Origin of the sequence: Vibrio sp. V38_P2S17PM301 (genome assembly GCF_009904845.1) — a bacterium.
GTDB classification, from domain to species: Bacteria; Pseudomonadota; Gammaproteobacteria; order Enterobacterales; family Vibrionaceae; genus Vibrio; species Vibrio proteolyticus.
This window is the reverse complement of the sequence record NZ_WXWO01000016.1, coordinates 1-86,814: the sequence shown is the minus strand read 5'-3', so window position 1 is coordinate 86,814 and position 86,814 is coordinate 1. Positions and strand designations below refer to the sequence as shown.

The window sequence follows — 86,814 nt, the reverse complement described above, 5'->3', positions numbered from 1 at the left end:
ATAGAAACCCTACGCCCAGAAAGCCCTTACGTGGAAAACATCAAAGCGATTGAGTTTGCCGATGTCCCGCAATTTAAGGCACTGAATCAAGGTGACAAGATTACAATTAATCTTCCTGATAATACAGATATTGCAATTAATATCGACTCCAATGAATTTCAGAATGAAGGTATACGTACCTGGTCAGGGAAATTTGAACTAGAAGGAGAAAAATACCCGGTAACGTTTACCTTTGGTAAGTCTTCAATTTTAGGCTTTATTGGTCATCCTAAAGGCGCAATTAAAGTTGAAGGCAAAGGGAGCACAGCTTGGATATATGAAGTGCCACCAAATCACGGCTTTGATTAATATTAAGTCTGTGCTTATAACAATAAAACATAAAATATTAAAATAGGATATTAAAATGAAAAAAACGTTATTAGCGTTGATGATAACGTCAGGATTCGCTATGCCTGCTGCAAACGCAACCACGAATATCGATGTTTTGGGGGTGTATACCAAAGCAACATCTGAGTGGTTCAATCAGGATCATATGGCCCAGATTCAGCACCGTTTTAACGTCGGTAACCAGATCCTGAAAGAGAGTGGTCTGGATATCAAAGTTAACCTCATTGCTGCGCGTGAGTATGACTTTGACTCAGCGCCTGGTTATAAGAAATCTCAGGGACAAGCGTTAGACGCAATTACTCCCGGGCAAAAACAGGATCGTATTTTCAGTGATATCGAGACCGTGCGCAAAGATGTAGGCGCAGACATGGTTGCGATGTTCCGTAATCTGGATCTGAACAACACGCCAGACTACGACGCACAACAAGGGTTAATCAGCTGTGGTCTGGCCTGGGTGGTCGCGGCAAGCGACTGGCAATACTCGCCGTCGAACGCGAAACGCCTGATGTACAGCCACTCGTATATCAACGAATGTGGTGCCGACACCTTCATTCATGAGTTGGGCCATAACTTTGGTCTAAACCACGCGCATGAACAATATCAGGGTGCACCAGATTACGGGTATCCCCACACCAATAACGGAACCGAAAAAGACGCTTACGGGTATGGAGTGCAAAACTCTTTTGCGACCACGATGGCGTATGGCTTCCTATTTGGTGTCAACGGTCGCTCTTACACTTTTTCTAACCCGGACAAAACCTGTCAAGGTCAGGCGTGTGGTAAGAAAGACTATGCCAATGCGGTGCGTGCGATTAATCTGACGGCACCGAAAATTGCCAACATCTACAACGGCAATGCCAATGGTGACACCGGAACCACCGCACCTGATGGTGCAACGGGTCAGAACGTATACACCATGAGTTCACCGCTGGCGATCCCTGATGCGAACCAGATTGTGGTACCGTTTGATGTGTCCTACAATGGTGACATCAATCAGACCACGATTGAGCTGGATATCGACCATCAATACATTGGTGACATCTCGGTTGAGTTGTACTCACCAGGCAACAGCCGTTGGGTATTGAAGCAGGCCAACTCGAATGACCGTGGCACGCAATACAAAGTGCGTTTCACTCTGCAAGGGGTTGATCCGGCAGAAGTGACAGGTCAGTGGCGCTTGGTCGTGGCCGACAACTATTCTCGCGATACTGGTATTCTTAACAGCGCGACACTCAGCTTCAACTGATTGAGTTGAAGCCGTGAATCCGGATGCAATGCATCCGGATTTTTCATCTTCTACGTATCCTAGCGAATTGAGGCCAGTGTTTTGTCCTCCTTTGGCCCACTCATCACCATCGAGCACTCATAACAACGTGTGATCTTATTTCCGCTCAACTCGAAACAGGCGAGCACCATAACCGTACTTTGGCTTCCGTCGAGTTTGGTGACCGCAACCTGATGGCGGGTAAACACTAGATTGTTGTGGCTGGCTGCTGCCAGTAATGTCACTGTCATCTTATGAGTCTGACTTTTCAAGGCTGCAATGTGTGCACAAAATTGGCTGAAATCGAGATGTTCCCCATCGACTGTTTGTTGATACTGGGGCGAAAAGTAGTGAGTAATAAGGTGCGCCTCGTAATCAGGGGCTTCAATAATCTCGGTCAGTGCGTTGAGCACCCACTGCACGTTGGGACATAATTGTGACATCGCGTCATCTCCAAAGGTAACTTAAACAACGAGATAACAAGTGTATTTATTATTCGAATGGCGTAATTTGTATATTCAGACCACTTTTATAGATAAACAGCCAAATGATGAAATTTCAGCGTCATCATCTGATTCATAAGGACAACAGCAGCACGGATTGGCATCAACACCCGAAAGGGCAGTTGTTTTGGATATCACGTGGTGTGCTTAGCATTGAAGCGGGCTCGGAGCAGTGGATGATTACGTCTGGAGCTGTGGGGTGGATACCGCCAGATGTCAGGCATCGCACCGAAGTCGTTAGTGAATGTGATGGTATGATTTTGATGCTGCCGGCAGCGCAATTGCCTCATGCTTCGGCTTTCCCTAGGCTGGTGGCACTTAACCCTTTGAGTGACGCAATCATTCGACGTCTGGAGAGCGTGGGGTCAACGAAGGTGACGGAGCCTCAGCAACGTTTACTTGGGGTACTGATGGATGAGATCAATGCAGCCGATGATTCTGTGATGCGATTGCCGATGCCCACTGATAAACGATTACGACTTATCGCTGATGCGTTATTAAATCGCCCAGACGACAGGCGCGAACAGCCGCAATTGGCGTGTCATTATGGTTTGAGCCCGAGGCATATGAGCCGTTTGTTTGTGCAGCAAACCGGGATGACCTTTGCCCGATGGCGTCAATTGGCTCGCGTGTTGAGTTCATTGCGCTGGCTGGCGCGACACGAGAGCGTTACACAAACGGCACTGGCGTGTGGGTTTGAGAATACCAGCAGTTACATCACGGCCTTCAAACACTATTTTGGGGTTACACCAGGAAAATATGTACACCGGGATACCGCTTGAGGGCAGGGCAACCCGGTGTGCGTACCGGGCTGGTTTCGCTAAGGTTAGATTCGGTTATCACCACAACTGAAGGCGATGATCTGGCTGATCTCTGTGAACGTCCGGCCGGATTCATCCCGCCACTGGCAGAAGGCTTCATTTGCTGCTTTTTGCGCACGTTTGGTCGTACGTCCGCTGTCGATAACGCCGCAATGCCGCAGATGAGACTCGACATCGGAAGAGAGAATAAACGTATCGGCTCCAATGGTGCGCAGAGAATATGGCCCGGTGTTGCCACCCAGACGATTACCGTGCTTTTTCAGGTACTCCCAAAGCTCAATGATCTGTTCCTGAGGCCAGTTTGCCACCATATTGCTGAAGGAGCCGTGTTCAATTCGCGCTTCGTAAATCATGCGAGCATTGGCCGGGATTGACATCACTTTCGTCAAATGGCGGATAATGCGTGGATCTTTGGCTTTTTCTTCCCAGAGTTCATCTGACCACATCAGCAAAGGTTCAACCTTGAAGCCCAAAAACAACTCTTCAAAGTTTGGCCACTTTTTACGTACGACATCCCATGAGATTCCGCTCTGGAATACTTTCATCGAAAATTCTGATAACCAGCGATCTTCAGGAATCTTCGCTACTTCTTCTGGTGTTAGTGGTTTGCGAACCAGTTTTTCGAGGCTGTCTTCGCCGCCTTTACGTTCAGCGGCTCGTTGGTATATTGAGGCAAACTTTTCGAGGATCATGTGGGATAGATTACCTTTGGCAAATGAAGCTTTGATACTACCAAAGCCCCGACAGATGAACCATCGATACCGCCACAAAAATACGCGTCACTGGTTTAAGGTGCCGGGCTGTATAGGCGAGGCACATTGCTTTGCGGCAGGTGGATCAGATTAAGGTGGTTACGGCGGGCCCACTGAACGGTTAATGCCGTAGGCGCTGAGAGGCTGACCAGGGTCGCCACTTTGGCCCGGACAGCTTTGTGTATCAATTCCAGGCTGCAACGACTGGTCACCACCACAAAACCCTGTTGTGGGTCATAGTGTTGGTCGGCCATGGCGCCGATCAGCTTATCCAGAGCATTGTGACGGCCAATGTCCTCACGACATAACGCGATTTCACCGATGGGGTCGACATACAAAGCGGCGTGCAGCGCGCCGCTCTGTTTTGCAGCCAGTTGAGCTTCCTGAATACGCATTCTCAATCCAGCAAAGAGGTTTTCGCTCGGTGGCAGTGATGGTTGAAGTGGTTCGAGATCCGGCAACGCTTGTTCGAGTGCTTCAACACCACAGATACCACATCCTGTGGTTCCGGCCAGATGACGACGCTGGGTTTTCAGATTCCAGAAGGCGCGGTTGGTGATATCGACATCCGCAAAATAGGCCTCGCCCTGCGCGCGGATGCGAATATCATGCACTTCACGAAAATGTTCAATGATGCCCGTGCTGAGTGTGAATCCGCGGATAAAGTCTTCCAGATTGCCGGGGGTGACCATCATGACCGCCTGATTGATGCCATTGTAGCTGATTGACAAAGCAGATTCGCTCGGCAGGCGATTTTCAATCACCGGGCGATCTCCGGTCAACTCGCGATAGCTAAAGCTTTCCGGTTGCGCTGGCGCAGCATTCATATCATTGCCAGTGAGCGGGCTAGGAGCAGTACATCTCATGATATCACCTTGTTACAGCAGGACCGGTTTATTGATACAACCGGGGATGATTAAAGAGCCGGTGCGAAAATGGTTTTCGCTTCGTCAAAACATTGATCCGTCAGAGCCGAATGCGGCTCTTTTTTGCGCTTCAACAACCCTATCGGCGCATGGACAACCGCCTGTTCAATCGGAATGATACGCAGATTGTCGTTAAGGGCTTCCAGGCCGCAGTTCAGAGGCATAATCGCACAACAGATACCTGCATTAACGGCCTGTATCAGATGAAAAGTAGAGTTACTCTCAATCACCGTTTGTGGTGTGATCCCCTGGCTGCCCAAATTGAGATCAATAGACTGACGGTAATGCATTCCTTTGGTAAGCAGCCCCAGAGGGATGCTATCAAGGTGTCCCCAACTCATGGCAGCATCATCGAATGCGAAGTGACGGGTATCATACAACACCCCCATGCTGGTGGAGCTTAACTCAATAACGTCAAAATAAGCCGTATCAATCTGATCAAGATAACAGATGCCCAAGTCGAGTTGATTGCGGTTGAGTTGGTCGATAATTTGCTCAGACGTCATGGAGGTCACCTGAAAGCGAAGCTCTGGATAACTTTGCGCAAGCGGTTTGAGCAACTGCATAGGATTCTGGCTGGCAAGAGGTACCATACCCAGGCGCAGACTCCCGACCAATTGACCTCGGCAATTCGCGGCCTCGGCTTGCAAGCCGTCGTGTGCGGCTAACACCGTTTTTGCCCAGGCCAGAATGCGCTCACCAGCTTCGGTGAAGCCCTCAAACCTTTGCCCTCGAGAGACCAGTTCAAGATCCAACTCGTCTTCCAGATTGCGAATCCGCATTGAAAGCGTTGGTTGAGTGATGTGACACAGCGCTGCAGCCTGGCCAAAATGCCGGGTTTTATCCAGTGCGATAAGATACTTAAGCTGTTTAATGTCCATACTTGGCCTGTTTTGTAGTGTTCAGTTCAGGGAGCCGGGGTACTCAGTTGAGTACGTAATCCACCGGTTCCAGTGTTGGCGGCAATGTGGTTTCGCCTAACGCATCCAAAATGTCGCGCTCAATAATTCGGACCATGGCGTCGGTCGGCAGGTCGTTTTCATCCCGGCCGAACGGGTCTTCCAGTTCATCACCAATTGCATCCAGTCCAAAAAAGGTATATGCAACAATCGTGGTGAAAAGCGGTGCCAACCATCCAAGCGAGCCGGCCATTGCGAAAGGCAATAAAGCGCAGAAAATATAGATGGTACGGTGCAACAGTAAGGTGTACGGAAATGGCAATGGTGTGCTTTTGATGCGCTCACAAGTAGCCTGAGCTTCCGACAATTTCTGTAGCTGCTGTGCCAGCAACGTATGGCGCCATTCATTCAATGAGCCGGATAAGGCCAGCTCGGAGCAGTCTTTGCTGATACTGCGCAAAATGCCTTCACTTACGTGCACCCCATAAACCGCAGCCGGTTTGACTAACCAGGGCTGCGCAGCTTGCCATTCATTTTTGTCACGCAATCTGGCGTTTACGGCATGGGTGTAACCACATAACTCATACAGCAATTTCGCTCGCAGACATTTGTCCGGAATGGCGACACTGTTGCGCGCGAACGTGCGACATTCCGTGATGACTTGTCCCCATGCTTTGCGGCCTTCCCACCAACGTGAGTAGCAGGCGTTGTTACGAAAGCTCATAAAAATCGATAGCGAAATACCCAACAAGGTAAATGGAGTGGCGTTCACTTTGGTAAACCAGTGAGGGTAAAGACTTTCCACCATCACGATCAGTGAAGCCAGTGCCGTCACCATTACGCTGCGCAGAGCAATTCTTCTCGCGATAGAGCCCTTCAATGACAACAAAATATCGAAAATGTCGGGCTTAGGATGAACAATCATGGTGTTACTTGCCTGGTCTTGCTATTGAGTTCTATTCTTGCTAGTTGCAGGGCCTTGTTGATGTCCGTCACGCTGCGAGTCAGTCAAGAGGAAAAATGCATATAAACTTGATCTGAATCAATACTGCGCCTGTTCTCTGAGGAGGTCAAATACAAACTGTCTATGTGGTAATAGATAAAATCTATCAAGTTAAACCTTTTCTGAAGAGGGCTGATGGAGAGCGAGAGGAAAAATCCGACGATTTTCCTTTGAAGGTAATAAGCGATATCTATGAAGGAATGGTTTGGCGCAAAACCCGCTTCACACGGGGGCTTATTTAACAGTATCGCCAGCAGTAATATGGCTGGATGCGTCCATTATTCCGTGCGTTATCCTCTGTTGATAGACAAGGTCAATCACATGTTCAGTATTATCAATTGGACGTTGTGTGCTTAAATGAATAATCTTTGATTGAGATCAAAGCAATATGCATCCTTTCCCATTCCGTTTGTTGCAAAACATCTCCGACAGTAAGCAGGACTCAGTTCTGACACGATAAAGCACCTCCGTTTTCGCTGACGTTATATTCCTGAATAACGCCTGGGTTATCACGGTTACTCCTGTTTGCTGTTGTTCCTGGCAGAGGAGTAAAGTCGTGAGTCAAAAAGAACAAATCAAACAATACAATGGTCCGGCAGGGGGCTGGGGGGCGCTGAAAGCGGTCACCAAGAGCTGGCTGGGCAGTGAAAATGCGGTAAAAAATATCCGCACTATGCTAAAGACCAACCAGAATGGCGGGTTTGACTGCCCTGGTTGTGCCTGGGGAGAAGATCCCCATGGTGGTAAAGTCACCTTCTGTGAAAATGGCGCTAAAGCCGTCAACTGGGAAGCGACTAACCGTCTCGTTGACCCGGATTTCTTTGCCAGTCACAGTGTATCGTCACTGTCGACTCAAACCGATTACTGGCTGGAATACCAGGGACGATTGACCCATCCAATGCGTTATAACGCGCAAACCGATCACTACGACCCTGTTTCCTGGGATGCTGCTTTTGCACTGATCGCCCAACACCTCAATGCACTGGAGTCGCCGGATCAGGCAGAATTTTATACCTCGGGTCGTGCAAGTAATGAAGCAGCATTTCTATACCAACTGTTTGTGCGCGCGTTTGGCACTAATAACTTTCCTGACTGTTCCAACATGTGTCACGAAGCCAGTGGTATTGGTATGAAAGATACCGTAGGGGTCGGCAAAGGCACCGTTGTGTTTGAAGACTTAAAGCAAGCGGATGCTATATTTGTTATCGGCCAAAACCCCGGAACCAACCACCCACGCATGCTGGAGCCTTTGCGCGAAGCTGTAAAACGTGGTGCTCAGGTGATCTGTTTCAACCCGCTGAAAGAACGTGGTCTGGAGCGGTTTCAAAACCCTCAACATCCAGTTGAGATGTTAAGTAACGGCTCTGAGCCGACCAACACCGCTTATTTCCGCCCGGCGCTGGGCGGGGACATGGCTGTCTTGCGCGGTATGGCGAAGTTCCTGTTGCAGTGGGAGCGCGAAGCGCAGGCGAACGGCACCAAACCCGTTTTCGATCATGAATTTATTCGCGAGCACACCACGGGGCTGGATGACTATCTGGCGCAAGTGGACGCCACCAGTTGGACGCACATTACCGAACAGTCCGGACTCAGTCTGGCCGAGATTGAGCTGGCGGCCAGCATGTATCGTCGTGCAGAACGCGTTGTGATGTGCTGGGCAATGGGGCTGACGCAACATCGCCATTCGGTTCCCACCATCAAAGAGGTGGTCAACCTGCAACTGCTGCGAGGTAATGTTGGTAAACCCGGGGCAGGATTGTCTCCGGTTCGCGGGCACAGCAACGTGCAAGGTGACCGGACAATGGGAATTGATGAAAAGCCGCCTCAGGCATTGCTTGATAACATTGAGCGCCGCTTTAAATTTCAGGTGCCACGTGAACACGGACACAACACTGTTCAGGCCATCAAAGCGATGGAAGAACAGCGTGCGAAAGTGTTTATTGGTCTGGGGGGGAACTTTGCTCAGGCGACGCCGGATACCCCTAGAACGCACGCTGCGATACGCAATTGTGATCTGACCGTGCATATTGCCACCAAACTAAACCGTTCCCACCTGGTGACAGGCCGGGACGCACTGATTTTACCTTGTTTGGGGCGTACTGAAATCGATATGCAAGCGAGCGGGCCTCAGGGTGTCACAGTCGAAGATACTTTTAGTATGGTGCACATCTCCTATGGTCAGTTGAAGCCGCGAGCTCAGACACTTCGCTCGGAACCGGCGATCATTGCCGGGATCGCAAAAGCGACTTTAGGTCATCACCCGATCGACTGGGACTGGGTAATTGCCGACTATGGGCGGATTCGCGCTCTGATTGAAGAAACCATCCCGGGGTTCAGTGATTTCAACCAAAAGCTCACTCAGCCTGGCGGTTTCCATTTGGGGAATGCGGCGGCAGAGCGTCGCTGGAATACAGAAACCGGTCTGGCGCAATTTTCGTCGAGCGAATTACCTGAGCGGTTGGTGAATCAAGCGGTATTGGATCAAGGGCATACGCCGGATTTAATCCTGCAAACCATGCGTTCCCATGATCAGTACAACACCACGCTTTACGGCTTAAATGACCGCTATCGCGGTGTGTTTGGGATGCGTGAAGTGGTATTCATCAATGAAGCGGATATTCGCAAGCTGGGTTTTGAGCCGGGCGACAAAGTGGACATGGTGTCATTGTGGGAAGATGGAAAAGAGCGTCGTGTGGCCGGGTTCACGTTGGTCGCCTACGATATTCCGCAAGGCCAGGCAGCCGCGTATTATCCTGAAACCAACCCTCTGGTTCCACTCGACAGCTATGGCGACAAAACGTACACGCCGACCTCAAAATTTATTGCCATTAAGTTGGAAAAATCCTCCAAACCAGAGCCGTTGACCACGGCATAACCTGAGTAAAAAAGCGGCTGGTGTTTTGCACCAGCCGCTTTTCAATGACAGGCGAGACGTGGTTATGCTGTCCGGTGTTTGTTGAGCTCGGTCACCGTCACAAGCAGTACCAACGACGCCCTTTAAACTTTAAATACTTTCACCGTTTACGGTGACGGCCACATCAATATTACCGCGTGTCGCGTTAGAGTATGGGCAAACCTGGTGAGCTGTGCGAACCAGTGTCAGTGCTTGTTGTTGAGGCAGATCCAAAGTGGCCGCTAAGCTGACCGTCAGAGCAAAACCGCCAGTGTTATTCGGCCCGATACCCACTTCAGCGGTTACCGGTGCTTCTTTTATAGTCACTTTTGCTTCACGTGCGACATGCAGGACCGCGTTGGAAAAACACGCTGCGTAGCCAGCTGCAAAGAGCTGTTCCGGGTTTGTTGCTGTACCATTGCCACCCATTTCTTTTGGATAAGCCAGTGCGACATCCAGTAGACCATCATCAGTCGCGACTTGGCCATTGCGTCCGGCCAGAGCTGTTGCTTTTGTTGTGTAAAGTGTTGTCATCATATTCTCCTTGGTTTTTGATTGCGCGCAATCTAATTGCCTGCAATGTTAAATCGAAAAATGATTGGAATGCAAGTATATTGTGCGCAATTTATTTTGGGAGGGGCGTCAATGGCTCACTGCAAAACGACAACCGCTGTGTCGGAAGATGAAATGCTACTGTTGGAAAATCAGGTTTGCTTTCCACTTTACAGCGCGGCGAATGCTGTTATTCGTGCCTATCGGCCGCTACTGGACAAACTGGATCTGACGTACTCACAATATCTGGTCATGATGGTGCTATGGCAAAGCAATGGTATCAGTGTCAAAGAGTTGGGTTCGAAGCTGTATCTGGATTCCGGGACGTTGACACCATTATTAAAACGCCTTGAAACAAAAGGACTGGTTGAGCGCAAGCGCAGTGAGCAAGACGAGCGGGTGAGAGTGCTGACACTGACTCAGCAAGGGATGTCGCTGCAACAAGCCGCCAAGGCAGTACCGGGAGCGATGTTGTGCCGTTTTGATCTCGATCTCGATGAACTGAACACACTCAAGCAGCTATGCGAGAAAGTGCTCGGTAAGCTCAGTACAGAATGACGTTGTAAGCAGGAGAACAGTGTGAGCAATGACCACTTTAAAGGACGTTTTGAAGTCGAATTTAAGTACCGGGTAGCCTCTAAGCACGCATTTCTGGATGTTTTGCATGCTTTGGAGCATCAAGTTATGTTTGAGAACAATACCGAGTCGGATGTGTACTTTGACACGCCAGATAAACACTTATTTAAGCAAGATAAGAGTTTGTGTATTCGGGAGTTGGCGCCTTCAGGGATCAAACTATGGATTGTCAAAGGACCAGGCCCGGACCGCTGCGAAGCCACAAATATTACCGATGCGGTCAGTGCCAGAAGCATGTTGAAAAACCTTGGCTATCAAGCGGTAATGACCATGAGCAAAATCCGAAGTGTGTACTTTGTCGGTGAATACCACCTTACTCTGGATCATCTGCAAGGTATCGGTGATTTTGCTGAGTTTGCCATCATGACCGACGATGAAGAGGCATTGGAGCGTTACAAAACAGAACTGCAGTCTCTGGCTGCTCGGTTTGGTTTAACCGATGAGGAGCGTGAGTGCAAATCTTACAGAGACTTATATAAGGCGTTAAATCACTAATATGTGACTTCTGTAAATGAATTATTCCACCTGTTCAGTGGTTTCACTTCGTCAATTTCCTATATTGCTGGAAAGTGCTCTGAGTTAATCAGAGCATTAATATGGTGTGCATTTCATTTCTTATCTTGTTTGGGAATTGAATGCAGAGATAGTGATTCGAAGATGTGGAGTATATATGGATTTCATCGAACGTCTGCAAGCTTTGTCGAAAAAGCTCTCACAAGTTTCCTCGAACTTATTGACCGAAGAAGCGACTAAGAATGCGTTGGTAATGCCATTTTTGCATTCGGTATTAGGTTACGATGTTTTTGACCCCAATGAAGTTATTCCTGAATTTACTGCCGATACCGGAACAAAAAAAGGTGAAAAAGTTGATTATGCTTTGATCAAGGACGGTGCTGTTCAGATTCTTATTGAATGTAAAAAGTTTGGTGAATCACTCTCGACCAATCATGCAAATCAATTGTTCCGTTATTTCTCCGTAACCAATGCCAGAATTGCCATTCTTACCAATGGCTCTAAATATCAGTTTTACACAGATCTAGATGCGCCTAATAAAATGGATGAAAAACCATTTCTGACGCTGGATTTAGAAAATCTGGATGAACATGTGGTGCCTGAAATCAAAAAGCTAACCAAATCTTCATTCGATGTCGAATCTGTCGTAGATGCGGCAGGAGAGCTAAAGTATCTCAATCAAATTAAGAAAGAATTGGCTGAGCAGTTTGTGAATCCGGAAGAAGATTTTGTTAAGTTTTTTACCGCGAAAGTTTACGACGGTGTTCAGACTGCGAAAGTGAAAGCTCAGTTTAGTGAGCTAATGAAGAAGGCCCTGAAGCAGTTTTTGAGCGATAGTATTAACGCACGCCTAAAATCAGCAATCGGAAACGATGTTAAAGACCCTGACACGAACATAGTTGAAGAACCAATTGACGATAACGACGATAAACCAAAAGTTGTCACCACAGATGAAGAGATAGAGGGCTTCAACGTCGTGAAGGCCATTTTAAGGCAGAAGGTTGAATTGCAGAGAGTTCACCCTAGAGATACGCAAAGTTATTTTGGGATCCTATTAGATGATAACAATAGAAAACCATTATGCCGACTGTGGTTCAATACAAAGCAGAAATACATCGGTATTTTTGATGAATCAAAGAGTGAAACACGTTATCCGATAGAGTGTATCGATGATATTTTTAACTATTCTGAGCAATTGCAAAAAACCTTGGTATTGTATGATTAATTATTGTCGTGCTTGCTGACATCCGATTACATATCTCACAAAATAAACCTGTATTTATATACAGGTTTATTTTTTGTTTTTATACTATGAAATTTGAAAACAGTTGGGAAAAGTAACGTGTTAAAGCATTTAGAGCCGGGTATCCGTGAGTTGGTGGATGGTTTTATCCAAGCGGGGCGGCCATGTGCTTCCAAGTTGACGGTTGAAGAGCGCAGAGTCGGTTATTTGTCGACAGTGGACTTGGCAGGAGCAGGGCCAGTAATGCTTGAGGAGTTTGAAGAAACGCTGGATGGTATTACGGTTAAAGTCTTTCGGCCGAGTGCTGATGCCTCACTGCCAGTAACTGTTTATTTTCATGGAGGCTGTTTTGTGAGTGGCGGTTTCGATACCCATGCTCAGCAACTTCGTTATTTGGCCAGACAAACCAATACGCTGGTGATATGTATCCGTTATCGTTTGGCACCAGAGCATCCATATCCTGCGGCACATGATGATGTTTACCGTGGCGTGCTGGCCATTCAATCTCAAGGGCGTCGACTGGGTGCTGACACGACTAAAATGGTTTTTGTCGGTGACAGTGCTGGTGGGCACCTGGCTTTGGTGACGTCCCTGAGGTTAAAAAACAGCCACGCCAGTCTCCCTTTGATGCAGGTACTGTTGTATCCCATGCTTGATCCTAAAGGACAGAGTCAAAGTTATACGGATAATGGTCAGGACTATATTATTACTGCTCAAATGCTGTTGTCAGGTTTTCAACAATACATTCCAGGTTGTGAGGCTGTTGATGGTCACTCTGAACTGTATCCGCTTGAGCGTAATGATTATGCAGGTTTGCCGCCAACGCATATTGTGACGGCGGAGTTTGATCCACTGCGTGATGAAGGGGAAACTCTCTACAAGCGTTTGCTGGAAAGTGGCGTGAGCGCGAGTTGCGAACGATATTTAGGCGTTATTCATGGTTTTCATCAATTGGCGGCTGTCAGTCCATCGGCTGTGAGATGCCTTGATCAGGTTGCAGCATGTATCCGTCGCAGCGTTGCCGCTTAAATGCCCGGAAGTCAATAGTTAAGTTAAAGATAAGGCATTCGGTACCACCGAATGCCTTTATTTTAAGGGCGGGCACCCACTGGCACCATGATATGAGCGTAAGGTGTGCCTTTCCACATGACGTAAGGACCACCGTTGTTTGGATCGGTTGGCAGAGCGTCGAGCATCGCTTTATCCGGCGTAATGATCATCAAATGTGGGCCTTCGACCACCCATTGATTGTCATCGGTCATACCCTCTGCATACGGATCAACATTGCTGGCACCACCATCACCGGCAAGCATGTAAGAAATCCCAATCGTTTTGGCTTCAAACGGCTTTTTGTTCATCCAGGCGTCAGCCCAGTCCATCCAGGCTGCATCCATACACATGGGTGCTGTGCCGGACAGTTGAGGCGGCGTTGGGAAACAGGTGTAGTTGCTGGTGCCTTGTTGCAATACGTTGTTGTTCCAGTCGACGACCGTCACTTTATCTCTTAACGCAGGGGGAGCTGCACTGAGTGCATCTTTTAAGAGCATATCGGTATCGTCAGCGGCGTTGGCGTTCGTAGAAGAACCCGCTAGGATTAATAACGCTGTTGCGATATAAGTGTAGCGTTTCATACTGATATCCTTTTTTGGAGTTATCAGGAAATTGGCGCTGTTAATTATAGTTCAGCTCAAAATAGCCAGTCGGTATATGGTATGGACATTTATGCTATGTCCAAACCGGGTTGAACAACTCTTGGAGGCGATATGATCATTACTGTCAGTGCGTTAATAGAGAAAGATGTCGATACGGTCTGGAAAGCCTGGAACACGCCGGAAAGCATCTTGAAGTGGAATGCGGCATCCAGTGACTGGCACACCACGGAAAGTGACGTGGACCTGCGAGTTGGCGGCCGTTTTCGTCACCGAATGGAAGCGAAAGACGGCAGTATGGGGTTCGATTTTACAGGAACGTATCAAGTCGTTGAACTTAATCGTTTAATTGAATTTGAAATGGACGATAAACGAAAGGTGGTGGTGCGTTTTGAATCACTCAATGGACAGACTCAGGTGACCGAAGAATTTGAAGCTGAACAGACGTTTACTCCAGAGCAGCAGCAGACCGGTTGGCAGAATATATTGAATGGTTTTAAGGAATACGTAGAGCAACATCTGTAATGATGCAGATGTCATAACAAAAGGAATCAGCAATACATGATGTTTAATTGCCCGTTAAGCGCGGAAAAAGCCCAAGAGCTGATTGCCCATCTCGGACTGGAATATCAGCATCGAGTCGTGGATATTGGTTGTGGCCAGGGTGAGTTTCTTTTTCAAATCCATCAGAAGACCCAGGCCAACTGCCTTGGGTTAGATATGCAGCCAAACGAAATTGCAGTGGCCAATAATAAAGTGGCCCAACATCCAGATGCGGCGATTCGTTTTCTGGCGACGGACGTTAAGTATGCCGAGCTTGAGAGTGGAGCATACAAGCTGGCGGTTTGTCTGGGATCGACTCATGCGTTTGGTGAGGGTGAAATGGCGTACCCGGATGCTCTGACGAACATGGCCGACCTAGTGGGTGAAAATGGTTTGATACTTGTCGGTGAACCCTACTGGAAACAGGCGCCGGCCAAAGAGTATCTGGATTTTATTGGTGAGCCGGTGGGTGTTTATCGTTCGCATGAACAGAACATTCAGGTTGCGGAAGCACTGGGTTTGATCCCTGTGTACGTTCGTTGCAGTCATCAGGATGAATGGGACAGTTTTGAGTGGGGCTTCCGCTACAAAGCCGAGCAAGAAGCTCTGGCAGAGCCAGGCAACAGTGAAAGAAAGCAAAAGCTTGCCTCCGTGCGCGAATGGAACCGACATTACCGCCTGTATGGCAGGGAGACGATGGGATTCGGTTTCTACTTGTATCTCAAGCCTTGACTCAATGAGCCAGCATAATTTGCTGGCTTTTTTATTCTTGCCGTGGTTTTCACTTTGATGTGTTGTGGTCGCTCGGTTAAGTCACCAAATTTCAGACAGATACGTTTAACTTTCTGAGCGTGTCCTACGCTTAGTAAAACAAACAAAAAACACAAGGGAGACTCGCATGCTAACCAGAGAGAACACTGGGCTTGTTGTGGTGGACGTGCAGGGCAAACTGGCGACGTTGGTGGAAGACAGCGACGCTGTGGTAGCGAATATCACCACGCTCGTCAAAGGTGCAAAAACGCTCAAGCTGCCGATTGTCTGGTTGGAACAGAATCCGGAGAAGTTGGGAGCGACGGTCAAGCCCATCGGTGACGAGCTTGGCGGGCTCAAGCCAGTCAGCAAATTTACCTTCGATGGCTGCGGCGAACAACGTTTTCTTAAACAAGTCAAAAAATCGGGTATCCGTTATTGGCTGGTATGCGGAATTGAAACGCACATCTGTGTTTATCAGACGGCGAAAAGCCTTCGAACACTGGGCTTTGGGGTCGAGTTAATCAGCGATTGTGTTTCGTCCAGAACGGCGGCCAATAAACAGGTCGGTGTGAATAAAATGATGTCGCTTGGCATCGGGATCAGCAGCCTGGAAATGTGCTTATACGAACTGGTTGGTGATTGTCGGGACCCAGAATTCAAGACGATTTTAAAATTGATTAAATAGTCACTTGCCGAATATTCTGACTTCAGGGTAGGCTGATGAAAAGGGAATGACTTGGGAAGTCAGGATGACAAAAAAAGTATTTTGGGATGATCCCTACCAAACAGAGTTGACCTCGACCGTGACAAACGTCGACGGCAATACCATTCAACTGGCTGAAACCATTTTTTATGCTGAATCGGGCGGTCAGGAAAGTGATCAGGGGACGATTGGCGGGCTGGACGTATTACGGGCGGAAAAGGTCGGAACGGCGATCATCTACACGCTGTCAGATACGCCACCGTTTGTGTTGGGTGACAGTGTCACTATCTGTGTAAACTGGACTCGACGTTATGCGCTGATGAAGCTTCACTTTGCCGCGGAGCTGGTGTTGGAGTTGTTCAGTCAGAAGTTTCCCCACATAGAAAAAATAGGTGCACATATTGGTCAGGATAAAAGCCGAATTGATTTTGTCTGGCCTACCAGTATTAATAGCTTATTAGACGAAATGACGGCCGCAGCACAGCGGCTGATTGATGCTGATTTGCCCATACAGAGTGCATTCTCAGATGAAGCACAGCAACGCCGCTACTGGCGTGTTGAAGGCTTTGCTCAAGTCCCTTGTGGAGGCACCCATCTTAAACGGACTTCTGAAGTTGGACGAATCCGGCTGAAGCGTAAAAACATCGGAAAAGGCAAAGAGCGGATTGAAATAACACTGGTGCCGTCACAATAACCGCGTTGCAGTTCGACCAGATGATGTAAAGTGGATACGCTTCCGGCTTCATATCAATGCCTCAATGGAGTTCTGATGGCGCAAACTCGAAACACGGATGTCACGCAGCGTGCGTACGACACCTACTTTTCCTTCAATAATGCTCGAACCCTATCCACAGCCATGGCCAGCGAATTGTGCTTGGTTCGCGAAGCCGGCTATGTCGCCTATATTGACCCGACCCGGCGTTATGATAACCAAGTTTTTGTATCCTCGTCACTGGCTGAGATTGAGTTGCAGCAAGCTCTGGAACGTTACGGGCCCGATACCCCGCCAGAAGTGGTCGTTGAGCCTCAGGCTGTGTCAATGACACTATCTAACGCATTGTTTGAGCGGGGTTATTTACCAAGTTTTTCACATCAGTTCCTGTCTTTGTCTCTGGAGCAACCGACGCCTTCATACAATCCATCCTTGCGAGTTGAACGTTGGGGTTCAGAAAAGGCCGACGCATTTCTCGATTTGCTCACAACCTCTGGCGCACGTTGTGAACCGGAAGTCTGGGCCCAAAAACGGCACCTGTATTGTTCAGACCAGTTCCGTTGCTTCGTCGCGTTCATTGATGAGACGCCTTGTGCGTGGGGCACATCATTCATTGCGGAAGAGTGTGCCATTCTGGCCAACGCTTTTACGCAGGAAGCGTTTCGTGCTTGCGGCTGTCAAACGGCATTGCAGCGTGCCAGAATCCAAGATGCGCAGCAACTGGGCGTTAAACTGGTATTGACTGATGTACTTGCGGGCTCCGTCAGTGCTGACAATTGTTTCAAAGCCGGGTTTTCGACCGATACGATCCGCACGGTATGGGAAAAACGCTGATCTCCCTTAGGCAGTGAAAAAAGGTTTTCGCTGTCTTTTCTCCCGTCTCTCATCTGGTTATGTCTGTCGATTTTCTTAACGCGACTCGCTTCCAGGCAACCTTTCCTGTTTCTATCGCCTCGTTGCCCTAGTTTGGTGAGTGGTGAATCTTTTATATGCATATGGTTACCCAAGAGAGGGCGCTGTGGCATGTTCTTAGCCACACTTCTCTAAAATAGTGAAAACCCATAGAAAATTGCACCAATATGCAGCGTGTCCCAATGCATTGGATTTTCTGTGCGCTCACGAGATACTTCTAACTTCATGTAATTAATAAAGTAATTTTAATTTCTTCCCAATGTTCTGCTCTGGCATTTTTCTTGATGATGATAGTTTGAATAACTATTCACAATAAGGAGATATCCAACATGAACATGATGTTCAAATTAAAACTTGCGGCGATCGGGGCATCACTGATGGTGAGCACTACTCAGGTTCAGGCAGACGAGACGATTAAGGTTGGCGTTCTGCATTCCCTGTCCGGGACAATGGCGATCAGCGAAACCACCTTGAAAGATACAATTTTAATGCTGGTCGACGAACAGAACAAAAAGGGCGGGTTACTGGGGAAAAAGCTGGAAGCTGTAGTGGTCGATCCTGCATCTAACTGGCCATTATTCGCAGAAAAAGCACGAGAACTTCTGGAAAAAGATAAGGTTGATGTGGTGTTTGGTGGGTGGACATCTGTGTCGCGTAAATCCATGTTGCCCGTTTTTGAAGAACTTAACGGGATTTTGTTTTATCCGGTTCAGTATGAAGGCGAAGAGTCGTCGAAGAATGTGTTTTACACCGGCGCTGCGCCTAATCAACAAGCGATTCCAGCGGTTGACTATCTGATGAACGAACTGGGCGTTGAGCGTTGGGTTCTGGCTGGCACCGACTACGTGTATCCGCGCACCACCAATAAGATTCTGGACGCTTACCTGAAAGACCGTGGCGTGAGTGAATCTGACATCATGATCAACTACACCCCATTTGGGCATTCAGATTGGCAATCGATCGTGTCAGAGATTAAAAAGTTTGGTTCGCAAGGGAAGAAAACCGCGGTTGTGTCAACCATCAATGGCGATGCCAATGTGCCTTTCTACAAAGAGCTTGGTGCTCAGGGCGTCAGCTCTGAAGATATCCCGGTTGTTGCGTTCTCCGTGGGTGAAGAGGAACTGTCCGGGATGGACACCTCGGCATTGGTGGGTCATCTCGCGGCCTGGAACTACTTTATGAGTCTGGATACAAGCGACAACGCCGAGTTTGTTAACGCCTGGCATAAGTTTATCAAGAGCCAGAAACGCGTCACCAATGATCCTATGGAAGCGCACTATATCGGTTTCAATATGTGGGCTCAGGCGGTCACGAATGCCGGCACCACTGAACCAGAAGCCGTTCAGGATGCCTTGATTGGTATTTCGGTGCCGAATTTGTCCGGTGGCTACTCCACGATGATGCCCAACCACCATATTACCAAACCGGTTTTGATCGGCGAAATTCAGGACGATGGCCAGTTTGAAGTGGTTTGGGAAACCAAAGGGTTAGTCGCGGGCGATGCCTGGTCTGACTATCTTCCGGAATCTGCGAAGCTGTTTTCCAGCTGGGCAAAACCGTTTTCATGCGGCGCCTTTAATGTCGATACCAAAAAGTGCTCAGGCATTAACTGAGAAACACTTTGGCACCTTGGGATTAAGGGTTCCCAAGGTGCTGTATTTTCATTGCCGGGCGCCAGTTAGCATTAGCTGGTGCCCACCGAAAGGACGCATTTATGACAATGATAACCAGAGCGTTCAGTACGGTGCTACTTCTTTTGTGGGGATTGAACGTTGCATTGGCTGACACGAACGATGAGATTGAATTTAACCGCGTGCAGTTTTCACAAGCGCTGCAAGGCAGAGATACCAGCCTTAAGCTGAGTGCCATGGCTTGGTTAGCACAGCACCAGCCTGAACGGGCAGCCAAATCGATTTTGACCGCTTGGTTGAATGGCAACTTGTATGTTGATAAGACGAAGCCAGACGCCTTGTATATTTTGGATGGCGCGACGACAGCGCAGCAAGCCATGCTTGCCTGGAGTGGCGAGAGCGCTTCGTTACCCAGCCAGGACACGATAACAAAGCTCAGGGTCAATAATAAGCTGCGTGGTGCGATTCGCTCAGAATTGGCCACACTCAGGCTCAACAGCCCTCTGGCGGAAGTACGCACGTCGGCCGTCACGGAACTGCTTGGCACGAGCGAGCCACAAGTACTGACGCAACTGGAAGCGCGTCAGAGCAAAGAACGTGATGCGCAGGTTCAATCGCTGCTGACACTGGCACTGACTATCCCACAGGCTTTGGATGTGCAGGGCACACAACGCATCGAAGCGATTCAACGTTTGTCTGAGTACAAGCACGCCGTCGTGCTGAAAACGCTCAATCAGATTATTGCCTCTGATGCCGATGCTGATGTGTTGACGGCAGCAGAGCGCAGCCTGGCCGATTACAAGCAGAGTCAACGTTTTTACTCGGGCGTTGAGACGGTCTTTTTCGGACTCAGCCTCGGTTCAGTCTTGGTGTTGGCGGGCATTGGTCTGGCTATCACATTTGGAGTGATGGGAGTGATTAACATGGCTCATGGTGAGCTGATCATGATTGGCGCTTACACCACGTACGTGATGCAAGAATTACTGCCGAGCCATATTGGCCTGGCCGTGGTCCTTTCTGTTCCTGTTGCGTTTGTTGTGTCTGGCGCTGTCGGTATCGTGATTGAGCGCAGTGTGATTCGACACCTGTATGGTCGTCCACTGGAAACCTTGTTGGCGACGTTCGGCATCAGCCTGATCCTGCAACAGGCGGTACGATCGATTTTCTCTCCGCTGAATCGCTCTGTGAGCACACCAGACTGGATGACTGGTGCGCTTGAAATCAACCCGATGCTGTCACTGACATACAACCGTTTGTACATCGTGTTGTTCTGTGCATTGGTCTTTGCCGGTTTGGTGATGGTGCTGAAGAAAACACCGCTGGGATTACAGGTCCGCGCTGTCTCACAAAACCGCTCGATGGCTCGCGCCATGGGCATTCGTTCCCAGCGTGTGGACGCGTTAACGTTCGGCCTTGGTTCCGGAGTGGCGGGCATCGCGGGCGTTGCGTTATCACAGTTGACCAATGTCGGACCCAACATGGGTCAGGCATACATCATCGACTCGTTCATGGTGGTGGTCTTCGGCGGCGTCGGTAATTTGTGGGGTACGCTGGTGGCTGGTTTGAGCCTCGGCATGTTCAATAAAGTGCTTGAGCCTTGGGCTGGTGCAGTGCTGGCAAAAATTATGGTGCTGGTTTTCATCATCTTGTTCATTCAAAAACGTCCGCGCGGCCTGTTTCCACAGCGTGGGCGTGCGGCAGAAAGCTAAGGAGAGCGAATGCAGTCGAAATCTTTTGTGCTGTCGGCCATGCGAGGTGACAGAGGAGGGCAGTTGACCATGCTAGCTCTGTTGCTGGCGGTGATTCTGGTTCCATTGGGAAATATTTTGCTACCTGCCGGGCACCCTTTGCATGTGGAGACATTTACGGTGTCTCTACTGGGTAAGTACCTCAGTTATGCCATGCTCGCGCTGGCTGTCGATTTGGTATGGGGATATCTGGGCATTTTGAGTCTCGGACATGGCGCGTTTTTCGCGCTTGGCGGCTATGTGATGGGGATGTACCTGATGCGCCAAATCGGTGACCGAGGCGTCTACGGAAATCCGGTGTTACCCGATTTTATGGTGTTTCTTAACTGGCAGGAGTTACCTTGGTTCTGGCAGGGGTTCGATCAGTTCTGGTTTGCCTGTCTGATGATTGTATTGGTGCCGGGAGTGTTGGCGTTCATCTTTGGCTACCTGGCGTTTCGTTCCAGAGTCTCAGGGGTTTACCTGTCGATCATCACTCAGGCGCTGACTTATGCGCTGATGCTGGCATTTTTCCGCAATGAAATGGGATTTGGCGGCAACAATGGCCTCACGGATTTTAAAGATATTCTGGGGTTCAGTTTGCAGGCAGACGGCACTCGTTTGGCGCTGTTCATTGTCACGGCAATCGCGTTGATGTTCAGTTATGTGCTGTGTCGTAGTGTGGTCAGCAGTCGTTTGGGAAGAGTGGCACTGGCGATTCGTGACACCGAGTCTCGGACTCGCTTTATGGGGTATAACGTCGACGGCATCAAATTGTGGATTTTTGCCTTGTCTGCGGTGATCGCCGGAGTTGCTGGTGCGCTGTACGTGCCTCAGGTCGGCATTATTAATCCGGGTGAATTTGCACCTTTAAACTCAATTGAAGTTGTGGTCTGGGTTGCGCTTGGCGGACGGGCGACCTTGTTTGGTGCCATTGTCGGAGCACTGGTGATCAACTACGCCAAAAGCTGGTTTACGGTGGAGTTCCCTGAAGTATGGCTGTTCGCACTGGGAGGTATGTTTGTGCTGGCGACCATGTACCTCCCGAAAGGGTTAATGGGGTTTGTTGCTGATACAGTGTCCGCGCGGCGACCTCCGAGTCCCCCCACTCAGCAAGCTGACTCAACCAAGGAGGCCGTGGTATGACAACATTCGAACGAGCCATATTGTTCAAGGAGTCTGCGGCCGAGTTTACCCGTCGCGACGAAGTATTTTCATTCCTCAAATCCGATCAGCATCCGTTAGTCGATACCCGGCACAACATCGTTTTGTACGTTGAGGGTGTAAACAAAAGCTTTGATGGATTCAAGGCGATAAATGATCTCAATCTCTATATTCGTGAAGGTGAGTTACGCTGCATTATCGGCCCTAACGGGGCCGGAAAAACGACCATGATGGACATCATTACCGGTAAAACCAAACCTGATTCGGGTCAGGTGTGGCTGGGTTCAAATATCAACTTGCTGAAGATGAACGAGTCGCAGATTGCCAACGCAGGGATCGGCCGTAAGTTTCAAAAACCGACGGTCATTGAATGCCTGACGGTGTGGCAAAACCTCGAGCTTGCGATGTCAGGAGTACGTGGTGTGTGGGGAACATACCGCGCGCGTATGAGCGCAGAACAACAAGACAAACTGGAATCGGTGCTCGAACTGATCCATCTTCAGGACTGTTCAGGCTTGTCATCGGGCAACCTATCACACGGCCAGAAACAGTGGCTAGAAATTGGCATGTTGCTGATGCAAAGCCCCAAACTGCTACTCATTGATGAGCCCGTGGCTGGCATGACACATCAGGAAATGGATCGAACCTCCGAGCTGCTGAATTCGCTGGCAGGCAAGCATTCCGTTGTGGTGGTCGAACACGACATGGACTTCGTGCGCTCTATTGCCAGCCATGTCACTGTGCTCCACCAGGGACATGTGCTGGCAGAGGGCAGCATGGATCAGGTTCAGGCTCATCCGCAAGTCAAACAAGTCTATTTAGGGGAATAAGGATGTTGCAGATAAACGGGCTTAATCAGTTTTATGGTGAGAGTCACACCTTATGGGATCTTGATATGCACATACCACAAGGCCAGTGCACGGTATTGATGGGGCGAAACGGTGTCGGTAAAACCACGCTGTTGCAATGCATTATGGGGTTACTCAACGTGCACAGCGGCGAAATAACCCTCAACGGCCAGTCCTTGATAAATCAACAAGCTGAAACCCGGCCCCGGTTAGGGATTGGTTATGTGCCTCAGGGACGGCAGATTTTTCCCATGTTGACGGTTCAGGAAAACCTGGAGGTGGGCTTACCGATACGAGCTAAAGGAGACCGCCAGATCCCGGCATTCATCTTCGAGCTGTTTCCCGTGTTGCAAGAAATGCTTCATCGCCGGGGCGGAGACTTGTCCGGAGGCCAACAGCAGCAACTGGCGATCGGCCGGGCGTTGGTGGTTAATCCGTCGCTATTGATCCTTGATGAACCCACGGAGGGCATCCAGCCCAATATTGTGCAGGAGATTGGCGACATCATTCGAATGCTCAACCAAAAAATGGGATTAACCGTATTGTTGGTTGAACAAAAGCTGCCGTTTGCACGAAAAGTGGGCGATCGATTTTGTATTTTGGACCGCGGACGACAGGTTGCGCAGGGCGACATGGACAAACTCAGCGAGCAACTGATTGAGGAGTATCTGACCGTATGATGTGTGATCCTGCCGTAGCGTTTGGGTTTGAACAGTCGAACACCCCATTGCAACAACAGATTGAATCGCATGCTGATCAAGGGTGGCAGGCTAAGCTGTCACTCCGTTTTCAGGATCGCGGTGACAAAACCGTGATTCGCGAGCGAGCGCAACAAGGTCCGTTAGCCATTCAACGACCGCTCTATCCTGAAGGAAACGTATGTCATACCTATCTGTTGCACCCGCCCGGAGGCGTCGTGGGTGGGGATGGATTGCACATTACTGCGGATGTTGGAACCGGGGCCAAGGTTCTGGTCACCACGCCCGGCGCCACCAAGTTTTATCGCTCTCAGCAGCGCTTTGCACGTCAGCAACAAGTGTTGCGTGTTGCTGCCGGCGCACGGCTGGAATGGTTGCCACAAGAGAACATTTTTTTCCCGGATGCGCACGTCCGTTTAGATACCCAGATCCACCTCGAAGAAAATGCACAATTTTTGGGCTGGGAGATGCACTGTTTTGGTCGCCCTGCACTAAATGAGGGATTTCTGAGCGGGCATTTAGTCGGGAAAACAGAGGTTTACCTGGACGGTCGCCGTCTGCTGACCGAAGGGTTAAATGTGAGGGGTGGTGATAACCTAATGATAAATAAAGGCCTTTTAGGGTTCTCTATGGCTGCGACCCTGTATATCAGTACCGATGATGAAAAGTTGGCTCAGTTGGTACAGAGCTTGCTCTCTAACATACAGAACGAATTCGGCACAAAGCAGATCGTGATTGCTGCGACTCAGATTGAAAACTTAATTGTCGTTCGCGCATTAGCGCAATGGAGTGAAGTGGTCCTAAACAGTTTTCAACGGGTGTGGCAGTTGGTGAGAACGCACTGGACAGGGGAGTGTCCGGACGCACCGAGAATCTGGGCCACCTGACAACAAATGGAAAACGCAACATGGAATTGTCGCCAAGAGAAAAAGACAAGTTACTGATTTTTTGTGCCGGTTTGCTGGCACAGCAACGCAAACAAAAAGGGCTCAGACTCAACTACCCCGAATCGGTGGCCTACATCAGTAGCGCTATTTTGGAAGGTGCGCGAGAAGGCCGCAGTGTGGCCGAGCTCATGGATTATGGTCGCACGCTATTGACGGTTGAGGATGTCATGGATGGGGTGGCCTCTATGATTCCGGATGTACAGGTTGAAGCCACGTTTCCGGATGGAACGAAGCTGGTTACGGTGCACGAGCCGATTGTATAGGAGCCAAGATGGCGGGATCGAACACAAAACAAGTCGGGCTTATTCCCGGGCAATTAGACAGTGCGGCGGGCGATATTGAATTGAACGCCGGACGCGAGACATTACGCATTAAAGTAGAAAACACGGGCGATCGCCCGGTGCAGATCGGCTCCCACTACCACTTTTATGAGGTCAACGATGCACTGATGTTTGATCGTCAGAAAACACTAGGCTTCAGGCTGAATATCCCGGCAGGGACAGCAACCCGCTTTGAGCCCGGACAGTCTCGAACCGTGGAATTAGTCACTTATGCCGGAGACAGGCAGGTCTTCGGTTTTCAGGGCAAAGTCATGGGGCCATTGAGTTAGCCCGATCAAATAATCACAAGGACAGAAAATGGCTAGGATTTCCAGACAGGCATACGCCGAAATGTTCGGTCCGACCGTGGGAGACCGTTTGCGACTCGCGGATACGGAGTTATGGCTGGAAGTAGAAAGGGACTTCACTGTGTATGGCGATGAAGTCAAATTTGGTGGTGGTAAGGTCATTCGCGATGGCATGGGACAGAGCCAGCGCACGAGCGCAGACACGCCGGATCTGGTGATCACTAACGCTGTGATCCTCGACTATTGGGGAATCGTGAAAGCGGATGTGGCGATAAAGCAGGGTCGAATTCAGGCGATAGGTAAGGCTGGCAATCCGGATATTCAACCGGGCGTGACCATTGTTATCGGTCCCGGCACAGAGATCTTGGCGGGGGAAGGCGCGATACTGACAGCTGGTGGTATTGATTCACATATTCATTTCATTTGTCCTCAGCAAATTGAAGAAGCACTGGCGTCAGGTGTGACGACCATGATTGGCGGCGGTACCGGGCCCAATACGGGAACGAACGCCACCACTTGTACACCAGGGCCTTGGAATATGCACCGTATGTTGGAAGCGCTGGACGGTTTCCCGATGAATTTTGGTCTGCTTGGCAAAGGGAACGCCAGTCGGTCGGAGGCACTGCGTGAGCAAGTCGCCGCAGGTGCGGTCGGCCTCAAGCTTCACGAAGACTGGGGAACCACACCCGCTTCGATTGATACTTGTTTAACGGTGGCCGATGAGATGGACGTCCAGGTCGCAATTCACACCGATACGCTCAATGAATCAGGGTTTGTGGAATCAACCCTTGGCGCCATTGGTGACCGGGTGATCCATACCTATCACACGGAAGGCGCCGGTGGAGGACACGCACCGGACATCATCAAAGCCGCGGGTGTCGCTAATGTTTTGCCGTCTTCCACCAATCCGACCCGGCCTTACACCATCAATACCGTGGACGAACATCTGGACATGTTGATGGTGTGTCATCACCTTTCGCCATCGATTGCGGAAGATGTGGCTTTTGCCGAGTCACGCATTCGCCGGGAAACCATCGCTGCGGAGGATATTTTGCATGATCTCGGCGCGTTCTCGATGATTGCCTCGGATTCTCAGGCCATGGGACGCGTCGGAGAAGTGATCACCCGCACCTGGCAAACCGCGCACAAGATGAAAGTACAACGTGGTAGCCTTAAAGAAGACTCCAGCTACAGTGATAACTTTCGCCTGAAACGTTACGTTGCCAAATACACCATTAATCCTGCGATCACTCACGGCATGGCCCATGAAATCGGGTCGGTGGAAGTCGGAAAACTGGCGGATCTGGTACTTTGGAAACCGGCCTTCTTTGGTGTGAAGCCAAGTGTGATCCTCAAAGGAGGCATGATAGCGATGGCACCAATGGGAGACCCGAATGCTTCGATCCCGACGCCTCAGCCAGTGCACTATCGTTCGATGTTCGGTAGCTATGGTAAGGCTGCGTGTAACACTTCAATGCTATTTGTCTCTCAGGCCGCTCAGCAAGCGGGGATAGCACAGCAGCTCGAACTGAACAGCCAGATTGGCGTAGTTCGTCATTGCCGTGATATCAGCAAGGCCGACATGAAACTCAATGACTGGCAGCCGAACATAGAGGTGGACTCACAGACGTATCAGGTTAGAGCCGATGGTGAGCTGCTGATTTGTGAACCAGCCGATGTTCTGCCGATGGCCCAGCGTTACTTTTTATTCTAACCCTCATCAAAACAACGTGAACACGCTCGCCATCTGTGTCGGTGGCGATGCTCTGTCAGCGTCGGAGCAAGGAACAATCATGATAGAACTCAATGAAATCAGCATGGACATTACGTTAAAGCCACACACTTTTCTCAGCCTGCCTATCGACGGCAGGATCAAAAGCCGTCTGAAAGTAGTCCTGGATGATGGCCGTGATGCCGGGCTGTTTCTCCCCCGGGGGCACATACTGCGCGGCGGGCAACAGTTAAAAAGCCCTTGTGGGGTCGTGGTGGAAATCAAGGCTGCACCCGAGCAGGTCTCGACGGTGTACTGCAATGACTTGCATCTGCTGACGCGGGTTGCTTACCACCTGGGGAACCGCCATGTGCCGTTGCAGATCGAGTTTGGTTGGGTGCGCTATCAGCATGACCATGTGTTGGACGATATGGTCACGGGGCTGGGCGCGAAAGTCACCACAGAAATGGCCCCGTTTGAGCCGGAAAATGGCGCGTACGGTGGTCGCTCAGGCGGGCACCACCATCACTGATGGTACTTCCCTCAATAATTACACGAAACGGAAAAGGATATTCGTATGAAAAAATTCAGCTTGGCTCTCGGAACTTTGTTACTGTCCACAACCCCCGCATGGGCGCATCCTGGGCATGAAACGGCCTCATTTTCCAGTGGGCTCACTCACCCGGTGACCGGCTTTGACCATTTGATCATGTTGATTGCGTTCGGCATTTTGGTGGCGTGTCTGAATGTGAGCGTCAAACGTCAGGTATTGCTCATCGGTGCAGCGTTATTGTCAATGGCCTCGGGTTTGTTGGCAGGCAAATGGTTTGGTTTTATCTCTGGCGTTGAACTTGCCATCGCGGCATCCCTGTTTGTGGTCAGTGGTGCTATCTGGCAAGCGTTTTCAGCATCGCAAAACACCTTACGTCTTGCGGTCAGTTTGTGTGTCGGACTGATCTTTTTCCACGGTTATGCGCACGGTGTGGAAGCGCAAGGAGCGGTTAGTCACTTTGGGCTGGGAATGCTGCTCAGCGCGTGCGCTCTGATGGTACTTGGTATTCAGTTTGGTCGAGCCTTTCGCAGCCCATGGTTGTCTCTGGGTGTTGTTTCAGTCAGTGCGCTGGTCGTGGTGTAACCACTGATGTATCTCGATGAGAGGCACAACCCTGTCGCCGTCTACCGCTTGTTTCAACTGATCAGCCCTTCGTTGCCGATTGGTGGTTTTACCTACTCACAAGGTTTGGAATGGGCGGTTGAAGCGGGCTGGGTTAGTGACAGAGTCTCAATGCAGGATTGGCTGGCGAACATGTTGTTTAACAGTGTTGCCACACTTGAGTTGCCTTTAATTGATCGTTTTTACGCCGCGATTCAAGCGCAGGATGAAGCGAGCCTCGAATATTATAGTGCGCTGATCTACAGCAGCCGGGAGACCAAAGAGCTTCGGGCGGAAGAGCGGCAGCGAGGCCACGCGTTAATCACCCTACTCAGACAGTTAGGCATTGGAGTTGAGCGCTACTCAAAGCGGGCGATGGAGAGCAATCAATTACTCGGATTGTGTGTCGCTGGTATCGAATGGGGAATTCCGGCGTCGGCATTGAAACAGGGCTATCTGTGGAGCTGGGCAGAGAATCTGGCCATGGCGGGCGTTAAGTTAGTGCCACTGGGGCAGACCGATGGACAGAAAGCGTTGATGCATTTAAGTGATTTATTTACATCGGCATTGGAGCAGGCGGCAGCCACAGAAGACTGGATGATCGGCAGTTTTACCCCTTCGGTGTCGATTGCCAGTAGTTTGCACGAAACACAATATACGCGCTTATTTCGTTCATAAGCCACAAGATCACAAGGAAGAGAACAATGGAAAGCTATAAACAGCCACTCCGTATTGGTATTGGTGGGCCGGTTGGCTCTGGGAAAACCGCATTGCTGGAAGTGTTGTGTAAAGCGATTCGTGACAGGCTGCATATCGCGGTGGTGACAAACGACATTTACACTCAGGAAGACGCTAAAATACTGACGCGGGCAGAGGCGCTGGAGCCGGATCGCATTATAGGTGTTGAAACCGGAGGGTGTCCGCATACCGCGATTCGGGAAGACGCATCGATGAATCTGGCAGCCGTCGAGGAATTGGCCAAGCGTCACCGAGATCTGGATGTGGTGTTTGTTGAGAGTGGAGGTGATAACCTTAGTGCAACCTTCAGCCCGGAGCTAGCGGACCTGACCATCTACGTGATTGATGTTGCGGAAGGGGAGAAAATACCGCGCAAAGGCGGACCAGGTATTACCCGTTCGGATCTGCTGGTCATCAACAAGATCGATTTGGCGCCGTACGTGGGCGCATCCCTTGAGGTGATGGAACAGGATACGCTGCGTATGCGTCCAAATAAGCCGTTTGTTTTCACTAACCTGAAAGCCGGTAAGGGGCTCGATACCATCATCGACTTTATTCTTACCGAAGGGATGCTTGAGTTTCACGCCTGATGCAGCTCTGGAGGAGGCGCGCTTGAGCAAGATTTTTCTGGGGAAATAGCGGCGCAAGCACAGATAATCTTATATGCTGGAGAGTGGAGCAGACAGTCTCTGTGATTGATCAGAGCCGTTATGGCGCGGCTTTCGGAGCACAACCTATGACTTCAACCCATCACTTAAGCCTGTATCACAGGAATCACTGTCCGTACTGTCGAAAAGTACGTGAAGTGATTGATGCATTAGGGCTGGATATCCGTTTGGTTGAAATGGAAGAACAACCGGTCGAATGGGAGCGTCTCAAGCTGGAAGGTGGGCAGGCGATGGTGCCTTGCTTACGAATCGATGAAGAACATGGCACCGTTTGGATGTATGAATCAGAGGACATCATCCAGTACCTCCGACAAACTTACGGTCGTCCCCAATGACATCAGAAAAAAGGGCCCTGACTATGCAGGGCCCTTTTTTGCTTTATAGGGTGAGTAGGTAGTTCACCAGTTTGTTGTAATCTTCGAAGCTACGAATACCTTCGGTCTTTACCACGTACTTGTTGTTAACCACAACACCCGGAACACCCGTTAACGCGGTACTCTGGAACTGCTTATCAAAGCGTTTTTGCATTGAGTCGACGGCAAAGCCGTTGTAAGCGGCATCGAACTTCTTACTGTCAACACCATTGTCGGTAAACAACTGGCGCAGCTGCGCTTCATCACGTGGTGGTTGGCGTAGATCATGGATCTGACGGAACATCACTGGAATCATCTGATCTTCAATCCCTAGTGACACCATGGTGGCGTAAGATTTTGCCATTGGAATCGCCATGTTCCCGCCCATAAACGACACATGCACCTTTTTAAAGCTGACATCATCTGGCAGCGCCGGTTTTAAGTTTTTGACGATATTTTCGAATTGGTAGCAGTGTGGGCAGTAAAACGAAAAATACTCAGTGACGGTTGGTGTGGCCGATTTCTCGGTATTCAGCACCGTGTAGTTTTTGCCTTCTTCATATTGTGCGGCAAAAGCGGATACGCTGAGTAGCAGCGCAGAAAAGAGTGTGATCAGTTTTTTCATCGTAAATCCTAGAAGTTGTTTAAATATGAGTTTGTCATCGCATCGTATGCGATCTCGGGTAATAACGTGGATTTATACGATTGGAGGTCGGAACAATGTCTGGGCACGCACAATGGCTTTAACGTTCTGGTCACGGGGGATTAAAGCCAAAGAATAATTTGGAAAGGTGACCTGCAGCGTTGAGACGTGATTGGGTAATTTACTCAGGCTTGAACCACAGCAGTGATGTGAAGAAGCACTGATGTCTGACGCTGAGAGTTTAATCCCATAATCGGTCGTTTCTAGTAACTGGTGAATATCCGCCAGACAAATACGCTCGTCTTCGGCAAAAGTGCCGGACTGGATATGCTCGTTGATGATCACGCCCGAAAACAGCAGCGCGCAGGCAACCAGCAAAAATGTCCAAGTAGTACGTGCGATGGGCAGCATGGCAATAACGAGGTTCAAAACAGGCTTTCATCATACCGAATATTTTCGTCAGTGGTATGAAATTGAACCTATTTTTGGCTGTTTGCTGCAAAATTCAACAGGTTGAACGAGGTTTTACCTTAGTCAGACCTTCACTGACCGTTTTCTGACATGTTTCATTGGGTTGATGAATTACCATGGTATCCAATTACATAATAAATACATTAAGGTGGAACGATGAAATCGTTGATCATCATGTTAACCAGCGTGGTATTGCTTTCTGGCTGTCAGTTGACTCGCGTGGAAGGTGAGTTTAAAGATGTTGAAGTTGAAATGAGTTCAAAAGGCTCAGGCGGTTCTAAAGGCAGCTTCTGCCCACCAGGGCAAGCCAAAAAAGGCAACTGCTAACAACGCAAGTTTAGAGATAAGAAAAGGCCGGTGCAAATGCTCCGGCCTTTTTGCTATTGGTAAGTAACGTAATTTAATCTCCCACTTTCAGGATCTTAGCTACACTAAATAGAAACCCATCTACTGAAGGTAAGCTGATGAAATCACTGATAGTCGTATTGTTGGGCATGTTTGTGCTGTCTGCCTGTCAACTCACCCGTGTGGAGGGTGAATACAAAGATATGGAGATAGAGGTCAACTCCAAGGATTCAAAAGATTCTCATGGAAAATTCTGTCCACCGGGGCAAGCGAAAAAAGGCAACTGCTGAGCAGGGTTCAATCGCGATCTTACGGTCATTTTCGGAGTGGATAGATGGAAGAATACATCTCGCATGTTTCCCGGCACGTGACTAACGCCATCAGCAGTGTCGATACCTACAACCAGATAGGCGTGATTCTGGCCGTCTATCTGCTGGCGTATTTTCTCTCTTCCCGCATTCATAAATATGTCCCTATTTTGCGCGAAGCGGTGACCACCGATGCAAACTTCCCGATACGCTCGATTGCACACCGGTGCGGCAAACTGATTTTCCCGATACTGGCGCTGTTGTTGCTCAGGATGTCGATTGAGTTCAGTTCAGTGTTGATGGCAGACAGCTGGGTTATGCAAGTCGCGTTCGCTTTGGCGTTGTTACTGCTTTACCACTCCTCTGTTCATTTGTTGATCACCAACGCGCTGGTAGCGAAAGTGTTTCGCTGGATAGGGATACCTATCATTCTGTTTTATGTCACCGGAGTTCTGGATGACATTGTACGTGTTCTTGAATCGATGTCGATTGAACTGGGTAACATACGGTTGTCGGCTTACGGTTTAGTGCGAACGTTGATTTTTGGTTCTTTACTGTTCTGGCTTGGCCGGGTTTCCAATTCAACCGGACAAACCATCATTCGCAAACAGAAGTCACTGGATTTCAGAACACGGGAGATCGTTGCAAAACTGTTTGAAATTATGTTGTTTTTTGTCGTTGTGATGCTGATTCTGCAATTGATGGGCATCAACTTAACGACGCTGGCAGTATTCGGTGGGGCCTTGGGGGTCGGGCTGGGTTTTGGGCTTCAGGCCGTGGCATCGAACTTCATCTCTGGGGTGATCATTATATTTGACCGTTCGATTTCAGTGGGCGACTACATTGAAATGGAAGACGGACGCACCGGTACGGTCACCGAACTGAACATGCGTTCAACAACGCTCGAAACCTACGATGGCAAAGACATCGTCGTACCCAACGAGAAGTTTATTAACAGTTCGTTTGTGAACTGGACGCATAAAAACATCAAACAACGGTACCGGGTCGATTTTTCGGTGGCGTACAAGACGGACGTGCGCAATATGGTGACGTTGGTGAAAGAAGCGGTAGCGCAGCATCCTAAAGTATTGGCTGGTCCCGATGTGCCATTAGAGGAGCTCCCCGATTGCGAAATTGACAGTTTCGGTGACTCCGGGATCAACATGTTTGTTGAGTTCTGGATTGAAGGGATTGACGATGGACGCAACCGGGTCGGAGGCGATCTGATGTTAATTATTCTGGAGACACTGCAGCAGAATAATATCGAAATTCCGTTCCCGCAGCGGGAAGTGAAAATACTCAACCCAAACGAAGCATCACGCAGCAACGATTTGTTGTGACCACAAACCCTACTTGTGTTGAAACCGGTGCCGATGCATGCGTTCGTTCAGGTAGGCGAATTACCATACAAGGAGGAGTGAATGGCATTACAACCGTTTCATCTGGCGATTCCGGTTTATGACTTGCCGATGGCTCGAGAATTTTATCGAAACGTATTTGGTTTAATCGAAGGCAGGTCAAGTCAACAGTGGGTTGATTTTGATTTTTTCGGCCACCAGTTGGTTATCCATCAACATCCGAAAACGCACAGTCAGGAGCAGGCACACACCAACCCAGTTGATGGTCATGCCGTACCGGTGCCGCATTTCGGTGTGGTGCTGGCGTGGCAACAATGGCACGACTTGGCAGAGCGACTGCGCACATTCAAGACAGCATTTGTGATTGAACCGTATATCCGTTTTGAAGGACAGGTTGGTGAGCAGGCGACCATGTTTTTGTTTGACCCATGTGGTAACGCTCTGGAGTTTAAAGCGTTTAAGGACATCAATCAGTTATTTGCCACCGATTAATGCATCATCCACATATCCGGTAGCGGATATGCGGAGATATGCCCGCCTGACAGGGCGAGTTGTTATTGATGAACCAGCGTGAGGCCACTTGGAAGAGCATCACCAAACACCCGCTTGGATTCATTTTCTGACAATTCTTTGACCTCTTCGACCAGCGCCACCCAAGACTCTGGGACTTTACTCTGCTTCAGTTTAGTCAGGACCTGAGTTCGGAAATCGTCTGAAATATCAAACAGGCGGTCGCCGGTCTTGCGACAAATCATCACCGCGGCGAATCCGATCATTGGCTCTTTCTGCCAATTTTTCTCGAGCATTTTCGGCAGCCATTGCTCTGCCTGCTCTCGAGGAATCACACTATGTTGGCTGCCATACAGCGGTGTTCGTGAGGCCAGACGGCCTAAGGCCCACCAATGCGCCTGCTCGAACTGGGTATGGTTCATCGCTTTACTCAAGAACCAACTGGACAGGAGCACTTTATCTTCGACGTCAAGGTGCTCAAGAGAGGCGGCGAGACGAACCATCGCTTCATACCCCATGTCCTGGGCAGCTTTAGCTGACTGAGGATTTTTCATCGCGCCAGGGTGCAGATACTTGGCAATATCAGCCAGAATGGTTTCCTGCTGCTCTTGGCTCAGGCCACCAGCGATGCGTCGCCAGAATACCCACCAATCTGTCCAACCTTGATGGTTTTTGAACTGAATGCCTTGTGGGTACAGGCTCCAAACCTGTTCAATACGCCAGGAGTCGGTCGGGTCGCCAAAACCGGGACGAAGTGCAAAGCCCGCCAGACGCAACCAGTTTTTTTCGTGTGGCTCCGAACGTCGGCGGCGCTTTCTGCCCAGGCTGAATGCATCAAATAGCTGGCGAAGTGTAATGAAATCCCACTCATCCCGTTTGCCGAGACGCTTTTCCAGATCCTTGGTCAGGGTCTTAATTTCTTTTGCGTCCGCGCTCTTTTTATTGCCACTGTATATGCGATTGATGAGCGCAAGGCATTCCTCAAGACGCGGGTGGCGTTGCGAACTTTCTGCTTCTTCTGCCTTCTGGTTGCGAACTTCAAATTCCAGCGCCCAGCGCTTGGTGTCATCGTCGGTGCTGACGCATTCCATTTTCAGCGTACCAACCTCCGTCAACTGACAGGCCAGTTGCACTTCGACACGCTCTTTCTGGTTGGCTTTCAGCTCTGCACCGTCGCTTTCCAGCGTCGCAATGTAGGGGGGAAGAGGAGCAAATAAATCCGGGTCAACGTCCACCATCACACCGTTTTGAATCGCTGTGTTGTGAGTCAGTGTATCGTGTGTTGAGGTCAGTAAGTTAAAGCGAACCGGCTCTCCCAGTGTCAATGAGAAACGGCGGCCGCTCAGACGGATTTCATGACCTTCGTCGGTGCCTTTGGCCAGCAGACATAAGGCTTTACCCATCTTATTTTTTTCCTGTAAGTGCAGGAAATAAGAACGAGCGGCGCCGCCACCGATTTTTAGCTGTGCACCACGACGCGCTTTGCCAAATGCAACCGCCCCAAGCGCCACAGACCAGTCAGGATGCGGGTTATTGAGGACGGTAACCTCAGCCCCACGCCAGTGACTGAGCAACTGAGTAATACGCTGGGTGACCAGGTCACTGTTAAATACCCCACCGTTTAATAGTATACCGACCGGGACGGCTGGCTGCTGGGGATCATAGTCGTTCAGACTTTGCAACGCAGCGTGCGAGACTTGCTGGTGCTGGGTTAAGAACTCTGCAACGTGTTTGCTGACTGCCGGGTCGGCCACATACGGCAGACCGAACTCGACTACCGCGCTGCGTCGCTTGTCTGGTGTCTCGTTAAACTCAGACAGTGGGAAAAAGCCGTCCAATGCGATCTGGTGCACTTCTTGTTTAGATAAGCTGACACTTTTGGTTCCGCCCAGCAATTTTGAACCACTGCCCAGCATGGTGATGCGTACATCGTCAGGGGCGTTTGCCGACAGCAGATTCTCTTTGGCTTTGCGGGTTTGCTGAATCAGCTTGGTCAGGCTGGCAGCATTCAGTTTTTTGCTTTGGTTGAAGCGTTGTTCTGCCAGATGTGCCAGTGCAAGGTCGAGGTTATCACCACCGAGCATCAGATGTTCGCCCACACCAATACGATCCAGCGCCAGTTCTCCTTGATGGAATTTGGCTTCAATCAGACTAAGATCAGTCGTACCCCCACCGACATCGCATACCAGAATCAGTGGCAGTTGCTGAAGTTCTTCTGCTGCGGTGTCTCTGTGGCGGGCATACCAGTCGTAACAAACAGCCTGCGGTTCTTCCAGCAGTACGATGTTGGTCAGCCCGGCCAGCTCGGCGGCCTGTAATGTCAGTTTGCGCGCCGTTTCATCGAATGAGGCTGGAACGGTGACTACCACCTCCTGATCTTCCAGAGGATTTCCCGGATGGCGGTAGTTCCAAGACTGACGGATATGATTCAGATAGCTGGCACTGGCGATGACAGGGGAGACTTTGTCTACGTCCGCTGCACCTGCCCAGGGCAGAATCTCGGATGTGCGGTCGACCGCCTGATGCGAAAGCCAGCTTTTTGCGCTGGAGACCTGTCTGCCTTCTACTTTTGCGCCCAGCTCACGCGCCCACTCTCCAACGATAACATGTTGGATGTCCCCTTTAACCGGTTGGTGATTCCATGGGAGCGTCAGATCAGAGGGCGCGATTTGTTCACTGGCCGGATGGTAGCGGAAAGAGGGGAGCAGGGGTTTACGAACCACCTCTCCGGGACCGATCAGTTGGTCGATATCGAACAATGAGACGGCGGATTGCTCCAAGTTGTCGGTGATTTCACAAAAGGCGACCACAGTGTTGGTCGTACCCAAGTCGATTCCGACAAGAAAACGAGGCGATGCCATATAACAAAACCTTTCGTTAATCTGAAAACGGCATCCGTGGGGATGCCGTTTGTCATTCATTATGCGTGTTCGCTGCCTTTGGCGTCTTCGCGAACGTCAAATTCAACGTGCCATTTCTGGCCATTGTCTGCGGCGATGGCTTCCAGTTGCAATGTGCCCAGCTCGGTTACCCGTGAAGCCAGAGTTACAGGGACAACTTCGCCTTGTTTACGGCCTTCGGAGACGGGCAATGTCACCTGAATTTCTGGTAATTCTTCCAATTCTTCTGGTGCCCAGTGATCAAGGTGTGTACCCGCAGGGTCGTCGCGACGTACTGTGGAGCCGAAAAACTGAAAGTGAACCGGTTCGCCAATCACCAGGCCGAACTCTTGGCTTGGTACGGTTGCGCTTGAACCTTCTTCCATACCAAATGGTGCCACACAAAGGGCTTCCATTGGAGGTGCCATGCCAGGAATAGCAGGCATCGCGCTTTCGATACCAACATAGTAAGCCGAGGCAATACCACCGCGGATACGTACGCCTTGTCCACGACGGACTGAGCCGTAGTAGGCAGCACCGCTGGCGACAGCTAGATCCAGATCAACACCCGTCAGGCGTTTTGCGTATTCCGCGTCAGCTTCAATCAGCCATTCGTTAATGGTTTCTTCCAGACGCTCTGCCAGCAGCGAAGATTTTAATACCCCGCCATTAAACAGGATTGCTGTCGGTTTAATGAACTTAACGTTGGTTTGAGATTCACCGCCGGGCATGCCCGGCATATTTGCGAACGGATTGAAATCTTGAGCCGCGGGCTCTGACCCGCTCTGAGCGTGAGCCTGTTTAGACAGGAAAGCGGCGATATGACGGGTAATGCCGGCATCCTGAGCGTAAGGCAAGCCCATTTGAGTCAGGGCGCCACGCGATTTTTGTACCGGATGTTCTGCGATCGTCACTTTTGGAAAGAAGCCATTGACTAAAGTCTGTTGAACCTCTTGCTGTGTCAGCTCTGTTTTGAGGGTCGCGCCAAGCAGTTTAGAGCCGCGGCTCGGCACTACGATCGGCACAGATTGCAGCTCGCTGTCGTTGAGCAAGGCTTCTTTGGCATCGCGGCAGGCATGGGTCATGGCCTGCACCTGCCAAGGTTGCAGATCTTTGCCTTCCTTAGCCAGCTTCATTTTCAATCGGTAGGCCAGTGCCAGGTCCATGTTGTCACCGCCAAGCAGAATGTGTTCGCCGACAGCAATACGATTCAGTGTCAGGTTACCCTGATCTTCAGTCACTTCAACCAATGACAAGTCGGTGGTACCACCACCGATATCGACAACCAGCACAATGTCACCAACGCTGACTTCGTCGCGCCAGCTATCGTTGCTGTTGTCAATCCAGTTGTACAGCGCGGCCTGAGGTTCTTCTAACAACGTCAGGTGGCTGAAACCGACATTACGTGCGGCTTCAGCCGTCAGGTCACGCGCAGCTGGATCGAATGATGCCGGTACGGTAATCGTGACGTCTTGTTCTGCCAGTGGGTGATTTGGGTTCGCGTGATCCCAGGCCTCTTTCAGGTGCTCAAGATACAACTCGGTCGCGCGCAAAGGCGACACTTTTTCAACCTCTTCCGGGCTACCCGCCGGCAGAAACGCGTCACGACGATTCACCCCGCCGTGACACAACCAGGACTTGGCACTGGCAATCAAGCGAATCGGTGTTTTGGCACCCAGATTGCGTGCAATCGCACCCACCAGCGCTTTGGGTTCGGAAGACCAGGGAAGCACGCGTGAAGACGGATTCATCTCGTGTTCGTGCGGCTGATACAGGAATGAACCCAACTGAGCGCGGCTTTCCACCGCACCAGGAGAAGTCAACTGAGGAATTGCCATCACTTCGACATGCGCATCCTCACGGCTGGTATCCATGTAGGACAGCACGCAGTGCGTGGTGCCAAGGTCAATACCGACACTGAACATTGGTGGCGTATTGTGGTGCGTTTGTTCCATTACAGCTCTACCTCGGCAGGGGCAATCACAGAGGCATCGTAATTTTCGGCCAGTTTAGGCAGGGTCATTGCTGTCGCTTTCCAACCTTTGTGAACCAGCGTACCGTGGAACGGAGCGCTGCCAGTGACGTTGCCCGTCAGGCGTACTTCCTGAGGGTTGAAACCTTCTTCAACGGTAATGCGAGTTTCTTCATCTTCGTTGCGGATATTTTCCAGCGACACATATTCGGCCAGAACTTTCTGTCCACCAGAGTGAATCACGCGCGCTGCAGCCCCCACGTCTTCATCGGAGAACGAAGTCAGGTCTTCTTTTAAGAAATCAATTAAACGGGCTTCCTGCTGCATAATAGAAAGAAGCTGCATCGCCGAGTCTGTCGATGCTGTAGCGAGTTTCGATTCAACTTCCACAACTTTTTCGACGACTTTTTCCACTTCGACGACTTTTTCAACTTCAACAATCTTTTCGACAGGTTTTTCTACCTCAACAATTTTCTCGACAGGCATTTCCACGACTTTTTCTATGATTTTAGATTTGCGTGAAACGGCAATGATCAGCAGTAGCAAGCTGGAAGCCGCCAGACCTGCGTGAAGCATATCGAAAGTTTGAGGGACCATTTGTAAATCGAAGTTCATGATGAATTCTCTTTGAATTGTAATATTTCCAGGTGAGACGGCTCACTGCTCACCTTGGCGTTACGCCATGCTTAAGTGTCAAATAGGGGCGAATAGTACCATATTCAACCCGCATGGCTCGTTGAAATACAACCCATATTGCGGAATAACGTTCTGATTGACGGGTTTTTAGACAGGAAGTGAGTGAGATCTTTGTCCAAAAAATAAGTCTAATTGATGATAATTGATTAAAAGTATTCTGATTTTAGCGATTTCATGGCTCAATGAGACCTTATCCATTGAAGAATATTTTCAATATAAGTGGCTGTGTTTGGCGGTCTTTTAGCTAAATTCTGCAGCATTCTTTCTCAAAGATGAGATAAATAGTGGGCCACTTAAGGTGGCTCGACTACGCTGTTAGACAGGTTTATTCGAGCCAGACATCGCTCCAGACGATTTATAATAAGTAATGAAAGTTTATCGAAAAAGTCGCTCAGCCTATTCAATCATCACCTTCTTCTCTGCCAGTGTTGTCACCTTGCTCGCCATGGCGATCGTCTACTACGAGCAGCGTGAAGATAACTTGCATGTGTTTGAAAACCTCACCCAACGTCAGACGGATGCGTTACAGCGCTCTGTGTTGAATGACATCAACTACATCGGGGCCGCCGCCAACTTCTTCCATTCCAATTTTCCGGAAAACTGGGGGCAGTTCAGCGTATTTGCGCATGAGTTGATCAATAACTCGCCAAGTTTGATCACGTTGCAATGGCAGCCCAAAGTGGAAGTGCATGAGATTAACGACCATGTCGCTAAAGCGCGTAAGATCTTTCCTGATTATCGTCTCTACACCATCCCAAAGGACGGTAAGAAGACTTACGGCTACGTGATGAAAAATCAGGCCCCCATCTTTGTCATGAGTGATATCTATCCACGCACTCCGGTGAATATCGGGTTGCTGGGGTTCTATTCGACCAAACTGCGGTTTGAGCTGGTACTGGAGTCAATGCGTGAGACGCGTCAGGCCAATGTCTCGGACAAAGTAAGGTTGCTGGCTGACGGGCTGGACGCTGATCTGGAAAAGCGTGGCTTACTGGTTTATCTGCCAGTCTTTGATCAACAGCACAACAAAACGTTGATTGGAGTTGTTGTCGGTGTGGTTCTGGTCGACATGTACTTCAACAACTTGATGAACAAAACTGCGTCAGAGCAGGACTTGCTGATTCGTGTTACCGACATGGGCTATGACTCGGAAGATGAACCCGTGCTGTTTCAAAGCCCGAACTGGGACAAAGTTAAAGGTGCGGCAATCAGCAAAACCCTGGAGTTGCCAAATCGCCGTTGGATTATTGACTACAAAATGCCGCAACCTTACACCCGACATGATCAACTGGCGTTAGTGGCGGTTGGCATTGGCGGATTACTGATGGCGTTTATGCTTGGCTTTATTGTCCACCTGCTGGCACGAGAGCGTCAGCGTTTGTCGGTCATGCTGGAAGAGCGCACTGCCGAGTTGCGTTTTCTGGTGGAACACGACAGCCTCACCGGCTTGTTTAACCGCCGTGCGTTCAATCAATTTCTGGAAGAGTACATTAAAGCGCGTAAGCCGTTCAGTTTGGTGACGTTTGATATTGATCACTTTAAGTCAATCAATGATCAGTACGGTCATATCGTGGGAGATGAGATGCTGATCCATGTGTCACGTTTGATTGAAAAAGCGTTAAAGCCCAACGATTTATTTATGCGAATGGGGGGAGACGAGTTCTGTATTATCTCACGTGAGATTGATCCCGGTCGTTTACATCATTATATGAATGGGATGAGGGCAATGGTGCATGGCAATGCGCTGATGTCTGATGTTGGCCCGGTGATCTGTAGTCTGAGTATTGGCGCCGCAGTACATCAACACCATGATGCCGAACAAATTCTGCGTGCAGCGGATGAACAGTTGTACGTCAGCAAAGAGAACGGGCGGAACCGGGTGACTGTCGCTGGTTTTCCACCCGGTTAAACTGAGGTAGGTCGATGTTTGGCTTCAGTTCAGGTAGAATCCTGCGCTTTAACTTTACGTGGGCATAGAATAAGGCGAACGATGAATCATAACCGTATTGTCTGTTTTGATCTGGAAATGTGTTGCTGGAATGAAGACGGTGTCGGCACGACGGGCGAAATCATTGAAGTTGGTCTGGCGGAAATCGATCTGGCAAAAGGCGAGATCGTTAAACGCGCTCAGTACTACGTTAAACCAGAACACGACCAGATTTCCGAATTCTGTACCGAGCTGACGGGCATTTCCCCACGTAAAATCGATAAACAGGGGCGTCCTTTAAAGGCGGTGCTACAGTCGATGGTCAAAAACTTTGGCGGGCCGAACAAAATCTATGCGTCCTGGGGACGAGACGATCTGATCCTGATTGAAGAGTGTCAGCGCAAAGGGCTGGACGTGCCGTTCAAAGAGTTCATTAACCTGGCTACCTTGTACCGGGTTCAGCATCGTCTGAAAGATAAGCGGATAGGCCACCGGGCAGCGCAGGAAGCCAAGGGCATTGAGTGGGAAGGTCGCCAACATTCCGGGTATGTAGATGCCTACAACTTAGCCAAACTGGCCCTGACCATGTTGTGATGATGTTTGTTGTCATTTAAATGAAATTAGTTTTATATATTTTTGTCATCTGTTGTGATTAGACTGTTTCTGTCACTCAATAGAGATTGAGTCATGGAATTAATACTAACAACGTTATGGCTGGCAAATTGGGTTCTTGGTCTGGTCTTTTTTGCACGCTGGCATCAACTGCCGGTGCTGTGACTAGATTAACCTTCTGCCGAAAAATAAAAGAGTGCGTTACACACGCACTTTTTTTATTGGTTCTGATTCTTCTCCGTGACCGCCAGTTTGGCCCGAATAAACTCACTGTGATTGACGTAGAGGAGTTCGGCTGTTTTGCGTATCAAAGCATCCTCAAGCGGGTCAATTTCACCATCTGCGTGAGCAACTTCCCACATGGCTTTGACCAGTTCAAAGCGTTGCGCCTGGCTCATGTCTCTGAGCTGGTCAGTAAAATCATACAGAGAAGCAGAATGTTGAACCCGGTGTTCGGCTTCGGTCAGTAATGCGCTGGCGTCTGCTTCGCTTTGTTGCGTCAGACGGCTGAGCAACGCCAGTTTAGCGTTGCGTTCGCTATCGTCGACCTGATGGTCTGCGTCGGCCACTTCACACAGTAAGCAGGCAATGGCCAGGTTGGGGTTGGCCGTTTGAGCATTGCTCAAATCGCCACCTTCCAGAAACTGTTTAAATGCGCTGGCGATGGAATTAAACATGGGATAGAGCCTTTTTGATTGTCTGTATCTAATTACATAGTGGTCAACAAAAACGATCACAAGTTCCCACACAAAGAAATTTACTGCGTTTTTTCCAAGGCCCGCTTTTTTAATCCGTTTCTAACAGCTCAATCACCTCTGAGCTGGTTTTTTCATGTGCGGCGAGCAGCAGCGCCAACATCGCATCTGCCTTGGTGTGACTGTCGCTGTCTGAGTCGAGAATCTCTTTCAGACGCAAGTGGATCATATCGATCTCGTGCTCAACAAATCCACGACCTTCTTCTTCACCCTGGATGTCTTCGGGGGCACTGTCGAAATTGAGAAACAGGAGTTCTCCGTCCCGGCGGGCGTCAACCAGTTGCTCTGGCAGCCACTCTTCTCCGGTGACAATTACGGGATCGTCATGATCTGGTAGAGACGACAGAATGTGCTTGAGTTCTGATGCTTTCACGGCGTTTTCAAACAAGTTTAAGATTATTGTCTATTGTATCGGCTAAGAGACGGAAAACATAAGCTATTGTTACATGGAAACCGTCAGCGTGATGTCATTTTATTCCTGACCCCAGCGTTGGATGTTTCATGGGCCTGCTTGCACATTGTGTGCGAGAAAATTGGTTACACTTTTGAACGATTTTACAGTCTGTGACCAAATGGGGCTGATTTATACTGGCGCGATTGCAAAGCGATTGACTCGCATCAGGAGCCAATAATAATGAAATTTCAACCAACAAGCTGGCGTACGTTCCCTTGGCTAGTGGGTCTGTGTTCTGTACCGGTGTCCGCCTTAGCGAAAGATAGCCCTGAGCAAGACTGGGGGATCGCAGCCATGTATCGGATGGCGACGGTTCCGTACGATACGCGAGACGGGGATCAGAGCGTGTCTACATTCGTACCGATGATGTTCTTTCAAAATGAGCACCTGTTCATTGATGGCATTGAGGCTGGGCTGCTTTTGTTTAATGAACCCGAGCAGGAATGGCGGATTTCGGCACTGACCCGGCTGCGTTTTGTCGACATTCCGGCGTCCTTACAAAACGCCAATCAAGGGGACGCGGTCGATTTTGGTGCGCAGTTACGTTACCGAATGGATGAGCAATGGTCTTTTGATACTGAAATCATGAGTGATGACGAATTTCGTTTTCATGGCAATCTGCGCCTCTCGGCACAATTTGAATCCGGTGACTGGGACATCAACCCGGCGTTGACGGTGCGTGTTAAGGACGCCGATTTTAACAGTACTTATTACGCTTTTTCAGAGTACACCAACGAGCGGATTGGCCCTGGTGTTGACGCCAATATTGGCTTTGATGCCCGCTATCATGTGGCTTCTAACCTGTATCTGCTTGGCGCTGCGAGTGTTACCGTGCTCGACAGTGAGGCCTATCGCAGCCGAGCGGTCGAAGAGAGAACCCAGGGAGAACTGTTTGTTGGATTCGGTTTTTTCCGAGACAAAACCAAAGCGCCGAAATCGGCGTTAAGTAACAAGCGTTATCTGCGCCTGGCTCATGGTTGGGGAACGCCTTCCAACATCGGGGAAATATTTTCGTTTAATCGGGAAAAGGATCCGTACAACAACCAACTGACGTCTGTGTTTTACGGACATCCGCTCACAGACGAATTGTTTGGCCTGCCATTGGATATCTACCTCACGCCAGGCCTGGTTCATCATTGGTCGTCAGCGGTACAAAGCAGCAGCACGGAATACGTCGCGGCGATCAAAGCGTATTACACCTTCGAATGGCCAACCACCTGGCGGTTTGGGTTTGCCGAAGGTTTGTCGTACATCGATAACATCACTTACATTGAGCAATCCGAGATGGAGCGGAAAGGGTACACCGCCAATCATCTATTGAATTATCTGGACTTTTCCTTCGATGTTAATGTTGGCGAACTGTTCAATAACCGTGAGCTGAAAAAACTGTGGTTTGGTTACTCGCTGCATCATCGCTCGGCCATTTTTGAAAAGGCCTCTCAGTTTGGTCGGATCAAAGGCGGCAGCAACTACAATACAGTGTATCTCCAATATGATTTCTGATTCGCACGGAATGTAAATCATATGATTTCTATATAAAACAAAATGATATCAGTAAGATTTCATAAAATAATGTTTTAGGAGTATTGAAATCGGTCGGTGTCGTATTATTATTCACTAATAAATAATACTTAAAAATAAACGACGTCTATGGCTAATAAAGACAACTACTTATCCATCCTTATGGCTCAGGTGGAATGCATCAACGAGCAATTGGATGGCGTCAAACGTGAGCGTTTGTCCGTAACGTGTACGGAAACGGATTACCGTATTGAAAAAATTTTGCCTAAACCCAGAGGGCGCACGCCAACACCCGGTCCGGCGGTGTTGTTTCAGGGGCAAGGTCACGCCTGCCATGTATTTCTCAATGGCTATCAATCGTTCTTTTTCACTGAATAGCAGCGATAAAAAAGGCGCAGTCCTTGATAAGGCGGCGCCAAAACGGGTAATAGAGAGTTACCTGAAAATGTCAAAAAAGGATGCTTAACTTAGGACAGTGGAACAGAAAATCAGGGAGTTGTGTCGCCAACTCCCTTTTTTGTATCTTAAACTGGTAATGCGTCCAGTTGGGATTTCGCAGCCGCAATCCCTTGACTGGCAGGCTCTTCACCCATGTTCAACGCTTCAGCGTACACAAATTCTACATCGGTAATGCCGACAAAACCCAGTACCGTGCGCAGGTACGGCGTCACATTATCGGTTGGTGAATCTTTATGGATTCCGCCACGTGTAGTGACAACAATCGCTTTTTTACCTTCGATCAAACCTTGAACGCCCGCTTCGGTGTATTTGAATGTCACGCCGGCACGTGCAATCAGGTCAATCCAGTTTTTGAGTTGTGTTGGGATAGTAAAGTTATACATAGGCGCAGCGATAACCAGTGTATCTGCGGCTTTGATTTCTTCGATCAGTGTGTCAGACAGAGCCACAATATGCTGTTGTTCGTCAGACAGATCTTCGGTTGCACGCAAAGCGGTCGCAACACCAAAATCCAGAACCGGCAGAGGGTTGGCTGCCAGGTCGCGCACGGTCAGGTTTTCTTGGTCAACATTTTTGATGAACTCATCTACCAGTTTGTTTGACTGTGAGTAGTCGCCCAGGATGCTGGATTTAAGTGCTAGGATGCGAGACATATTCAATTCCTCAGTAGTGCTTTCTCGGTATGGGCACATATTAAAAGCGTTACGTCCACGGTTGAAGTAGAGGATTTTGCTGTACTTGTTCGAAAAAATAGAACAAGTACAGAAAGGGAGTAAATCGTTCGGGTTACGCCTCAACAAGTGGCTTGAGTATATGGGATGTGGCTGTGATACAATCCGCGCAGTTTTATGTAATGAAAAGAATAGGAAACGCTTTGACTTCGTCACAGCCAGAAAACCAAAATGCAGTATCTGCGGCTACAAATAGCCCGGTGGCACTGCGAAAGGCGCTGAATGAGTGCATGCTGCGGGACAGATTCCGTTTGAGCAAACGCATTTCCGGCGCCACTAAAATTAAAAAAGACGCATCGCGTAATGCGGTGCTGGATGAAATTGCGTTGGACATCGCCAAATCAATGGCGGAAGCCCAGCAGCGTGCGGCATTTGAGCCGACCATTGATTATCCGGCGATCTTGCCAGTCAGTCAGAAAAAGGCCGATATAGCGAAAGCCATCGAAGAAAACCAGGTGGTGATCGTCGCGGGTGAAACCGGCTCAGGTAAAACCACGCAGCTACCCAAAATCTGTGCTGAGTTGGGGCGCGGAAAATATGGCCTGATTGGTCATACCCAACCACGTCGACTGGCGGCCCGCTCAGTCGCGAACCGAATCGCGGAAGAGATGGAAACGCAACTGGGTCAGTTTGTCGGCTATAAAGTGCGTTTTAACGACCAAATATCCGACAATACGCAAATTAAGCTGATGACCGATGGTATCTTGTTGGCCGAAATCCAGCATGACCGTTTTCTGAATCAGTATGACACCATCATCATTGATGAGGCGCACGAGCGCAGTCTGAATATCGATTTTATTCTCGGCTACCTCAAAGAGCTGCTGCCACGTCGTCCTGATCTGAAGATCATCATCACATCGGCGACCATCGATCCAGAGCGATTTTCAAAACATTTCAACGATGCACCAATCATTGAAGTGTCCGGCCGAACTTATCCGGTTGAAACCCGTTACCGCCCGTTAAGAGGGGATGACGATGGGGACCGCGACCAGTTAGAAGGCATTTTTGAAGCCGTTGACGAGCTGTGCGATGAAGGCCTGGGCGATATTCTGATCTTCATGAATGGTGAGCGAGAAATTCGTGATACGGCGGATGCGTTGAGTAAACGCAATCTCAAGTCGACCGAAATTGTGCCGTTGTATGCACGACTATCCGCAGGTGAACAGAACAAAATTTTCCAGCCGCATACCGGTCGTCGCATTGTGCTGGCAACGAACGTGGCGGAAACGTCACTGACGGTGCCGGGCATAAAATATGTGATTGACCCGGGTACGGCCCGGATCAGTCGATACAGCTACCGGACCAAGGTACAGCGTTTGCCGATTGAGCCGATATCGCAGGCGAGCGCCAACCAGCGTAAAGGTCGCTGTGGACGTGTGGAAGAAGGTATCTGTATCCGTTTGTATTCGGAGGAGGATTTCGAATCACGCCCAGAGTTTACCGATCCAGAAATTCTGCGTACCAATCTGGCCTCGGTTATTTTGCAGATGACTGCGCTTGGTCTGGGGGATATTCAGGCATTCCCATTTGTTGAAGCGCCGGATAAACGCAACATTCAGGATGGTGTCCGCCTGCTCGAAGAACTGGGGGCTATCAATGAAAATGCCAAAGATCCGAAAAAACGTCTAACGGCAACGGGCCGTCAACTGGCGCGTTTGCCTATCGACCCTCGATTGGCGCGTATGGTACTCGAAGCTCCTAAATATGGTGCTCTCAAAGAGGTGATGATCATTGCATCGGCGTTGTCGATTCAGGATCCCCGTGAACGTCCGAGCGACAAACAGCAGTCGTCAGATGATAAGCATCGCCGTTTCTTCCATGAAGAATCGGACTTTCTGACGTTTGTGAATTTGTGGGAGTACGTGCAGAAGCAGCAGAAAGCGTTGACGGGTAATCAGTTCCGTAAACAGTGTAAGCAAGATTATCTCAACTACCTGCGTATCCGTGAGTGGCAGGATGTCTATTTCCAAATCCATCAATCGATGCGAGAAATGGAGTTCAAACTCAATGATGAGCCAGCAAGCTATCACGGTGTGCACAGTGCGATCTTGGTTGGGTTGTTGTCGCACATCGGTATGAAAGATCAGGAGAAGAATGAGTATCAGGGAGCGCGGAATGCCCGTTTCCATATCTTCCCGGCGTCCGGATTATTTAAGAAGCAGCCGAAATGGGTGATGTCGGCTGAGCTGGTGGAAACCTCTAAACTGTGGGGGCGCGTCATTGCTAAGATTCAGCCGGAGTGGATTGAACCGCTGGCAAAACACCTGATTAAGCGCAGTTACAGTGAGCCGCATTGGTCGAAGAAACGTGCCGCGGTGATGGCGCATGAAAAAGTCACGCTGTACGGCATTCCAATCGTACCAAAGCGTGTAGTGAACTATGGCAACATCGACAGCACGGTCAGTCGTGAAATTTTCATTCGCAGCGCACTGGTTGAAGGGGAGTGGGAAACCAAACACGCCTTTTTCAAACAAAACCGCAAGTTGCTGCAGGAAGTGGAAGAGCTGGAGCATAAATCCCGCCGCCGGGACATCCTGGTCGATGACGATGAGCTGTTTGATTTCTACGACCAACGTGTTGGGACGGAAGTGGTGTCCGGTCGTCATTTTGATACCTGGTGGAAGCACGTCGCCAAAGACACACCAGAGTTGCTGAATTTCGAAAAAGAGATGCTGTTTAAAGGCGATGCCAGCCATGTGACTGATCTCGATTATCCGAACTTCTGGTACCAAAATGGATTGAAACTTAAGCTGAGTTATCAGTTTGAACCGGGTGATGATAGTGACGGTGTCACTGTACATGTGCCATTGCCGATCCTTAATCAGGTTGAACCGGCGGGTTTTGACTGGCAAATCCCGGGGTTGCGCCATGAACTGGTGGTTTCTTTAATCAAAGCCTTGCCGAAAACGCTGCGTAAGAACTTTGTTCCGGCCCCAAACTATGCCGATGCATTTCTTGCCCGTGTGACTCCGATGGAGGCCCCGTTGTTGGACGCGTTGGAAAAAGAACTGCGCCGCATGACGGGAGTTGAAGTGTTGCGTGAAGACTGGAATCTCGATCAGGTGCCAGAGCACTTGAAAGTCACGTTCCGCGCGGTGGATCACCGCAATCGCAAACTGAAGGAACACAAAGATCTGCATGAACTTAAAGAGAGTCTGAAAGATAAAGTTCAGGAAACCTTATCGAAAGTGGCCGATGACGACATTGAGCAGCAAGGCCTGCATACCTGGAGTTTTGGTGAGTTGCCGAAAGTGTATCAGCAAAAACGGGGCGGCTATGATGTCAAAGCGTTCCCGGCGCTGGTCGATGGTAAAGACAGTGTTGAAATCAAGCTATTTGAGACTGAGCAGGAGCAGCATGCCGCGATGCGTCAGGGGCAGCGTCGTTTGATTCTGCTTAACGTTCCTTCGCCAATTAAGTATCTGCACGCCAACTTGCCTAATAAGTCCAAGCTGGGGCTTTACTTCAACCCGTATGGCAAAGTGCTCGACTTGATTGATGACTGCATTGCTTGTGGTGTTGATAAGCTCATCCAGGAGCAGGGTGGTTTGGTGTGGGAGCCAGCTCAGTTTGAGGCGTTGAAAGAGCATGTCCGGGCTGAACTGGGAGATACGGTGGTGGACATCGCTAAACAGGTGGAAACCATTCTGACCACGGCGTTCAACATCAACAAGAAGTTGAAAGGTAAGATAGATTTTTCGATGGCGTTTGCCTTGTCTGACATCAAAGCGCAAATTGAAGGGCTTATCTTTAAAGGATTCGCGACTGAGTGCGGTTGGCAACGTCTGCCGGATATTTTGCGCTACATGCGAGCCATTGAGCGTCGGATGGAAAAACTGCCGATCGATCCGAACAAAGATCGACTGCACATGTTGAAGATTGAATCAGTCAGTAGTGACTATAAAGAGTTGCTCAATAAAATTCCGAAAGGCATGGCGATTCCGGAAGAAGTGAAGGAAATTCGCTGGATGATTGAAGAGTTACGAGTCAGCTACTTCGCTCAGCAACTCGGAACCCCGTATCCTGTTTCTGATAAACGTGTCAAAAACGCGATTGAGGCATGTTAGTGGTCCAGCCACAGGCACAGGACTTGCATGAAGGTAGCTCAGCAATATAATTGTGACGAAATGCGGCAAGGCGGTGCCGTTAGCGGCCTTGCCACGATAACTAAAGAAGGTTAACTATGAAAAAAACTCTACTGGCGCTAGCTCTGCTGGGTGCTTCAGCTTCAGCTTCTGCTGACTCATGGATTTACGGTGGTGCATCAGTGGGTACTGCAGACTTCAATGGTTCTGACGGTACTGCATACAACGTACACGTAGGTACAGGTATCTTACCGTTTATTGGTATTGAAGCCGGTTACAACCGTTTTGATGACTTCAATAAAAACGACACTTCTTTTGACAACGTTTACGTAGCAGCGAAGCCAAGCATTAACTTTGGCCCACTTCAGGTTTACGCCAAAGGTGGTGTACATAAGTGGGACATGAGTTCAAAAGCGGGTGACGACGACGATTACGACTTTATGTGGGGTATCGGTGCGGATTACGCTGTATTTGGTCCGCTGTCTCTGGGTGCAAGCTACACCAGTTACGAAGTGTCAAAAGACGATATTGGTTCATTCAACCTAACGGCGTCTCTGAACTTCTTGTAATTCGCCAATCGGCCAGAATTAATTTACGCAAGCCCGTGTCTGTGACACGGGCTTTTTACCATCTGTTGTGTGCTAAATGGCCTTCCTCTTCTTTTTAACTCATTGTAAATATTGGTAAATAATAAAATGACTGTGAGTTAATGAAAAAGTTTCGTTGCGTTTTTGTAAACCAAACTTTCATTTCTAACACTTACAATCTGATTTTTAGACTCTATTTTAACTTCTGAGCACCGACCGTTTTTCACTCCCTTAAAGTAGGTGCGACTATGAACAAACTGACTCCAATAGCATTAGCGGTTTTAATGGTTTCTGGCGGTGCATACGCTGCAGAGCAACAATCTCAGGGCGATACGGTCAATTATGTCCAGATTCGTCATGGGTTGGCTTATCAGGTGAATCACCAGGAGCCATTCACCGGAACCTTGTTACAGAAATTTGATAACGGTCAGAATGCCATTCAGGCAAACTTCGTCAAAGGCAAAGAAACAGGCATAGAAACGGCTTGGTACAGTAATGGCCAGGTGTCATCTAAAGTCCATTACCAGGGTGGGCAGCTTAATGGTCAGGCACAAACCTGGTATGACAATGGGCAGATGGCGAAACAGGCGAATTACACCTCAGATCAACTGAATGGCCAGTATCAGGAATGGGCGTATAACGGTCAAAAAATTGCCGATATGAGCTATCAAAAGGGCAAGGTTGATGGGAAAGTGACGCTTTGGTACGACAACGGAGAAAAACGTTTTGCCGGTGAATTTAAAGATGGTGAAAAGAATGGCGTGGTTGATCGTTTTTATCCAAACGGCAAAAAATCGTTTGAAGCTAAGTACGTTAAAGGCAAACTGGCTGATGGCAAAGTCACCGGATTCAACTCTCAAGGGCAAAAAGCGGTCGAAGTGACGCTGAAAGATCACAAAGTTGTCTCACAGCAAGAGTGGATGAACAGCGATTCTTAACCACATGCTGGTGTGGAGAAAACGCAAAAGGCGATGCGCACTGGCATCGCCTTTTGTTTTGGTTCAATTCAGGAACCCGACGCTTTGCGATCCTGATCAAATCGGTCGGCGAACTGACTCAACGCTTCGTCAAAGCAGTGCATTTGCAGCGGTTTAGCAAGAATATGGTCGGCGCCAGCTTGCATGAAGTCGCTGAGTGTATCTTCATAAACATCTGCGGTGTACGCAAAGATGGGCATCGATAACTGCAGCTGTTCTCGGATGTAACGAGTGGTCTGTACACCATCCATTTCCGGCATGTTGTTGTCCATCAGAATAACGTCGTAACCGATGTCTCTTGCCATATCAGCCGCTTGTCGACCATTTTCAGCCAGATCCGCTCGGTGGCCCAGTCGCTGACAGAATCCTTGGGCGATCAGCCCGTTCAGACGGTTGTCTTCGGCAATCAGGATCCGTAGCGGACGACCATGATAACGCTTGGTTTCATTGAAGTTTGCCGCCATACCCGCGCGAGCCTCAGTTTCAAAAGGCAGCGGCATCGTGATGACAAAGCTGGATCCCAGTCCTTCGGTACTTTTCACTGTTATTTCTCCATCCATTAACTCGGTCAGGCGCTTGGCGATTGCCAGTCCCAGACCTGTTCCCCCGAATTCGCGGGTCGTTGATGACGACGCTTGCTGATAGCTGTGGAAAATTGCGTCCAGTTTTTCTTCTGCGATACCAATCCCGGTATCGGTAACGGTAATTTGCAGCGAGTGCGCGTCATCGTTCAGCAGTTTTGCCTGCAGCATGACGTGCCCCTGTTTGGTGAATTTGACGGCGTTACCGACCAAATTAAAAATAATTTGACGCAGTCGGGTGCTATCGCCTGTGAAGGTGATCGAATCCGGTACATCGTTACGGATCAGCAGGCAAAGATTTTTATTCATGGCCACAGGCGTCATGGCGGCATTCACCGGTGTGATGACCTGATCCAGGGTAAACGGCGTGGATTCGAGCGTCAGCTTATGGTTTTCCGCTTTGGTGAAGTCGAGGATGTCGTTCACGATAGTGATCAGATGGTCACCGGTGCTCTGGATTACGCGCATGTTTTCTCGTGTACTGAGTTCACTGGTTTCCTGCTCCACCAGTTGAGAGACCCCTAACACACCGTTCATCGGGGTTCGTAACTCATGACTCATATTGGCCAGAAACTGCAGGCTGGTTTTTGATGCCGCCTCGGCTTTGGCCAGCGCCGCTTTAAGTTGGGCATTGATGCGTGACAAGGTATTAACCCGGCGTTGACTGGTCAGATAGAGGAAACCAATCCCAATGCAGAAGAAAGGTAAGGTCCACCAGGTTTGCAATATGCTGTGCTGATGGGGAGGAATATCCGCCTGATGGGGGGTTAATTCTGACGGGGATGTCAGGTGAGCAAGGTATTCGGATAACTGACGAGCACCGAGTGAGATACTATTTGCCAGTTTATGAAACGCGTCGACCAGTCCGGCAAATAGCACACTGAACCACTGGCTGATGGACACCCAAACATCATGAATCGTTTTGTCATTATCCGTGGTGACGGCGGTATACGCTTGTTGAGCATCGAAATGTTCCAGCATAAACAGCGATGTCAGGCGGTGAAGTCCTGAATTTAATGCTCCCGCCAAATAGCCAAACAATGTTTGAATCTCGCTGTCGGAGATCCAGGGGGATTGGGCGAAGAGGAGAATCCACAGCACTGTGAGGCAGAATATAATCAGCGTGCGATTCATAAATTTAGAGCCAAACATGACGGAAACACCTTTTAATGATGTCCTGACCTGAGTGCTCTGACGGTGACGATACGTCATGTCGGTACGGACTAAACAGGCCTGGAACAACGCCTTCCAGTTGGCCGTACTCACCGAGTGAATGCAGTGAATGCGGTTGCACTTTTTAATCTAGTCTTTTATCAATAAAATGCCAGCAAGGAAGGCAACCCCAAGGGATAAATAATCCAAAAGGTCTAGAAAGTGAGACGGTATAGACTAGTTAATCTTGATGTTAGCGGCGTCAAATCGGGCATGGATGGTCCGTTCTGCGGAGCGGTACCATTCTGGGGGCATAGCATCAGCCAAACCAAGCGAGCTTAAGGCTTGTTTTTCCTCTTTACTGATGACTGCATATTGCAGGGCGGTAGCGAGAATTCGTTTGAGGCTCGCAAGACTCAGGTTGCCATCTCGGGTATGACGTTTCAGCTCTCCGATCAAGGCCTCATTGGGAAGCAAGGGCTCCAGGCAAGCGTGTTTCACCTGCATAATTTTTGACGAGCGCGGAGACTGAGCACGTGCGGCCTCCCAGTCTGGTTTACCCTGTTTGGTCAGGTAACCTTCACGAAAACAGAAGTAGGGGAACAGGAAACGGTCGAGCTGGTTCCAGCGTTCCGCTCGGATCTCCAGCAGAATATGTTCAAGTTCAATGTCGAGATCGGTCATGCCCATTCGCCCGCATACAATACCCGGGCGAATGGTAGCAGACTTCGTCATGTTTCAATACTTAAACGGTGATGCTGTCTAGGGTGTAACTTTGTTTACGAATGGCCTTCATTAGCAGGAAGAGCAACAAAATGCCGGTGACGCCCAATCCGACTCCGATTCCGGCCCAGATGCCGCCCAAACCATAGCGCTCCATTAGCCACCAGGCAGCAGGAAGGCCGAATACCCAATAACCGATGGCGGTCATTACTGTGGGGGCGATGACAATCTTCATACCACGCAACAGGTTGATTGCGAGAAGCTGCCAGGCATCGACGATGAACGACAGAGCGACCACCCAGATCACCGCGTACAGCAGTTCAGTCATACCGCCTTCACCCTGATCAAGCTGGAACATATCAGCAATCACGTTTGGCCAGGCAATAAAGGCGCCCGCCATGACCACGCTCATAACGGTTACCAGCCAGAAACTGCGTGAGGCGGTTTGTTTGATACCGGCATAATCTTCTGCGCCAAAGTCGCGACCAACCAGTATGGCTGCGGCCTGAGAAAAACCAAAATTGATATTCCAGGTAAAACTCAGACATTGCAGGAGAATTTGGTGCAACGCTAAAGCCACCACACCGATGGCGCCTGCCATGAGTGTGCCACCGTAGATCAGCCCATGCTCCAGCAGTGCCGCCAGAGCGATCGGAAGCCCCATGGTGAGCAGAGGAGTCATCAATGACAATGAATACTCGTTAACATTTCGCCATGGGGCAAATTGTTGGTATTCGGGACGCTTAAATACCCAAACTGCGTATCCGATCATTACCGTCAGTGCGGCCAGGGTAGTTCCTGCCCCGAGGCCACTGAGCCCCAAACCGAGAGGAAATGCCAGCACGTAGCTGATTGGAACGTTGAGGATCACCGTCAGTACCGACATCACCATAATCGAGCGCACATTTCCCAACGCGCTGGTGAGCCCGCGCAATACCAGAAGTAACAGCGAGGGCAACATAGCCCATTTCAAGGCATTAACGTAAATCATCGCTGAATCAATGATGGCGTCAGGCTGATGCGCTAGCGCCAGTAAGTTTGGTACGTACAAAAAACTGATCGTCAGAAGAACAGTGAGAATGACGGAAAGCAACACGGCGCCTTTCACTGCCAGACGTATTTGTTGGTTACCAAACTCCGGGCGTGCAATTCGCTGACCATACGCGATGGCGATCAGGTTAGCGACACAACCGACAGTACTGCCTGCGACAATAAACACGAATGAGTAAATAGATGCGCCGAGGCCGCCAGCCGCGAGTGCTGACACACTCAGTTTGGACATCATCCACACATCAGTCAGCACCAGAGCCATGGAGATCATTTGCGAGATAATCAGTGGAAATGCCAGCGACAGAATTTTTTTCATAACAGCCTCATTATTGTTTGAGGTAAAGGTAAGGGCTTACGGGCTGGTGTTCAAATGACTTTTATGCCAATCTGGTATTCCTTAAACTCATGTGAAAAAACGAATGACACCGTATCCGAATCTTCCCTATTCACACAATGGACTAAAAGCGTTTGAGGCGGTTGCCAGGCTGATGAGTTTTACTCTTGCTGCTAATGAGCTGAACGTAACTCAGAGTGCGGTCAGTCGCCAGGTTAAGCAACTTGAGGATGATCTGGGCGCATCTTTAGTCGTGCGTAAACATCGCGCTATCACATTGACCGAACAAGGGTTGGCATTAAGCAACACTTTGCGCAAGAACTATCAGGCCGTTGAAACGTTGGTGGCGTCCTGGAAAGCGCCACAGCGAAAGCGCATCGTCATAAAAGCCGCGTTGAGTTATACGACTCGTGTTTTAATGCCCAAAGTGCGAATTTTGAATGACCGTTATCCGGATCATGAAATCGTGATAGTGCCGACGATTGACGAAGAGTCCAGCCTTCATTCCAGCGATTATGATTTGCTGATTTTCAGCACCCGGCTAAAAGATCGTTATGGCAAAGAGCCTGGGATGATTTTTTTGCGCGAAGAGTATATGGCACCGGTGTGTGCGTCCAGTTTACTGGATGATACGTTCAACACCGATTCGATATTAACTTTGCCGCGCCTCCACTCAACCTTAGATCATGAAGACTGGCGATTGTGGCTGGAGAAAAACCAGGCAGGAAAAGCGAGTCGGGTCCGCGAGACTACCTTCTACACGTTGGACCTGGCACTCAGTGCGTGTTTGTCCGGGCAAGGGGTGACGGTGACTGATTTATTGCTGGTTTTGCCGGAATTACATGAAGGGTATTTACAATGTCCGGAAGGAACCCATGTCGAATACAGTGCCTGGCGATACTTTTGTCACTACCGCCAACCTTCACCGGTGATCGACGACTTGTTGCTTTGGCTACAGAGCGAAACGCAACGCGATATTGAAATATTGAATCAGCTGGCTCAGCGCCACCAATGGCAAGGGGTGATAGGGAGTTGAGACCGAGACCAATAACCTCCCGGGCGTCTGGCACGCCAACTGCTAATTAATATTCATCTCATTAATATTTGATACTCGTTCCATCGCCTCCTAGCTTACCTTTGCAATGACCAAAAACTGATGAAGCCCAACCTGAGGGCGGTTAGGGATTCGATCGGTTCATGTGTGCGCAAGGAGAACAAGCAATGGATAATTCAACCTCATTAACTGGCGTGGCACTACTGCTCACGCTGTTTCTCTCCGTCGCTGGCTGCAGTGGTTCCGGATCCGGTTCTGCATCTGGTGGCGGTGGTGGCTCCGATGTAAACAGCGTCGCCTCTGCAACGGATGATGATGCGAAACAAGATGACAATAACGTCAATGATGATGTGGCTGAAGAAGACGGTAATTTGGTGACAGATGTTGGCAACGTGATTAGTCAGGGCGATCTGCCGGATTATGCCGATTCGATAACGACAGGTTCCGGCGACGTGTTGGTGAACCTTGGGGGGGTGGTAACAGAACTAGGCAGTGGCTTGCCACTGGATCCCGCTTCGCTTGACGGAAATTACCTTAACACCACACTTGAAGGAGCCACTGGCGCTCTGGCACAAACCGGAACCATGGTGGTGTCCGCCGGTGATGCCATTGCTCAGTTAGATGCGTTACCGGTCTTTGTGCAACTGAACGACCAAACCGGTATCCTGACTTACGCAGGCGGCACAGTTTCTGAACTGGGTGGCACGTTGGAACAGGTTGGCGATACGCTGCAGTTCCATGTGGCAGATGAAAATGGTGGTTTGTATAACCTTGCGGCGACGTTGTCTGCGGTGACGGCACCATTGGTGACAGAAACGAACGGAATGATAGATCTGAAAGGCAATGCGCTAGTCTTGTTTCAGGACACGGATGATCTGCAAGAAAATGGCCCTCAGTTTGTATTCCTGACCGGAAACAATCTGGTTGAGGGGACTCAGGCCCTGCTGTCCAATCCGGAAGGTTATGTGGACGGGTTGGGGACCGTGTTTATCGGTGACAATGGATTGACTGCCTTGGTGATGGATGAATCTTCAGACAATACAAACAGCATTCTGACCAGCACTTTATCTACCTTAGACACTCAACTATCTAATACCGGCTCACTTGATGGTCAGCAGGTGTTGGACGGCGATTCGACACTGGCGTCCGTTACGGGTGTGCTGACCGAAGTGGATGGTAACCAGACCATATTGACACAGGATCTGGGATCACTCTTGAACACATCCGGGTTGCTCAGTGGTGATGTGCTCAATACCGATGCGCTGGGGGGGGATACCATTTCACAAGTGACGTCCAGTCTGGTGGCTGGAACAACAACACTCGGTACGGAGTCGGGAGAGTCTTCCGGTTTGGTGGATAACACAGCTGATCTATTGAACGGAGTGAATGATTCTCTGTTGGGTGACAGTGAACAAACCAGTGTGCTCAACGAAACACTGAATTCGGTACTGCAAACCGAGTCTGAAACGGAAGAAGCAGGCTTACTCGACAGCGTTGACAACCAGGTACTGGATCCATTGCTTGGTAAGCTGTTGTAAGGATAAGAATGACAAGAAGTGGCTCGCTGGCGCGGTAAACGCGTAGTGAGGGAGTCCGGTAACATGTTGGCAGCACTCTAGGGCTGCCTCATGTTACCTTTTTCGCAGGGAGCGTGAATGAAGAAATCGAATATTGTTGCCGTGCTGGCCGCACCGGCGCTCTTCTTTGGTGTCAGTGGTGTTAGCCAGGCCAAAGACCCCCCTCTGATTACCCAACCTAAATCCATCCCCGATGCAGTCGGAGTTTCCAAAACTCAGCTAGATATCGAACCCGTCGAATCCCCGGTTGCGACCGAACAAGCTCAGGTCATACGCTCCATTCATTTTGCGGGTGGCACGGTGATTGGTCTGGATGAACTCAGTCAGCAAGTGAGCCCGCTGATTAATCAGGCGTATTCGGTTGAGCTGGTGACCACTACGGTGCAGGCGATCACCCAGTTGTTTCAGGACAAAGGTTATCCGCTCTCGTTTGCGACAGTCACCAAAAAGGGTTTTTCTGCGGATGGTCAATTGACCATTACCTTGATCGAAGGACACATTGCACGTGAAGAAGTGCAGATAGAGCAGGACAGCATTCGTCAGCGCGTGAATGCAATCTTGGCTCCGTTGAAAAACGAAAAGCCGTTAACCCGAGATACACTGGAGCGGGCAGTGCTCTTGCTTGGGCAGATCCCGGGCTATACGTTCAACATTGGTTTACCGAGGCCAAAAACTTTGTCGGGTGCGACCTCTATTCGCGTTGAAGTGAAAGAACGAGAATGGGTCGAACCTGGTGTGTCGTTCAGCAAGCAGGAGCATGACGACGACAACTTATACGTGTCTTTGAAGTTGAAATCGTTGAATGGCTTCTTTGAGCAGTTCAGTGTTTCGGGGTTGGTCCCGTTGGATGGGGATGACGAACGTTATTATGCCGTGGGAATGGACAATAACTGGTTGGATTCTGGTTTGGTTGGACGGTTCCAGTGGAGCCGCTATGAAGACACGTCTGACAGCCGTTTGCCGGTAGGAAACCTGTATGTCGATGTGGATCAGGATAAAACGCGTGACCGCTATCAATATACTCTCGAATACCCGATCTGGTTGACCGTCAATCAGCGCTGGAAAGTGGGTGGTGGTATTTATCATACTGACGAGAAAAATGACTACGAGTTGTCTTACCTGAACACCATGTTAGGTAAGACTCGCCAGCATACCCGATATTCGTCACTGGCGCTCAACACGAACTACTATCGCAAATGGCAGTCGCTCTCTTTGTTTGGTGATGTACGGGTCAAACAAGGGGTGGATCTGGGTGGGCGTCGCAACGATATTTCCGACAGTAACGGAACCCGCCAGTTGAGTCAGGACATGGACTTCACGATATTTGAAGCCAGCCTGGCGTCGTCTTATCAAATTCTTCAAGACTTGAGCGCAATCGTAAAAGCCAACGGTGTTTACACCGATGATGAACTGGTCAGTTCGGAGCGTGTGACGTATGGCGGTCAATTCTATGGCCGTGGGTATCCGGAAGGTCAGGCTGAGGGCGATAAAGGCTACGGGGCGGAATTAAAGCTGCTCTATAACTATGGGCTTAACCGTTATTTTATTAAACCATATGTGGTGGTGGATACGGCGCACACTGAATTCAATACACTGCCGCTGGAGCATGATTTAAGTTCTTATGCGCTGGGGGTAGAACTCGGGCGTGGCAGCGATTTTAATATAGCGCTTGAATACGCTGTGCCGTTTGGTGATGACAATATTAATACCGGCGAAAAATCAGACGTTTACAACGTACGTTTTAGCTGGAAACTGTGAACGAGAATTGGTTAGCCGTGGTATTTGCGGTAGGCTAGTGTCTTGACTCTACGGATTCGGAACTCAAATGACACAGCAAATTGGCCCAAATACACTCATCGTGGAAGGCGGCGCGATGCGAGGTGTTTTCTCGTGTGGCGTGCTGGATAGCTTCTTAGCGCAGGATTTTTCTCCGTTTGACAGTTTTTGGGGAGTATCGGCTGGCGCCAGTAATCTTGCGGCCTATCTGGCCAATATGCCGGGGCGAAACCTGAAAATTTATACCGACTACAGTTGTCGCCGTGAATTTGTCCGCCCCGGGCAGTTTCTGCGCGGTGGTGATTTAATGGATCTGGACTGGATGTGGACGGTGACTCTGGCCGAGCTGGGGATAGACATGCATACCCTCAAACAGGAGTCGCGGCCGTTTTTTCTGGGAGTAACGCGGCAGGATACGGGCGCTGCAGAGTACCACACGCCGGAGCTTGCGTTGCTGGCTGAAACGATGAAAGCCAGCAGCGCTGTACCAATCGCTTACCGTCGCGGAGTGTTACTCGGCGGCGTGCCGTACGTTGACGGTGGCGTTGCTGATGCGATTCCGGTTGCTGAAGCCATTCGTCGGGGAGCCAAGCGGATTATGGTGCTGCGTAGCCGTCCGTCGGCATATCGCAAGTCTCCAGCGAAATTTCCCGGTTTGATGCGTCATTTACTGCGTCATACCCCTGCTTTAATTGAACCGATGTTGACACGGGACATTCGCTACAACCAAGCCGTGGAGCTCATCGAAAATCCGCCTCACGGTGTGGAGATCGTGCAGATATGTCCGCCGGATAGTTTCCAGCTCAAAAGGTTGAGCCGTGATACTAAATCCCTACAACAGGCGTATCAAAACGGTGTCGAAGCCGGTAAAGCGGCAATCAAGACGTGGAATAGCGCTCACAGTTTTTAATCTAAAATGCTTGTTATCAATTTATCGGCTGGTGATGTGATCGTTCTTCCAGCCGTTCCTTTCCTGACTGGTTAGACTCTCTCACGTTACTTACCAAAAATAACTACATAATCAATCGCATACACAACACTCATTGAATAAACATTCAAAGTTAATCCAGCTTATGGAGAGCAACAATGAAGAAATGGTCTGTGAGTTTACTTTCTGCTGCGGTAACGGCAGCACTTAGTGCGAACGCGATCGCCTGCACCGGGCTGATTGTGGGTAAAGGGGCATCGGCGGACGGCAGCATTATGATTGCCCGCAATGAAGATTTCGGGGTGAATAACTGGAATAAATATCTGGTTTACCGCCCCGCACAGCAAAATGAGCCGGGAAACTGGACATTGGGCAATGGGCTGACTGTCCCTATGCCGGAAACATTCTATGCCTATTCTGCCATTCCTGACTGGGATGCGAACACCGTCGACAGCGCGGGTAAATACTATGAAGAGCGGGGCATCAACCAGTTTAATGTCGCCATTTCTGCGACCACCAGTGCCGAGGTAAATGAGCGCGCACAAAAAGCTGATCCGTTGGTTGAAAATGGTGTTATCGAAGCCGTGATTCCAAGCTTGATCCTACCTCAGGCTAAAACAGCTCGGGAAGCGGTGGTCTTACTCGGGGGATATATCGAAGAGTTTGGCGCAGGTGAAGGCAACAGCCTGTACATCGCGGATGTGGATCAGGCGTGGCTGTTTGAAATTGGCTCGGGCCACCACTGGATAGCAGTAAAGGTGCCGGATGACAGTTACGCCATGATTGCAAATGGTCTGCGTGTACACGGTGTTGATCTCAACGGCGCCGATGTCCTGCATTCGAAAGGTTTGTTGGCGTTTGTGAAGCAACATCAGTTACTGAAAAATCCGGATGCCAAGTCATTCAATTTTGCCAAGGCATTTGGTGTCGTTGGCGACGTGTACAACACTGATCGCGAGTGGCTGGGTCAGAAGATGCTCACAACCTCCCGCACTCAGTTACCCCGTCAATCGCAGTATCCGCTCTTCATGAAACCGGATAAGAAAATCTCGGTAGCTGCGGTAGCGGATGTCTTGAGTGCCACTTATCAGGGGACGGAACTGGAAGGTAAGGCTGAGCGGCCAATGCGCGTAGAGCGCCAGCTTGAATCGCACGTCATCCAACTGCGTAAAGAGATGCCACAAGAGTTGCAGGGGTTGATTTGGCAGAGTTTTGGTGTCCTGCCGGAGTCGGTGTTGGTGCCTCTGTATTCCACCTTGCACAATTATCCGCATGCTTACCAGGTGGGCAGTGACACATATTCTGATCAATCGGCCTATTGGCAGTTTCGTAGCCTGACGGCGTTGGCCTCTGCTAATCCGGACAAATATCTGCCTATGCTACACCGCACCTGGGGTGAAGAGGAAACCAAGCTGTATCAACAGGTCAGTAATCTGGATATGACTTTAAAATCACTCTACCGTACAGACAAGCAGGCAGCCATGAGCATGGCGGCGGATTACTCGTTTGGACAATTGCAGCGCACCTTGTCGCTTGCGACTGAGTTACGCTACAAAATGCTGACCGACATGACCAAAAGTACCGAGAAGAAATATTCCGAAGAAGAGTTCAAGAAAATTATGAGCTTATAGCTGTCTAGGGTTCAGCCCGCGGGCTTGTCGGGTTGAACCTGATCCATCTCACGCCTCAATAAATGAAAATAACGATTTCATCAAAAGCACTACGATTATTGCGTGCCAGAGAGTAAAGTACTGACCTTTACGAATACAGTTAGGCGCTTCGATGAAAGGCATTCTCTCAATCCAGTCGCATGTGGTTTACGGTCACGCGGGCAACAGTTCCGCCGTCTTTCCGTTACAACGCATGGGTTTCGAAGTGTGGCCAATCCACACGGTTCAATTTTCCAATCACACTCAATACCAGCAAGGCTGGACCGGACAGGCGTTCTCGGCGCAAGACATTAATACCCTGGTGAATGGGATGCAGAACATCGGTCAGTTAGAGCATTGTCTGGCCGTACTCTCTGGTTATCAGGGGAGTGCAGAGCAGTGTCTGGCGATTATGGATACGGTCAAGCAAGTAAAAGCCGCCAACCCCGATGCGCTTTACGTGTGTGATCCGGTTATGGGAGCGCCCGATAAAGGGTGCATAGTGGCACCGGGCATTGCAGAACACCTGATTAATGATGTTATGCCGATGGCCGATGTGATTGTGCCGAATCAGTTTGAACTGAGTCAGTTTGTTGATATGGAGATCCGTCATCTTGATGATGCGGTGACGGCGTGTCGTAAAGCACTTGAAAAGGGGCCAAGCGTGGTACTGGTGAAGCATTTACACTCGGTTTCCGAGCAGCAATTCACTATGATGCTTGCCACGCAAGAAGGGTGCTTTATTGCTCAGCGTCCGCATCTGCCATTTGATAAGCAACCGGTGGGTGTTGGCGATTTGATCTCTGCGTTGTTTACCGGGGCGTTGTTAAAAGGATTGTCTCCTAAGCAGGCATTTGAACATGCGCATAACGCCTGTTACGCCGTGTTGAAAGAGACACACCAACGTGGTGAGTGGGAGCTTCAGACTATTGCGGCGCAGCAGGAATTGGTTGAGCCACGTGAACGTTTTGACGCACAGGCCGTCTGATTTTCCTCTGAACGGGGCGGATTGATCGCTCCGTATTTCCAACGCTGCTTTCCTTAAACGACTTTACATACCTTTACTGACCTTTGACGCCATTTTACGCAGCACGTTATACGATAATGGTGTCTGAATTTGTGGAGTGGTGAACATGCGTAAACTTTATGGTTTAGCCGCGGCGGTGCTGTTGATGGTGACGGCGTTTTGGTGGTCGGCTGACAGTGCCGTTCTGATCTCGGGAAGTTTCTTTCAGGTTCGGGCCGCACTGATCCAACTGAGTGGCATACTGTCAGTCACGCTGATGGTGATGGTCATGTTGCTTGCGTTGCGTCTGCCCTGGGTTGAGAAGTTGACGCATGGCCTGGACAAGTCGTATCGCTTGCACAAATGGTTAGGGATTGGCGCTGTCACCACCGCGATTGTGCACTGGCTTATCATCAAAGTCCCTAAATACCTTGTATCGTGGGGGCTACTCAGCAAACCCGTTAAAAATCATATCCCGCCAGACCCTGATTCCTGGTTCGCGCTGGTGGCTCCCTGGCACAGCGAGGCTAAATCGGTCGGAGAGCTGGCGTTTTACCTGCTGTTGGTACTGGCGCTTATCTCACTCAGCAAAATCGTTAAATACAAAGGATTCAAGTGGTCTCATAAATTGATGGCGGTATGCTTTCTCGCGATCGGTTTTCACTCCGTCGTATTGATTAAGCGAAACTACTGGCAAGAGCCCGTAGCGTTGCTTGTGATTGGAATGTGTCTGGTGGGCGTGCTCGCGGCACTCTGGAGCCTGAGCAATCGCATTGGCAGGGCGCGCCGGTACCCAGGCATAGTGCGTGAAGTGACTTACCATGAGTGTAATAAGGTGACCCACTTGGTGATTGATGTTCCCGAATGGAAAGGGCATCAAAGCGGACAGTTTGCCTATTTGCGCTGCCAGGGACATGAAGCACACCCATTTACTATTGCGTCTTATGATGACGGTTCGCATCAGTTGCAGTTTATGATCAAAGCGCTGGGGGATTTCACCTGCGGTTTGAATGGTCGCCTGAGCGCTGGTGACGAAGTGAGGGTTGAAGGCCCGTATGGTGATTTTGCCTTCACTGATGAAGGGCCGGCTTTGTGGATTGCCGGAGGGGTAGGTATTGCCGCATTTAAATCTATTCTTGAGGAGCGAGTGAATCATCCATCGAGTTATCCGACCATCATGTACTACTGCACTGCGTGTCCGGATCAGAGCTTGATTGAGGAATTGCATCACAGTGCGCGTCTGGCGAATGTGACGTTACGCGTGCTCGACAGCCGGAGCGATGCTCGTCTGACCGCAGAGCGATTGCAGCGGGAAGTGTCGGGATTGCTCAAGCGCAATGTGTGGTTTTGCGGCCCGGCGATGTTTGCAGATTCACTGCGCCGAGGCTTGCAAGAACAAGGGTTTGACGCTCGTCGTTTCCACTATGAGTTGTTTGAAATGCGCTAAACGCGATCAGCCATCGCGATGCTGGTTGGACTGGCGAATTTTGATTTGATGGGCTTCGGACCAGACACGCAGATCATCGAGAATTTTCAGTGCACTGCGCCCGAAGTCGGTCAGCTCGTAGCTGACGGCGATAGGGCGTTCACTGATGACTTTACGCAGCACCATCCCTTCACTTTCCAGCTCTTTAAGCCTTTGATCCACCATCTTTTTACTCGCACCACCGAGCATTCGAGCCATATCGTTAAACCGAACCGGTCCGTCTTTAAGGTGATAGATGATTGATCCTTTCCATTTACCGCCAATCAGACGCATTCCCTTCTCAATGGCACAGGGCTCGCTACAGGCGTTAACGACAGATTTTCGCCCGAGACTGTCGACCTGGATGTCACTTTTCATGCTGTTGGGTTCCTGATTTTCAGGTTACAAAAAGTAAACTGGTTGAAACTAACGTAAAGGTTACCATAATAAACCACATAGCCCCTAAGTAAGGTAAAGTATGGCGAATAAAATTCAGCTCGATATTGTTTCGGACGTAGTGTGCCCTTGGTGCATCATCGGCTACAAGCGCCTGGAGCAGGCAATTCAGGAGCTCGGCATCGAAGAGCAAATCTCCATCGAGTGGCAACCGTTTGAACTCAATCCGCATCTACCACCAGAGGGTGAAAACCTGCGTGAACACCTGGCGAAAAAATACGGTACCACAGCGCAGGAAAGCGTACAGGCCCGAGAGAACCTGACACGTTTGGGCGCCGAGGTAGGATTTCAGTTCGATTATTTTGAAGAGATGCGCACGTACGATACCCGCGAAGCACACATCTTATTGCAGTACGCTAAAGAACAGGGCAAACAAACGGAGCTCAAACTGCGTTTATTCAACGCCTTTTTTGCCGAGCGCAAAAATGTTGCCGATCGTGAAACCCTAGTCAGGGAACTTCAGGCGGTGGGGCTCAATGCCGATGACGCAATGCAGAGGCTGGACGATGTCGCAGTAAGAGCGGCTGTCGAAGGGAACGCACAGAGCTGGCGTGAGCTTGGCATTACGTCTGTTCCGACTGTGGTGTTCAATCGCAGCAGTGCGATCAGCGGTGCTCAGCCGGTTGAGGTCTACAAACAAATTTTGACGGAACTACTCGAAGAGTAAATGGCGATCGCCGGCCAGACGGTCGGCTTTTGGGTGGTGGCGTAGGGTATTAGGTCACTATTGGATTTCCCCTGAATTACGTGATAATAAATCCTGTTATTATTGTTGTCACTGAGCTGTCAATATTCTTTTTTACAGTTTGTTTTCCGGAAATAAATAACAGGAAGAACAGATGAAATATCAATGGATCGCATCGTTATCCGCGCTTTTTATCATTAATGCCGCACACGCTTCGACGGATATCACCTCCCGGGAATACAAATTATTGCTCGATACCGATAAGTTTACTTATCAGAGTGAAGCGAGCGACGTTGCCAATTATACCGTACAACTGGCGAGTGTAATTTCACAAGCAATCAACCGCAATGTATCGGGGAATGCCTCACTGGACAAAGAACGTTTTGTCTCTTATTGGGATGTACCCAATGCCTGTACTTTGCGCACGCTTGGCTATTCGTTTCGGGATCGCGTCAGTCGCTATGACGCCAATGACCGAGACGCCGCTCTGAAATTTCGCTCGTCAGATCGGTTTATCAGTGCGTACGAGGATTTGGCCTCAAACCGAAGTAAGGCCGAAAGCAAACTAGAAGATGACCTGTTGCTCGGCTCTGATGACGATATCTCAATTAAGGTTTCGCATTCCACCAAGATATCGGGTTACGGAAAAAACATTAATAAGATCGATGACATCTATGATGACTTTCCCGGCTTTGCTGCAAAATATGGCGTGATTGATGCAGATACGCCACTGAACCGGGTCGGCAACATTACGATGTATGAGCGCCGCTACAAAGGACAGGAAATCGATCTCGGTCAGTTTGATGCGGATTTGGTGGTGAGCCTGTGGTATGACAATCCTGCTCCGCTGCCAGGCAGCAAACCTGTTATTGCGGAAGCCTCGTTTGATTACGCTGACAATCAGGGTGAGTATACGCCCAAAGTAGTTCAGCGTGCTCAGCAAGCATTTCTTGCGATGGGCAAGATGTCTGACTGGGTGAAGCTGGACGGGATAACGAAGACGCAATTTGTTTATCAATACGATGCTCAGTTTTGCAGCGGTCAGTAAATTAACATCGCAAAAAAGTAAACCAAAGTATGAATTTAAAGCGCTACCTTTCGGTGGCGTTTTTTATTTTTCAGCAAGGCTTTCCCTAAGTTTTTAATATCGAGTAGCATCATTGACGCCTTAATTTAAACGATTCTGGTTCATCGGCTTGTCATGATTTCGACATATATCCGGCGCAAGATATGGACTCTTATTGATGAGAGTATTTTCAGAGGGAAAGATGAAATTCGCATATTTGTTGTCGGCCACACTACTTTTAGGTTCAGGTGTTCACGCAGAAACGCTGACGGTTTATTCGGCGGGCCCAAAAGGGTTATCCAACGAGCTGATTCAGGGCTTTGAACGGCAAAGTGGTGCGAAAGTTGACCTGTATCAGGCCACCGGCGGTAAAATCATGTCCCGTTACCAGGCAGAAAAAGCCAATCCGCATGTCGATGTCATGATTTCGTCGTCACTGGGTCATGCCATTACGCTGGACAACGCAGGTGAATTACTTACGTACCAGTCACCAAATGCCGCTAAGGTGCCGGATTTCCTGAAAACCGCGACGTACACGGCGCAAGGTACGGCGGTGCTGGCCATTGCTTACAACACGCAAAGTCAGTTGCCGGTGCCTAAACGCTGGGCCGATCTGACCAAGCCAGAATACAAGAACAAAGTGACCATGCCAGACCCGAGTAAATCAGGGTCTGCACTAACTTTGGTGGAAGGTCTTGCGGACCAAATGGGTGAGTCAGCCTGGCAATTGTTTGCGGAGCTGAAGGCAAACGACGTGCTGATCCCCGGGCCAAACAAAGCGGCACTCAATCCAGTGTTGCAGGGCGCGAAATCGGCGGTTTTTGGGGCGGTGGATTACATCGGTCTCGGATTAAAAGCCAAAGGTGAAACATTGGAAGTGATTTACCCGGAAGACGGCACGGTCCTGGCTCCGCGTCCGATGATGATCTTGAAATCCACCCAACATGAGGCGTTGGCGAAAAAGTTTGTCGATTATGTCTTGTCAGACGAAGGGCAAACGCTGGTGGCCGATACTTTAATTCTTCCTGCCAGAACAGACATTGCGGCACAGCGCCCGGGCTATGCCGAACTCAATCTGATCCAGTTTGACGCCACTGCAGCAGCGGAAAAAGCCAAACAGACCAAAGACAAGTTCGCGCAGATCATGGGTCATTGATTGTATGTCGTTGTACGCGAATGCCAGAGGAGGGCGCCTTCCTCTGGCCTTTAATGCATTTTCTGTGGTGTCGTTGTTGATTATTATTGGTCTGCCAGTGTTATCGGTGATCTTGTTTGCGATATTCCCGCATTTCAATGAAGGATCGTTTCGCGCACCATTTAGCAATCTTTATCCTCAACTCAGCGACCCCGCTCTCATTGATGCTACGTTCAATTCCATTCGGTTAGCGACCTGCGTGACGCTGCTTTCCATCGCTGTCGCTGTGGTTCTGGCTTATGTGCGTAATAAAATGAGCGTGACTGCCGGGCGCTTCTGGGATGTGATGTTGCTGGTGCCATTTTTGATTCCTCCTTATATCGCTTCCATGGCCTGGATTCAGATGTTTCAGTTCAATGGCGTTTGGTATCGCTGGACTGGTGTGGATTTTTCGGCCTTTCTGTTTTCTTTCAGTGGCGTGGTATTTGTGATGACGATGCACCTGTTTCCGCTGGTGTATTTTTCTGCCAGCAATGCACTGCGGGTGATTGGTCAACGTTACAATGATGTGGCACGAGTTTATGGGGCCGGGCGTTTGGACTTAGCCTGTCGCATTTTATTGCCATTGATGATGCCGACATTACTCGCCAGCGGACTGATTGTGTTTGTGTTATCAGTCGAGGAGTTCGGGACGCCAGATATTTTAGGCAGCCGCTTCGGCTTTGAAGTTATGGTCACAGCCATTGAAGAGAAGCTGACCGACTGGCCGATTGATTTACCCGGAGCTTCGGTGTTGTCGCTGATCCTGATCGCGATAGCGGTGTCAGCTTACCTGCTTCAACTGGTGGTGAATCGTAAATACGCTGCCAGTCTTGATGCCCAGACGATCACCTCGGCAGCAAACAGTTCGCGTGGCGCATGTCTGGTAGCGCATCTGTTGTTTACTTTGGTCGCGGTATTTGCGGTGATTCTGCCGCTGTTTTCAGTTGTGGCGGCGTCGTTGATGAGTACCGTGTCTCACGGACTGAGCTGGGACAACCTGACGTTGTCCGCTTATGCGGATCTGTTCACGTCGGGCAATGGCGCCGTAGAAGCCATATACACCAGCCTCGGGCTGGCGGCGATGACGGCGTTGATTGCCGCGGTGCTGGGGCTGCTGGTTGCGTTTACTCTGATTCGATTGAAGCCCAGGGGGAAAAGCGTCCTCGATGTGTTGTCTCTAATGCCCAATGCGGTACCGGCGATGGCTTTATCGGTTGGGTTAATTCTCACCTGGAATCAGCAGTATCTGCCCATCACGCCGTACAACACAATGATGATCTTGTTGCTTGCCTACGTTTGCCTGATGTTGCCCTATCCAATCCGGATGATCACCAGTGCGCTGCGTCAGCAGCCATTTTCTCTGGATGAGTCTGCGGCAATTTACGGAGCCGACATTTTGCATATCGTTCGCCGCGTTTTATTGCCTTTGATGGTGCCTATTATGGTCGCCTCCGGCTGCATCGTTTTTGCGATCTCAACCCGGGAGCTGGTGGCGTCATTGATGCTGGCGCCGGCCGGAACGGAAACCGTTGCCACTTATGTATTTAACCAGTTCGACCAGGGCTCAGTGAGCGCCGGCATGGCGATGAGCCTGGTTGTGATTCTGGTGTCCGGTGCACTCATCGCACTCGGGCAGGGAATAGTAAAAAGATATACACCATGAACGCCATAAAAATCAGTCAAATCTCGAAATCGTTCGAGTCGAAGTGCCTTCTGAATGACATCAACCTGGACATTCGTCAAGGTGAGTTCCTGACCTTATTGGGGCCGTCGGGGTGTGGGAAAACCACGCTGTTGCGTATCATTGCCGGTCTGGAAAGGCCAGATAGTGGTAGTGTCGTGACACCTGAGTCCGTTTATGTTGACACTCTAAATCAACATCAGCTCCCCGTATCACAGCGTGGGCTAGGGTACGTGTTTCAGGATTACGGCTTATGGCCTCACATGACGGTCTACGACAACATTGCCTTTCCGCTGGTACTGAAAAAACAACCGAAACACCTTATTCAACAGCAGGTTGCAGACGTATTGCAATTGGTTAAGTTATCCGGCCATGAGACCAAGTTACCGGAAAAACTGTCTGGCGGGCAAAAGCAGCGCGTCTCTATTGCCCGCGCTCTCGCGGCGTCACCAGCGATCATTTTGATGGATGAGCCGCTGTCGAATCTGGATGCCAATTTACGTGAAGAATTGGGGCTGGAGATCCGCCAGTTGACCAGCCAACGCGGGATCACCTGTATCAACGTGACGCACGATCGCAAGGAAGCGCAACTTTTGTCTGACCGAATTGCGCTGATGAAAGACGGTGTCATTCACCAGCTGTCGGATCCGGTGACGCTCTTTCAAAAGCCCGTCAGCCGCTGGGCGAGTGAGTTCCTCAATGCAGGAAACCTAATCGACGGTAAGCTACTCAATCGTGCGGAAGGAATGTGGCTGGTGCCAAGAACGGCCTTCACGCTAGTGCAACAACCGAATGAGGCGCAGGTCGCGATAGAGGTGAAGGATTGTCTGTTTCTGGATGATCGGTTTGAAGTGGTGGGTGAGTTGCATGGCAATCGGGTTTGTTTTTACAGTGATCGTCCTCTCCGGGCAAACGATATAGTGTATTCGGCGTTGAATGATGCGGTGCTGATGCCTGTCGAAAGTTGAAATAAGAGAACAACAGATCAGCGCAGAGCCGAAAAAGGAGGTGAAACGTCTCTGGCTGATCTGTCGGTTTACGGCTTACACGATTTTAGGCTGTCCATCGGAAGCGGTGGCGCCGCCGTCGACAGGCAAGTTCACACCGTTGATGAACGAAGCATCGTCACTGGCGAGGAACGTCACCACAGACGCGATCTCTTCTGGCTCAGCGGCGCGGCCTAATGCAATGCGTTCGTTGAATTTCTCGCGAATATCCTGTGGCCAGCCATTGGTCATGTTGGTTTTCACCAGGCTTGGGCAAACCGCATTGATACGCACGCCATCACCGCCGTGATCCAGTGCCATCGCGCGGGTCAGGTTAACGACCGCCCCCTTGCTGGCACAGTAAAATGCGGCGCCCCAATCGCCACCCAACCCCGAGACGGAAGCGGTATTAATCATGCTGCCTTTGGTTTTTAGCAATTCAGGCAAAGCAAATTTGGCGCAGTAGACCACGCCGTCAATGTTCACCGAAGAGATTTTCTTCCAGTCGTCGACGCTGCCTTCAATGACCGAGCCCGGCACATGCACGCCGGCATTGTTGACCAGAATATCCAGCTTGCCGAAACGAGCGACCACATCGTTAATCAGTGAAGCGACTTTGTCCGGGTTGGAAACATCGATGGTGTGGGCAGAGACACGTTGCTTGTCGAAGCCCTCAACCGCGTTGGCGAGCTGTGTTTCATTCCAGTCCGCCAGAGCAACGTTGACGCCTTCATCGTAAAGGCGTGTTGCGATAGCCAGGCCAATACCATTGGCGGCACCTGTCACTAATGCGACTTTGTTTTTTAATCCTCTCATGCGATTTCTCCTTCGAAACTTACGAAAACAGGGTCTTGATTCTTTTCAGTGCGCGGCAACATCAGTTTGTAGTTATCGCTGTAATCGACGGGAATGGCCACCACAGCAGGGCCTTCAACGTCCATGGCCTTTTTCAGGGTGGCAGCCAGTTCATGCTGGTTGGTGACGGCAAAACCTTTGGCGCCAAACGACTCGGCGTATGCTTTGAAATCAATCGGGCCGAATTTCACCCCGGAGAAGCGCTGATATTTCTTCACTTCTTGCATTTCCACCATGTTGTAGGCGTTGTCGACCCATATGATATGGACGATGTTACATTTCAGCCGGACAGCGGTTTCCAGTTCCATACTGGATTGCATAAAGCCGCCATCACCAGATACCGACACCACTTTGCTGCCGGGTTTCAGTAAGCTGGCACCGATCGCCCATGGCAAGGCGACGCCCATGGTTTGCTGACCGTTGGAGATCAGCATCTGACGCGCGCGGAAGCAGCTCAGGTAGCGGGCAATCCAGATATGGAAGCTGCCCATATCGAGACAGAGTGTGGTGTCTGGCGTGATGATCGCTTGCATCGCTTTGATCAACGCCAGTGGGTGAAAACCTTGCTGGCTGTAGACGTTGGGGTAGGTTTTGATCACCTGACGTTGCAGAGCTACCTCTTCCAAAACGGAGAGCGCAGTGGGCGAGAGACGGGCGTACTCAGAGATGCGGCTGCCCATTTGATCGAGGGACTGCGCAATGTTGCCGACGATTTCGACGCAAGGCTGGTAGTTAAGCTGATATTCGGCCGGCTCGATGTCGAGGTGGATCACTGGGCAGCGCTGGCTGTTCCACAGTTCTGGATCGTACTCAATCGGGCTAAAACCAATGGTGAGGATCAGATCGGCATCGCGCAACAGCACATCACCGGGCTGGTTATTAAACAAGCCGACACGGCCAGCAAAGTGGTGATAATAATTGATATCAACCGTACCTGCTGCCTGATAGGTGCCGACCACCGGCAGTTGTGTTTTTTGCAAGAAGCGCGCGATGGCGGCGGCGTTTTCACTGCGACTGGCGTGCAAACCGAGCAGTACCACACAGCGCTGGGCCTTACCGATACGGTTTACTGCTTCTTCGATTGCTGCGATGTCAGCGCAACCGGGCTGGGTGTATCCAGACGGGGTTATTATGTCGGTCTGGGTTTGGTCGGACAACACATCTTGCGGCAAGCTGAGGAAGCATGCGCCCGGGCGGCCGGACTCGGCAATGCGAAACGCGTTTGCCATGATTTCACTGGCGGCGTCGACATGCTGCACTTCGGCGCTGAACTTGGTTATTGACCGAAAAATGCTGACCGTATCCATGCTCTGATGCGTCTGTTTTTGCTGATCCGTGCGTTTGACTGCGCCGCCGATGGCGATCAGCGGATCGCCCTCTGAGTTAGCGGTGGCGACACCAGAGACCAGATTACCACAGCCAGGGCCGGAGGTTACCAGCGTGACACCAGCCTTACCGGTCAGTCGGCCGACAACTCCGGCCATAAAGGCACCGTTGGCTTCGTGTCGCACCGGGATCATCTGGATACTGGTGTCTTCAATGGCGTCAAACAGGCGATCGATTTTGGCACCGGGGATACCAAAAATGTATTTGATGCCGAGTGATTCCAGCTGCCTGGCGATTAACTGTGCGCCATTTTGTTTTGAAGGTTTGGATTGCATTTGTTGTCCTTATTATATTGCCTGACGTTGTTATTTTTCCGCCTTTTCGATGGCGGTACGAATGTCTTCCGGAGCCAGATTGGCGCGAAGAAAATCCGCGGAAGCTGGGGTGTCGATCACCAGTCGCGATACTTTGCCAATCTGGAGGAATCCTGACGAAATGCTGTAATCCTGAATATGGCCACCTCCCTGGCGGTCATCGGTAATAAAATGTTCGTGATAGCCGGGCACATTGATTCCCGTGGTGTATTTGGGACTACGAAATCCAGCCACGACCCCTTGTTTTTGAGCGAAACGGAAGGTGGGCTGCTCTTTGACCACCTCAAGCATGGGTCGGTAAGGCCGGGTCTGTTTAGGCACGGTGCGGGTGCGGACAAAGTCGAAGATGCCATCAATGCGGATCGCGCAGAACAGATTATCGCTCGGAACCATGTCGTCGATCAGTTCGTGCACGGCGTCGCGGGACATATGTGATGTCAGTGGCAGTTCGATATCCGGTTTGAAAAATGTCATGACCGCAAACGGGGTTTTCTGCGCCATATCTGCCGGGTTGGCTGAACCATCGGATTTGAGTTGAAAGACTTCTTTGTCAAAAGCAATCAGCTCACCATCGAGCTGATTAAATGTACCCAAACCAAAATCGCCGTGCTCCAGCAATTGCTCTATGGTTGTTGAGCCTTCGTAAACGCCGGCGATCAGGGCGCTCATCAACGAGGTCTGATAAATCTCACCATCACCAGTAACGTGATGGTATTCGGCAAATTCTTTCGCTACATCGAGCGAACAAGCACACAGAGGGTTGTAGAATCCACGCATGAGTTAAACCAATTATGCAATGAAGTGTATATTTAGATTGACTTCCTCCGGGTGCTAAATCCAATATAAAAAAGATTTATTTTGATATGGAAAAAATATGGAATTCCGTTACCTGAAGTATTTCGTCGCGGTTGCCCAGACGCGCCATTTTACAAGGGCTGCCGAACAGCTTGGCATCGCTCAGCCGCCACTCAGTCAACAGATCAAAAAGTTGGAACATGAATTGGGTGTGGATCTGTTTAAACGCTTGTCCAGAGGGGTAGAGCTCACTCGCGCTGGGGAGGTGTTTTATACCGATGCGGTGAATATTCTCGCTGACGCGGAGCGGGCCAAAGCGAAAGTCAGGCAGATTGCGCGCGGCGAAAATACGGAAGTGAAAGTCGGCTTTGCCACCTCAACATCGACTTGTATTCCTGTTCTGGAAAGGATGGGGCGAATTCAGGGCGATGGCATCAACTTGCAGGCCGCTGAACTGCCCATGCCGGAGTTGGCCACTCAGTTAAAGAACAAACAGCTGGATCTCGCGATCATGCGTTTGCCTTGTTATGCCAGCGAGCCTTTTGAACGCAAACGGCTGTTTGATGATCCGTTTGTTGCTGTGATTCCAGCCGGTCATCCATTGGCGCAGTTTAAACGTATCCAAATGACACAGCTCAGAGAGCAGAAAATCTTATTGTTTCCGCGTGAAACCGGACCAGCCTTGTTTGATGGCATGAACACGCTGCTTGCAGACGCCGGAATACGGCTTGAGCGTCAGTTTGCCGCGCCGCAACTGCGCACCACGATTGCGATGGCTCAGGCGGGGCTGGGGATTGCGATTGTGCCGCGCTCACTGGCCGAACATCTGGACAACGCGGCGGCGGTAGCGGAGATAGAGGACATGCCAATGACCAGTCGGATTGTGGTGGCCTGGGAGGGATCTAACCTCAATAAACAGGCGTTAAAAGTGGTCGCTAAAATCACTCAGGCTGAGTCTGAACAATAACGTCGGCATATTTTTAATCGGACATGTAAACCATGTTCTATTCTATTTAATAGCGCTTAATGTCATTAGCTTAAATATGGATTTTCGCAACAATGAAATTAACAACCCGTTTTATGTGATGTTCCATCAATAGATACGGTCTGTATGCTTACATCATCGCCCCTGCGTTATACTCTGGCAGAAACAGCGCGAAAGTATGGTCAATTGGAGTGACGGAATGAAGCCCTTAAATTTGCAAAATGTTGATACGGAATTGGACTCTCACGTGCTGTCCCAAGTGTTTGAGCATATTGATACGGCCGTCATTATTGCCACGCTTCAACGTGAAATCGTCTGTATTAACAGTGCAGCCAAAAAGCTGTTTGGTTTCCAAGAAGGTGAGGTTATCGGGGCGAGCACGCGCATTCTGTATGCCACGGATGATGAATATGAGACCTTGGGTTTATCACGTTATAACGTTGAGGCTGAATGTATTAGTGATTCGTATATTGCAGACTACAAAACAAAAGGCGGACGAATATTTCAGGGTCAGACTTCTGGTGGCGTTATTAAAAACTTCTCGGGCGAGAATCTTTTTTATATTGCGATGATCAAAGATGAATCTTCTCGATTATCCGCAGAAGAAACACTGAATAAGCTGCATGAAATTACCTCATCGAGACAATTAAGTTTTGAACAGCGCGTTGATGAGATTTTGAAATTAGGGACAGAGCACTTTGGTTTGCCGATCGGTATCTTCAGCAAAATTGACGGCAACGATTACATTGTGCAGCGTGCCGTGCATCCGGATGATGCGCTAGAGGCTGGCATGACATTCGAGCTTGATGCGACCTATTGCAGTCACGTGTATAACGCCGATGACGTTCAGGGTTTTCATCACGTCTCAGACAGCGAAGTTGCTACCCATCCGTGTTTTAAGAACTTTGGTCTGGAAGCGTACCTTGGCGCGCCGATTTTTGTTGATGAAAAGCGGTATGGTACGCTGAATTTTTCCAGTCCGGAACCGACCCGTCCGTTTATTCGTCAGGATATTGAGCTAATCCGTTTATTTGCCGAGTGGGTCGGGCATGAAGTCGCACGTAACAATGATTTGCTGGCGTTGGAAAATGCACACGTTCAAATGGAAAGTATGGCCAACACGGACGCACTGACTGGACTGGCAAATCGAGGTTGCATGGAGCGCATCCTGCTTGAACAGATTCGCATTGCACAAAATCAACGTACCGAGGCCGTGGTCGCTCTGCTCGATCTCGATCATTTTAAAGCGATCAACGACAGCTACGGCCACCGTACCGGAGACGAGGCGTTGAGAGAATTCGCGCTACTGGCGTCCAAGCTGTGTCGCAAAGAGGATTTCTGTGCCCGCTGGGGGGGCGAAGAATTTCTGATCATTTTGCCGCGCACGGGTTTGGAAGGCGGGCGCAGTCTTCTGGCTCGATTACAACGCGAACTGCGTGATGTGAGTGTGACGCATGAAGACTCGGAAGTGAACTTTACCGTGAGTGTCGGGGCAACGGTGATTCGTCAGCAAGACAGCCCGAACGAGTTACTGACCAGAGCCGACGAGCTACTCTACAAAGCCAAACACAAAGGACGCAACCGAATTGAAACAGGCTGAGCTTACGGCAATCACCATCTGCGCTGACGCGATGGTGCCACTTTTAGTGATTGACTTTTATCCGGCGGTATCTTAACTTTGCCGCAGAATGTTTTTATAGATAACTCTCTACCATGATTTATATCCTGTTCAAGAACTTCGTGAGAAGGCTGAGCTCCGCGCAAATACACGATGAAGTGTTGCTCGGAGCCTGAAAAACCAAATCTTCATCAGATGTTGTAATGCGTGAACAGCGCAGGGTAGCTGACATCTGAAAGTAATGGTTAGAGAGGTAGGCCGGTAATGCTTTATCACCGGCCTTTTTTGTGTCTGAAAATCAGAGACATCAATATCGTACAGATTCCAGGGGCCGGTACTTGTTACCGGCCCCTTTTTTATGGTTTAAAAACATGAGTTTATTAGTTATCAAACACCTAGGCTTTCAGGTGGAAGACAAGGTTTTATATCAACACGCCGATTTCGCTCTCCATCGTGGTGAGCATCTGGGTGTCACCGGACCAAATGGTGCGGGTAAAAGTACCTTGTTCAAGCTATTACGAGGTGAGTATCTGCCGGATCACGGTGACATCCTTTGGCAGCAGGGTGTGAAAGTTGGCTACCTCGATCAGCACCTTGAGATTGATCCCTCGCTGTCAGTATTCGACTTTATGGCGACCGCTTATGCGCCTTTACTGGCTGCGGATCGCGAGCTGAATCGCCTCTATGCGCAAATGTCATCAGCGGTGTCCGATGCAACACTGAATCGCGCGGCAGAGCTGCAATCGCTGTTGGAAGAAGGGGGCTTCTACCGCCTGACTCATCGTGTTGAACAGGTGGCGGCGGGGCTGGGCATTCTGCCACTTGGAATGACTACACACATGAGTGGTTTGAGTGGCGGTCAGCGCCATAAAGTGATTTTGGCTAAACTGCTTCTGGAAGAGCCGGATGTGTTACTGCTAGATGAGCCGACCAACTTTCTCGATACGGATCACGTGACTTGGCTGGCGGAGTTTCTCAATCAATATTCAGGTACGTTTATGGTGGTATCGCATGACACGGCATTTCTGAATCGGATTGCCAATGGCATATGCGACATTGACCATCAACAGATCCGAAAATACAAAGGCGGCTACGCAAAAGCGATGGCGCAGAAGGAGCAGGAGACGCTCAACCAGCTTAAGCAATATCAGTCCCAACAACAGAAAATCGACAAGCTTGAAGCCTACATCAGCAAAAACGGTGCGGGTGTGAACGCCAAGATAGCCAACGGCCGCAAAAAGCAGTTGGCGAAAATTGAGCGGGTGAACAAGCCGCAGCAAAAGAGTCAACCAGAGTTTGGTTTTTCTCACGCGCCTCTGAGTGCCCAGACGGTTCTGACCGCAACTCGGCTTGAGATAGGCTATCAACATGCCTTGTTACCGGCGATGAATCTCGATATTCAGCGCGGCGAAAAGCTGGCGATTGTTGGCTTTAACGGTTTGGGTAAGTCGACACTGCTGAAAACGCTGATCGGTCAGCTCAATCCTCTTGCCGGGGACATTCGACAGGCCAACGGCATTCAGTGGGGGTATTTTTCTCAGGACTTACACTGGGATTACCCGGACAGTACTCCCATGCAGGTGATGCGAGCATCGTGTCGCCAGTTGAATGACAAAAGTGCGCGTCAGAAGCTGGCGGAGTTTGGCATCAGCGGCAGTAAATCCTTGCAGCCGCTGCGCAGTTTGAGTGGCGGTGAGCAGACCAAGGTAAAGTTGTCGTGTCTGGCGGTCAGTAAATCAAACGTGTTGGTGCTTGACGAACCGACCACCCATTTGGATGTCGACGTAAAAGCGGCGTTAAAACGGGCGTTGTGTACCTACGCTGGCACGGTGATCGTGGTATCGCACGAGCCGGACTTTCTGGCCGACTGGCCGGATAAAGTGATTGATATGGCAAAGATGGAGATGTGTGATGCCAAATAAAATGTTACCCGCGCTGTTGTTCCTGATTGCGTTCTTGGTGGGGGCGGATGAGCTGTTGCTTGGCCCGATTTTGCAACCCATCGGACAGGATTTGGGCGTGCCAGCAGAACGGATCACGTTGTTTATCACTGCCTACAGCTTGGCGATTGCGTTTATCGCCCCGTACTTTGGTCGCTTATCAGACCAATGGGGAAGGCTGCGCATCATGTTGCCAGCTTGTGTGTTGTTCGGTCTTTCTTCGATCGCTACTGGTCTGGTTGGCCAATTCGATGTGGGTTTACTGACGCGGGTGATGACTGGCTTAGCCAGTGCCGGCATGTTGCCGATCGCGTTTGCATTGGCCGGTGATCAACCGGGTGATAAAGCGATGAAGCACATTACTCTGGTTCAGGCAGGTCTGACTTTGGGAATGATTACCAGCCCGGCTATCGGGGCTTTTTTGACAGAGTGGCTGTCCTGGCGCGCAGCGTTTATCGTGTTAGGTGCAGCGGCACTGATGGTGGCGGCATTGCTCGCTGCCCAGGGCGGTGCGCATTACGCCAAAAACAAAACGGCTAAACCGGAGCAACCTGCCATGGCGCAACTGCTACGGATTCCGGGCGCCCGCGGAGCGCTTCTGGCAATGGGGCTTGGCCTTGGTGGGGGGATCGGCGTCTTCAATCTGGTGGGACAGCGCTTACGTGATGCCACTGAACTGGACATTGCACTGGTTGGCTTAACGTACGCGGTACTTGGTGGTGTCAGTGTGATGGGCAATATGGTGATGTCGCGAGCCATTCGACGCTTGGGCAGCGGCCGTGCTGTGATGCGAGCTGCACTGGTGGTCTGCCTGCTGTGCAGCGCCTGGGTGTTCGGTGCATCCGCAACGGATGTGTTGATGTTTTTGCCGGTGCTATTTTTCTGGTCTCTGGCCGGGGGAATCGGCTCGCCGGCGCTGCAAAGCCACATTGCGCAGCTGTCAGATTCGCATCGCGGCACTTTGATGGCGCTGGGCATGAGTATGATGCATTTGGGCGTTGCGATCTGGTCCGGTCTGGCGGGTTTTGCTTACTCACTGGGAGCCGTCTGGCTTGCCGTGTTGGCGGTGGGTTTGTTTGCCGCTGCGATTGCCGCCCTAAAACCAATCCCCGTCAGTGAGGCTGATTGATTGCTCTAAACCAAAGCCGTCGTTTGGGCGGTTTTGGTCGTTGCTCAGTTGCAATCTGTTACAGCATTTAGGATTTTTCTGACTTGATTACTGCCTTGGTCGCATCTACGGTGTCAGGTATATTCGTTGTGGTTATCGCTCACGAAAACATTGGTCGTAGCCCCGGTATCACATACAATGGGTTGCTTACTGTTGAAGCGAAGTACGAGTTTCGCGGATAAGTGAGTGACACTGCGCAACAGATGGGTTTCAATCACGCTTTCTTAACGAGTCAGATACAGTCAAAGATAGTGTGGCTTTTGTTTCCGCATGTGTATGTTATGAAAATCATATGTACGGTTTTTGAAGAGTCTCCAGTTCGGAGCGGAGTTTTTTATGTTGCAGTCCTTTGAAAATTGGCTCAGTCAATACAACATTCAACTGTCGCAGTTGATTCAAATCGGTGAAGCGCTTGGACTCATTCTGCTCATCGCTATCATCATCCACCTGGTGTTGCACCGTGGTGTGGTGGCCTGGCTGAAACGCAGTGCAGACAAGTCTCAGGCCGTGTGGCGACATGAACTGTTCAGCGGCAACTTATTCAGTCGGGTAGCGCTGCTGATACAAGGGATTGTGATCGGCATTCAGGCCAATCTGTGGCTGTCCGAGGAGAGTGCAATCCGCGAGATGTTGCTGACGATTGTCGCGCTGTGGGTTGTGTTGTACGCGATGTTGTCGCTGTTCTCGCTGCTCAATGTGGTCGATGTGCTGGTAAACCGCACCCAGGTTGGGCGCAATATGCCGACCCGAGGCATCATTCAGAGCGTCAAAATCATCGTTTTTGTGATTGCGGCATTGCTGTTTACCTCCATCCTGATAGGCAAATCCCCGGTGATTCTGTTGAGTGGTCTGGGTGCCATGACAGCGGTCGTGATGTTGGTGTTTAAAGATCCCATTCTTGGTTTGGTTGCGGGTGTGCAGCTGTCCGCCAACAAAATGCTGAGTGTAGGTGATTGGTTGGAGATGCCGAAATACGGCGCGGATGGTGATGTGATCGACATCAGCCTGACCACAGTGAAAGTGCAGAACTGGGATAAGACCATCACAACGATTCCGACTTACGCACTGATCTCTGACTCGTTCAAAAACTGGAAAGGGATGACTGACTCCGGCGGCCGACGCATCAAGCGTAGCGTGATGATTGATGCGACCAGCGTACATTTTCTCAGTGATGAGGAAGTTGCCGATCTGACGAAAGCGCAACTTCTGGAACCGTACATCAAAAACAAAGTTGAAGAGATCACGCTCTATAATGAACAGCACAACGTCGATGACACCAGCACCATCAATGGTCGTCGTCTGACCAACCTGGGCAGTTTCCGCGCGTATCTTGAGCGCTACCTGCGTGCGCATCCGGAAATTCATAAGAATATGACGCTGATGGTTCGCCAGCTTGCGCCATCGCATGACGGTATCTCAATGGAGATCTACTGCTTTACCACCACAACGGCGTGGGTTGAATACGAGCGTATTCAGTCGGACATTTTTGACCACCTGTACGCGGTGATGCCAGAGTTTAACTTGCGTGTTGCGCAGGCGCCGACGGGCAGTGACTTCCGCCAATGGCATCAGGAACGGCCAAAGCCAAACCCACTGGCACAAGTGAGTAACGGATAAAGTAAGAAGCTCCCGCAAGGGAGCTTTTTTTACGCTTGTTGATAATCCTGATCGTGAGTTATTACTTTGAAGGTATGATGTTGATAGAGCCAGATCGCAACACTGCAACTGAAAAGAGTCAGTAACGTCGCCGCCGCCGCGCCATCAATGCCATATCGAGGGATCAGCACAAGGTTGAGTGCAGCGTCCAGACCTATGCCAGTCAAACCAATCCACACGACGTTTCTGCCACGTTTTACGTATTGCAGCCAGGTGGACGAAAAAGCCGCCAGCCCCCAAACAGCATACGCGCCACACAGAAGAGTAAGTGCCTGATTGGCTGCCAGGTATTCCTCACCAAACATTCCGAGCAGAGTATGTCGCAAGGCGAGCAGCACGACAAATAACCCGCCGAGTACCCAGAAAATCAGTTTTTGTGCTTGATGGTAAACGGCCATGCTCTGTTTACTGCCTTCATGAACCGCAATCCCAAGCAGCGGCAGAAACAACCCTGCGATTGTCGTCTGTGCCACCGGCAGAATATGAGCGATCGTCGCAGCGGCGCCAAAATGGCCGACTTCATGCTCTTCGGCCAACCATTCGAGCATGAACAGATCAATTTGATTCAGCGCCACGGTGACCAGCACGGCGGCCATCATGGGAAGCGATTGTTTGAGTAGCTCACGGTGGTTGGTTGGGTGTTTCGCCGCCGCCGATGACACAGAAATCAAAGCCAGTTGACGCAGCTTGAACCACTGCCAACTCACCAGAATTAACACGGCTAACGCGCCACAGGTGATGACTTGCCACAGTGCCAGTGAGCCGAATAGCCAGAAAATCGTAACGATCATGGCGGTTTTCATCAGAGGCAGCGCGACGCGCCATGGCAGGTTGGAGAGGATCAAGAACTTACCGGATTGCAACACTCGGCTGAACAGAGCCGCGGCCGCGATCAGCGGCAATACAAACGACATCAAGACTAAGGGGTGGTGTTGGTCCGAACCGCTGACAAACAGGTGCAGATAACTGCCCGCGTAAGTGACAATGATCAACACAACGGACAGCAGTGTGGCTGTTTTCAGATAAAACCGAACAAACGACCACACCGGACGATTGTTGCCCTGATCTAACGTGGCCGATAACATTTTCGGTGCCACACGATCGCCACCCAGCAAAATCACCATTGACGCCAGCACCGCGTAGGCGTACGCCACTTTATAGTCGCCGTACTCATGGCTGGTTAAACGTCCACTCAGTGTCAGGTTAAACAGATAATCAGCCAGAAAGCTGACCGGAATGGCCGCGAGCAAAATGACACCATTAATGCCAAGCTTGATTGAGGGTTTGGATTCGACCGTCACAGTAGTTCTCTGATTTGATTGAGATAATTCATCTAATGATAACAGGATAGGAGAGTGGAGGGACGAGGTTACGCAGTGGCATCAACGATATATTGTGATAGGCCTCAGACTCTATTGTTGAATACCTCTCTAGAATGGATGTTAGAGAGGTATCTAATGTGGCTCCTTTCACCAGCGTAATACCGGTGATGCGTTAGTCTGAGTGACAACGCTGTGTTGTCCAAAAATGAGTTCTGCAATATCTTGATTTTGATAGGTTGGCGTGCCAATTGCGGCATTTGTATTAACTTTGCTGGGATAGCACGTAATAATATTCAAGGAACCGTCGGCCCGATGACCAAGAATTACAGCAATATGGTCAATGTCTGCTGTATTTCTAATAATCTGTCCTGTCGTTGGGTAAAAGCCGTTATCGTGTCTGCGGGGTAAGCTTGTGTCGACCTCTAATGTCCGTTCAATCATTTTTGTCGGGACAGTAGGATCGAATTTTCTTACAGCAGTGACAGCGGTTTTTGAAAAAATGGCTACTGTTTTTTTTTCCGCTGGAAGGACATGATCTTCGAGATACTCTATGACAGTTTTTCCGGCATCTGACATTAAGGCCGCTGTAAGATACATGACCATAGCTTCACTATCGGGAAACATTGTATGAACGGGAGAAGCTCGGACTGAAGGGGTTTTGTCGTATGTTGTTTCGGTTTTAAGTCTTAGTTGACCATTCTTTATGAGGTAGTGACCCGGTTGGTTTCCTTTCGGAAGGGTAGAAAAATCGGTTCCTGAAGGTAATGTTACCCACGTTGGGGACCCCATTACACCGCTTGGGAATCGCATGGCATATGTAATGGTATTCGTAGACCGAATAATTTCAGGTAGATCGGGAAGACCAGTACGATTAGCGTAACTTAAGTCGGTAGCGAGTCGGTTTGGGTCTTGATAAACGCCAGGAAAGATATTTAACCCTCCTTTTGCGCCTTTCGAGTAGGTGTACAACCCTAAATGACGTTCATGACTCTGAGGGTAAAGATGCGAATCTTCTTCTTCCCAATGCTTTTTCTTCATCTTGGCCCAAAATACCGCACTTGGAGTGTTGTTATAAGGCAGTGGAGTCACCTTGAAGCCTTCTCTTGTATGCATGTGCGCGTGAGATTCGTTTGTTGAGGTTGGTTGGTCCATCAAAATAGATAGGACCTCACTACAAGTTAAATTTCTGTCTTTTATTCGAGTGCGAAGCAGACTCAATCTCATAATTTATTACTCCAGCCTTGGATAGTAATAAACTAGGAGATCTTTGAGATTACTCAACGCAAAAATATTTAGATTCTCTGTTCGATACAATATTTACTTGAATAGTTTGGGTTTACTTCGATTCGCCTTGAGTTACTGCTCTCACGCATAGATAATTGACTTACCAAAGCATGAACCGTATACAATCATCAGAGCCAATCCCCCACATGAGGCGTTATTGTTACGTTGACTCCCACATCACATCGCATTTTTCTTTCACGGCGGCGCTGAGCAGTTCGATAAGAGGTAAAGCCCGATGGTTGACACTGATGGCTGGCTCGGCATCTTCATCCGAATCATTCTCGGGTTCTGCGTTGGCAGCTTTACGTTTTTCTACCTCTACCGCGGCTTTGAGCTGCTCCAGTGCCTGAGGGACATCGTTCGCCAGAATGGCGCCGGGTACGGTTTCACTGTGTCCCATCAGTTTTAGCATCTGCAAGCCCACATCACCAAACATCGTAATGTTTGCATATGCCTTACAGCGAAAGGTAATTAACATAGTGAATCCTCTTAAAGTGGACCAATCAGGCTTAGCAGCTAAGCTGCAACACTCTGATTCGCGTTGATAATCTCTATAAACCATAGCACAGCCATGTTTACTGAACATACGATAATGTCACATCAACATCCGCTGATGGCCTGAAATGTTCGGTGTGTTCATTTTGGCCCAAAAGTACTGTTTTTCGTCACAAAGCAGACTGTCAGCAACATCGCGCATTCCGCATACTGCTCCCACATCAGGCAATCGCGCCTGTAACGAAAACACGTGAGGAGAACGAGAATGAAAAAAACAGCAGTTTGCAGTGCACTGGCACTTTCAATGGCAACGGCCTCGGCCGCCGCGGAATCTACGAATGCCACGTCAGCGCCCACGATCCGGACGATGACTCAGGCTCAAGCGCCGACAGAACTCCATGCAGGTTCCACCGCGGTGCTGGTGATTGACTTTCAGAACGAATATTACACGGGGCGTATGCCTATTCCGAATGGCAAGGAAGCACTAAAAAAAGCCAAGCAGGTGGTTGGTTTTGCGCATCAGAACAAGATGCCCGTCTATTTTGTGCGTCATGTGGGGGCTGCTGACGGTCCATTGTTTGCCGAAGGAAGTGTGAACGCGGAGTTCCATCAGGATCTGCAACCGTTGGATACCGATTTTGTCATCAACAAAGCAACCCCAAGCTCATTTGTTGGCACCAACCTGGACCAGCAGTTGAAAGAGAAGGGGATTAAAACTTTGATCATTACCGGCCTGATGACTCACATGTGTGTGTCTACAACGGCCCGTGATGCCGTGCCGATGGGCTACGAAGTGATTATCGCGGAAGACGCCACGGCTACTCGTGATTTGGCTAACTGGGATGGAAGCGTGGTTGATCACATCACTTTGCAACGCGCTGCCATCGCAGGTGTGGCCGACGTGTTTGCTGATATTAAGACCACGCAAGCAATCGTAGACATGCCAGTGATACGATAACGAACTGCATGCGTAACACCGCCAGCTGATACCAAAATGGGTATTAGCTGGTATCTTTGAATGAAACGACGCAAAAGGAATACTAGGCAGATGATACATGCAGTGAGCAAGCCCGAATCAGGCCACCTTTCAAAAGTGACGATTGGTATCGTGGTTTTTGATGGCATTATTCCTTTTCATTTGTCGGTGCCGTACGAAGTGTTTGAAAAAGTCTTAAATGTCGATGGAACGCCCGCTTGTGAGATCACGATCTGCGCGGCGAAGCCTGGGGTGCTAAAAACCAGTGCCGGGTTTTCGATGATCGTCGAAGAGGGGCTAGCAGCGATGAGTTCAAAAGACATCATCATCGTGCCAAGCTGGGACGACCCCGCACATCAACCAGAAGCGTGTATTCTTGACGCCCTGCAACAAGCTCATGCCAGAGGGGCCCGTATCATAGGTTTGTGCATGGGGGCGTTTGTGGTCGCGGCGGCTGGATTACTTGATGGCCGAACAGCGACCACGCATTGGCGCTGGGCACAATGTTTTCGTGATCGTTATAAACAAGTATCGGTTGATGAGAAGGTGCTTTACATCGACAACGGCGACGTTGTTACCTCCGCGGGTACCGCTGCCAGCATTGACTGTTGCCTGCACATCGTGCGTCAGATCTGGGGTTCACAGACGGCCAATGCGGTCGCTCGGCATCTTGTGGTACCGCCACATCGACAAGGTGGTCAGGCGCAATATATTGATGTGCCCGTTCCGGCTGTGAACCAGCGTGAGCCGTTATCCGCCATAATGGAGTGGGCGATTGAAAACCTTTCCATGCCGCTTACGGTCGACGTTATGGCAGAAAAAGCATGTATGAGCAGGCGCCACTTCACACGCCGCTTCCAACAAGCCACGGGTAGCAGCTTCTCGCAATGGTTAGTCAATCAACGTCTGATGGCCGCGAAGCACTATTTAGAAACCACAGATCAAGCCATAGACCGCATTGCCGAACAAGCGGGTTTTGCTTCGGCCACGTCGTTAAGACGACATTTCCGACAGCAATTTGATATCTCGCCGGCAAGTTATCGGCAGGTGTTTAGGGGAGGACGTGGTAAGTAAAGTTCTGTCTAGAGGTGTTGCGGTCATAACAAAAGGTCACGGCGTCACTTCCGGAGCAGATGGATACAGAAAAGGCAGAAACTTTTGAACTCTTCTGCCTAGCATAGAGATGGAAGGACTGCCTAGAACGTTTTTGGACATAAACGAGCTAGGAAAATTGAACATTAGTTAATTGATGCATAACTACAGGTATGGAACATCGCTAAACTTATAAACACTGTAACTACCAACTGACTTTATGAAACTTTTAACCTTTCGACTGCTTTATTTGCGCATTCAACAACTGATCCAACTTATATTCAATTGAATATAATTTTCTATAGTGTGGATACTGCTCCTTTAGAAAGTATTCCATATCCCAATAGTTTTTTAAAGAATTT

Annotated in this window: 81 protein-coding genes and 2 pseudogenes; 58 read left to right on the top strand and 25 right to left on the bottom strand. The window is 49.8% G+C overall.

The window, feature by feature from the left end; translation table 11 throughout:
- Together CAG64_RS03755 and CAG64_RS03750 are read left to right on the top strand one after the other, a co-directional pair.
- A pseudogene (locus CAG64_RS03755) lies at positions 1-348 on the top strand (hypothetical protein); the annotation flags it as partial.
- 55 nt (positions 349-403) lie between these two features.
- Positions 404-1,633 (top strand): zinc-dependent metalloprotease family protein, encoded by a 1,230-nt coding sequence (locus CAG64_RS03750; RefSeq protein ID WP_161488923.1) that lies wholly within the window; start codon positions 404-406, stop codon positions 1,631-1,633.
- A 59-nt stretch (positions 1,634-1,692) separates the two neighbouring features.
- Here CAG64_RS03750 and CAG64_RS03745 read toward each other — a convergent pair whose 3' ends face one another.
- Positions 1,693-2,094 carry a nuclear transport factor 2 family protein gene (locus tag CAG64_RS03745; protein ID WP_161488924.1) on the bottom strand — a complete coding sequence of 134 codons (402 nt, stop codon included), beginning with the start codon at positions 2,092-2,094 and terminating at the stop codon, positions 1,693-1,695.
- A 104-nt stretch (positions 2,095-2,198) separates the two neighbouring features.
- Between CAG64_RS03745 and CAG64_RS03740 the strand changes: the two genes are divergently transcribed.
- Positions 2,199-2,936 carry a helix-turn-helix transcriptional regulator gene (locus tag CAG64_RS03740; protein WP_161488925.1) on the top strand — a complete coding sequence of 246 codons (738 nt, stop codon included), beginning with the start codon at positions 2,199-2,201 and terminating at the stop codon, positions 2,934-2,936.
- A gap of 44 nt (positions 2,937-2,980) precedes the next feature.
- Here CAG64_RS03740 and CAG64_RS03735 read toward each other — a convergent pair whose 3' ends face one another.
- From CAG64_RS03735 to CAG64_RS03720, 4 genes are all read right to left on the bottom strand, one after another.
- A complete protein-coding gene (locus CAG64_RS03735; protein WP_161488926.1) occupies positions 2,981-3,667 on the bottom strand; it encodes a DNA-3-methyladenine glycosylase I in 687 nt (228 codons plus the stop codon).
- A gap of 95 nt (positions 3,668-3,762) precedes the next feature.
- Positions 3,763-4,593: a formate dehydrogenase accessory sulfurtransferase FdhD gene (fdhD, locus tag CAG64_RS03730; RefSeq protein WP_021703555.1), complete on the bottom strand. Its 831-nt coding sequence runs from the start codon at positions 4,591-4,593 to the stop codon at positions 3,763-3,765.
- 50 nt (positions 4,594-4,643) lie between these two features.
- Positions 4,644-5,534, bottom strand: coding sequence for a LysR family transcriptional regulator (locus CAG64_RS03725; RefSeq protein WP_161488927.1), 891 nt, complete (start codon positions 5,532-5,534; stop codon positions 4,644-4,646).
- A 43-nt stretch (positions 5,535-5,577) separates the two neighbouring features.
- Positions 5,578-6,477: a bestrophin family protein gene (locus CAG64_RS03720; RefSeq protein WP_161488928.1), complete on the bottom strand. Its 900-nt coding sequence runs from the start codon at positions 6,475-6,477 to the stop codon at positions 5,578-5,580.
- A 634-nt stretch (positions 6,478-7,111) separates the two neighbouring features.
- Here CAG64_RS03720 and CAG64_RS03715 point away from each other — a divergent pair.
- Positions 7,112-9,430 (top strand): FdhF/YdeP family oxidoreductase, encoded by a 2,319-nt coding sequence (locus CAG64_RS03715; protein WP_161488929.1) that lies wholly within the window; start codon positions 7,112-7,114, stop codon positions 9,428-9,430.
- Between the two features lie 129 nt (positions 9,431-9,559).
- Here CAG64_RS03715 and CAG64_RS03710 read toward each other — a convergent pair whose 3' ends face one another.
- A complete protein-coding gene (locus CAG64_RS03710) occupies positions 9,560-9,982 on the bottom strand; it encodes an organic hydroperoxide resistance protein (protein ID WP_161488930.1) in 423 nt (140 codons plus the stop codon).
- A 111-nt stretch (positions 9,983-10,093) separates the two neighbouring features.
- On the opposite strand from CAG64_RS03710, the gene CAG64_RS03705 reads away from it, so the two are divergent.
- The 4 genes from CAG64_RS03705 (at position 10,094) to CAG64_RS03690 (ending at position 13,421) form a co-directional block, all read left to right on the top strand.
- Positions 10,094-10,558 carry a MarR family winged helix-turn-helix transcriptional regulator gene (locus CAG64_RS03705; protein ID WP_161452103.1) on the top strand — a complete coding sequence of 155 codons (465 nt, stop codon included), beginning with the start codon at positions 10,094-10,096 and terminating at the stop codon, positions 10,556-10,558.
- A gap of 21 nt (positions 10,559-10,579) precedes the next feature.
- Positions 10,580-11,131 carry a class IV adenylate cyclase gene (gene cyaB / locus CAG64_RS03700; RefSeq protein WP_161488931.1) on the top strand — a complete coding sequence of 184 codons (552 nt, stop codon included), beginning with the start codon at positions 10,580-10,582 and terminating at the stop codon, positions 11,129-11,131.
- Between the two features lie 175 nt (positions 11,132-11,306).
- Positions 11,307-12,374 (top strand): type I restriction endonuclease, encoded by a 1,068-nt coding sequence (locus CAG64_RS03695; protein ID WP_161488932.1) that lies wholly within the window; start codon positions 11,307-11,309, stop codon positions 12,372-12,374.
- A 117-nt stretch (positions 12,375-12,491) separates the two neighbouring features.
- On the top strand, positions 12,492-13,421 hold the full coding sequence (locus CAG64_RS03690) for an alpha/beta hydrolase fold domain-containing protein (RefSeq protein ID WP_161489270.1): 930 nt from the start codon (positions 12,492-12,494) through the stop codon (positions 13,419-13,421).
- Between the two features lie 62 nt (positions 13,422-13,483).
- Here the strand turns inward: CAG64_RS03690 and CAG64_RS03685 are convergent, their stop codons facing one another.
- On the bottom strand, positions 13,484-14,023 hold the full coding sequence (locus CAG64_RS03685) for a hypothetical protein (protein ID WP_161447638.1): 540 nt from the start codon (positions 14,021-14,023) through the stop codon (positions 13,484-13,486).
- Between the two features lie 132 nt (positions 14,024-14,155).
- On the opposite strand from CAG64_RS03685, the gene CAG64_RS03680 reads away from it, so the two are divergent.
- The 19 genes from CAG64_RS03680 to CAG64_RS03590 all read left to right on the top strand — a co-directional run bounded on the left by CAG64_RS03680 (position 14,156) and on the right by CAG64_RS03590 (position 29,912).
- The gene (locus CAG64_RS03680) at positions 14,156-14,566 is read left to right on the top strand and encodes an SRPBCC domain-containing protein (RefSeq protein ID WP_021703541.1); all 411 of its coding nucleotides are present in this window, start codon (positions 14,156-14,158) and stop codon (positions 14,564-14,566) included.
- A gap of 36 nt (positions 14,567-14,602) precedes the next feature.
- On the top strand, positions 14,603-15,316 hold the full coding sequence (locus CAG64_RS03675; protein ID WP_161447636.1) for an SAM-dependent methyltransferase: 714 nt from the start codon (positions 14,603-14,605) through the stop codon (positions 15,314-15,316).
- 166 nt (positions 15,317-15,482) lie between these two features.
- Positions 15,483-16,022 (top strand): isochorismatase family protein, encoded by a 540-nt coding sequence (locus tag CAG64_RS03670; RefSeq protein WP_161457636.1) that lies wholly within the window; start codon positions 15,483-15,485, stop codon positions 16,020-16,022.
- Between the two features lie 64 nt (positions 16,023-16,086).
- Entirely contained in the window at positions 16,087-16,734 is a 648-nt protein-coding gene (locus CAG64_RS03665) for an alanyl-tRNA editing protein (protein WP_161457637.1), read from the top strand.
- Between the two features lie 75 nt (positions 16,735-16,809).
- On the top strand, positions 16,810-17,586 hold the full coding sequence (locus CAG64_RS03660) for an N-acetyltransferase (protein ID WP_161457638.1): 777 nt from the start codon (positions 16,810-16,812) through the stop codon (positions 17,584-17,586).
- A gap of 407 nt (positions 17,587-17,993) precedes the next feature.
- Positions 17,994-19,277 (top strand): urea ABC transporter substrate-binding protein, encoded by a 1,284-nt coding sequence (gene urtA / locus CAG64_RS03655; RefSeq protein WP_021703536.1) that lies wholly within the window; start codon positions 17,994-17,996, stop codon positions 19,275-19,277.
- Between the two features lie 101 nt (positions 19,278-19,378).
- Positions 19,379-21,004: an urea ABC transporter permease subunit UrtB gene (urtB, locus tag CAG64_RS03650; RefSeq protein WP_161457639.1), complete on the top strand. Its 1,626-nt coding sequence runs from the start codon at positions 19,379-19,381 to the stop codon at positions 21,002-21,004.
- 9 nt (positions 21,005-21,013) lie between these two features.
- Positions 21,014-22,168 carry an urea ABC transporter permease subunit UrtC gene (gene urtC, locus CAG64_RS03645; RefSeq protein ID WP_161457640.1) on the top strand — a complete coding sequence of 385 codons (1,155 nt, stop codon included), beginning with the start codon at positions 21,014-21,016 and terminating at the stop codon, positions 22,166-22,168.
- Positions 22,165-23,016: an urea ABC transporter ATP-binding protein UrtD gene (urtD, locus tag CAG64_RS03640; protein WP_021703533.1), complete on the top strand. Its 852-nt coding sequence runs from the start codon at positions 22,165-22,167 to the stop codon at positions 23,014-23,016. Before urtC ends, urtD begins: the two co-directional genes overlap by 4 nt.
- A gap of 2 nt (positions 23,017-23,018) precedes the next feature.
- Positions 23,019-23,714, top strand: a complete 696-nt coding sequence (gene urtE, locus CAG64_RS03635; protein ID WP_021703532.1) for an urea ABC transporter ATP-binding subunit UrtE — start codon at positions 23,019-23,021, stop codon at positions 23,712-23,714.
- Positions 23,711-24,619 (top strand): urease accessory protein UreD, encoded by a 909-nt coding sequence (locus tag CAG64_RS03630; protein WP_161457641.1) that lies wholly within the window; start codon positions 23,711-23,713, stop codon positions 24,617-24,619. Before urtE ends, CAG64_RS03630 begins: the two co-directional genes overlap by 4 nt.
- Positions 24,620-24,639: 20 nt before the next feature.
- Entirely contained in the window at positions 24,640-24,942 is a 303-nt protein-coding gene (ureA, locus tag CAG64_RS03625) for an urease subunit gamma (RefSeq protein WP_021703530.1), read from the top strand.
- A gap of 8 nt (positions 24,943-24,950) precedes the next feature.
- Positions 24,951-25,289 carry an urease subunit beta gene (locus CAG64_RS03620; RefSeq protein ID WP_021703529.1) on the top strand — a complete coding sequence of 113 codons (339 nt, stop codon included), beginning with the start codon at positions 24,951-24,953 and terminating at the stop codon, positions 25,287-25,289.
- A 28-nt stretch (positions 25,290-25,317) separates the two neighbouring features.
- Positions 25,318-27,021 carry an urease subunit alpha gene (gene ureC / locus CAG64_RS03615; protein WP_161457642.1) on the top strand — a complete coding sequence of 568 codons (1,704 nt, stop codon included), beginning with the start codon at positions 25,318-25,320 and terminating at the stop codon, positions 27,019-27,021.
- Positions 27,022-27,100: 79 nt separating this feature from the next.
- A complete protein-coding gene (ureE, locus tag CAG64_RS03610) occupies positions 27,101-27,550 on the top strand; it encodes an urease accessory protein UreE (protein WP_161452589.1) in 450 nt (149 codons plus the stop codon).
- Between the two features lie 45 nt (positions 27,551-27,595).
- On the top strand, positions 27,596-28,153 hold the full coding sequence (locus CAG64_RS03605) for a HupE/UreJ family protein (protein ID WP_021703526.1): 558 nt from the start codon (positions 27,596-27,598) through the stop codon (positions 28,151-28,153).
- A gap of 6 nt (positions 28,154-28,159) precedes the next feature.
- Positions 28,160-28,849 carry an urease accessory protein UreF gene (locus CAG64_RS03600; protein ID WP_161457643.1) on the top strand — a complete coding sequence of 230 codons (690 nt, stop codon included), beginning with the start codon at positions 28,160-28,162 and terminating at the stop codon, positions 28,847-28,849.
- A 26-nt stretch (positions 28,850-28,875) separates the two neighbouring features.
- Positions 28,876-29,499: an urease accessory protein UreG gene (ureG, locus tag CAG64_RS03595; RefSeq protein ID WP_021703524.1), complete on the top strand. Its 624-nt coding sequence runs from the start codon at positions 28,876-28,878 to the stop codon at positions 29,497-29,499.
- Positions 29,500-29,645: 146 nt separating this feature from the next.
- The gene (locus CAG64_RS03590) at positions 29,646-29,912 is read left to right on the top strand and encodes a glutaredoxin family protein (RefSeq protein ID WP_021703523.1); all 267 of its coding nucleotides are present in this window, start codon (positions 29,646-29,648) and stop codon (positions 29,910-29,912) included.
- A 43-nt stretch (positions 29,913-29,955) separates the two neighbouring features.
- Here CAG64_RS03590 and CAG64_RS03585 read toward each other — a convergent pair whose 3' ends face one another.
- Both CAG64_RS03585 and CAG64_RS03580 read right to left on the bottom strand, forming a co-directional pair.
- On the bottom strand, positions 29,956-30,555 hold the full coding sequence (locus CAG64_RS03585; protein WP_161457644.1) for a thiol:disulfide interchange protein DsbA/DsbL: 600 nt from the start codon (positions 30,553-30,555) through the stop codon (positions 29,956-29,958).
- A gap of 72 nt (positions 30,556-30,627) precedes the next feature.
- Positions 30,628-31,002: a hypothetical protein gene (locus tag CAG64_RS03580; protein ID WP_021703521.1), complete on the bottom strand. Its 375-nt coding sequence runs from the start codon at positions 31,000-31,002 to the stop codon at positions 30,628-30,630.
- Between the two features lie 198 nt (positions 31,003-31,200).
- Between CAG64_RS03580 and CAG64_RS23585 the strand changes: the two genes are divergently transcribed.
- From CAG64_RS23585 to CAG64_RS03570, 4 genes are all read left to right on the top strand, one after another.
- The gene (locus tag CAG64_RS23585) at positions 31,201-31,371 is read left to right on the top strand and encodes a hypothetical protein (RefSeq protein ID WP_021703520.1); all 171 of its coding nucleotides are present in this window, start codon (positions 31,201-31,203) and stop codon (positions 31,369-31,371) included.
- A gap of 137 nt (positions 31,372-31,508) precedes the next feature.
- Entirely contained in the window at positions 31,509-31,679 is a 171-nt protein-coding gene (locus CAG64_RS23580; RefSeq protein WP_021703519.1) for a hypothetical protein, read from the top strand.
- A gap of 44 nt (positions 31,680-31,723) precedes the next feature.
- On the top strand, positions 31,724-33,037 hold the full coding sequence (locus CAG64_RS03575) for a mechanosensitive ion channel family protein (protein WP_161457645.1): 1,314 nt from the start codon (positions 31,724-31,726) through the stop codon (positions 33,035-33,037).
- Between the two features lie 81 nt (positions 33,038-33,118).
- Entirely contained in the window at positions 33,119-33,547 is a 429-nt protein-coding gene (locus CAG64_RS03570; protein WP_021703517.1) for a VOC family protein, read from the top strand.
- 62 nt (positions 33,548-33,609) lie between these two features.
- Here the strand turns inward: CAG64_RS03570 and CAG64_RS03565 are convergent, their stop codons facing one another.
- From CAG64_RS03565 to CAG64_RS03555, 3 genes are read right to left on the bottom strand one after another with little or no spacing between them, the layout of a single operon-like run.
- Positions 33,610-36,426, bottom strand: coding sequence for an Hsp70 family protein (locus tag CAG64_RS03565; protein WP_161457646.1), 2,817 nt, complete (start codon positions 36,424-36,426; stop codon positions 33,610-33,612).
- A gap of 59 nt (positions 36,427-36,485) precedes the next feature.
- Positions 36,486-38,399, bottom strand: a complete 1,914-nt coding sequence (locus tag CAG64_RS03560; RefSeq protein ID WP_161457647.1) for an Hsp70 family protein — start codon at positions 38,397-38,399, stop codon at positions 36,486-36,488.
- The gene (locus tag CAG64_RS03555; RefSeq protein ID WP_161457648.1) at positions 38,399-39,031 is read right to left on the bottom strand and encodes a DUF2760 domain-containing protein; all 633 of its coding nucleotides are present in this window, start codon (positions 39,029-39,031) and stop codon (positions 38,399-38,401) included. Before CAG64_RS03555 ends, CAG64_RS03560 begins: the two co-directional genes overlap by 1 nt.
- Before the next feature lie 448 nt (positions 39,032-39,479).
- Between CAG64_RS03555 and CAG64_RS03550 the strand changes: the two genes are divergently transcribed.
- Positions 39,480-41,021: a sensor domain-containing diguanylate cyclase gene (locus CAG64_RS03550; RefSeq protein WP_021703513.1), complete on the top strand. Its 1,542-nt coding sequence runs from the start codon at positions 39,480-39,482 to the stop codon at positions 41,019-41,021.
- Positions 41,022-41,102: 81 nt separating this feature from the next.
- Positions 41,103-41,633 (top strand): 3'-5' exonuclease, encoded by a 531-nt coding sequence (locus CAG64_RS03545; RefSeq protein ID WP_021703512.1) that lies wholly within the window; start codon positions 41,103-41,105, stop codon positions 41,631-41,633.
- Positions 41,634-41,869: 236 nt separating this feature from the next.
- Here the strand turns inward: CAG64_RS03545 and CAG64_RS03540 are convergent, their stop codons facing one another.
- Positions 41,870-42,328, bottom strand: coding sequence for a tellurite resistance TerB family protein (locus CAG64_RS03540; RefSeq protein ID WP_161457649.1), 459 nt, complete (start codon positions 42,326-42,328; stop codon positions 41,870-41,872).
- A 109-nt stretch (positions 42,329-42,437) separates the two neighbouring features.
- Complete coding sequence (locus CAG64_RS03535; protein WP_040902118.1) at positions 42,438-42,779, bottom strand: hypothetical protein; 342 nt, start codon at positions 42,777-42,779, stop codon at positions 42,438-42,440.
- 261 nt (positions 42,780-43,040) lie between these two features.
- On the opposite strand from CAG64_RS03535, the gene CAG64_RS03530 reads away from it, so the two are divergent.
- Both CAG64_RS03530 and CAG64_RS03525 read left to right on the top strand, forming a co-directional pair.
- Entirely contained in the window at positions 43,041-44,363 is a 1,323-nt protein-coding gene (locus CAG64_RS03530) for a MipA/OmpV family protein (protein WP_161457650.1), read from the top strand.
- A 147-nt stretch (positions 44,364-44,510) separates the two neighbouring features.
- Positions 44,511-44,759 (top strand): hypothetical protein, encoded by a 249-nt coding sequence (locus CAG64_RS03525; RefSeq protein ID WP_161457651.1) that lies wholly within the window; start codon positions 44,511-44,513, stop codon positions 44,757-44,759.
- A gap of 146 nt (positions 44,760-44,905) precedes the next feature.
- On the opposite strand, the gene CAG64_RS03520 is transcribed toward CAG64_RS03525, so the two are convergent.
- Entirely contained in the window at positions 44,906-45,493 is a 588-nt protein-coding gene (locus tag CAG64_RS03520) for an FMN-dependent NADH-azoreductase (protein ID WP_021703507.1), read from the bottom strand.
- A gap of 200 nt (positions 45,494-45,693) precedes the next feature.
- Between CAG64_RS03520 and hrpA the strand changes: the two genes are divergently transcribed.
- The 3 genes from hrpA (at position 45,694) to CAG64_RS03505 (ending at position 51,181) form a co-directional block, all read left to right on the top strand.
- Complete coding sequence (gene hrpA / locus CAG64_RS03515; protein ID WP_161457652.1) at positions 45,694-49,638, top strand: ATP-dependent RNA helicase HrpA; 3,945 nt, start codon at positions 45,694-45,696, stop codon at positions 49,636-49,638.
- A gap of 116 nt (positions 49,639-49,754) precedes the next feature.
- On the top strand, positions 49,755-50,225 hold the full coding sequence (locus CAG64_RS03510) for an outer membrane beta-barrel protein (protein ID WP_021703505.1): 471 nt from the start codon (positions 49,755-49,757) through the stop codon (positions 50,223-50,225).
- A gap of 266 nt (positions 50,226-50,491) precedes the next feature.
- Positions 50,492-51,181 carry a toxin-antitoxin system YwqK family antitoxin gene (locus tag CAG64_RS03505; protein WP_021703504.1) on the top strand — a complete coding sequence of 230 codons (690 nt, stop codon included), beginning with the start codon at positions 50,492-50,494 and terminating at the stop codon, positions 51,179-51,181.
- A 68-nt stretch (positions 51,182-51,249) separates the two neighbouring features.
- Here CAG64_RS03505 and CAG64_RS23745 read toward each other — a convergent pair whose 3' ends face one another.
- The 3 genes from CAG64_RS23745 to CAG64_RS03490 all read right to left on the bottom strand — a co-directional run bounded on the left by CAG64_RS23745 (position 51,250) and on the right by CAG64_RS03490 (position 55,042).
- The gene (locus CAG64_RS23745) at positions 51,250-53,067 is read right to left on the bottom strand and encodes an ATP-binding protein (RefSeq protein WP_161457653.1); all 1,818 of its coding nucleotides are present in this window, start codon (positions 53,065-53,067) and stop codon (positions 51,250-51,252) included.
- 123 nt (positions 53,068-53,190) lie between these two features.
- The gene (locus CAG64_RS03495; protein WP_237668162.1) at positions 53,191-53,688 is read right to left on the bottom strand and encodes a hypothetical protein; all 498 of its coding nucleotides are present in this window, start codon (positions 53,686-53,688) and stop codon (positions 53,191-53,193) included.
- A gap of 10 nt (positions 53,689-53,698) precedes the next feature.
- Complete coding sequence (locus CAG64_RS03490; protein ID WP_021703501.1) at positions 53,699-55,042, bottom strand: MATE family efflux transporter; 1,344 nt, start codon at positions 55,040-55,042, stop codon at positions 53,699-53,701.
- Positions 55,043-55,145: 103 nt separating this feature from the next.
- Here CAG64_RS03490 and CAG64_RS03485 point away from each other — a divergent pair, with 103 nt between their 5' ends.
- The 7 genes from CAG64_RS03485 (at position 55,146) to CAG64_RS03455 (ending at position 64,497) form a co-directional block, all read left to right on the top strand.
- Positions 55,146-56,096, top strand: a complete 951-nt coding sequence (locus CAG64_RS03485; protein ID WP_161452472.1) for a LysR family transcriptional regulator — start codon at positions 55,146-55,148, stop codon at positions 56,094-56,096.
- 185 nt (positions 56,097-56,281) lie between these two features.
- Positions 56,282-57,652 carry a collagen-like triple helix repeat-containing protein gene (locus tag CAG64_RS03480; protein WP_161457654.1) on the top strand — a complete coding sequence of 457 codons (1,371 nt, stop codon included), beginning with the start codon at positions 56,282-56,284 and terminating at the stop codon, positions 57,650-57,652.
- A gap of 117 nt (positions 57,653-57,769) precedes the next feature.
- Positions 57,770-59,449 carry a ShlB/FhaC/HecB family hemolysin secretion/activation protein gene (locus CAG64_RS03475; protein WP_161457655.1) on the top strand — a complete coding sequence of 560 codons (1,680 nt, stop codon included), beginning with the start codon at positions 57,770-57,772 and terminating at the stop codon, positions 59,447-59,449.
- Between the two features lie 67 nt (positions 59,450-59,516).
- Positions 59,517-60,377, top strand: coding sequence for a patatin-like phospholipase family protein (locus CAG64_RS03470; RefSeq protein WP_161457656.1), 861 nt, complete (start codon positions 59,517-59,519; stop codon positions 60,375-60,377).
- 176 nt (positions 60,378-60,553) lie between these two features.
- Positions 60,554-62,026: a C69 family dipeptidase gene (locus tag CAG64_RS03465; protein ID WP_161452465.1), complete on the top strand. Its 1,473-nt coding sequence runs from the start codon at positions 60,554-60,556 to the stop codon at positions 62,024-62,026.
- A 151-nt stretch (positions 62,027-62,177) separates the two neighbouring features.
- Positions 62,178-63,032: a pyridoxal kinase PdxY gene (pdxY, locus tag CAG64_RS03460; protein WP_161457657.1), complete on the top strand. Its 855-nt coding sequence runs from the start codon at positions 62,178-62,180 to the stop codon at positions 63,030-63,032.
- Positions 63,033-63,177: 145 nt separating this feature from the next.
- Positions 63,178-64,497: a ferredoxin reductase family protein gene (locus CAG64_RS03455; protein WP_161457658.1), complete on the top strand. Its 1,320-nt coding sequence runs from the start codon at positions 63,178-63,180 to the stop codon at positions 64,495-64,497.
- Between the two features lie 6 nt (positions 64,498-64,503).
- Here the strand turns inward: CAG64_RS03455 and CAG64_RS03450 are convergent, their stop codons facing one another.
- Positions 64,504-64,893: a winged helix-turn-helix transcriptional regulator gene (locus CAG64_RS03450; RefSeq protein ID WP_161457659.1), complete on the bottom strand. Its 390-nt coding sequence runs from the start codon at positions 64,891-64,893 to the stop codon at positions 64,504-64,506.
- Between the two features lie 100 nt (positions 64,894-64,993).
- Here CAG64_RS03450 and CAG64_RS03445 point away from each other — a divergent pair, with 100 nt between their 5' ends.
- From CAG64_RS03445 to CAG64_RS03425, 5 genes are all read left to right on the top strand, one after another.
- Positions 64,994-65,638 carry a DsbA family oxidoreductase gene (locus tag CAG64_RS03445; RefSeq protein WP_021703492.1) on the top strand — a complete coding sequence of 215 codons (645 nt, stop codon included), beginning with the start codon at positions 64,994-64,996 and terminating at the stop codon, positions 65,636-65,638.
- 172 nt (positions 65,639-65,810) lie between these two features.
- Positions 65,811-66,704 carry a hypothetical protein gene (locus CAG64_RS03440; protein ID WP_161457660.1) on the top strand — a complete coding sequence of 298 codons (894 nt, stop codon included), beginning with the start codon at positions 65,811-65,813 and terminating at the stop codon, positions 66,702-66,704.
- A gap of 220 nt (positions 66,705-66,924) precedes the next feature.
- Entirely contained in the window at positions 66,925-67,878 is a 954-nt protein-coding gene (locus tag CAG64_RS03435; protein WP_021703490.1) for an ABC transporter substrate-binding protein, read from the top strand.
- A 4-nt stretch (positions 67,879-67,882) separates the two neighbouring features.
- The gene (locus tag CAG64_RS03430) at positions 67,883-69,562 is read left to right on the top strand and encodes an ABC transporter permease (RefSeq protein ID WP_161457661.1); all 1,680 of its coding nucleotides are present in this window, start codon (positions 67,883-67,885) and stop codon (positions 69,560-69,562) included.
- Positions 69,559-70,548 carry an ABC transporter ATP-binding protein gene (locus tag CAG64_RS03425; RefSeq protein WP_161457662.1) on the top strand — a complete coding sequence of 330 codons (990 nt, stop codon included), beginning with the start codon at positions 69,559-69,561 and terminating at the stop codon, positions 70,546-70,548. Before CAG64_RS03430 ends, CAG64_RS03425 begins: the two co-directional genes overlap by 4 nt.
- A 75-nt stretch (positions 70,549-70,623) precedes the next feature.
- Here CAG64_RS03425 and CAG64_RS03420 read toward each other — a convergent pair whose 3' ends face one another.
- The 3 genes from CAG64_RS03420 to budA are packed head-to-tail and all read right to left on the bottom strand — an operon-like array spanning position 70,624 to position 73,898.
- A complete protein-coding gene (locus tag CAG64_RS03420; protein WP_161457663.1) occupies positions 70,624-71,382 on the bottom strand; it encodes an SDR family NAD(P)-dependent oxidoreductase in 759 nt (252 codons plus the stop codon).
- On the bottom strand, positions 71,379-73,082 hold the full coding sequence (alsS, locus tag CAG64_RS03415; RefSeq protein WP_161457664.1) for an acetolactate synthase AlsS: 1,704 nt from the start codon (positions 73,080-73,082) through the stop codon (positions 71,379-71,381). The genes CAG64_RS03420 and alsS overlap by 4 nt, the downstream gene beginning before the upstream one ends.
- A 30-nt stretch (positions 73,083-73,112) precedes the next feature.
- Entirely contained in the window at positions 73,113-73,898 is a 786-nt protein-coding gene (gene budA / locus CAG64_RS03410; RefSeq protein WP_161457665.1) for an acetolactate decarboxylase, read from the bottom strand.
- A gap of 97 nt (positions 73,899-73,995) precedes the next feature.
- Here budA and CAG64_RS03405 point away from each other — a divergent pair, with 97 nt between their 5' ends.
- From CAG64_RS03405 to CAG64_RS03385, 6 genes and pseudogenes are all read left to right on the top strand, one after another.
- Positions 73,996-74,883: a LysR family transcriptional regulator gene (locus CAG64_RS03405; protein ID WP_021703484.1), complete on the top strand. Its 888-nt coding sequence runs from the start codon at positions 73,996-73,998 to the stop codon at positions 74,881-74,883.
- Positions 74,884-75,100: 217 nt separating this feature from the next.
- Entirely contained in the window at positions 75,101-76,501 is a 1,401-nt protein-coding gene (locus CAG64_RS03400; RefSeq protein ID WP_161448914.1) for a sensor domain-containing diguanylate cyclase, read from the top strand.
- Positions 76,502-76,890: 389 nt separating this feature from the next.
- Positions 76,891-77,442: pseudogene (locus CAG64_RS24055) on the top strand (ATP-binding cassette domain-containing protein); the annotation flags it as partial.
- A gap of 75 nt (positions 77,443-77,517) precedes the next feature.
- Entirely contained in the window at positions 77,518-78,441 is a 924-nt protein-coding gene (locus tag CAG64_RS24050) for an ATP-binding cassette domain-containing protein (RefSeq protein WP_443086600.1), read from the top strand.
- Positions 78,431-79,588 carry an MFS transporter gene (locus CAG64_RS03390; protein WP_237668283.1) on the top strand — a complete coding sequence of 386 codons (1,158 nt, stop codon included), beginning with the start codon at positions 78,431-78,433 and terminating at the stop codon, positions 79,586-79,588. Before CAG64_RS24050 ends, CAG64_RS03390 begins: the two co-directional genes overlap by 11 nt.
- Before the next feature lie 375 nt (positions 79,589-79,963).
- Positions 79,964-81,244 (top strand): mechanosensitive ion channel family protein, encoded by a 1,281-nt coding sequence (locus CAG64_RS03385; RefSeq protein WP_161454128.1) that lies wholly within the window; start codon positions 79,964-79,966, stop codon positions 81,242-81,244.
- A gap of 29 nt (positions 81,245-81,273) precedes the next feature.
- Here the strand turns inward: CAG64_RS03385 and CAG64_RS03380 are convergent, their stop codons facing one another.
- The 3 genes from CAG64_RS03380 to CAG64_RS03370 all read right to left on the bottom strand — a co-directional run bounded on the left by CAG64_RS03380 (position 81,274) and on the right by CAG64_RS03370 (position 84,367).
- Complete coding sequence (locus CAG64_RS03380; RefSeq protein ID WP_161489047.1) at positions 81,274-82,584, bottom strand: oligosaccharide flippase family protein; 1,311 nt, start codon at positions 82,582-82,584, stop codon at positions 81,274-81,276.
- A 168-nt stretch (positions 82,585-82,752) separates the two neighbouring features.
- On the bottom strand, positions 82,753-83,718 hold the full coding sequence (locus CAG64_RS03375) for a hypothetical protein (protein ID WP_161489048.1): 966 nt from the start codon (positions 83,716-83,718) through the stop codon (positions 82,753-82,755).
- A gap of 331 nt (positions 83,719-84,049) precedes the next feature.
- Positions 84,050-84,367, bottom strand: coding sequence for a DUF1840 domain-containing protein (locus tag CAG64_RS03370; protein ID WP_021703478.1), 318 nt, complete (start codon positions 84,365-84,367; stop codon positions 84,050-84,052).
- A 282-nt stretch (positions 84,368-84,649) separates the two neighbouring features.
- Here CAG64_RS03370 and CAG64_RS03365 point away from each other — a divergent pair, with 282 nt between their 5' ends.
- Together CAG64_RS03365 and CAG64_RS03360 are read left to right on the top strand one after the other, a co-directional pair.
- The gene (locus tag CAG64_RS03365) at positions 84,650-85,342 is read left to right on the top strand and encodes a cysteine hydrolase family protein (protein WP_040902113.1); all 693 of its coding nucleotides are present in this window, start codon (positions 84,650-84,652) and stop codon (positions 85,340-85,342) included.
- Positions 85,343-85,432: 90 nt separating this feature from the next.
- Positions 85,433-86,434, top strand: coding sequence for a GlxA family transcriptional regulator (locus CAG64_RS03360; RefSeq protein ID WP_161489049.1), 1,002 nt, complete (start codon positions 85,433-85,435; stop codon positions 86,432-86,434).
- The last annotated feature ends 380 nt before the right edge of the window (positions 86,435-86,814 follow it).

Coding starts and splice junctions, on each gene's coding strand:
- CAG64_RS03495 (WP_237668162.1), bottom strand. CDS start 53,688: ATGACGAAGTCTGCTACCATTCGCCCGGGTATTGTATGCGGGCGAATG.
- CAG64_RS03630 (WP_161457641.1), top strand. CDS start 23,711: ATGATGTGTGATCCTGCCGTAGCGTTTGGGTTTGAACAGTCGAACACC.
- CAG64_RS03745 (WP_161488924.1), bottom strand. CDS start 2,094: ATGTCACAATTATGTCCCAACGTGCAGTGGGTGCTCAACGCACTGACC.
- CAG64_RS03530 (WP_161457650.1), top strand. CDS start 43,041: ATGAAATTTCAACCAACAAGCTGGCGTACGTTCCCTTGGCTAGTGGGT.
- CAG64_RS03750 (WP_161488923.1), top strand. CDS start 404: ATGAAAAAAACGTTATTAGCGTTGATGATAACGTCAGGATTCGCTATG.
- CAG64_RS03425 (WP_161457662.1), top strand. CDS start 69,559: ATGAACGCCATAAAAATCAGTCAAATCTCGAAATCGTTCGAGTCGAAG.
- CAG64_RS23585 (WP_021703520.1), top strand. CDS start 31,201: ATGAAATCGTTGATCATCATGTTAACCAGCGTGGTATTGCTTTCTGGC.
- ureA (WP_021703530.1), top strand. CDS start 24,640: ATGGAATTGTCGCCAAGAGAAAAAGACAAGTTACTGATTTTTTGTGCC.
- urtC (WP_161457640.1), top strand. CDS start 21,014: ATGCAGTCGAAATCTTTTGTGCTGTCGGCCATGCGAGGTGACAGAGGA.
- urtD (WP_021703533.1), top strand. CDS start 22,165: ATGACAACATTCGAACGAGCCATATTGTTCAAGGAGTCTGCGGCCGAG.
- CAG64_RS03400 (WP_161448914.1), top strand. CDS start 75,101: ATGAAGCCCTTAAATTTGCAAAATGTTGATACGGAATTGGACTCTCAC.
- pdxY (WP_161457657.1), top strand. CDS start 62,178: ATGAAAGGCATTCTCTCAATCCAGTCGCATGTGGTTTACGGTCACGCG.
- CAG64_RS03705 (WP_161452103.1), top strand. CDS start 10,094: ATGGCTCACTGCAAAACGACAACCGCTGTGTCGGAAGATGAAATGCTA.
- CAG64_RS03420 (WP_161457663.1), bottom strand. CDS start 71,382: ATGAGAGGATTAAAAAACAAAGTCGCATTAGTGACAGGTGCCGCCAAT.
- CAG64_RS03675 (WP_161447636.1), top strand. CDS start 14,603: ATGATGTTTAATTGCCCGTTAAGCGCGGAAAAAGCCCAAGAGCTGATT.
- CAG64_RS03450 (WP_161457659.1), bottom strand. CDS start 64,893: ATGAAAAGTGACATCCAGGTCGACAGTCTCGGGCGAAAATCTGTCGTT.
- CAG64_RS03665 (WP_161457637.1), top strand. CDS start 16,087: ATGACAAAAAAAGTATTTTGGGATGATCCCTACCAAACAGAGTTGACC.
- CAG64_RS03385 (WP_161454128.1), top strand. CDS start 79,964: ATGTTGCAGTCCTTTGAAAATTGGCTCAGTCAATACAACATTCAACTG.
- CAG64_RS03600 (WP_161457643.1), top strand. CDS start 28,160: ATGTATCTCGATGAGAGGCACAACCCTGTCGCCGTCTACCGCTTGTTT.
- CAG64_RS03360 (WP_161489049.1), top strand. CDS start 85,433: ATGATACATGCAGTGAGCAAGCCCGAATCAGGCCACCTTTCAAAAGTG.
- CAG64_RS03540 (WP_161457649.1), bottom strand. CDS start 42,328: ATGTTTAATTCCATCGCCAGCGCATTTAAACAGTTTCTGGAAGGTGGC.
- CAG64_RS03590 (WP_021703523.1), top strand. CDS start 29,646: ATGACTTCAACCCATCACTTAAGCCTGTATCACAGGAATCACTGTCCG.
- CAG64_RS03725 (WP_161488927.1), bottom strand. CDS start 5,534: ATGGACATTAAACAGCTTAAGTATCTTATCGCACTGGATAAAACCCGG.
- CAG64_RS03740 (WP_161488925.1), top strand. CDS start 2,199: ATGATGAAATTTCAGCGTCATCATCTGATTCATAAGGACAACAGCAGC.
- CAG64_RS03375 (WP_161489048.1), bottom strand. CDS start 83,718: ATGCATACAAGAGAAGGCTTCAAGGTGACTCCACTGCCTTATAACAAC.
- CAG64_RS03390 (WP_237668283.1), top strand. CDS start 78,431: ATGCCAAATAAAATGTTACCCGCGCTGTTGTTCCTGATTGCGTTCTTG.
- budA (WP_161457665.1), bottom strand. CDS start 73,898: ATGCGTGGATTCTACAACCCTCTGTGTGCTTGTTCGCTCGATGTAGCG.
- alsS (WP_161457664.1), bottom strand. CDS start 73,082: ATGCAATCCAAACCTTCAAAACAAAATGGCGCACAGTTAATCGCCAGG.
- CAG64_RS03520 (WP_021703507.1), bottom strand. CDS start 45,493: ATGTCTCGCATCCTAGCACTTAAATCCAGCATCCTGGGCGACTACTCA.
- CAG64_RS03560 (WP_161457647.1), bottom strand. CDS start 38,399: ATGGAACAAACGCACCACAATACGCCACCAATGTTCAGTGTCGGTATT.
- urtA (WP_021703536.1), top strand. CDS start 17,994: ATGAACATGATGTTCAAATTAAAACTTGCGGCGATCGGGGCATCACTG.
- CAG64_RS03470 (WP_161457656.1), top strand. CDS start 59,517: ATGACACAGCAAATTGGCCCAAATACACTCATCGTGGAAGGCGGCGCG.
- CAG64_RS03370 (WP_021703478.1), bottom strand. CDS start 84,367: ATGTTAATTACCTTTCGCTGTAAGGCATATGCAAACATTACGATGTTT.
- CAG64_RS03660 (WP_161457638.1), top strand. CDS start 16,810: ATGGCGCAAACTCGAAACACGGATGTCACGCAGCGTGCGTACGACACC.
- CAG64_RS03405 (WP_021703484.1), top strand. CDS start 73,996: ATGGAATTCCGTTACCTGAAGTATTTCGTCGCGGTTGCCCAGACGCGC.
- CAG64_RS03505 (WP_021703504.1), top strand. CDS start 50,492: ATGAACAAACTGACTCCAATAGCATTAGCGGTTTTAATGGTTTCTGGC.
- CAG64_RS03570 (WP_021703517.1), top strand. CDS start 33,119: ATGGCATTACAACCGTTTCATCTGGCGATTCCGGTTTATGACTTGCCG.
- CAG64_RS03545 (WP_021703512.1), top strand. CDS start 41,103: ATGAATCATAACCGTATTGTCTGTTTTGATCTGGAAATGTGTTGCTGG.
- CAG64_RS03575 (WP_161457645.1), top strand. CDS start 31,724: ATGGAAGAATACATCTCGCATGTTTCCCGGCACGTGACTAACGCCATC.
- CAG64_RS03485 (WP_161452472.1), top strand. CDS start 55,146: ATGACACCGTATCCGAATCTTCCCTATTCACACAATGGACTAAAAGCG.
- CAG64_RS03605 (WP_021703526.1), top strand. CDS start 27,596: ATGAAAAAATTCAGCTTGGCTCTCGGAACTTTGTTACTGTCCACAACC.
- CAG64_RS03620 (WP_021703529.1), top strand. CDS start 24,951: ATGGCGGGATCGAACACAAAACAAGTCGGGCTTATTCCCGGGCAATTA.
- urtE (WP_021703532.1), top strand. CDS start 23,019: ATGTTGCAGATAAACGGGCTTAATCAGTTTTATGGTGAGAGTCACACC.
- CAG64_RS03525 (WP_161457651.1), top strand. CDS start 44,511: ATGGCTAATAAAGACAACTACTTATCCATCCTTATGGCTCAGGTGGAA.
- CAG64_RS03685 (WP_161447638.1), bottom strand. CDS start 14,023: ATGAAACGCTACACTTATATCGCAACAGCGTTATTAATCCTAGCGGGT.
- CAG64_RS03710 (WP_161488930.1), bottom strand. CDS start 9,982: ATGACAACACTTTACACAACAAAAGCAACAGCTCTGGCCGGACGCAAT.
- CAG64_RS03735 (WP_161488926.1), bottom strand. CDS start 3,667: ATGATCCTCGAAAAGTTTGCCTCAATATACCAACGAGCCGCTGAACGT.
- CAG64_RS03480 (WP_161457654.1), top strand. CDS start 56,282: ATGGATAATTCAACCTCATTAACTGGCGTGGCACTACTGCTCACGCTG.
- fdhD (WP_021703555.1), bottom strand. CDS start 4,593: ATGAGATGTACTGCTCCTAGCCCGCTCACTGGCAATGATATGAATGCT.
- CAG64_RS03435 (WP_021703490.1), top strand. CDS start 66,925: ATGAAATTCGCATATTTGTTGTCGGCCACACTACTTTTAGGTTCAGGT.
- CAG64_RS03445 (WP_021703492.1), top strand. CDS start 64,994: ATGGCGAATAAAATTCAGCTCGATATTGTTTCGGACGTAGTGTGCCCT.
- CAG64_RS03555 (WP_161457648.1), bottom strand. CDS start 39,031: ATGAACTTCGATTTACAAATGGTCCCTCAAACTTTCGATATGCTTCAC.
- CAG64_RS23580 (WP_021703519.1), top strand. CDS start 31,509: ATGAAATCACTGATAGTCGTATTGTTGGGCATGTTTGTGCTGTCTGCC.
- CAG64_RS03670 (WP_161457636.1), top strand. CDS start 15,483: ATGCTAACCAGAGAGAACACTGGGCTTGTTGTGGTGGACGTGCAGGGC.
- CAG64_RS03680 (WP_021703541.1), top strand. CDS start 14,156: ATGATCATTACTGTCAGTGCGTTAATAGAGAAAGATGTCGATACGGTC.
- urtB (WP_161457639.1), top strand. CDS start 19,379: ATGACAATGATAACCAGAGCGTTCAGTACGGTGCTACTTCTTTTGTGG.
- CAG64_RS03430 (WP_161457661.1), top strand. CDS start 67,883: ATGTCGTTGTACGCGAATGCCAGAGGAGGGCGCCTTCCTCTGGCCTTT.
- CAG64_RS03550 (WP_021703513.1), top strand. CDS start 39,480: ATGAAAGTTTATCGAAAAAGTCGCTCAGCCTATTCAATCATCACCTTC.
- CAG64_RS03440 (WP_161457660.1), top strand. CDS start 65,811: ATGAAATATCAATGGATCGCATCGTTATCCGCGCTTTTTATCATTAAT.
- CAG64_RS03490 (WP_021703501.1), bottom strand. CDS start 55,042: ATGAAAAAAATTCTGTCGCTGGCATTTCCACTGATTATCTCGCAAATG.
- CAG64_RS03585 (WP_161457644.1), bottom strand. CDS start 30,555: ATGAAAAAACTGATCACACTCTTTTCTGCGCTGCTACTCAGCGTATCC.
- ureC (WP_161457642.1), top strand. CDS start 25,318: ATGGCTAGGATTTCCAGACAGGCATACGCCGAAATGTTCGGTCCGACC.
- ureG (WP_021703524.1), top strand. CDS start 28,876: ATGGAAAGCTATAAACAGCCACTCCGTATTGGTATTGGTGGGCCGGTT.
- CAG64_RS03365 (WP_040902113.1), top strand. CDS start 84,650: ATGAAAAAAACAGCAGTTTGCAGTGCACTGGCACTTTCAATGGCAACG.
- hrpA (WP_161457652.1), top strand. CDS start 45,694: ATGAAAAGAATAGGAAACGCTTTGACTTCGTCACAGCCAGAAAACCAA.
- CAG64_RS03455 (WP_161457658.1), top strand. CDS start 63,178: ATGCGTAAACTTTATGGTTTAGCCGCGGCGGTGCTGTTGATGGTGACG.
- CAG64_RS03565 (WP_161457646.1), bottom strand. CDS start 36,426: ATGGCATCGCCTCGTTTTCTTGTCGGAATCGACTTGGGTACGACCAAC.
- CAG64_RS03475 (WP_161457655.1), top strand. CDS start 57,770: ATGAAGAAATCGAATATTGTTGCCGTGCTGGCCGCACCGGCGCTCTTC.
- CAG64_RS03510 (WP_021703505.1), top strand. CDS start 49,755: ATGAAAAAAACTCTACTGGCGCTAGCTCTGCTGGGTGCTTCAGCTTCA.
- ureE (WP_161452589.1), top strand. CDS start 27,101: ATGATAGAACTCAATGAAATCAGCATGGACATTACGTTAAAGCCACAC.
- CAG64_RS24050 (WP_443086600.1), top strand. CDS start 77,518: ATGGTGGTATCGCATGACACGGCATTTCTGAATCGGATTGCCAATGGC.
- CAG64_RS03720 (WP_161488928.1), bottom strand. CDS start 6,477: ATGATTGTTCATCCTAAGCCCGACATTTTCGATATTTTGTTGTCATTG.
- CAG64_RS03695 (WP_161488932.1), top strand. CDS start 11,307: ATGGATTTCATCGAACGTCTGCAAGCTTTGTCGAAAAAGCTCTCACAA.
- CAG64_RS03465 (WP_161452465.1), top strand. CDS start 60,554: ATGAAGAAATGGTCTGTGAGTTTACTTTCTGCTGCGGTAACGGCAGCA.